This is a genomic window from Suilimivivens aceti, from assembly GCF_025567405.1.
Taxonomy (GTDB): Bacteria; Bacillota; Clostridia; order Lachnospirales; family Lachnospiraceae; genus Suilimivivens; species Suilimivivens aceti.
In genome coordinates, this window is sequence record NZ_JAOQKJ010000008.1 from 115,343 (window position 1) to 200,861 (window position 85,519).

The following is an 85,519-nucleotide window of genomic DNA, read 5'->3' on the forward strand; positions in this document are numbered from 1 at the left end:
TCTCCTACGATCTTCGGCTGGATGATCTGTCTTGCAAGCTGTCCTACCCCCCAGATGATCAGAAGCCCAATCACCATCTTATAGTCACCGCTGAAAAATTTGATAACTGCCCATGGGATCAGTACAGTTCCTGTTCCAAAAAAAGGCAGAAAATCCAGGAATGCTACACCAATAGCAATGATAAACGCATATTTTACCCTCAAAATGGTAAATCCAATTCCAAGAAGAAAATACATCCAGATCTCGATCTTAATCTGCGCCTTGAAATAACCGCCTACTGCCCGGCCAAGTCCCCTTCTGATCATGTCAAAGCGGAGTAATATTGACTCCGGCAGTATTTTTTCCAGAATACCGGGTATATAATCCTTATCTGCCACATAAAAGTAAGTAAACAACAGTCCCATGATAATACCGATCACAATACCCGGAATATTTTTTGCAAAATTACCAAGTGCCTCCACTGTCGGCTCACTGACACTGCCGATCACATTTCCCATATAATCCTGTATATTTACGGAAATATCCGTAATCGTCATCTGTAATTCCTTTGGCAGAAATCTGGCTGCTTTGGAAAGATTCTCACCGATATGGTCAAAATCAATCTGCGCCGCCTGCCACATATCCGGAACATCCCCGATAAATTTAACTGCCTGCTCGATCAGTGCTGATCCAATAAAATAACCTCCAAGGATCACGATAGCAATTACTGCAATGATCACAAAAGCCGAACCTGCCTTCCGACGTATTTTCAGCCTTTTTTCAAAGAAATGCACAAGCGGGCTTGCGATCAGGGCAATGATCCAGCCCACTACAAAAGGCATGAAGCACACGATCAGCCTTGGTAATCCAAACAGACAGAACAGGATCAGTAACAGCATCAATCCCAGGTTCACAAATACCTTACAGTAAGTTTTCTTTTTGTCATAAGACATATTGATCACTCTCCCTCTCTTGTTTCAAGATAGGTATCAAGCAACTCGTAAATCTCTTCCCTTCCCTGCTTAGTCTGCGCCGAATAGGGAATCACGATAGTTCCCTTCACCGTCTGCAGACCCTCTTTGATCATTTTTACATGCTTTGCCACCTGGCTTCTGTTGATCTTGTCAAGCTTGGTTGCAATAATAACCGGCGAAAACCCCTGATCCAGGATCCACTTGTACATCAGCTTGTCATTCCCGGATGGCTCATGCCGGATATCTACCAATAAGAATACAATCTGCAGCTGCTTTGAGGTATGAAGATAATTCTCGATCATCTTTCCCCACTGTGCCTTGACCTCTTCTCCGGCCTTGGCATAACCATAACCCGGCAGATCCACAAAGTAACACTCATTATTGATATTATAAAAATTGATCGTCTGTGTCTTGCCTGGCTGTGCACTGGTTCTTGCCAGTGATTTTCTGAGCATCAGGCCATTGATCAGAGATGACTTGCCCACATTACTCTTGCCGGCAAAGGCAAACTCCGGTATTTCATGCTCCGGAATCTGGCTTGTAATACCACATACCGTCTCCAGACTTACATTTCTGATAACCATTTATTTTCTCCCTTGGTTTACAAGTGCGTGCTCCAGGACTTCCTTCATGCTCTTGACAAAGGTGATGGTCAGTCCTTCACGGATCTCTTCCGAGATCTCTTCCACGTCTTTTTTATTTTCAAAAGGTACCAGTACTTCTGTCACACCTGCCATTTTGGCTGCCAGAAGCTTTTCCTTCAATCCTCCTATGGGAAGAACCCTTCCTCTCAGAGTGACCTCACCGGTCATTGCCAGATCACCACGCACCTTTTCTCCTGTAACTGCTGAGAAAATGGCCGTAGCCATGGTGATACCGGCAGACGGTCCATCCTTTGGTACTGCTCCCTCCGGGATGTGGATATGAAAATCACATTCTTTAAAGGCTTTCTGATCCACACCGTATTCCTGACTGATGGATCTTACATAGCTCATGGCAATGATCGCGGATTCCTTCATCACATCGCCCATTTGACCAGTCAGGTCGATATCCCCTTTTCCCGGCATTTTGTTTACCTCGATCTGCAGCGTTTCACCGCCCACACTGGTCCAGGCAAGCCCTCTGACAATACCCGTCTTGGGATGCCTGTCTGCCTTTTCCTGGGTAAACTTTTTCTTGCCAAGGTACTTCTCCAGATTGGACGCAGTCACAGAAATCTGTGTTTCTTCCTTTCCTTCCTCTCTTCGTTCCAGGATCTCCCTGGCTGCTTTCCGGCAGATATCCCCGATCTTTCTCTCAAGACCTCTGACCCCGGCTTCTCTTGTGTAATACGCGATCACCGCTTTCAATGCACTATCCTTAATGGATAACATACTCTTTGAGAGACCGTTTTTCTTCAGTTCCCTGGGGAGCAGATGCTCCTTTGCAATATGGAACTTTTCATTCTGCGTGTAGCTGTTGACCTCAATGATCTCCATCCGGTCAAGGAGTGGTCTTGGGATCGTCTCTGTAGTATTGGCTGTGGCTATAAACAATACCTCAGAAAGATCCACCGGAATTTCCACATAATGGTCACGGAATCTTACATTCTGTTCACTGTCAAGCACTTCCAGAAGAGCTGAGAACGTATCTCCTTTATAATCATTACTCACTTTATCTATTTCGTCAAGAAGCATAAGCGGATTCTTTACTCCAGCCTGCCGGAGTCCCGTAATGATACGTCCCGGCATAGCTCCCACATAAGTTTTACGGTGTCCCCTGATCTCTGCCTCATCCCGCACACCTCCAAGACAGATCCTGACATATTTTTTGTTCAGGGCTTCTGCCACGCTCCTTGCTACGGATGTCTTGCCGGTTCCCGGAGGTCCTACCAGACAGAGGATCGGGCTGTCTCCCTTCTGGTTCAGACAGCGCACCGCAAGAAACTCCAGGATTCTTTCCTTTACTTTTTCAAGACCGTAATGATCTCTGTTCAGGATCTCCTCTGCCCGTTTCATGCTTTCATTGTCAACAGATGCTTTATCCCAGGGCAGCTCCAGCAAGGTTTCGATATAGCCTCTCTCTACGGAGCTTTCAGAGCTGTTTCCTGTCAGGTTGCGGAATCTTCCGATTTCCTTTGCTATTTTCTTTTTTACCTCTTCCGTCGCCTGCAGCGTAGAAAGCGTTTTTTCAAACTGGTCTGCATCGGATAGGGATCCATCTTCACCCAGTTCCTCCCTGATATAACGGAGCTGCTCACGAAGCAGGTATTCCTTCTGGTTTTTATCAACTCTCCCTTTGAGCTTCTGTACAAGCTCAGACCGTATTTTGGCAATTTCCACTTCATTTATCAGTATGCTGCACAGGATCTCATACCGTTCCTTCAGGTCGCAGGCATCCAGCACCTGCTGCTTCTGTTCAAAGGTTATCGGCATATTCATGGCCATCTCATCTGCCAGTCTGCCGGGATCAGTGATGGAATCATAGCGTTTTGCAAGATTCTGTCCCAGCTTTGGATGAAATGCCATATAAGCCCGGAAAGAATCCTTAACCTGACGCAGCATGGCCTCGATCTCTGCACCTGCTTCCAGTCCGCCTGACCCCTCATCTGTCATCTTCAGCAAATCTGCACAGAAATATCTGTTTTCTTTCTTCTGTAATCCGATCAGCTTTCCCCGATAAAGACCTTCTACCAGGATCCGGACTACGTGATCTGGAAGCTTTGTAATCTGTTTTATAACAGCTACCGTTCCAATGGCATAGAGCTTCTTCTCCGGATGGGCTGCTTCTGATTCCTGCTTTCTTTTCGTGATCAGAAAAACACGTCCTCCCTCTGCCATGGCATGCTCAAGAGAGGAAATGGCTTCTTCTTTATGCAGATCAAAGTGGATCACAGCACCCGGCAGAATCGTCAGATTCTCCAGAATGACTGCTGGTATGCTTTCTGTTTCCACTGTCTTATTTTCCATTTCAAAATCTTTCATCTTTTTGTTCCTTAAAATAACATTTTTGCAAAAAACGCCGCCATAAACAGGCGGCGCATCTTTATTTTGCTTTTTGCATGTGTTCCTGATGAATGACAAGTGGCTTGCTCGTTCCATCCACCGCTTCCTTCGTGATCACACACTCTTCAATGGTATCATCTGAAGGAATATTAAACATGACATCCATCATTACCTTTTCCATAATAGAACGCAGACCTCTGGCTCCGGTCTTCCGCTCAAATGCCTGTTTTGCAATCGCTCTGATCGCATCCTCTTCAAAGGTGAGCTTCACATCATCCAGCTCAAACAGCTTCTGATACTGCTTTACAAGTGCATTCTTAGGTTCCTTCAGGATCCGGATCAGTGCATCCTCATCCAGTCCTTCCAGAGATACACTGATCGGCACACGTCCAACAAACTCGGGGATCAGCCCAAATTTCACAAGATCCTGAGGAGTTACCTCCTTCAGCATTTCACTGATCTCCTGTGTCTTCTTATCTGCGATCTCCGCATCAAAACCAATCGAATTACGGTTCAGTCTGTTCTCTACGATTTTCTCAAGGCCGTCAAACGCACCACCGCAGATAAACAGAATATTAGTAGTATCAATCTGTATCAGTTCCTGGTGTGGGTGCTTTCTTCCCCCCTGAGGCGGTACACTTGCTACCGTTCCTTCTACGATCTTCAGCAGTGCCTGCTGGACACCTTCTCCTGATACATCTCTTGTAATAGATACATTTTCACTTTTCTTGGTGATCTTGTCGATTTCATCAATATAAATGATACCAAGCTGTGCCTTTTCCACATCATAATCTGCTGCCTGGATCAGCTTCAGAAGAATGTTCTCCACATCTTCACCCACATATCCGGCTTCTGTCAATGTGGTCGCATCTGCAATTGCAAAAGGTACATTGATGATCTTCGCCAGTGTCTGAGCAAGGTAGGTTTTTCCGGAACCGGTAGGTCCCATCATAATAATATTGCTCTTCTGCAATTCCACATCATCAGGATCCTTCGGTGCCATAACTCTCTTATAGTGATTGTATACAGCAACTGCCAGCACCTTTTTAGCTTCATCCTGCCCGATCACATATTCATCGAGGAAATTCTTGATCTCTACCGGTTTGAGCAGATTGATCTCCATTTCCCCTTCTTCCTGCAGCTCTGTTTCTTCGTATTCTTCCTCAACGATATCGGAACAGATAGATACACATTCATCACAGATATATACCCCTGCGGGACCTGCAATCATTTTCTTTACCTGACTTTGTGTCTTATTACAAAATGAGCACCTGATATTGTCAGTATTCTTGCCTGCCATTTCTGATTTCCTTCCTCAATTTTCTGTGCCGGCTACGCACGTATCCACAAAGGAATTACTGTTCTCCACGCTTATATACCACTCTGTCGATCAGTCCGTATTCCTTCGCTTCTTCAGCAGTCATCCAGTTATCTCTTTCTGTATCTGCTGCGATCACATCATAATCCCTGCCTGTATTGGCTGCCAGGATTTTATTTAGCTTTTCCTTGGTCTGCAGGATATGTCTTGCTGCGATCTCAATTTCTGTTGCCTGACCCTGTGCGCCGCCAAGAGGCTGATGGATCATGATCTCTGCATTGGGAAGAGCAAGTCTCTTTCCCTTGGTTCCACCGGCAAGGAGGAAAGCTCCCATACTGGCTGCCATACCCATACAATAGGTAGAAACATCACATTTCACATACTGCATGGTATCGTAAATAGCCATACCGGCAGTTACGCTTCCGCCGGGGCTGTTGATATAAAACTGAATATCCTTTTCAGGATCCTCCGCCTCAAGAAAAAGCATCTGTGCAACGATCAGACTTGCCGTTACTTCATTGACCTCTTCCCCGAGGAAAATGATCCTTTCCTTTAACAGTCTTGAATAAATGTCATAAGACCGCTCACCACGGCTTGTCTGTTCAATGACATAAGGCACTAAACTCATTCTTATCTTCTCCTTTCAGACGACACCGAAAAAACTGATTTATTTCTCCTTAGCGTTGTCTACGACAAACTCTGCTGCCTTCTTTACTGCGATATCCTCTTTGATCTGCTGAACGCTCTTCTCAGGAAGCAGTTCCTTTACCTTGTCTACTTCCATCTGGTATGCTTCTGCCATGGACTTTAATTCTTCTTCGTAGTCTTCTTCTGTAGCTTCGATCTTCTCTGCTGCAGCAACTGCCTCAAGAACAAGTCTGGACTGGATTCTCTTCTCAGCCTGAGGCTTCACCTGCTCGATCATCTGGTCATAGGAAGCACCTGTAAACTGGAAGTACTGCTCAAGGGTAAGTCCCTGCATCTGGATTCTCTGAGCGAACTCATCGATCATCTGTCTCTGCTGTGTCTCGATCATGGCTTCAGGAATTTCCATATCGGAATCCTTGATGATCTCTTCGATAACTGCTGCTTCCTTTGCCTCTCTTGCAGCCTTTGCTTTTCTTTCTTCCAGTCTGCCCCTTATATCTGCCTTATATTCAGCAAGTGTCTCGAACTCGGAAACTTCGCTTGCAAACTCATCATCCAGTGTGGGAAGCTCCTTCTCCTTAATCTCCTTAACGGTACATTTGAATACAGCTGCCTTTCCCTTTAAGTCTTCTGCCTGATAATCTTCAGGGAAGGTTACATTTACTTCTGTCTCCTTGCCGATCTCAGCGCCAACAAGCTGTTCTTCAAATCCGGGGATAAAGGTTCCGGATCCGATGGTAAGAGGATAATTCTCTCCCTTGCCGCCTTCGAATGCAGTTCCATCAACAAATCCTTCAAAATCAAGAGTTACAATATCGCCATCCTTTACAGCTCTGTCTGTAACATCAATATTTCTGGCGTTGCTTTCCCTTTCCTTATCGATTTCCTTATCTACTTCTTCATCAGTTACTTCTGTGTCAGCCTTCTCAACCTTGACACCCTTGTATTTGCCAAGCTTTACTTCCGGCTTTAATGCTACCTCTGCAGTAAAGATAAAAGGCTTGCCTGCCTCTACCTGTGCAACCTCGATCTTGGGGGAGGATACGATCTCTTCCTCACACTCGTCAACTGCCTTTTCATATGCTTCAGGGATCAGTGCATTCACTGCATCTTCATAAAATACTTCCTTGCCATACATTCTCTCGATCATCTGGCGGGGTACTTTACCCTTCCTGAATCCGGGAACGCTGATCTTGCTCTTATTCTTCTGATAAGCTCCCTCAATTGCCTTTTCCAGCTCTTCCGGCGCAACCTCAATGGTAAGCTTCGCCATGTTCTTTTCTAATTTTTCTACCTGTACGCTCATTCTGGTACATCCTCCTTAAAAAATATATCTGAGTAACTTCTTTTTCATTACTGCATAAATTTTCGCATACTCACAGTCATTGTACGATTATATCACAGGCCAGATGAAAATACCACTTTTTTTTCAGTAACTGTGCATAATTCCCTGTTTTTCAGAGAAATACTCATCTGGTCAATTTTCAGCCCCTTTTTGTTGACTAAATTGGTATTTTTTCATTTTTGAATTCTGCTTCCTGCAGATTTTATCTGAAAAACATTTTTATTTTTTCCTCTTGACTTTTTGAAAAACTGAGAAATCCCCCATTTCCACAAAGTTATCCACAATGACACACATGTCATTTACAAATAACTGCTCTGTCTTTTTGAGATTGGAATGACGTCATTTTATGTTTTTCTCTTTCATTTTTCAATTTCCTGCATTTCTGTGCTGCTCCATCCTTTTTCTTCCCAGAAATCAGAAATTTTCTTTTCTATCTGCTGCAGGGACACTCTTTCAAAGGTTTTCCACTCTCTCGGGAACATCCGTAAATAAGTTTCCGTGAGAAATCTGTCATCCAGAAGGGCAACAATTCCAATATCCTCTGCTGTGCGGATCACCCGTCCTGCCGCCTGCAATACCTTATTCATGCCAGGATAACGGTACGCATAATCAAAACCGTCATCTCCCTGCTTTTCAAAATAATTCTTCAGGATCTCCCTTTCACTGCACACAAGGGGCAATCCGGTTCCTACGATCACAGCTCCTATCAGACTGTCATTTTTCAGATCAATCCCCTCGCTGAAAATACCGCCAAGTACACAGAAGCCGATCAGAGTATGCGCATGTCCTGATTCTTTCTCCCCTTCAAATCTTGTGAGGAACCCCTCTCTGCTCTCTTCATTCATATATTCTTCCTGTTTCAGACACTCAGCCCCGTCCTCTGTGGCAAAATGCTGTTCATACTGATCCAGTACCTGGTTCATAAAAGCATAGGATGGAAAAAAAGCCATATAATTTCCCCTTTTTCCGGTTATGATCCTATGGATATAGGACGCAATTTTATAATATTCCTCTTCTGACCGCCTTTTATATCTGCTGGTCACATCGGATGCAATAAAAAGTCCTCGTTTCTCCGGTTCAAATATGGATCTGGCATATACTTCATAGTCCTTTTCCTCTGCTCCCAGCAGCTTTTTGTAATACTGAATCGGCAGAAGTGTGGCCGAAAAGAGGATACTGCTCCTGCCCCTCTGCATACATTCTGCCAGTTTTTTCCCTGGATTGACACAGAACAGGCGGATCCGAAAATTTCCCTCCTCATCCAGCTTCGTATAGATCTCATAATGTTCATCCAGATCCTCATGGATCATAAGAAAATGCGATACTCTAAAGTAAAATTCGGTAAGCTCTGCTTTCACCGGGCTCTCTTCATGGTCATCCAGATAATCATCAATAGCTGAAGACAGACTGTTCAGTGCCCTGACAAATGCTGCTATGCTGCTCTCATCCTCATATCTGTAACCGGCACAGTTTCGTTTCAATGCAAGAAGCTCTTTGTTACACCTGTCAAGCTGATGACAGATCCTTGTACTGTACTCCTTACAGAGCCTCTTCATGGCAAGAAAATCCTCCTTGATCAGGGCAGCCGAATACATTTCCCGTCCCCGTTCCACCAGATTGTGTGCCTCATCTATCAGAAAGATATAATTCTCCTGAACCCCTTCTGCAAAAAACCGCTTCAGGTATACATGAGGATCAAATAAGTAATTATAATCCCCGATCACCACATCCGCAAACAGGCTCATATCCAGACAGAACTCAAAAGGACAGACCTGATGCTTCCTGGCATAGCTCTCGATCTCTCCTCTGCTGTAATTGTCCGTATGAGTCAACATATCATACAGAGCCTCATTCACTCTGTCAAAATGTCCCTTGGCATATGGGCAAAAGTCCGGATTACACTGACTTTCCTCCATAAAGCATATCTTATCCCGCGCGGTCAATACTACAGATTTCAGCTTCAGTCCTTTTTCTCTCATAAGGACAATGGTATTCTCTGCCACTGTCCTTGTAATTGTCTTCGCTGTCAGGTAGAAAATCTTATCTCCCATTCCTTCTCCCATGGCTTTCACTGCTGGAAACAGTGTAGAGATCGTCTTTCCCACACCAGTCGGTGCTTCTACAAACAGTTTTCTCTTATGATAAATAGTTCTATAGACATAAGTGACAAGATCCTTCTGTCCCTCCCTGTAGGGAAAAGGGAATTTCAGCTCCTTAATCGATGCTGTCCGGGTCTTCTCCCACTGGAACTGAAAGTCAGCCCATTTCTTATATTCCTGTATCAGATCCAGGAACCAGTTTTGCAGTTCTCTGACATCATATTCAAAATGAAAATATTTCAGTTCCTCCGTTTCCATATTACAATACGTCATCCGTACCCGGATCCGCCGCAGTCTATTCTGTATTCCATAGATAGCTGCATAACATTTTGCCTGTGCAAGATGCACCGGCACGGCTTCCCTGATCTTATGTATCTCCCGGTAGGTTCCCTTGATTTCATCGACCGTAGCAGTCACAAGATCCGTATAAGCCGGCTTTATTTCCACCGTAGACAGCTCCGGTACTGCACTGACCTCACCTGTTTCTTCTATTATAATGCCATCAGCTCTGCCTTCCACAACTATGCTGTACTCTTCCATGTCAGCTGTATAGCGCAGAGCAACCTCCGCATGATAGGAAGAGCCCATCCGCCGCTGTATCATACGGTGGATCCGTCCACCCTCCTGCATGGCATTATCTCTGGCACGCCCTTTTCGATTGTCAATATCTCCGCTCCGCAGAATAAATTCCACCAGATTTCTGACGGAAACATGCACCTCTGTCATTCCTTATGCTCCTGCTTCTGTTTGCTGCATTCCTGACTATAAAAATAACTCCCTATAAAGATAGTACGCTATCCTTCATAGGGAGTCAATCAGACTGCTATTGTCTACCTGTCTGTAAATCCACTCAACAGGCAAGTGCAAAATGATTCAAATAATCTTCAAATTCCTGATCATAGCCATTGTAGGAAACGGTAAGGATCTGATTCAGGTCCAGTCCGAGTACACCTACGATCGACTTTGCGTCAACTACAAATCTGTTATAGGATATATCAATATCAAAATCACATCTGGTAGCTGCTGCAACAAAATCCTTTACTTCATCCACTCTCAATCTGATTTTATGAGTTCTCATAGTATCACCTTTCTCTTTCTATGGATCAATCCATAAACAACAAAGTAACAAAGAAAACGTTTTTTCTTCATTTTTGACAAATATTATCATCCGGATAAGCTTTTGTAAAGTATTTTTTTTAGTACATAAGGCTAAATTTAAAGTCCTACTTATTTGCAGTATTCCCTGTATTTCCTCTGTTAAACTCTGTCATATATTTCCGGTAGCGGACAGGCAGCATTCCCCGCTGTAATTCTGAATTGGTCCTTTCCTTTATAGCTATGGTATGAAAGAACTCTGTGAACAGTTCACTGTATTTCTCTTCTCCCTCCGAAAAGGTATCAGGCAGTTTCCATTCTTCCTGTCCGGATACCATCACATATTCCCTTTCTGCCGGATGTACCGCAAACAGATTTCTTCCAATATCATGGATCACAAAATTTTCCAAAGGAAACCGGTCTGTAAAATGAGGCATCAGAAAAGTCAGAATATGGTTCTTCGGACTGATCTGTGCGTACAAAACACCGTCTGCAAGCTCCCGGAAACGAATAAATTCTATATGGGAATGAGTTTCATTTCCTACCGTCCGGTCAAGCTCAAATACACGCCTGATATAAGGATCCTTCAGATCCTCCAGTATTTTTCCTCCTGTTTTCCTATGAAGAGCCATCACTATGGTACGAAAGACCGCTTCTGCCTTATCAGCTTCATAGGAAGCAAGTGTCCTGCAAATCCTGTAATATCCTTCCTCTCCCAGTTCCCGCTTTAATGTTCGTCCTACCTTTTCTGCATGCTCCCTGCTGCTCTCACACCTCTTATATACAGCAAACAGCCGGTAATTCTCTTCCTCCCCTGCGATCAGATGTACTCTTTCCAGTGGACATTTCTGGAGATAGGCCTGATAAACCCCGGAGAAGATCCCTTCCAGGGAATCTTCACAGATCAGATAATACTCTTCCACTGTGATTCCTCCTCTCCCATGTGATAATCGTCAAACAGAGAAAGCTGCTTATAGGTCAGCCCGTCAGGAGACGGTCTTCTCCCCTGCTCATTGGAGATCAGATTTCTGGTAATATAATCCTCATTCATCCTGATCGGGTACATGGTCTTTCCATTGCAGGTAATAAAAAACAGTGCCCGCTTCAGCACAACCCCTATCTTCTTCAGATGCTCAAAATTAAGATTTCCGCTTCTCCTGGCCTTCACGATCCGCTGTGCACTCTTCACTCCGATCCCGGGAACCCGCAGGATCGACTGATAGTCTGCCCGATTGATCTCCACCGGGAAATACTCCAGATGCCGCAGTGCCCAATCTGCCTTAGGATCGATCAGCACATTGAAATTTGGCTTCTGCTCACTTAACAGTTCCCCAGCCTCAAAACCATAAAACCGGAGCAGCCAGTCCGCCTGGTATAAACGGTGCTCACGCAGGAGCGGCGGTCCTCCCGGCAGTGATGGCAGATCCTTATCTTCATTCACATTGACAAAGGCGGAATAATATACTCTTTTCAGATCAAACCTCTGATACAGCTTCTCTGCCACCATCAGAAGCTGATAATCACTCTCCGGTGTGGCTCCTATGATCATCTGTGTGGACTGTCCTGCCGGTACGAAGCTCTTTGCATGGCGGTACACCATAAGCTCTTCCTTATTCTGTGTGATTCCCTGCTGGATCTGCCGCATGGGTGTCAGAATATTCTTCCTGTGCTTATTGGGAGCCAGCCTTGAAAGTCCTTCTGCAGTAGGCAGCTCCAGATTCACACTCATCCTGTCAGCCAGAAGCCCCATCTGCTCCACAATTTGTGCATCAGCACCGGGAATTGCTTTCACATGGATATAACCCTGAAAGTAATATCTGGTGCGCAGCAGATATACTGTCCTGTAAAGCTGCTCCATCGTATAGGTAGGATTGTTGATAATACCAGAGCTTAAGAACAACCCCTCTATATAATTCCTTCGGTAGAACTGGATCGTCAGATCGCAGACCTCCTCCGGTGTAAAGCAGGCTCTCCTGACATCATTGGATTTCCGGTTCATACAGTATTTGCAGTCAAAAATGCATTCATTCGTAAACAGGATCTTCAGAAGCGAGATACACCTTCCGTCTGCCCCAAAGCTGTGGCAGATCCCGGCTCTGGAAGAATTCCCGATCCCCCTGCCGTCTCCCCTTCTCTCTACACCACTGGAGGAGCAGGAAACATCATACTTGGCCGCATCTGCAAGAATGTTCAGCTTCTCACTGATACTCATATTCTCCTGTTCCTTCATAATACAGGGTACTTTTTCATGTGTCATGATCTCTATATCACAACCTGCTGTCCTGGTACCACCCACTGCGATCTCTGCCGGAAGCTGCTTCATATTACTTTGGCTCCTAAAAAAAGAATCAGAACGTTTGTTCTGATTCCATTCTATCACAGCATATGGTTTTTTACAAGCAATTACATGAACATTTGTTCTATTTTCTTTGCAGACTCAGCCACCGACGATCGTTGTCGCATTGCTATGCAGGATCAGTCTTAAAATACCGCATAGAACCAGGTGGCCCACATAGAACACATAGAAAAACCACTTCATCCATCTGCCTTTTCCTCTGGTTCCATTATAGAAGTGCATAAATGGCCAGACGATGATGATGCCAAACTGGATCAGGCCGTATACCACGTCAATGCACAGGCACCAGACGATAACATACATGGAAATATAGGCGACCATACCAAGCACCTGTTTTCTTAAGTTCCCTCTGTTCTGATATATATGCAGGGTACAGAGCACCGGGAAGCAGGACCAGTCTGAAGGGAATGCCAGCAGGCACAGTACAAGCAATATTGCTGTCTTCTGCCAGTTTTTCAGTGGAAAGCTTCTTTTTTCATCATCATAAATATACAGGCCAATGGCTGCCAGGAAAAGCGGCCAGATCACACTGGTCTGGTTCAGCACGGAACCCCTGAACGGTATTGGTGAAATGCCGAAGCAGAAATTATAGGCAAAATGCGCCAGCACTGCGAAGATAAACAGTCTTTGCAGATACTTTCTGAAATTTCTGGTATAATGATATCCCTCTGCAACCATAAACCACATGGTTGGTGCCGCCAGTCTTCCGATCAGATGAATGCACAGCAGCCACCATGCCTTATTATCATACCCTGGCCATATCGTAGCTGCCAGATGATCCATTGTCATGGCAATAATTGCAAATATCTTAAGCTGGTTTCCTGAAAATCCGGAAAAGCCCTTTTTTCTGATTTCGTTTTCCATATATCCCCCTTATTATAATAGGTACATTCTCTTTCTGCATACCCATCTCAAAATCTCAGCCGCAGCTGATGCCATGCTGCATTTCCGTGAGTCAATTTATCTGAGATCCCCTCATTTTCAAAGCAGATCGATCAGGCCCCGTATTCCTTTCTCCTGATAAATGGTCTTGTAATAGGACACCTCGTTCTGGATCAGTTCATCAATTACACGCATTCCAAGAAGCTCTACCGGTGCCTTATCATCCGTCATGATGTGACCACCTGCTTCGTAAGTCTCCAGATGATCCCCGATCCTTCCCATCATGGCTGTCAGATCACCATCCTGCTCCAGTGCTACATTGAGCCTGTAGGTTTGCAGCATATCCGCATTGTCAGAGGCAAACAGCTCCCGGTTTGTAGATCCGCTCACATCTACCGTGCAGACCTGATCAAACACCTCAGAAATAGTGTCTGCCAGATACTCGTTGATATTTCCCTCAGCACCACTGTGCATGTTCATATTGACGACCATGACACCCTCATCCTTCAGGTGCTCCTTTACCATGGTAAAAAACTCCACGGTAGACATCTGGAACGGTATGGTAATATCCTGATAAGCATCCACCATGATCACGTCATACTTTTCACTGATCACATTCAGATATGCTCTTCCGTCATAGGTCGTGACTTCCACATCTTCCGGCAGTTCAAAGTACTTTCTGGCAAGCTTCGTGATCTTCTCATCAATCTCTACCCCTTTGATGGACGTATTGTTAAAATACCGCTCACACTGGGTAGCATAGGTCCCGGTTCCATTTCCAAGGATCAGGATATCCAGTCTGTCCTTTTCCTTCACACCCGCCATATAAGGGGCAGCCATGGCATAATCATAATACATACCGGTCAGCCCTTTATCCTTCAGGTACACCGACTGCACGCCGAACAGAACATTGGTAGAAAGCACTACTTCCCTGTCATTTTCATATACCTGCAGATAATTGTAAATTGACTCCCCCTCATAGGTAAGATTGCTTTGCCAGAAAGCAAAGCTGTTGTTATGGCCAAGAAGGCAGCAGATCAGAAATATTACAATACTAATCGGCACCCTCCTGGCCCCGGTAAAATTTCCTCTGGTACTCACAAAATAAATAACAGCCAGCAACAGCAAAATACCTGCAAAGATCAGAAATGTGATCGAGGTTCCCACTGCCGGGATACTGATAAAGGTCGGTACAAAGGTCCCGATAATGCTTCCTATGGTATTGGAAGCATTCAGCTTTCCAACTACGCTTCCACTGTCATCCAGACTGTCCACTGAAAACTTTACCAAAGACGGTGTCACGGTTCCAAGCAGAAACAGCGGAAATACAAAGATCACCATGCATGCCACAAATCCGGCTATGATAAGGAAGTTACTGTTTACGGTAAAGATCAGCAGTGCTGATATTCCGATAATGATATATTTGCCGACAACCGGTATGGCTGCGATCCACAATGCTGCGATGATAATACGTCCATAAAGTTTATCCGGATTCGGATCCTTATCGGCTGCCTTTCCTCCATACAGGTTGCCAAGCGCCATTGCGATCATGATTGTTCCTATAATGATCGTCCATACGATCTGGGAAGAGCTGAAATAGGGCGCCAGCAGTCTGCTTGCTCCAAGCTCTACTGCCATAACTGACATTCCTGCGAAAAATTCTGTCAGATACAGATATAGCCTGTTTTTCAAAATACTGTTCTTCATTTCTGTCTGTTTTCCTTTCCTGCATAAATCAGAGAAATAGTCTCATCTGGGTATCTTTAAAGCTCTTCTGCTGTGCCTCTTTCACATGATCTGTTTCCTTCAGATGACCGATCAGAAGTGGTGAGTTCACATCATGCCGTTTTCTGTTTTCTTCTACACTTTTCCGGTCATAATTGGCATAGCAATACAGGCATCCATGTCCACAGGTATTGTAAACACCAATATCAGCACCAAGCAGACAGCTGCAGGCCTCTCTGGCGGTTTTCTTCTTTGGCACCTGCAGTCCACAGCCGATGGCCCGCTCCAGAACTTTCTGTGACAGGCAGCCGTCCGCATCCACATGAGATCTTAGCAGCGCCTGATTTTCACAGCAGAGATGGATCTGCATTCCATTTGCTTCGGCAATCCCGGCAAAAGCTTCGATGATTCTCTCCTGTTCATCCCTGGTTACCCCTCTTGCCTCCCTGAAGTTCCGCTTTGTCTTTTCATAAAGATCCAGAAAGCTGACGACACACTGACCAGTATATCCCCTGAGTTTTTCTGTCATTTCTGCGAAGCAGGCAATATGATAGTCCACAGAATACTTTTCCGTGATAAAAACTGGATCATAACGCCAGCTCATTTTCTCTCTGCCTGTCATTTCCGATAACTGCCGGAAACTCTCAATTACCTTCTCTTTGGGCGGTACGAAAGGTTCTATCTCCCTGCCATAAGGCGTGATCGTAACAAACCAGAACATGTCATAAGTACTGAGACGTTCCAGCCTGCTTATCATCGGCTGCGGATTCTTCGTACAGAATACCAGCACATCCACCACAGATGGATTCAGCACATATCTGGTCACCTGTTCTGGATAATAGGGATTCCGTACCATCACATAGCCTTCTTCGATCCTTTTGTAAAACCAGTCACTGAAATATGCCGGAATATCTGTCCTGCTGCCTGTATTCAGAATCATGTCATATTCCTTTCTGCCAGCAAAGATGCCATGCTATATCTTTTTAAAACCAGATTACCGATTTTCCTGGATCCCCCTTTGGTTGAATCTGTAAAAAAGGCTCCCGGCGTTTTACACGGAGCCGGGAACCTTTCTGTCATTTCTGCTTCTGTCCATTCAGGACATTACATTTTCTTACATCAGCTTGCGGAACAGTGCTGTCAGATCTTCGATGCTGGCATCCTTCGGGTTACCCGGTGCACACGCATCTGCATGAGCGGATTCTGCAAGGAACGGAAGATCCTCCTCCTTCAGTGCTTCCAGTTTAGCCGGAATGCCTACATCCTCAGAAAGCCTGCGTACAGCATCAACTGCTGCCTTGCGGTAAGTCTCCTGATCCATCTGATCTACGCCTTCAACACCCATGGCACGGGCAATTTCACGATATTTTTCGCCAGTGCAGTCTGCATTGTACTCCATAACGATAGGAAGCATCATTGCACAGGCAACTCCATGAGGAGTATCATAAACAGCACCCAAAGTATGAGCCATGGAATGTGCGATTCCAAGTCCTACATTGGAAAATCCCATACCTGCAATATACTGGCCAAGTGCCATACCTTCCCGTCCTTCTTTGGTATTGGCAACAGCGCCTCTTAAAGATCTTGAAATGATCTCGATTGCTTTCAGATGGAACATATCTGTCATTTCCCATGCTGCCTTTGTGGTATAACCTTCAATCGCATGAGTCAGGGCATCCATACCGGTAGATGCCGTCAGTCCCTTAGGCATGGAAGCCATCATTTCCGGGTCTACAACTGCGATGATCGGCATATCATGAGGATCTACACAGACAAACTTACGCTTGCGCTCTACATCAGTAATAACATAGTTGATCGTAACCTCTGCTGCTGTACCTGCTGTGGTAGGAACTGCTATGATCGGGATGCAGGGCTTCTTTGTAGGTGCTACGCCCTCAAGGCTGCGTACATCTTCAAACTCCGGATTGGCAATGATGATACCGATCGCCTTGGAAGTATCCATGGAAGAGCCTCCGCCGATTGCAATAATATAGTCTGCGCCGGAAGCCTTAAAGGCTGCCACACCGTTCTTTACATTATCAATAGTAGGATTTGCCTTGATATCGGAATAGATCTCATAAGCCAGTCCTTCTTTTTCCAAAAGCTCTGTTACCTTTGCTGTCACTCCAAATTTGATCAGATCAGGGTCAGAACACACAAACGCCTTCTGAAAAGCATGTGCCTTTGCCTCATTTGCAATCTCTGCGATTGCCCCTGCTCCATGATAAGAGGTCTGATTCAGCATAATTCTGTTTGCCATAAGTAAAAAATCTCCTTTCTCTTCTCTGTGGTAAAATTATTACCTGCTGCTTCAATTATAATCGAAAATGCAGAGGAAAGGAAGTCCTCTTTAATTGGATGATCTTCCAGTCGGTATATAAGGAATGATCCTCTGTGCCAGTCCTGCTGCGCTCATGGTCTGCAGCCATACCTTCCCCGGTCCCTTCAATGTCGTAAGGAACAGTCCTTCCCCTCCAAACAGTACATTGGCAAAACCCTTTATCATTTCTGAAGAGTATTCCACGCTGGTTTCAAAAGCAGCTACATTGCCTGTATTGACCTTGATCACCTCTCCCGGTGCCAGTTCCCTTTCCACGATCGTCCCATCCAGTTCCAAAAATGCCAGACCCTGGCCGGAATACTTCTGAAGGATAAAACCCTCACCACCGAAAAATCCCGCCTTTACACCGGTAACATATGCACTCACTGACACATTTTTTGTCGCACAGAGGAAAGCATTTTTCTGCGCAATGTATTCCTTTCCACTGCCTATCTCCAGCATCCTGATCTCTCCGGGAAAACTGGATGCCATGGTGATCTCTGCATTGTCATGCTGTGCCGCATAGGTTGCCAGAAAGAGGCTCTCTCCGGCAAACATCCTGCCAATACCGCCAAGCAGTCCGCCTTTCATATTGGTTTCCATGGAAAATCCTTCTGACATCCATATCATACCACCTGACTGGGTATAAATTTCTTCTCCCCTGTCAAGAGTCAAGGTTACTGCTGGCATAGGGGTTCCAAATATTCTGTAATGCATACTCTTCTCCTTTTACCTTCCTTCTTTTATTTTATTCCTTCCGGTGTCTTACGTGGGCAGCTTGCCTGACCATTCATACTGACAGTTACAGCATTTCCTCTATCCCGTACTTCTTTGCCATATTTCTCTTCCACATGCCGCCAGCTTCACATACTTCTATTTTTCTGCTATTCTGTAAGTAATGAAATGGTTATAAATGATTCTTTTTCTCAACAACTGATTATCATGATTTAAAAGGAGTTTTCAAATGTCATTTACTCAGGTTATTCTATTATATCATATAGAAAAAACAAAGGAAATGCAGATCCGCCAGCTCTGTAAGAGGCTTTTTATCACAGTAAAAACCGTGCAGCGAACCGATTATTCCCAGTCACTTGGCTATCTTGCCGGCATAGAAGGTTTTGCAAGAAAAAATGCAGTCTATCTTGGCAGGGAGCTTCCTGCTGAGATGCTTGTCTTCTCCGGCATGACCTCTGAGCAGATCGATCTGTTCCTTGCTGAGTACCGTAAAATGGGGATTTCTCCCATTGCCTGCAAAGCCGTTATCACACCCGTCAACATTTTCTGGGATGCAGGAAATCTTGCAGAAGAGCTGTTAAAGGAGCACCACCAGCTCCATAAAGATCCCGGTATCTGAAACAGACTGCATTCCCTTTCTGAGACACACTTCTTTATCCCCACACCATATCCGCGCTTTCAGTCGTTTCTTGAAAAGAAATGTCTGATATGGTATGATTTTCCCAGTACTAAATTTGAGGGGTGAAGTTTTTTGATCAGAATATGTTATGTAGTTGGTATCTCATTACCATTCGTTATTTATTATCTTATCCGCATCAGCTATGTAGAACAGCACGGAGATAAATACACAGAAACTGTCCGGTACCAGATTGCCCGCAATGCTATTTCCATCCTGAAATTCAATGGTATGATCCGGACCGATGTTTACGGTCTTGAAAATCTGCCAAAAGACGGCGGCTACGTTATGTACCCCAATCATCAGGGCAAATACGACGTGCTTGGTATTATTTTCGCCCACGAAAAACCCTGCACCATGATGATCGATGACAAACGGGCCGATCTGCCGCTGACCAAGGAATTTGTTTCTTTATTAAAGGGGAGCCGCCTTGACAAGACTGACATGAGAAAACAGGTGAACACCGTTCTTCAGGTCGCTTCCGAGGTTGCTTCCGGCAGAAGATATATCGTTTTCCCGGAAGGCGGCTATGACCACAACAGAAACGAAGTCCATGATTTCCTGCCCGGAGCCTTCAAATGTGCCATGAAGGCCAGACGCCCCATTGTCCCTGTCGTTCTCATTGATTCCTACAAGGTCTTCGGTGTCAACAGCTTAAAGCCGGTACGCACACAGGTTCACTTCCTGAAGCCCATGTACTATGAAGATTACAAGGATATGACCTCAAAGGAGATTTCTGATCTGACAAGAAACCAGATCATTTCTGTGATCCAGAAGGCTAGCTGATCTTCCTGCCAGCCAGACATACTTTCTACGGGGCATTACAGATGTATTTCATCCCTCATGCCCCGTTCTATAAACTCTTAAGATAAATGTTGCTCTATCCCATCCACCGCTTAAAATAAGTATCTGCTGCAAGCTTCAGATAATACTGCCCCTTCTCCATAGATTCCTGAATGGAAATCCCTCTGGCAATTTCCACTGCAATTACACAATTTCTACAAAGTTCCTCTGCCGGTACTTTACAGATACCACAGAAAGAAACGATCTCCCTGTTACCGGCATGCTTCCTGATACCACTCAAAACCTTTCCCATAAGGCTCTGTTCATCCAGACATCCTTCCCCGGTTACAACCAGATCACAGTCTTTCACAAGCGCATCAAACTGACACAGCTCCAGCATACCTTCAATGCCGCTGACCGTCTTTGCTCTTAGAAATGCCGTACATCCATATCCGGCACCTCCTGCAGCCCCCGCTCCTGCCTCCGGCGGCATTGCCTGACAGTCACGCTCTATCACTTCTGCCACGTGGATCAGACCAGCATCCAGGACTGCAACCTCTTCCTTCGTTGCTCCCTTCTGTGGTGCATAAATATAGGCAGCTCCCAGAGGTCCATACAAGGGATTAGTCACATCACTCATTACCGTAAATTCAGCCTCTCCGATCCGCTGATCCAGCCTCGAACATTCTATTTTCGATACCGCTGACAGCGTCCCTCCAGCCGGAACAAATGACCGTCCATCTCTATCAAAGAAAGTAATTCCAAGCGCTGCTGCCATCCCACATCCGCAGTCTGTTGTGGCACTGCCTCCAAGACAAAGGAAAAACTTCCGACAGCCTTCATCCAGTGCCGCTCTTATCAGTTCTCCAAAGCCAAAGGTACTGGCCTCCAGTGCACGAAATCCGGTCTGCTTTGTCAGTCCGCTGCTTTCTGCAATTTCAAGGACAGCCGTTCCATCAGGAAGAATCCCATAGGCTGCCTCAATCAGTTTTCCTTCCGGGGAATGTACTGTCACTGTCTTCCTGCTTCCGCCCTTTGCCCGGAGAATACAGTCCATGCTTCCTTCTCCGCCATCTGCAATGGGAAGTCTGACAACCTCACACTTCAAATGTTCTTCTATGGATCCTGCCAGAATATCGGTTACTTCCTGCGATGTCATACTTCCTTTAAAACTGTCTGGAATCACAATCACTTTCTGCATAATAAAGTCATCCTTTCCTGCTCATAACTTCATCATATCATTCTCCGGGGCATCAGGCTATGTTTTCTTCCCATATGCCCCACCTCAGTCATTTTTACGTTCATTTCACTGCCTTTTGGGGTATCTGCATGCACTTTTCCTACTGATGCCCCGCTCTGCGAAGTTTTCGGGGCACCACAGCATATTTTCCTTTCTGGTGCCCCTGACCCAAAACCTTCCTCTGATCTCAATGTTTCCGGGGCACCACAGCAGATTTTCCTTCCTGATACCCCTGAACTCCGAAAACACTCCCGGTGGTCCTGAACTCCGAAAACACATCTGGTGCCCCTGACCTCCGAAAACACACTTGGTGCCCCTGACCTCCGGAAATATCTTCCGATTCCGGCACCTCTGCGACGTGCGCCGCAAGGCGCATCAAAAAAGGTGGCTCTGCTAAAAGGCAGAGCCACCTTCACTTCCACACTCTTACTGCACGATCAGATTGGTATATCCCATCAGGCTTTCATCCACAGCCCTTGCTGCTTCCCTGCCCTCACGGATTGCCCATACTACAAGGGACTGGCCTCTGTGCATATCCCCGGCTGTAAAGACATTCTTCACGCTGGTTTCATAGGCACCTGCGCCGGTCTTCACATTGCTTCTCTCATTGATATCTACATGGAACGCATCTGTTACATATTTCTGGCTTCCAAGGAACCCTGCCGCGATCAGCACGATCTCTGCGGGAAGAGTCTGCTCGGAGCCCGGCACCTCGCTCATCTTCATCCGTCCGCTTGCAGGATCCTTCTCCCAGGAAAGCTTCACGATCTTGACTGCCTTAAGGCTGCCGTTTTTATCCTTCACAAATTCCTTCACCGTAGACTCATAGATCCGGGGATCATGACCAAATACAGCGATAGCTTCCTCCTGGCCATAATCTGTCTTGCAGATCTTTGGCCATTCCGGCCAGGGATTGCTGGCACTTCTGGTATCAGGAGCCTTTGGCATCATCTCGATCTGTGTTACGGACTTGCAGCCATGACGGATGCTGGTTCCCACACAGTCATTTCCGGTATCTCCACCGCCAATGATAACCACATTTTTGCCCTTGGTATCCACATATTTCCTGTCTTCAAAATCAGAATCCAGCAGGCTCTTCGTATTGGCCTTCAGGAAGTCTACTGCAAAGTAGATCCCCTTGGCATCCCTGCCCGGTACACTAATATCTCTCGGATTAGAAGCACCGCAGGCAAGTACGACTCTGTCATACTCCTTCAAGAGCTTTTCTGCCTTAATATCCTTACCGACATCCACACCGGTTTTAAACACGATGCCTTCTGCCTCCATGACCTTGATCTTACGGTCTACGATATGCTTCTCCAGCTTCATATTGGGGATTCCGTACATCAAAAGTCCACCAACCCTGTCAGAACGCTCATACACCGTTACGCTGTGGCCTCTTTTATTCAGCTGATCAGCAACAGCAAGTCCGGAAGGACCGCTTCCTACAACTGCTACCGTCTTTCCTGTCCGGACCTTGGGAGGCTTCGGATCGGCATAGCCCTTTTCATAGGCATTCTCAATAATCGCATATTCATTTTCCTTCGTGGCAACCGGATCCCCGATCAGATTGCAGGTGCAGGCTGCTTCACAGAGCGCCGGGCACACACGGGAGGTAAACTCCGGAAAGCTGTTCGTCTTTTTCAGACGGTTATAAGCCTGCTGCCAGTTTCCGGTATAAACTAGGTCATTCCATTCCGGTACCAGATTGTGCAGGGGGCAGCCGCTTGTCATTCCGCAGATATTCATTCCTGCCTGACAGAAGGGCACACCGCAGTCCATACATCTTGCTCCCTGAAGCTGCTGCTTTTCTCTCGGGAGGTGCTCATGGAACTCATTAAAATTCTTAATCCTGTCCTTAGGCTTTACGTCCTTTGATACTTCTCTTTTATAATCCATAAATCCTGTTGGTTTTCCCATCGTGACACCTCCTTATTTTGCTGCCCTGACTGCGTAGAATGCTTCGATCTGTGCCTGCTCTGCAGAAAGGCCCTTTTCCTCCATCTGTACGATGGTAGCCAGCATCTTTTCGTAGTCATGAGGGATGATCTTCTTGAACTTCGGCAGATAATCACTGAAATGATCCAGAATCATCTTACCCTTTTCGGAATTGGTCAGAGCCACATGCTCCTTGATCATATCCTTCAGTTCAATAACATCATATTTGGAAGTTACTTCATAGGAAGATACCATTTCCTTGTTCAGGCGGATATACAGGTCATTTTCCTCATCCAGTACATAAGCCACACCGCCGCTCATACCTGCAGCAAAGTTCTTTCCTGTAGAGCCAAGGACTACCACACGGCCTCCTGTCATATATTCACAGCCATGGTCACCCACGCCCTCTACAACAGCGATCGCACCGGAGTTTCTGACGCAGAAACGCTCACCAGCTACACCATTGATAAAGGCTTTTCCACTGGTTGCACCATACAGTGCCACATTTCCGATAATGATATTTTCATCTGCTTTGAACCGGCTTCCCTTCGGTGGATATACGATCAGCTTACCGCCGGATAAGCCCTTGCCAAAGTAGTCGTTGGAATCTCCCACAAGCTCAAGTGTCAGTCCCTTCGGGATAAAGGCACCAAAGCTCTGTCCGCCGGCACCGTTACACAATACACGGTAGGTATCCTCTGCCACCTGATCCCCAAGTCTTCTTGTGATCTCGGAACCAAGGATCGTACCAAAGGCTCTGTCCGTATTCTTGACATCTACCTCAATGCTTCTTCTTGCACCGGTTTCAATGGCCTTGTCAAGCTGCTTTAACAGTACCTTTTCGTCCATGGTATTTTCCAGCTTGAAATCGTAAACCTGCTTCGGATCAAAGGTAACCTTCTCCTTGCTGCCCACATAGGGATTCTCAAGGATCAGACTTAAATCTACCTGCTTCTGGCTCTTAGAAAGGTTATCCTTTACCTTCAGGAACTCGGTATGGCCGACCAGCTCATCCACAGTCCTTACACCAAGCTTTGCCATATATTCCCGCAGCTCCTCTGCGATAAAGTGCATGAAGTTGATCACATACTCCGGCTTTCCTCTGAAATTCTTACGAAGCTCCGGATTCTGGGTAGCCACACCCACAGGACATGTGTCCAGATTGCAGACTCTCATCATGACACATCCCATGGTTACCAGGGGTGCTGTTGCAAAGCCGAATTCCTCTGCACCAAGGATCGCTGCGATAGCTACGTCACGGCCGCTCATCAGCTTACCGTCTGTCTCGATCCTTACCTTATTACGAAGTCCGTTCATAATCAGCGTCTGGTGTGTCTCTGCAAGTCCAAGCTCCCAGGGAAGTCCTGCATTGTGAATGGAGTTCCTCGGTGCCGCACCGGTACCACCGTCATAACCGGAGATCAGGATAACCTGCGCACCGGCCTTCGCAACACCGGCTGCAACAGTACCAACACCAGCTTCAGAAACCAGCTTGACACTGATCCTTGCCTGCTTGTTGGCATTCTTCAGATCATAAATCAGCTCTGCCAGATCCTCGATAGAATAAATATCGTGATGAGGCGGCGGGGAGATCAGACCTACGCCGGGTGTTGAATGTCTGGTCTTTGCGATCCAGGGATAAACCTTGCCTGCCGGCAGGTGTCCGCCTTCACCGGGCTTTGCTCCCTGTGCCATTTTGATCTGGATCTCATTGGCGCTTACCAGATATCTGCTGGTTACACCGAAACGTCCGCTGGCTACCTGTTTGATGGCAGAGCATCTGTTCTTGCCATCAGACCCTGCAGAAAGTCTCTCCAGATCCTCACCACCTTCACCGGAATTGGAGCGTCCGTGAATGGTGTTCATTGCAATTGCCAGTGTCTCATGGGCTTCCTTGGAAATGGAACCATAGCTCATGGCTCCTGTCTTAAATCTGGTTACAATGGAATCCACACTTTCTACTTCCTCGATCGGGATTCCTTTTTCCGGATAATTGAAATCCATCAGGCCACGCAGGTTCTTTACTGAATCCTCATCATTGACAAGGGCTGTATACTGCTTGAACATCTGATAATCACCACGCTTTGTGGATTCCTGCAGCATATGGATCGTTGCCGGATTGTACAGATGCTCGTCACCACCACTTCTCATCTTGTGATGTCCCACACTGTTCAATGTCAGGTCATTTGCAAGTCCCAGCGGGTCAAAAGCCTGTGAATGCAGTGCATCCACTTCCTTTTCAATATCCTTTAAGGTAATACCACCCACACGGCATACCGTATGAGGGAAATATTTGTTAATAACATCCTTATCAATACCGATTGCTTCAAAGATCTGGGATCCTTCATAGGACTGGATCGTACTGATTCCCATTTTGGAAGCGATTTTGACAATGCCATGTAAAATAGCGTTGTTGTAATCATCAACGGCTGCATAATAATCCTTGTCAAGCATATGGCTGTCGATCAGCTCGCGGATGGATTCCTGTGCAAGATAAGGATTGATCGCACAGGCACCATAACCAAGCAGGGTAGCAAAATCATGCACATCCCTGGGTTCTCCTGACTCCAGGATCAGCGCTACACTGGTCTTTTTCTTGGTTACGACCAGATGTCTGTTCAAAGCTGATACGGCAAGCAGAGACGGGATTGCCACGTGATTTTCATCTACGCCCCTGTCAGACAGGATCATGATGTTCACACCGTCCCTGTAAGCTCTGTCCACCTCTACGAACAGTCTGTCAATAGCACGCTCAAGGCTCGTATTCTTATAATAGGTGATCGGAATCACTTCTGCCTTAAAGCCTTCCTGATTTATATCCTTGATCTTCATCAGATCGGTATTGGTCAGGATCGGATTGCTTACCTGCATCACGTGGCAGTTCTTCGGGGTTTCCTCCAGGATATTGCCGTCGGTTCCCACGTAAACAGTTGTTGAAGTAACCACTTCCTCACGGATCGCATCAATAGGCGGGTTGGTTACCTGCGCAAATTTCTGCTTGAAATAATGGAAAAGAGGATGATTGGTCTTGCTCAGGACCGGGATCGGGGTATCCACTCCCATGGCTGCAATAGCCTCGGCTCCGTTCTTTGCCATGGGAAGAATGCTCGTCTTTAACTCTTCGTAGGTATAACCGAAGGCCTTCTGCATCCGCTGTCTTTCTTCATACGCAAATTCCGGTACTCTTTCATTCGGAATCTTCAGATCCCGCAGATGGATCAGGTTGCTGTCCAGCCACTCACCATAAGGCTGTCTGGAAGCATAACCCTCTTTCAGTTCATTATCATCAATGACCTTGCCCTTTGTGACATCCACAAGCAGCATCTTGCCGGGACGAAGTCTTTCCTTTACAAGGATCTTTGAAGGGTCAATATCAAGTACCCCAACCTCAGAGGAAAGGATCAGCTGGTCATCGTCTGTGATCACATAACGGGAAGGACGAAGACCGTTTCTGTCAAGCACTGCTCCCATCACATCACCATCACAGAAAAGAATGGAAGCCGGACCATCCCACGGCTCCATCATGGTTGCGTAGTACTGATAGAAGTCCTTTTTGTGCTGGGACATGGTCTTGTTGTTTTCCCATGGCTCCGGGATCGTGATCATCACTGCATGGGGAAGATCCATGCCGCTCATGACAAGGAACTCCAGCGTATTATCCAGCATGGCTGAGTCAGAGCCTGCTGTATTGACTACCGGCAGTACCTTATGCAGCACGCTGTGCAGATGCTCGGATTCCATGTTTTCCTCACGGGCAAGCATCTTATCCGCATTACCCTGAATGGTATTGATCTCACCGTTATGCACGATAAATCGGTTCGGATGGGCTCTCTCCCAGCTTGGATTGGTATTGGTAGAGAAACGGGAATGTACCATGGCAATGGCAGATTCGAAATCCTTATCCTGCAGATCCGCAAAAAAAGTACGGAGCTGTCCAACCAGGAACATTCCTTTATATACGATCGTCCTGCTGGATAAGGAAACCACATAGGTATTATCTGAGGACTGTTCAAATACTCTTCTTACAATATAAAGCATGCGGTCAAAATCAAGCCCCTTTTCCACCTGTGCGGGCTTCTTTATAAATGCCTGCATGATATGGGGCATACACTCAACTGCCTTATGTCCGAGAACCTCCGGATGGGTAGGAACCTCTCTCCATCCAAGAAAAGTAAGTCCTTCCTTCTCTACGATGATCTCAAACATCTTCTTGGCCTGATTCTTCTGCAGCTCATCCTGAGGAAAGAAGAACATACCAACACCATATTCTCTGTCCTCTCCCAGTGTGATCCCAAGGCTCTTTGTCACTCTCTTAAAAAATTTATGGGGGATCTGCGTCAGAATACCAACACCGTCACCGGTCTTACCTTCTGCATCCTTTCCGGCACGATGCTCCAGATTCTCAACGATCTTCAATGCATTTTCAACGGTTTCTCTGCTCTTCACACCCTTAATGTTTACACAGGCACCGATACCGCAGTTATCATGCTCAAACTCCGGACGGTACAGAGGTGCATCTGGCACGGTCTTTTTCACATCAAACATTTTGTGGATCTCCTTCCCTTAGTAAATTACGACGTAATTTCCCATGACATAAAAAAGCCGCAAAAAGAGCTATGCTCGCTCCTTTGCGACTTTCATTGAAATCAATATACATCACTTTTTTCTATTTGTAAATAATGACTTTTCTTATCATTGTCAGATTATTTGTGAATTTATTTTCTGTGCTTATTTTGTCAGATTTATTTATTAGTTATATATTTATTTTCTCCCATTTCGCACAACTTAAGGTACCATACTCCCAATCCTGCTGCAAAAAACAACAAAGCAACTGCCAGTCCGATCGCTACTGCACTGTTTAAATCCCGAAGTCCATTCCTGTAAGTCACGGTAAATACCGTAACATTAGCCACCGCATGAAATATCACCGGGGCTGCAAAGCTCTCTGACCTTTCATAAACTATGGCAATGATCACCCCAAGCAGAAATCCATACAATGCCTGCACCGTATTTCCATGGTAAAGGCCAAAAAGCAGTGCAGAAAGCGGTACTGCCAGCTTCACAGAAAAACACCGTTTCATCCGGTTATAAATGATACCACGGAACACTGCCTCTTCTGCAATGGGTGAAATCACCCCATACAATACAAGCCCAATGGCAAAGGCCACCCCATACTGCGCCTCTTCTACTCTGGTATAGGCTGCTGAACTCTCTGTGATCCCCATCTGGAAAAACAGGATATTCACACCCATGGATACACACAGTGCGATCGCTGCCAGTACACCATAGGAGGTTACATTTCCCTTTTTCTTCCATACCGGAAGTGCTTCCTTCTTCAGCATGCCCCATATGGGGAGCATGCCAAGCAATATGGCAATGCCGCTGACCATGCCGTTTGCTGTCTGGCCATTCTGTATAAGCCATTCCCTTAAGACTCCATCATTTCCGGAAAGCATCAGCTCAAGTCCTCCCCAGAGAACGATCTGGGCGAGGTCATGCACCACATAATAAAGAAAAAGCGGCAGCAACAGATATACCGCTTTCTTCATGGATTTCCATTTTTTCAGTTCTTCTGCTGGCCATGCCAGTTCCATGGTCTGTAAAAATCCCATCTTCATCCCTTCACCTGTCCTGTCAGCAGGATCTCTTTCAGCTCTTCCACTGTTCCCGCAATGGCATCGGCTCCTTCTGCCTCCAGCTCTCCTTCTGCTGCAAAGCCATAGTGCACACCGACCCCGGTCAGCTTCCATGCCCTGGCTCCCTGGATGTCAAACTCCCGATCCCCGATCATGGCACAGCTCTCCCTGCGCTCTTCCTCAGACAATTCCAGGATACCAAGCTGTCGCAGTGCTTCCTCTACCACTTCCTCTTTCTTTTCCCTGCTGCCGTCAAGACCGCTTCCGACCACAACAGAAAAATATTTTTCAATGTCAAAGTGATCCAGCACCTTTTTCACAAATATCTCCGGCTTACTGGATGCTACGGCCAGATGACACCCTGACTCTGACAGAGCCTGCAGCATTTCCGGTACTCCTTCATACACCTGGTTTTCAAAAATACCGATCGGACGGAACCTCTCCCGGTAAAATTCCACTGCTCTTTTCGCCATATCCCGATCCATACCGTAATACTTCTGAAAGCTTGTATGAAGCGGCGGTCCGATAAAGCACTCCAGCTTCTTCAGATCAGGCTCCTCGATCCCACACTTTGCAAGGGCATACTGCACGCACTTTGTGATCCCTTCCCGGGAATCCGTCAGTGTGCCGTCAAGATCAAATAAACAATATTGGTACATGTTACGATTTCCTTCCCTACAGCTTCAGCTTCGCAAACAGATCCCCGAGGCTTGTTCCAAGACTCTCTCCCGAGCTGTACTGCTTCGCATCTGTATCCTCGATCTCTTCTGCCTGCGCATTTTCCTCTGCTGCCTTAATGCTTAAGGAAATCCTGCCGTCATTGGTGTTTAATACCTTGACCTTAACCTTATCGCCTGCCTTCAGAACCTCTGAAGGCTTCTTGATCCTTTTTTCACAAATCTGTGAAATATGAACCAGACCGCTCAGTCCATCCTGCAGTGCTACAAAGGCTCCATAGGGCTGCAGACTCTCTACCGTTCCATTCAGAATCGTTCCCGGTACGATCATGGCTACCTTGTGGTCATGTGCTTCCTTCTCCTGCTCTCTTAAAATTTCCTTTGCTGAAAGAACCAGCTTCTGCTTCTCCGGATCCACCGTGATCACGCGCACGTTAAGCTGCCTGCCCTGGAAAGGTGCCAGATCCTCCACATACTGCAGGGAAAGCTGGGACGCCGGGATAAATCCACGGATTCCTTCCACATAGGCAACCACACCGGCATTTACTACTTCACTGACCTTTACGGTCAGCTCTTTCTTTTCTTCCAGATACGTCTTCAGTACATCCCATGCGGTATCCTGCTGCGCTTCCTTTTTGGAAAGCAGTATATTGCCATGTCCGTCGTCCATACTGATGACCTCTGCTTCGATCTCATCCCCTACCGCAACATCTGTCATAAGGGAAAAGGAGGGATCATTACTCATATCCTCTGCCTTAATGATCCCCTGTGCGTAATACTTCAGATCTAAAGTCACTTCCTCTTCATTTACGTCAATGACCGTTCCTGAAATGAGATCTCCTTCACTAATCTTGCGGAAGCTGGCCTCCAGCTCCCTTTCATAATCCTTCATTGATTCTTCCATTAGTAATTCTCCGCCTTTACCTGAAAATAGCTCTGCGGATGTGCGCATACCGGACAAACCTCCGGAGCTTCCTTACCGATGCAGATATGTCCACAGTTGCGGCACTGCCAGATCGTATCACCATCTTTGGAAAATACAACGCCCTGCTCAATATTAGTGATCAGTCTGCGGTATCTTTCCTCATGCTCCTTCTCAATGGCAGCTACCCCTTCAAATAAAGCAGCAATCTGCTCAAAGCCTTCTTCTCTGGCTACTTTGGCAAACTCACTGTACATATCTGTCCACTCGTAGTTTTCGCCCTCTGCCGCATGTCCAAGGTTCTCCAGTGTAGAATCAATTCCACCGTTGATCAGCTTGTACCACATCTTGGCATGCTCTCTCTCGTTGGCTGCTGTCTCTTCAAAAATCGCTGCGATCTGCTGATAGCCGTCCTTCTTTGCCTTGGATGCAAAGTAGGTGTACTTGTTGGTAGCCATTGACTCTCCCGCAAAGGCCGCCTGTAAATTTGCTTCTGTTTTTGATCCTTTTAACTCCATAGTTTTCCTCCAACCTTATGAATTCTTGACAACTCTGTGATAATAAGCATACGTCATTTCCGGTCCTTTGTCAAAGCTTCCTGCACCTGTCACCTCTCCGAGAAAAATGGTATGCGTATCAGTCTCCATGGTATTGATCACACGGCAGGTCAGATAACCGCAGCTGTCACTGATCACTGGCAGGAAATCCTCCACCTTATAATCTACTCCATCAAATTTATCCACATCTCTCCCAGAACGGAACCCAAAGCCGCCGATCAGTGATGGAGCCGAATCCTCTGCAAGTACCGAAACTGCAAATACTCCCGTTTCCTTAATGCATTCCGTTGTGTAGTTCTGATGGTTCAGGCTTAATGCCACTGTTATCTTCGGTGATGAGGTGATCTGCATCACACTATTTGCTGTGCAGCCAGTAGGACGTCCATTATCCCAGGTGCTGATCACATATACCCCATATGATAGCTTCCTTAGTATAGATGTATCCATTCTTTTTCCTCCTTAATCTTTTTAATATCAGTAACTATTACTAATATTAGTGTAAGACAGATATTTCCATCTGTCAATGATATTTTCCCGCAAGGCTGATTTTTTATGCTATAATCCCTTATGATATACATTTGACAGTTCTGTCTGAGCTGTCTGAAGAAAGGTACAGACATTTATGAGTATTTTAAACGTAGAACATTTAACCCATGGCTTTGGTGACAGAGCCATTTTCCAGGATGTTTCCTTCCGTCTGCTGAAGGGTGAGCATATTGGCCTGATCGGAGCCAACGGCGAAGGGAAATCCACTTTTATGAATATTATTACAGGCAAGCTGATGCCGGATGAGGGCCAGGTAGAATGGGCGAAAAACGTACGTGTCGGTTATCTGGACCAGCACACTGTCCTTGAAAAGGGCATGACGATCCGTCAGGTGCTCTCCTCTGCCTTTGATTTTCTGTTTGACATGGAAAAACAGATGAATGACATCTGTGACAAAATGGGAACCGCATCTGAAGAAGAACTGGAACAGTACATGGAAGACCTTGGAACCATTCAGGATCTGCTTACCATGCACGATTTCTATATGATCGATGCCAAAGTTGAAGAAGTGGCAAGGGCTCTTGGCCTTCTGGAGCTTTCTCTTGACAGAGACGTCTCTGATTTAAGCGGCGGTCAGCGTACCAAGGTGCTTCTTGCCAAGCTCCTTCTGGAAAAACCGGATATCCTGCTTCTGGACGAGCCTACCAACTATCTGGACGCTGAGCATATCGCCTGGCTGAAACGGTATCTGAATGACTATGAGAACGCCTTTATCCTGATCTCCCATGACATTCCGTTTTTGAACAGTGTTGTCAATTTGATCTACCACATGGACAATCAGCAGCTCACCCGTTATGTAGGGGATTATGACAAGTTTCAGGAAGTCTATGCCATGAAAAAGGCACAGCTGGAAGCTGCCTATAATAAGCAGCAGAAGGAGATTGCGGACTTAAAGGATTTTGTAGCCAGGAATAAAGCCAGAGTTTCCACCAGAAATATGGCCATGTCCCGCCAGAAAAAGCTGGATAAGATGGATGTGATCGAGCTTGCGGCAGAAAAGCCAAAGCCGGAATTTCATTTTAAAGAAGCAAGAACCCCTGGCCGCTATATTTTCCAGACACAGGATCTTGTCATCGGCTATGAAGAACCTCTCTCCAAGCCCTTAAATCTGGAAATGGAAAGAGGTCAGAAAATTGTTCTTACCGGTGCCAACGGAATCGGTAAAACCACACTGTTAAAGAGTATTCTCGGTCTGATCCCACCGTTGTCCGGATCAGTCACTCAGGGTGATTACCTGAGTATCGGTTATTTCGAACAGGAAATGTCCGGTGATGGCAGTAATACCTGTATCGAAGAGATCTGGCAGGAATTCCCCGGCTACAGCCAGTATGAGGTACGTTCTGCCCTTGCCAAATGTGGTCTGACCACCAAGCATATTGAAAGCCTTGTTAAGGTATTAAGCGGCGGCGAGCAGGCAAAGGTACGTCTATGCAAGCTGATCAACCGGGAAACCAATGTCCTGCTTCTGGATGAGCCTACCAACCACCTTGACGTAGATGCCAAGGATGAACTGAAACGTGCCCTGACCGCCTATAAGGGCAGCATCCTCATGGTATGCCACGAACCGGAATTCTATGACGGACTGGCAACTGCTGTGTGGGACTGCACGCAGTTCACCACTCGACTCGTTTAGTCAATCCTTCACACACTATACTGAGAAAAATGCAACCGCTACTGCACCTGGACCGGCATGTGTACCAATGACACTTCCGATCATGGTTGTCTCCAGTGAGGAAATACCTTCTTCCCAGAGTGCCTTACTGTCTTCGATATACTTCTGAAGAAGGGTATCATCCAGTCCGGTGTAGCCAAGAAGAATCGGCTTTGTAAAATCAATTCCTCCTGTCTTTCTGATCTCACTGACAAGCAGGTTATTTCCCTGCTTGGAGCCTCTTGCCTTTCCAAGAACCACAATCTCCCCGTCCCTGATGCAGACAACCGGTTTAATGGAAAGCACACCGCCTGCAAACGCAGCCGCTGCTGAGATCCGTCCACCCTTTTTCAGATACTCCAGTGTATCCAGCATGGCGATCAGACAGATCTTTTCACGTTCTTTTTCCAGTCTTTCTGCGATCTCTCTGGCTCCCATCCCCTCGTCCACAAGGCGCAGCGCCAGCTTTGCCAGAATGGCAGTTCCGATCGCTACATTTCTGCTATCTACCACGTAAACACTGTCCTCATACTCCCTTGCAGCGATCATGGCGCTCTGCCATGTTCCTGACAGCTTGGAAGAAAGTGTGATAACAACAGCGCTCTCCCCTGCTGCCACGATCTTCTCAAACACATCCTCGAAATCTGCCGGTGATGCCTGGCTGGTCTTGGGAAGCACATCACTTTCGATCAGCTTCTGGTAAAATTCCTTCTTTTGGATCGTAACACCTTCAATATATTCCTCATCTCCAAAGCGGAGCGTTAAAGGGACGACTGTCAGTCTTTCTTTCACATCCTCTGTAATATCTGCTGTTGAATCTACAATAATATTTACTTTCTTATTCATGTTTTCACCTTTCTTCTGGGATCCCGTCCTTTGCAAGTATCCTGAGGTTTTCCACGATCCGGTCCAGTGCCTCATAAAAGATCTGTCTGTTTTCCTCTGTCAGATCCTTTCCGGCAATCTCCACAGCGATCCTGGCCCGCTCGCTCACATGTCTGGCGGCCTCCTGTCCTTCCTCTGTCAGCTTGAAGACACCTCCGTACAGCGTTTTTCCAACGCTCTCCTTTCGTACCAGTCCTTTCTTTTCCATCAGGGACATCATACGTGATACATCTGCCTTATCCTTGACACACAGTTCACACAGCCTGGGCGCTGTCAGTCCTTCTGGAAACCGGTACATGGTCAGAAGATAGATGGAATGGGTTCCCTTCAGTCCGTATTTTTCCATTTCATCCCCGGTCAGCTTGTGCCAGTACCGTGAGATTTCTGACATTCCTACTGAGAAACGCTCAAATCTGTCTTCCATGGTTACCTCCTGTTTCCTTCTATAACGCAAAAGTTGACAAATCAACTTCTGTCATTATAATTCCATGATGTTGATTTGTCAACTTTTATCCAATTATCCTTTTATTCTTCTGTTAACCGTTTCCTAGCGCTCTTTTGTCAGATGCCAGATATCTCTGTTGTATTCTGCAATGGTTCTGTCAGATGAGAAGAAGCCAGCCTTGGCGATGTTCACAAGCATCATCTTCTTCCACTTTGCTCTGTCTTCATAATCAGCGAACATTCTGTCCTTGGTTTCTATATAATCTTCCAGATCCAGTAATGTCATGAACCAGTCTTTGTTCAGAAGCTCATTGTAGAGCCTTGTCAGATTTTCCTTGTGGCCTGCTGCCAGTGCCTGCTTACCAACGATGAAATCAACAGCTTCTTTGATCACAGGGCTCTTCTCATAGTAGTCCTTGGAAACATAATCAGCCTTTTCATAGTGCCTTATAACGGTCTCAGAATCCTTACCAAAGATGTAAATATTGTCATCACCAACTAACTCGTGGATCTCTACGTTAGCACCGTCGGATGTGCCAAGGGTTACTGCACCATTCAGCATGAACTTCATATTTCCGGTACCGGATGCTTCCTTACTTGCCAGTGAGATCTGCTCAGAAATATCACAGGCGGGGATCAGCCTCTCTGCATAGCTTACATTGTAATTCTCTACCATAAGAACTGTCATGTAAGGACTTACATCAGGATCATTGTTTACGATATCCTGCAGTACAAGGATCAGGTGGATGATATCCTGCGCAATGATATAAGCAGGAGCTGCCTTTGCACCAAAGATAAAGGTCATCGGTCTTGCCGGCTTCTTGCCCTTCTTGATCTCCAGATATTTGTGGATAATGTACAGTGCATTCATCTGCTGACGCTTATACTCATGCAGTCTCTTGACCTGGATATCAAATACGGAATCGGGATTTAAGGTAACACCCTCATTTTCCTTCACATAAGCTGCCAGCTTCTTCTTCTGGTCGTATTTGATCTCGGCAATACGATCCAGAACTGCCGGTGTATCCTTGAATTCAAGCAGCTTCTCCAGCTTGTCTGCATCCTTTTTGAAGCCATCTCCGATCGTTTCTGCAAGAAATCCTGCAAGCTCTCTGTTACATGATAAAAGCCATCTTCTGAAGGTGATACCATTGGTCTTATTATTGAACTTCTCAGGGTAAATCTTATAAAAAGCATTCAGCTCTGTCTCTTCCAGGATCTGGGTATGGATTGCAGCAACACCATTGACAGAGAATCCATAATGGATATCAATGCGTGCCATATGAACACGACCGTCCTTGTCAATGATCTGTACCCTTTCATCCTTATACTTTGCTGCTACTCTCTTATCCAGCTCCTTGATGTAAGGAACGAGCTGGGGAACTACCTTCTCCAGATACTTAAGCGGCCACTTCTCCAGCGCTTCTGCCAGGATCGTATGATTAGTGTATGCACAGGTTTTTCTTACAACCTCGATCGCCTCATCAATTGTAAATGCCTTCTCCTCAACAAGGATACGGATCAATTCCGGAATGATCATGGTCGGATGCGTATCGTTGATCTGGATGACTGCATGATCATACATCTTACGGAGATCAAACTTCTTCTCCTTCATCTCAGCCAGGATCAGCTGGGCTGCATTACTTACCATAAAGTACTGCTGATAAATACGGAGCAGGTTTCCTGCCTCATCAGAATCATCCGGATAAAGGAACAGTGTCAGATTTTTCTCGATCGCTTCCTTATCAAACTGGATACCCTCCTTTACGAGGCTCTCATCCAGTGACTCGATATCAAACAGATGAAGCTTGTTTACACCGCTGTCATAGCCCGCTACATCAATATCATATAATCTGGAGGTTACTTTTTTCTTTCCAAAATAAACATCATAAGTAATATCTGTCTTAGTCAGCCAGGAATTCTCCTCGATCCAGGCATTTTTCTCTGCTGTCTGCAGCTTATCCTTAAATACCTGCTTAAACAGACCAAAATGATAATTAAGTCCGATTCCTTCTCCGGGAAGACCAAGAGTTGCAATAGAATCCAGGAAGCATGCCGCCAGTCTTCCAAGACCACCGTTTCCAAGAGACGGTTCCGGCTCCACTTCCTCGATCACGGACAGCTTCTTGCCATACTTTTCAAGAATATCGCTCATCTTATCATAAACGCCGAGATTGATCAGATTGTTGGAAAGTAATTTGCCGATCAGAAATTCTGCGGAAATGTAATATACTTTCTTTTCCCCTTCATTGCAATCAGATACTGCCATCAGTCTCTTTGTCAGAATTAATACCGCATAATAGGTTTCCTGATCTGTCAGAGCAGACAGTTCCTTGCCATACATCTCTTTTGCGATTTCCATTAACTGTTCTTCCAGATTCAGAACCAGAATATCCTTCTGTAAATTCGTTTGTGCTGCCATAACACCCTCCTGTTTATCTCATATAATTTTCTTGTTATTTTCTCATCAGCTGTTGCCTTGAAATACCCTGTTTTACTACGTTTCCCCCTGCTGATTGAGGTCAGTATATCATAGGAAAACGTTTTCCGCAAGTATTTCTTCAAATTCTATGCAATAATATCCTCATATTTCATCCTTACAAGGCTGTGCTTCATCACGATATTCCTGCCATAGCCACCATTCATAAGCTCCTGCAGCTCCTCCATTGCACTCTCAGATATACTGGCAAAATCCTGTCTTACCGTATTCATCTGCTTACCGACATAACCCATCAGGATGATCCCGTCAAAGCCGCATACGGGACGGAAAATGTCCATCTGGATCAATGCTTTCATGGCACCGATCGCCATCAGATCCGAAGCACATACAACTATATCCTTATTTTTCGCATACTTCAGCGTGATATTCCTTGCCTGAAGCTCCGAAAACTCTCCATTCCTTACCAGCATGGTCAGATTCTTTTCTTTTACAAGATCCTCCATGCCCCTGATCCTCTCATCCGTCACATAGCCATTCCGCTTCCCGGCAATATACAGGATCCTCTTACAGTTATTCTCCATGACAGTCTTGGCCGCCACCTCATACTGCGCCCTTCTGTGATCTACCCCGATACAGCTTGTACTGACATTGACAAAAGGCGCATCGATCACCACACATTTGAACTTGCCGGTCGAGATCAGACGGTGAAGCACCTTATCCTCTTTACTCATTCCATAAATAATGATCCCGGTGATACTCTGGGACTGCAGATATCTTGCCACCTCATCTGCCGTTTTATTCTGGAACATGAAGAAAAACAGTGTGATCACATCCAGGTTCAGCTCCATAGCCTTATTCAGGGCGCCTGAAATATACTGCATATCAATCTCATCGATCGCATTTGTCTTCATATTGCTGTTGATCAGAAGTGCCACTCTTCCCGCCTGCTTGGAGGAAAGCGCCGCTGCTACGGAATTGGGCACAAAGTTCAGTTCTTCCACCGCCTTATTTACCCGCTGCCTTGTCTCTTCACTGACATTGGGATACCCATTCAGCACCTTTGATACGGTAGAAATCGCAACCCCGGCGCACTTTGCCACATCCTTAATTGATACCATAAATCCCTCTCAATCTTGAAAAATACCCTGTAACAATTAATCTTTTTTCCTTTTAAAAAGGGGCTGTCATCAGCCCCTTTTTATTACAGTGATTCTACAATCTTATTGATTGCCTTTACTACCTCTTCCTTATCAAAAGGCTTGGTGATAAACTCATCAGCACCATACTTGACAGCCTGGATCATCTTCTCTTTCTGACCCGCTGCTGTAATCATGATCACTCTTGCTTTTTCATTTTCATGTTTAATAAGCTGCAGTGCCTGGATACCATCTGTTACTGGCATAGTAATATCCATGGTCACAATATCCGGATGTAACTCCTTGTATTTCAGATACCCGTCATCTCCATTTACAGCCTCGGCTATGACCTCATGACCGTTCTCTTCAAGCAAACCCTTTAGTATTTTCCTGGATGTTCTGGAATCATCCACAACGAGTATTTTAGCCATCTTCCTTTTCCTCCTACTTCATTTCAATCTCATCACCGATGGCGATCATAAGATCGACACAGTCATTTTTAATATGAATTGGCAGGACAAGCATTTTTCTGCTTTCAAAGCCCTGAATTCCGGTCTTGAAGGAAGGGGGCATCAGTTCCAGAGAACTTCCGTCCTTACACTCGGAAACATACAATCCATTAATACAGTTCAATAATTCACCGATCGCATCCAGTGCATCCTCATCCACCGATGTGAACTCTTCCTGCCCAAATACAGAAGCAGTAAACTGAAGTGCATTGCCCTTACCACCTAGCGCACTGACAAATCCCTTCTCACCCTCAACCTTCTGCAGGGCACCGTTTTCATCCTCTGTCTTCTGCATGATATAGGCTTTGTCTGGATATAGTCCAGTATCTACCAGTCTCATCAGGGTACGGACTGCCGTCCCTGCAATTCCATAATACGCTTCACTGTCTACAGGAAGAAAAAGTGGAAGAATACTGTCTACATCATCACTCTTCAGGGCATCCATATCAGATGCCGTAAAATTGTTTTCGCACCGATAATCCAAAAGAATCTGTTCCAGCTGCTCAATCGTCATAAGCTGTTGATTTTCCATTGCCTGTGCAAAGGCAAGATAAGCATTTCCCTGCTTCTTCAGGAGGCTGTTGACCTGTCCTTCTGTCAGATAACCTTTTTCTACAGCAATATCGCCGAAGCGCCTGTCCATCACAGCCTGAAGCTGATTTACTCTGTCAGCCTCCTCCTGTGTCATCAGTCCTTCTGCTACTGCGATCAGTCCGAGCTTTACTCTTACTTTCTGCTGCTCATTCAGGATATCTCTGAACTGTTCTCCGGTAAGAAGTCCTTTCTCCATCAGATAATTCCCCACAATACTTGATACCACAGCGTAACCTCCTCATTTTCCCTCATTCGTATATTCTGCTCTTGCAGTGGCACTTGCTTTCTTATCTTTATCCTTCTGTTCTACAAAATTATAACAGAATCCTTCTGTTAAAACAATGGTAAAAGAAAATGGAAAAGAAAAAAGGATCCCTTGTAAAAAGGATCCCCTGTAAAAATTATATATGAAGTCTCACGCTCTTCTTCCCGGACAGCTCTCTCGTACGTTCATCCGGCTGTCCAAATCCTATATAAATATCTGCCCCCAGACCTGTATGCACTGACCTGCCCTCTTCATCTACAACTGTAAATGATTTTGCCGGAATTTCCAGCGTCGCAGTCTTTTCTTCTCCTGGTGCAAATGCCACACGCTTAAACACAGCAAGCTTTGGATTAGGCACTTCATTGGCATCCTCTACCTGCACATAAGCCTGCAGTATATCCTCTGTGGGGACAGCTCCATAATTTACGGCCCTTACTTCAACATATACACTCTGTTCTTTTGTCTGTGCATAATCCACATCACTTATCAGCCTTACCTCCACAATCTGTGTATCTGCATAATTCAGGCCATATCCAAACGGATAAAGTGGTGCTTTTTCCACAAAGCGGTACGTCCGGTTTTTCATGGAATAATCGTCAAAGTCAGGCATTCCCTGTAAATTGCGGTAAATAGTGATTGGCAATTTCCCGGAAGGGGATATCTCCCCAAACAGGATATCTGCAACGGCTTTTCCACCGCGTGCTCCCGGATACCACGTCTGAAGAACTGCGTTCGCCTTATCATCTGCCAGATTCAGATCCATGGCACTTCCTGCCATCATGCATACGATAAACGGAACCTCCATTTCCGCAATGATTTCCAGAAGTCTCTGCTGGGAAGGCGGCAGCATCAGATTCTGCTTATCCCCGGATGCATATTCATTACCGGTATCTCCTTCTTCTCCCTCAAGGCTTTCATCCAGTCCAAGACACAGGATAACAAGATCTGAATGCTCTGCAACTGTCATTGCCTCTGAGATACGGTCATCCTCTCTTGCCAGTTTTTCTACCTGATCTAAAAACAGATGACACCCTTCAGAATAAAGTACCCTGACATCATCTCCCACATAGTCCTGAATGCCTTCCAGCACGGTAACATATCTTGAAGCCGTACCATGATAATTGCCTATCAGAGCGGCTCTGGAATTGGCATTTGGACCAATCACTCCGATTGTTTTCAGTTTTTCCTTCTGTAAGGGCAGGATACCATCATTTTTCAGCAATACGACACTCTTATGTGCTGCCTCTACTGAAAGATCGATATGCTCCCTGCATTCAACAACCTCATACGGAATATGATCATATTCCGTCTCATCAAACATTCCAAGCAGAAATCTGGTTGTAAATAAGCGGACAGCCGCTCTCTGCAATAACTCTTTGGAAATCAGTCCCTCTTCATAGGCATTCAGGATTTTCTGGTAGGTGCAGCCACAATTGACATCACATCCCATCTCCAGTGCCAGCCTGACGCTTTCTTCCGGCCGGCTCGTCACCTTATGATGCTCATGAAAATCACGGATAGCCCAGCAGTCTGAAACATAATGTCCTTCAAATCCCCACTGTTTTCTCAGGACTTCTCCCATCAGATAACTATGTGCACAGCAGGGCTCTCCATTGGTCCTGTTGTACGCACCCATCACAGCCTCAACCTTACCTTCTTTGACACAGGCCTCGAACTGTGGAAGATAAGTCTCCCAGAGCTCCTTCATGGTGACCCTGGCGTCAAAAAAGTGGCGTTTATCCTCAGGTCCGGAATGTACAGCAAAATGCTTGGCACATGCTGCTGTGCGCATATATTCACCCTCTCCCTGCAGACCCCTGATAAATGCAACACCCAGTCTGGCAATCAGGACCGGATCTTCCCCATAGGTCTCATGTCCTCGTCCCCAGCGGGGATCACGGAAAAGATTGACATTGGGTGACCAGAGTGTGATTCCCTTATAAATATCCCGGTCTTCATGTTTTTCATTTTCATTGTATTTGGCTCTTGCCTCTGTAGAAATGGCAGTTCCGATCCGCTCCAGCAGCTCTTCATCAAAGGTTGCTCCAAGACCAATTGCCTGTGGAAAAACGGTAGCTGTGCCTGCTCTTGCAACACCGTGCAGGCCTTCATTCCACCAGTTGTATTCAGGAATATCCAGATGTGGAATTTCATCTGCATCAAAGCGCAGCTGTGATGCCAACTCCTCTACACTCATCTGCTCCACCAATTCAGTTGCCCGTCTGACTGCTTCCTGTCTGTTCATACCTTCCTCCATAAACTATTTTATCTGTTTATAACGATTATTTTACTATACCTGTGTTGTTATTTTCTAACTTTATATAACTTGTAAAAAAATATATTTTCTGATTTGATTATATTGGTTTCAGGCACGGTTAAACTATACATATATTGCCTGAAGATATACATATTTTGCTTTTTTGATATCTGTCTGATGTTCCGGATCCTAAATATCTGGATACCTACAAAGCTTTTGCATATTACAGAAAAATTGATTATAATATAGTTATTCTCAAATAATAGAAAAAAGGATGGATTCTATGCGATATAATATTGATCTTAACGAAACAAATTATGTGCAGCCTGTCCGTGGATTTGTCGAAAGAAAAATGCAGGGCAAAAATACCGAACTGGTTGACTTTGTACCGGAATCCCATATACGAATCTGGTACAATGTACAGATGGAAGGATATCCGTCACATCATCATTCTGCAGTTGAAATAATCATCTGCATGCAGTCGGACTATGTTGTCATCGTCAACAATGAGCACTATACGCTACACCCTGGAGATATTCTGATCATTCCGCCACATGCCATTCATAAGCTTATCTGTACGGCTCCGGGTATACGTTTTATCTTTCAGGTCAATTTAGATCCCTATACATCATTTCAGGATTACAAGACCATGCAGCCGATATTTCTAAAAGCACATCTTATCTCGCCTGATACATCCCGCCATTACGAGCTTCTGTACAATAATTTTGCCAAAATGATCGAAATTTATTTCAAAAATGATATTTTCTGGGAAACAGATATTTTTTCACTGTTTTTCAAGAATATTTCCATTTGTGCCAAGGAATACTTTGGGTCAAAAAATACATCCAGTGCCTCAATTTCCACGGATGTACAAAAAGAACATTATGACAAATTTTCCAAGCTGCTCATTTATATTGATGAGCACTACGCAGATGACCTCAATTTGGAGGATACCGCAGCCATAATCGGATTCTCAAAATTCCATTTTTCAAGATTATTCAAGCAATATACGAACACCACTTTTTATGACTACCTGTGCAAAAAAAGAATTACCCGGGCGCAGGAAATGTTAGCTGAAAATATTCCGGTCACCTCCGTTGCTTATGAAACCGGTTTTAACACCCCTTCTGCTTTTTGCAGATGTTTCAAAAAGCACACCGGATATTCACCCTCTGAATTCCGGAGTAAAAGCGAGCAAACCAAAAAAGAAGCGGACTTTCATTAAAAGTCCACTTCTTTTTTGGTATAAATATCACCCTTTGACACCACCAAGTGCAACACCTGCAATAATATATTTGGATAAAAGCAGATATACAGCAATCAGGGGCAGTACTGTCAGGGAAAGACCTAAATATACAGAACCATATTCCGTCTTGTAAATATCTCCTCTTAACAGGCTGACCATGATCGGCATAGTATATTTTTTCTGATCCGTCAGAAGAACCAACGGTGTAAACAGACTGTTCCAGCTTGATACAAAGGAAAAAATAGCCTGTGTTGCAATTGCCGGTTTCATAATCGGCAGCACAATACGGTTAAAAATCATAAATTCCTTTGCACCATCAATACGCGCTGATTGTACAATTTCCATTGACAGTGTCGGCTGCAGATACTGTCTCATGAAAAAGACCATTGTAGGAGATGCGATTGCCGGTAATATCAGCATTGACAGATGATTTGTCATTCCAATCTTATATACCATCTGATAAAACCCAATTGTAGTAACCTGTGCCGGTATCATCATGACACACATGATAAAGCTGAAAAACGGCTGCCGAAGCTTCCAGTCATAAGCTACCAGTGCATAGGCGGTCAGTGATGAGAAATATACAGCCAGCGCAGTGGAGCCAATGGAAATAATTAATGAGTTTCTAAATCCCACTGCCGGATTAAAGCTCTTTCCCAAAAGGATTTTCAGATTATTTAGCATATATCCGGAAGGCAGAAATGAAATCGCATGCTGCTGAATTTCCGTTGTGGATCGTGTTGAATTAATAAACATAACATAAAACGGCATAATACTGATGATCGCCAAAAGAATACATACAACATAAATAACAACTTTCAGCTTCCGATTTTCCTTATTTTTCAGCATCTGCATCCACCCCCTTGCCTGTTCCGGCGTCTGCCTGCGCTTTTTCTATCCGGGCCAGTTCTTTTTGTCTACGTTTGAACTTCTTCTCCATCTGCCTGTTCTGTCTGCGCAGCTCTGCCTCCTCCTTATCATCCAGAATCATAAACAGAATACCGGACAGAATGGCAATGATAACGAGCATGATCATACTTGCCGCTGCTGCCCTGTTATACATATAGCTTCCACTGAATGCCTGATTATAAATAAACACATTGGTAGTCAATGTTGCATTATCCGGTCCGCCAAGTAAAAACAGCTTCGGGATATCAAACATATTCAGTCCGCCAATCAAACTTGTAACAAGTGTAAACAGCAGGATTGTCTTAATATTTGGAAGTGTGACATACAAAAAGGTCTGTGTACGGTTAGCCCCATCCACTTCTGCAGACTCAAAGATTTCAGGACTGATACCAAGTACTCCGGAAATCAGGGTAATCATAGTATACCCATACCACATCCATGTCTGGATAAAGATGACAATGCCTCTTGCTACCGTCTTATTAATAAGCAGATTAACCGGTTTATCAACGATTTTGAGTGACACCAGAATATCATTTACCGGTCCCATCGGATAACCAAATAAGGCATTAAATAAGATTGCAATAGTTGCTGCTGTAATAATGTTTGGCATGTAAAAAATAACTTTAAAAAATCCCTGGCCAACAATTTTGCTTCGCTTATCTGTAAACCATGCTGTCAGCAAAAGTGCCAGCAGGATCTGCGGGATAAAGTTTAATACCCACATCACCACGGTATTGGATAATGCCTGCTTAAACGATGGATTTGCCAAAACTGTTTTGAAATTCCGGAACGGATCATCTTTCAGGAAATGGAAGCTGGTCATACCAAGACCTTTTAAATCCGTAAATCCAATAATAACGGTATATACAATGGGATATAAAGTAAATAACAGGAATGCCACAGCAAAAGGGATACTAAAATAATATCCATATCTTGCATAGCTCAGCTTTTTGTTTTTCACTTTTCTCACCTTTCCTTCCTGCTCATTTTTGTTTTAATGGTATTATTTCTATACTGATATAAGAAAAGCAGGGCGAACAGGAAAGTGTCCGCCCTGCTTGTTTTTGCTGGTATATGCAGTTTAAAGAAATTACTGCATTAATTGCTTACTCAACAATTACATCCAGGTTATCAGCTACCTGCTGTTTGAAGTCAGCAATTGCCTGATCACGTGATTTCTCACCTGCTGTATACTGACGAACCTGGTCTCTCCAGTATGTGTTAATTGTTTCATCATACTGTGTCAGGTTTGTTCCTTTTGCATATGCATTTGCAGGAACAAATGCATCAAACATATTCTGTCCACCCAGGAAATCCAGTTCACCATTTGATTTGGACATTACTACACCGGATGCTACAGAGTCTTTTGTGCCGCCTTCTCCGTTCAGTGTACCATTAGCCCATTTATACTGAAGACTATCTTCAGATGTGTCCAGTGTGATCCATTTGATGATCTCACCTACCGCATCAGCTTTTTCTGTATTCTTATTAGCAAGTATCCAGGTACCACCCCAGAAGAAACCAATCGGAGGTGTGCAGACAGCCCAGTCACCATATGTACCTTCACCAACTTTTTCTCCGCCACAGTTGGGTGCTAATGTATAATTGATCAGCCATGCCGGTCCGAAGAAGCCAAAGATAGGCTGTTCGCCTTCTCCCTTCATATCAGCAAACCATGCATCCTGCCAGTCCTGTGTATCGTTGTGGTAGCCATTATCTTTTAATTCCTTGGAAAGATCCAGGAACTCTTCTCTCTTAGGATCAATATTTAATTTGCCGTCTACAATCCATCCCTGATCTGAACTGTTTTCCACTGCATGCCAGATATCTCCATCACCGGATACAATACCATACCCCTTAGCTTTCAGTTCTGCGGCTGCATCAAAGAATTTGTCCCATCCAGGACCAACCTTATCCTGGATAACAGCCGGATCATCCGTTCCCCATACATCCTTTGCGATAGAACGGCGGTAAATAAATGCACCACCTGTTGCCTGATATCCCAGACCAACAACCTTTCCATCAGGGTTTGTTCCGATGTCTACTGTGTACTGTGCAATATCTGCATCCTTAATGGCCTGATCCACATCAATGCCAAGATCTTCATAAGGAGCTGCATACTGTGCTGCATCACCCTGTGTATATTTTAATACGAATGCAGCTTCTGCACAGTAAATATCCGGAGCATCAGAGCCACCTGATGCAAGTGCCTGGTCAAGTGCTGGCTGATATGCACCATCTGTAGTAGCAATAATTGTTGTATTGATTTCATAGCCAAAATCCGGATGTGCTTCTATATACTTTTCAATCATGCCGGGAACCTCATCTGTAAATGCCCATACATTGATCACTTTATCCGCATCCGCATCACTCTTTTTTCCGGTGTCTTCTGCAGCTGCTGTGGCAGTGCTGTCGGATGAAGCACTATCGGTAGAATCTGCAGAACCAGTAGAAGCGTTAGATCCACAGCCAACCAAAAGACTTGAGATCATACAAGCACATAAAATACTAGCAATTAACTTTTTCATGTTCATACCTCTCCTTCTCTTTTACATAATTGATTTGTAACTATCTGTTCTTCCAAACTTCGGCCTCGTTGAAGATTAACATAATTTCATTATACAATTTCACTCTGCATATACTTTTCATTTTTTGCTTTTCATTTGTCAATTATTGCTAATATTCCATTTTTTTATTTTGTTCTTTTGTTAATCATGTATAATGACAATAACTTGTTATTGCCACATTTACCATATGCAGATCCGGCCTGCGCCTTTTTATATCAGCTTAATGTGCCCGCACGCCACATCCTGCATTTATCATGATTCATTTAGATGAAAGAAAGGACACGCTGTCATGAATAAATTTTTCTGCCCTGAAAATCCGGTAATACGCTTTTTATCCTGTTTTTGTGATCTGATGTTTACCAATGCCCTGTTTATTATCAGCAGTATTCCGATTGTGACCATCGGTGCCTCCATCACGGCAATGTACCATGTGATGTTTCAATTGCAGGATGGAACCGAATCCTACATATACAAAATGTTTTTTAAATCCTTTAAACGCAATTTCAGACAGTCTACCTGTATCTGGATTCCCTTTCTTCTGCTCACGGCTTTTTTTACCGGTGATCTTTACATAATATATCATGTAATTGATCCATCCTATTCCTGGATACAGTTTCCAGTCTGGTTTCTGCTGATCATGGTATTCTGCATCCAGGTATATGCATTCCCTCAAATTGCCAGATTTGATACCGGATTGCACCGTCTGCTCTGCAATTCTGCACTGTTAGCAGTAGGTAATTTCCCGACCACGGTTTTCTTTATCGTTGTTCCAATTGGCATCCTGCATTTTTCAGCCCAAAGCGGTAAACGGCTTGTAGTAACCGGCAGTCTTCTTTTATTTTTTGGTTTTGCAGCATTTGCCTATATTTATACCTTGTTTTTTAACCGTATTTTTGACCGTTGCATAACAAAAGGTGCAGACAATACCTAGTCTGCACCTTTTGGTGTATATGTTTCATAGAAATCCCTTATAAATCATGCGGAATATGGGACTTGAACCCATACGCCTCTCGGCACAAGAACCTAAATCTTGCATGTCTGCCAATTCCATCAATTCCGCCTAGAAATGCCTATTCAGTATACCATATCCAGGCATCTCTGTTCAATCCTTTTTTTCATAAGCTTATGATCTGAAAAGCACCTGCCGCCTTTTCCTGCGTTATCCTGCAAAAGACACAGCACAGTATGCCACATAAATGGCAAGCAGCAGGATGCCCTGGATCCTGGAGGATTTCTTCCTGATCAGGATCGGTATAAGGAGCACTGCCATGACGCAAAAGGCAAGCGGCATGTCTACCCGGATCGTGGACTGCTCTACGGGGATCCCCGCAATTGCTGCAGGAATTCCGATCACAAGAAGCATGTTCAGGATATTGGCTCCAATGATATTGCCAAGTCCCACATTTCCATATCCCTTTATGATAGAAACCACAGAAGTTACAAACTCCGGCAGGGATGTTCCAAGTGCGATGAAGGTAACAGCTATCACTCTCTCAGGAACACCAAGTGCCTCTGCGATCAGAATTCCATTGTCAACAAGAAGATTGGCTCCCACATACAGAAGCCCGGCACATACTACCAGGATCAGAAGCTGCTTCCAGACAACAACATTTTCTTCTGCTGCTCCTTCTTCTGCCCCCTCCCCTTCTGCTCCGGCTCTTCTGATATTCAGGTAAGCATATACTGCAAACAAAAGCAGCAGTACGATTCCGGCCGGTCTGTTGAACTGCTCTGTCAGATATGCGTAAATATTCATCGCAAGCAGCACGGCAAAGAAAAAGATACTCCGCCATCTGATCGAGGCTGCCCCGATCTTCTTTGATGGACGGATCGTCTGGGTAAGTCCTGCGATCAGTGATGTATTACAGATAATGGATCCAAAAGCATTTCCTGTTGCAATTGCTGCGGAGCCATCAAAGGCCGCTGTTGTAGACACCAGCACCTCCGGCAGCGTTGTTCCGATGCTCACGATGGTTGCCCCGACTACGATCTGAGGGATCCCCATCTTCTTTGCAATGGCAACTGCCGCATCCACCAGTCTGTCTCCGCCAAGGCAGATCAGTATAAGTCCTACAATAAATAAAATGATAGTCTTAATCATCTTCTTTTCCTTCCTTTGTAATATGTTCATCTCCAATATGATCGATAATATTCCTGTTGATCCTGAGCAGGAAGAATATGGTAAGCAGAAGTGATACCACCTCTGCGATGGGGAATGCCCACCATACAGCATTAATATTCCCTGTCCTCGACAGAAGATACGCTACCGGCAGCAGCACGATCAGCTGTCTTGCAATAGAAACGATCATGCTGTATACACCATTTCCAAGTGCCTGGAATACTGATCCAGTAACAATACAGAATCCTGCGAAAGCAAAGCTTAAGCTGATTGTACGAAGTGCTGGTACCCCAATAGCAAGCATAGTCTCTGAAGCATCAAACATCATAAAAAGCTGGCTTGGGAAAATCTGGAATACCACAATTCCCACGGCCATGATCGCTACGGCATACATAATACTGAGCTTCATGGTCTTTGTCAGCCTGTCCTTCTTACCGGCACCATAATTATAGGCTATGATCGGTACCATGCCATTGTTAAGTCCGAACACCGGCATGAAAATAAAGCTCTGTAGTTTAAAGTATACCCCAAATACCGCAGCAGCAGTAGAGGAAAATACCATCAGGATCCGATTCATTCCATAAGTCATGACCGATCCGATCGCCTGCATGATAATAGAAGGAATTCCTACCGCATAAATCGTTCCGATAATTTTGACATCGGGTTTAAATGCACGGAAATCCAGATGGATCTCCTTATTCTTCTTCTGATTAATGATAAAAGCCAGAACTGCAGCCACGATCTGTCCAATTACCGTAGCTACAGCTGCACCGGTTACGCCCATTGCAGGCAGTCCGAAATACCCGAAAATCAGGATCGGATCCAGAATGATATTAATGATCGCACCGGTTCCCTGGGTGAACATGGTAAATATTGTTTTCCCCGTTGACTGCAGCAGTCTTTCAAAAATAAACTGTGCATACATACCCAAAGAAAAGCAGCATACCACTGTCAGATATTCATATCCATAAGCAAAGATCTCCTGATCTGTCGTCTGTCCCGCATAAAAGGGTTTCACCACTGTCAGTCCTACAATAAGAAAAAGCAGATAGCTGAGTGCTGCAAGAAATACCCCATTCTCCGCTACCTTATTTGCTCTCTCTGTATTCTTCTCTCCAAGAGACTTGGAAAGAAGCGCATTAACACCAACACCGGTTCCTGTTCCTACTGCGATCATCAGCGACTGGATCGGGAATGCCAGTGACACTGCTGTCAGCGCGTTTTCATTGATCCTTGATACAAAAATACTGTCTACTACATTATAAAGAGCCTGTACCAGCATAGATATCATCATCGGCAGGGACATCTCGATCAGCAGCCTGTTGACCGGCATGACACCCATTTTATTTTCTTCTGATTTCAAATTTTCTTCCATAACCTCGTTCCTTTCTGTCAATGTATACTATTATATATAGTGATCCTCCGATTTCGCAATACCTCTCTCCAAAATTTCTGCAAAAAAATGAAAGAAATTTGTTGACAGACCTTTATCTATCGAATATAATATATCTTGCGTTGTGTGAGGCGCAAGGGTAAGACCAGCGGGGTGTGGCTCAGCTTGGCTAGAGCACCTGGTTTGGGACCAGGGGGTCGCAGGTTCGAATCCTGTCACCCCGATTTCACAACGTAACTCTGTTCTGCGGGTGTAGTTCAATGGTAGAACACCAGCCTTCCAAGCTGGATACGTGGGTTCGATTCCCATCACCCGCTTATGTGTTGATTTTCACACATATGTGTTCGTAGCTCAGCTGGATAGAGCAACGGCCTTCTAAGCCGTGGGTCGGGGGTTCGAATCCCTTCGAGCACGTTTGAGATTTTATCTCAGTGATTTTATGGTGGGTATGGCGCAGTTGGCTAGCGCGCCAGATTGTGGCTCTGGAGGCCGAGGGTTCGAGTCCCTCTATCCACCCTATCCCGGGGTTGTCCCAGGGGACAAGCTTGGTGGACATTGGGCTATCGCCAAGCGGTAAGGCACAGGACTTTGACTCCTGCATTCGCTGGTTCGAATCCAGCTAGCCCAGCTTTTATTTTATATATGGGCTACTAGCTCAGGTGGTAGAGCACTTGACTTTTAATCAAGTTGTCCCGGGTTCGAGTCCCGGGTGGCTCATTAAAAAGGATCCAATGGATCCTTTTTATTTTTATTCTCTTCTCAGCTCTGCTTCTTTGTCTCCCTTGGCTTCCTGATCCGTGTCCGTCACCTATCATTCATCCAGATAACAGATCGTAAAATGTGCCTCTCCTTTATGGTCAAGTTCCATAATAATATAAGAAGGTTTTTTGCCCTCCTGTCTTGGATAAGTAAGACTTCCCGGATTAACCGCTATAATATCTTTATCAATGTCCACAATGGGTCTGTGAGAATGTCCGAACATGACGATATCCACGCCCCGTTCTCTCGCTTCCCTCTTGATATTCTCATCTCCCATAGACACATAGTAGGTATGTCCGTGGGTCAGCCATATCTTGTATTTCCCGATCTGGAATTCCTTTTCCCGTGGAAGATCAGAAAAGAAGTCATTGTTTCCCATGACCATCTGCACAGGACATCCTGCACTGCTGGCGATCAGATATTCACTGCCCTCCACGTCCCCACAGTGGATCAGCATATCGATCGGGCCTGTTTTTTCCAGTACTTTCAAAAAATTTTCATTGTGGCGGTGAGTATCACTAACGATCAGTATCTTCATCCCAGTTTCTTCTCCAGTTCCTTTTCCAGTTCTTCTCTCATTGCCCTGAGTGCTTTTCCTCTGTGGCTGATCCTGTTCTTATCTTCATCCGACAGCTCTGCCGTATATTTTCCGATCTCCGGCACATAAAAGATAGGATCAAATCCAAATCCATTCAATCCCTTTTCCTCATAGCCGATCCTTCCCTCAATCGTTCCTCTTGTTGACAGTTCCCTGCCATCTGGCAGCACTGCCGCTATGGCACATACGAATCTTGCAGATCTCTTTTCATCCGGAACGCCCTCAAGCCTCTGTACCAGGTTGGCATTCTTAACCCGGTAGGAAGTGTCCTTGCCAAGATATCTGGCTGAATAAATGCCTGGCTCCCCATTCAGATAATCGATCACAAGCCCGGAATCATCTGCAAGCACGATTGCTTCTTTCGCAGCCCCTGCCACAGCCCTTGCCTTGATCATGGCATTTTCTTCAAAGGTTGTCCCATCCTCTATAATATCTATATCGATCCCTGCCTCTTTCATGGACAAAATCTGTACCTTTTCTCCCAAAAAGGTAAGTCCATCCAGAATCTCGCGGATCTCCTTCATCTTTCCTTCATTCCCTGTTGCAAAAATAATCTTGTACATAGCTGTCACCTGTTTTTCTCCTGCATTTCATAGACCGTCATGATACTCTGATAAATACCATCTGCGATCCTTCTAATATAATCTTCTCTTGAGAGGAGTCTGGCCTCCTGTGCATTACTCAGATAACCAACCTGGATTGTTGCTGCCGGTATTGTCAGCTGATACAATACACTATTCGGATCCGGCTCCTCCAGCAAACCCTGTGCTTTTCCGCTGACCGACACAGTCACTTCTCTTTCCAGCGTATCTGCAAGCTCTATATTTCCAAATCCCGGGATAAAATATGTACCATTATAAAGTGCCCTTATCCCATACTCCTCAGAAGCTTCCCCGCACGCCGTTTCAATGCGTATGTACATATCTGCCTTCGCGCCATTTCCAAGGATGATCCTGTCTGATTCATCCTCATAGATATTGTCCATCCTGGTATAGTATACCTTAATGTCCTCTCCATCAAGCTTCTCCTTCAGAGCTCTGGCTACAGCGAGAACGACATTCTTTTCCTTCAGTCCATTTCTGACTGCTCCTTCTTCCCTTCCTCCATACGCAGGATCTATCACCACGATCCTGTCATAAACCTCTCTGGGCGTCAGAAAACTGATATACAGATTTTCATTTTCCAAAATGGTACGACATTCACAAATCCCTGTCAACTGTAAATTAAGAACGATCCCGCCCTGTACCAGATCAAAGCTTCCCGCATTGATCATCTGATGATTTCCAGAAAGAACATTTTCCCTGTAAAAATCCTCGTTTCCACCTGGTACATAGATCCAAAGCTCCTGATCCATATAATGGTTCTCTATCGTGATGTCCGATGCTTTGCATCCTTCCGGCAACGGTATCCGGAGATAACTGCTGTCAGCTTCCCCAGGCTGGAAAGCAAGAGCATGGGATTCATTCCCGGTAGCGATTGTTTCACCTGCTACTTCGTCCTGTGCAACCCCTTCTATGGTCACTACTTTATGTACAGACAGATAAATAATGGTTCCCATGGTGATCACAAAAAAGCAGATACAGCATATGGTTGTTTTTTTCATCAGTTCCTGCCGCATGCCGTTTTCCCTCATCCTTTATGCAGAGCTGGTTTGGGTCCTGGAAACTGATAAAAATATGTCTTCATCATACCATTGTAGATCTTACGGTTCTTTGCTGCCTTCAGTCCAAGCGCTTCCTCAGCCTGCTCATAAGCTGTGATCAGATACAGTGACCAGCAATCCAGTGCCTTAAAGCGCTCTCCGATCGTCCGGTAAAGAGACGGCAGCTTTTCCTTTTCCTCCAGTCTTTCTCCATAAGGAGGATTCGTAATGATAAAACCATATTTTTTATTATGGCTTAGCTGGTCAACTCCTCTTCTCTGAAAATGGATCAGATGATCCACTCCTGCAAGACGGGCATTTTCCCTGGAGATCTCTACCATTTTATCATCTATGTCATACCCCTGGATATCTGTCTTAATATCTGTAATGATCCCATCTCCGGCCTCTTCCCTGGCATATTTCCATTCTTCTTCCGGAATCAGATGTGTCCATCCCATTGCCGTAAAATCCCGTTTCAAGCCGGGTGCAATATTAGCTGCCATCATAGCGGCCTCTATCGGAAAGGTCCCGCTTCCACAGAAAGGATCAACCAGGATACGATCCCCTTTCCAGGGCGTCAGCATGATCAGGGATGCCGCCAGATTCTCCGCAATAGGTGCTTTGGCCGTAAGCTTCCGATACCCTCTCTTATGCAGAGAATCCCCTGTCGTATCAAGTGCTACTGTAACCTGATCCTTTAGCAGGAATACCCGGAACGGAAAAGCTGCACCATTCTCTTCAAACCATTCGGTATGATAAACCTCTTTCAGCTTCTCCACCATTGCTTTCTTCATAACAGACTGTATATCAGAGGGACTGAACAGCCTGCTTTTCACACTGGCTGCCTTGGTCACCCAGAACCTGCCATCTGCAGGAATAAATTCATCCAGTGGAAGTGCTTTGGTTCCCTGGAACAGTTCTTCATAGGTTGTCGCCATGAAGCTGCCTACCTTAAGCAGGATCCTTTCCGCACTGCGAAGGAAGATATTCGCCCTGCAAATGGCTTCTGCATCCCCTGTAAAAGTCACCCTGCCATCTTCAACCAGCGTAACGTCATATCCTATATCTATGATCTCTCTTTTCAGAACAGCCTCCAGACCAAAGTGACAGGGTGCAATCAATTCGTACGTTTTCATTTTAAATACCGCCATTTTTCATTATAATAAGGAGTATACCACATATGAAAAAGCTTGAATATACTGAATTATAAGAAATTTTTGTATCTTTTTCCCCATATCTGTCTTGCCATCTTACTGAAAAAGGGGCTGTGCACCTTTCATGCACAGCCCCTTTCCAGCAGACACTTTAATATTCGCTGCGGTTTTTGCTGTTATCAGAACAGTTAGAGCTGTTCTTCTGGCTGTTCTTGGAAGAATTCTGGGAATTATTCTCAGAGTTCTTATTCTGGGAATTCCTGTTCTGCGAATTCTTATCCTGACTATGGTTATACTCATTCTTTGACATTTACGATTACCTCCTGTCTGATTGGTTACAGGAGTAGTATTTTCCGCTTTCTGCCTTTTTATACATTAAATTTTTTAAAAAATCCTTCCATGGAAAACCATGGAAGGATTTTAAAATGTTACAGGTTAAAGAGGACAGATAGCTGTTAACCCTTAACAGCACCTGCAACCATTCCCTTGATGATCTGCTTACTGAATACAAAGTACAGCACAACGATCGGGGACATGGTGATCAGCATAGCTGCCATCTGCTTCGGATAGTCGGATGCGAACTGACCCTTGAACTGTGTCAGTGCAAGCGGTACTGTCTGCAGATGTACATTCTTCATAAGTACTAATGCAAATGAGAATTCATTCCAGCAGCCAAATACCTGGATGATAGCTACTGTTACAAGGATCGGCTTACAAATCGGAAGAATAATGTGCCACAGTGTATAGGAAAATCCACTGCCATCAATGGCTGCAGCTTCTTCCAGTGAAATCGGAATACTCTTTACATAGCCTTCCACAAGGAAGATACCCATGGGAAGTGCAAAGGAAACATATGGTAACAGCAGTGTATACCACTGATCGGAAATCCCACACTTCTTGAATACTACATAAATAGGTACAAGCAGTGAGTGGATCGGAATCAGCATACCCATCAGAAACATTACATACAGAGGACGGTTCAGCTTGAAACGGACTCTTGCAAGAATGTATCCAACGACAAAGCTGAAGGCTACGATCAGCACAATGGAAATTGCTGTGGTACGTACACTGTTCATCATGGACTCACCAAGATGATAATCTGAGTTACCTAAGATTCTGATATAATTGACCAGTGTCGGGTTCTTCGGAAGCCCGACGATATCTGCATTAAATACTCTCTTCTCCTTCAGGGATGAATATATCATCCAGACGATAGGGAAGATACAGGTAAGGGAAAATACAATACAGATAAAGTTCAGCACTACTGTAAGAATACCCTTACGGATCGGATGCGGTTTCGCTACTGCCTGAGTATGTGTTGACATTTTTACGCCTCCTTTTCACGTGTGAGTAATTTAACAAGTGCCTGTGATCCACCGATAACCAGCATAGCCAGAACAAAGATTCCTACGGAAATACAGCTTCCGTATCCCATATTACTCTGGTTGAAGGATATCTGGTAACCATACATTGCCATAACCATAGATGCGGTACCGGGACCACCCTTGGTCATAACGAAAATATTATCGAATGCCTTCATATTACCTGCTACGCAAAGGGTAATACATACAAGCATAGTATTCTTAATCAGGGGAAGCGTGATATAAAGTGCTCTCTGTACACCGTTCGCTCCATCGATCTCAGCACTTTCAAAGATTTCCGTATCAATAGAGGAAATCGCTGAAAGGATAATTACCATGTAATATCCGATATACTGCCAGATCAGAGGAATGGAAACCAGAAGCATTACCAGCTTCGGCTCATTCAGCCATACCTTACAAAGATCATCACGGCCGATAAGTCTTAAAAACCAGTTGATGATACCATACTGGTTGTGATAGATCATATTCCAGATCAAGCCCAGACATACTGCAGAAATCGTGCTGGGGAAGAATCCGAAGGTTCTGTGGATTCCCTTCAGTTTAACAACCTTGGAATTCACGATCATAACCATAATAAATGCAATACCGATCTGACCTATGATACAGGCAATAACAAGGTAAATGTTATGGCCGAACGACTGCCAGAATGTTGCATCATGAAATAATTGTACATAATTATCAATTCCGATAAAAGTCTTCTTGGGGCCACCCTTCCATTCGAAAAAGCTGTAAACGAATGCGGTTACCAAAGGAACAAATACAGTGAATACAAAAAAGACAACCGGAACTATCAGATAGAGAAACACGGTTCGTGCTTTAGGTTTTATGGAATTTAACATGCTATGTAACGCCCTCTCTTTCCTTTAAAAAACCGCTCTGCCTGCACAAGGTAGGCAGAACGGTTAAGAGTTATCTCTTTATTACTGCGTAGGAGCTGTGCCCCTGCCAGTCATCCTATCTTAGTAGTTTGCTTCGTATGCAGCCTGTGCATTTGCAGCAACATCTTCAGGTGTCATATCACCATTCATCATTGTCTGAAGGTCTGTATTTAATACATCCCAAACAGCACTTGAAATATAGGAGTCATAGATTTCACATGTCTCTGTATCAACATAAGACCAGTTGTAGAAATCCTGTGTGATCTGATCGAAGTTACTCAGGTCAACGTCAGCAACCTTTGTAAGTCCGCCCAGAGCATAGTTTGTAGCTACATAGTTAGCGAATGCAGGACCTGTTACATACTCAGCGAGGTCGATAGCTGCTGCTAACTTCTCAGGATCATCAGCAACCTTAGGATTGATTGCTACAGCATATCCAAGACCAATGTTCTGTGAGTTAGGAGCATATGTTGCATCTGCAGGCTGAGGAAGAACTGCAAATCCGATGTTGTTGTACTTCTCTTCATTGCTTGCCAGTAATGTAGCTGCGATATAGGACTCATCCCAGTTACCACCGATGAATGCAGCAGCATCACCAGAGATATAGTACTCACGAGCATCCTCGTTTGTTACAGCGTTGAAGTCTTCATTGAAGATCTTTGTGTCATGGAACAGTCTCTGTGTCTCAGTAAGAGCTGCTACGAATGTGTCATCTGTGAAAGCAGAACCACTCTTAGCGATCAGACCCATGAACCAGTCGGGACCTGTGTATCTGTTACCAAGTGTTGACAGGAAGTCTGAGTTAGCCTGCCACTTACCACCGTTACCAAATGCAACAGTTGTGATGCCCTTCTCGTTGAAGTACTCAGAAGCCTTCTCAACATCCTCCCATGTTGTAGGGAATGCATCAAAGCCAGCTTCCTTCCACATTGCCTTATCATAGATAACTACTGTACATGTACCACCTGTAAGAACAGGGTAACCATACATCTTACCGTCAACTGTGAAAGGTGCGAAGTAAGAAGTATTGTAATCAGCGTAGTAAGGTGAAGACTTGATATCCTCTGTTAAATCATAAACCAGACCCTGATCAGCCCAAGCGATTGTGTTCATACCCTGAAGTAAGAATACATCCGGAAGGTCATCTGCTGCAGCCAGTGTAGCGATCTGTGTCTTGTACTCAGCGTTAGCAAGTACGTTCTGTGTTAATGTGATGTCAGGATGAGCCTCGTCCCACTCAGCAAGAACGGTACGGAAACCATCAGAACCACCATTACCTTCAGATTCCTCTGATGTTGAATAGTGCATGATCTCAAGCTCGCCAGCATATGTGATTTCGTCGCCAGCTGCTGCTGTCTCATCTGTTGCTTCTTCTGTTGTTTCTTCTGCTGCAGGAGCTTCTTCTGTAGTAGCTTCTGTTGTTTCGGTTGTCTCTGTTGTCTCAGTAGTATCTGCGCTGGAACCGCATCCAACTAATAAGCTGGAGATCATAGCTACTGAAAGCAGAGCGCTAAGTAATTTCTTTTTCATTACTTAAATCCTCCCTTTGAATTGTGTGAAATTGTTTCTTTGCATTTATATATACGGAAGTGTTACCTTCCGAAAATGCCTTATCTCTTTCCGACTGATCTTCCCTCAAGCACCTTTCCCTCCACAACTACCTGCTCAATAATCGTGCTCTTTGGTCTTTCGATCAGGCTGATCAGCTTCTCTGCTGCACATCTGCCAAGTCTCGCAGTATCCTGCTTAACCGTTGTCAACTGCGGCTCGATATGCATTCCTGCCCGGATGCCATCGTACCCTGCAACAGATACATCCTCCGGTATTTTAAGTCCTCTTTCCATAATCGCATTCATACCGCCGAATGCTGAAAAATCATCCGGATAGCAGATGCAGGTTGGTGGTGTTCTCAGATCAAGCAGCTTTTCTGTCATGATCCTCGCTGCTGCCGCATCTCTGTAAGGAGCTTCCAGTACATATTCATCCGGCACATAAAGTCCAAGCTCTTCTGCCGTATGGTAAAAGCTGGAAAGCCTGTTCCGTGTTACGGAAGAATCCACACCGTGGATATAGGCGATTTTCCTGTGTCCCTGTTTATATATATAGGTAAGAAGATCTCTCATTCCTTTCACATTGTCGGACACAATCGATATTCTATTGTTGAAAACATGGTCTACAGTTATTACCGGTATTTCACTTCTGACAAGCTCTTCCACTTCTGGATCGTAGAAGTTCACACATACAACCGCAACTCCATCAAAGCCTCTGTATCTGCTATGCTCCAAATACGACATCCTGCGATCCTTGCTCCTGCTGACATTGATAAAGGTGATATCATATCCCTTTCTCTCTGCTGTGCTCTTAAAGCTGTCAAGCACAAAAGCGAAATAGTCGTGTGTCAGTCCGCTGTGATTATCATCCGAAAACAAAACTCCAATATTATATGTACGGTTTGTTTTCAGTGCCTTGGCTGCTGAGTTTGGTAAATACCCCATCTCCTTGGCAACCTGCTTGATATGTTGCTTCGTTTCACTACCGATGTCATTATGATCATTCAGTGCTTTGCTCACAGTTGCTATCGATACACCGCAAGCCGCTGAAATATCCTTCATCGATACCATTGCTGCAACTCCTAAAACCTTCGTAAAACACTTAATCGTTTTCGTGCTTTTATAATATAACATCTTTTATAGTTTTGCAACACTTATTTTAAATTTTTTTAGGCAATTTTTATACTTCTCCCAATTTTACGCCTTTTTCGGTTCCATATTTACTCTTTCTACCTATATAATGCAGCTTTTTGCAGGTAAGCAATATCATTTTATGAGATACCATGCTACGAATTGCACAATTTTGTAGTTGCATTATACCATTGTTTTATGTATAATTTGGTTCATAGAGACTACTTAATCGTTTTCGAATCCCATTTTTGAAGCGTTAAGTAATATTTCACAAATCATATCCACTCAATACATACTACTAATTAAATAAGGAGAAGAAGCTATGAAATTTGGTTATTTCGATGATGCGAATCGCGAGTACGTGATTACCACACCAAAAACCCCGCTTCCCTGGATCAACTATCTGGGCTGTAATGATTTTTTCAGTCTGATATCCAACACATGCGGCGGTTATTCCTTCTATAAGGATGCCAAGCTGTTAAGACTGACCCGTTACCGTTACAATGATGTTCCCATGGATATCAACGGTAAATATCTGTACATTAAAGATGGAGATACCATCTGGAATCCCGGCTGGGAACCGGTCAAGACAGATCTGGACTCCTATGAATGCCGTCACGGTATCGGCTACAGCCGCTTTACTTCATCCAAGAATGATGTTCAGGCTTCTGTTCTTACCTTTGTTCCTATGAATGATACCTGTGAGGTAAGCCAGTTAAAGCTTACCAACAATTCTTCTGAAGAGAAGACCCTTTCTGTATTTTCCTATGTAGAATGGTGTCTCTGGAACGCTGACGATGACAGCCGGAACTTCCAGCGTAACTACAGTACCGGTGAAGTAGAGGTTGTAGGTTCTACCATCTTCCACAAGACCGAGTACAGAGAGAGAAGAAATCACTACGCTATTTACTCTGTAAATGCAGAGATTGCAGGCTTCGATACGATCCGCGAGGCTTTCCTTGGTTCCTACAGAGGTGCTTATGAGCCTGAAGCAGTAGAAAAGGGTGCCTGCACTAATTCCATGGCAAGCGGATGGCAGCCTATCGCTTCCCACCAGTTAAATATCACTCTGGCTCCCGGTGAGACCAAGTCCTACGTTTTCGTTCTTGGTTATATCGAGAATCCTGAAGAAGAAAAATGGGAATCCTACGGTGTCATCAACAAGACCCGTGCTTATGCTATGCTTGACAGATATAAGACAGATGCTGATGTTGAAAAGGCATTTGCTGAATTAAATGACTATTGGAAGAAGCTGCTTTCCAAGTACACTGTGAAGTCATCCAACGATAAGGTTGACCGTATGGTAAATATCTGGAACCAGTATCAGTGTATGGTAACCTTCAATATGTCCCGTTCTGCTTCCTATTATGAATCCGGAATCGGCCGTGGAATGGGCTTCCGTGATTCCTGCCAGGATCTGCTCGGTTTCGTGCATCTGATCCCGGACAGGGCAAGAGAAAGAATCATCGATATCGCTTCTACCCAGTTCCAGGACGGAAGTGCTTATCATCAGTACCAGCCTCTTACCAAGAAGGGTAACTCTGATATCGGAAGCGGCTTCAATGATGATCCGCTGTGGCTGATTGCAGGTACCAGCGCTTACGTAAGAGAGACCGGAGATACCACGATCCTGACAGATATGGTTCCGTTTGATAATGATGAATCCGTTGCAACACCTCTGATGGATCATCTGAAACGTTCCTTTGATTACATTGTAAACCACAAGGGTCCTCACAAGCTTCCTCTGATCGGCCGCGCTGACTGGAATGACTGTCTGAACCTGAACTGCTTCTCCGAGCATCCCGGTGAATCCTTCCAGACCTTTGGTCCCAGCGAAGGACCTGTTGCTGAGTCTGTATTCATTGCCGGTATGTTTGTAAAATACGGCGAAGAATATGCACAGCTCTGCGAGCTGATGGGCGATACTGCTGAAGCAGAAAGAGCGCGTAAAGAAGTTGCCATTATGTATGACGCTATCTTAAAGGATGGCTGGGACGGTGAATGGTTCGTCCGTGCTTATGATGCTTACAGCCACAAGGTTGGTTCCAAGGAATGTGAAGAGGGTCAGATCTATATTGAGCCCCAGGGCTTCTGTGTTCTGGCAGGTGTCGGTGTGAAGGAAGGCCTTGCAGAAAAGGCTCTGAACTCCGTAAAGGAAAAGCTGGATACCAAGTATGGTGTCATGATCCTCCAGCCTGCTTACACCAGATACCATGTCGAGCTTGGTGAGGTTTCCTCTTATCCGCCCGGATATAAAGAGAATGCCGGTATCTTCTGCCATAATAACCCCTGGGTATCCATCGCAGAAACCGTTATCGGCAGAGGTGACAGAGCCTTCGAGATCTACAAGAAGACCTGTCCTGCTTACATCGAAGATATCAGCGAGGTTCACAGAACTGAGCCTTATGTATATTCCCAGATGGTTGCCGGTGCTGATGCCAAATTCTTTGGTGAGGCTAAAAACAGCTGGCTGACCGGTACTGCTGCATGGACCTTCGTCAATGTATCCCAGTACATCCTCGGTGTATATCCTACTCACACTGGGCTGAGCATCAATCCCTGTGTTCCCAAGGGCTTTGGTGATTTCGAGCTGACAAGACAGTTCCGTGAAGGAAGCTACAACATCAAGGTCGTAAACCCTGACAATGTAGAAAAGGGCATCAAGAGCATCACCGTTGACGGAAAGCCCGTTGAAGGCTGCGTTATCCCTTATGTAAAGGGTAAGGAAACCTATGATGTTGTTGTAACAATGGGTTAATATTAATGTTTTTCAGGTTAGAAAAGAGGATCGCCGCGGCGATCCTCTTTTCATTTCCATATTCAGCTTCTGCCTTGCAGACAGCTGCTTATCTCTGCTGTCCACCGGGCTGCCTGACAGCTTTACATCAGCGGTGCAATCAGCTTGAACAGTGTACCGATCAGCTTCTGATACAGTGGCAGCTTCTTATAATATTCCATCGTTACTTCCTGACAATCCTCCAATGTTCTCTGGAAATCGGCCTCAATATCCTGTATGACACTACTGTCATAAAAATAGCAGCCACATTCAAAATGGTGATAAAAGCTTCTGTAATCCAGGTTGATCGTACCAACCGTAGCACTGCTGCCATCCACGGAGAATACCTTGGCATGGACAAAACCGGGCGTATACTCATACACCTGAATGCCTGCCTCCAGAAGCTTTGGATAATAGTTCCTTGCAATGTAGTACACAATCTTCTTATCCGGTATATGCGGCAGGATCATCTTCACTTCCACCCCACGCTGCGCCGCATAACGCATAGTGTCAAAAAATTCCTGCTCCACAATGAAATAGGGTGTCATCACATGGACATACTTTTTAGCCGTATTAAAGAGAGATTCATAAACCGTTTTCGCCACCTCTGTCGGAACTGTCGGCATCTCTCCATAAGGAATGACAAAGCCGTCATCCTTTAGCGGCTTATCAAACACTATATTCTGCAGATACTTCTCATATTCATCAGCTGCACCGTTCTCTGATACATGCCACATCTGCAGATACATCACAGTAAAGCTTCTGACTGCCTCCCCCGTGATCTTGACAGCTGTGTCTTTCCAGTATCCATATACCTCTTTCTCATTAATATATTCATCTGCCAGATTGACTCCTCCGGTAAATGCAACTTTTCCGTCAATCACCACGATCTTTCTGTGGTCTCTGTTATTCTGATTTGTAGAAAGGAACGGTCTGATCGGAGCAAACATCTTGGCCTTGATCCCGTATTTCTCCAGCTCACTTGGGTATCCGTAGGGCAGAAGCATGATCGAGCACATGCCGTCATACATGACCCTGACCTCCACACCCTGCTTTACCTTTTCCTTCAGGATATCCAGTATGGCATTCCACATGATACCTCTTTCCATGATAAAATACTCAAGGAAAATGAACCTCTCCGCCTTTTGCAGCTCTTTCAGCAGATCCTTAAATTTGTCTTCCCCAGACGGATAATATACGGCTTCCGAGCCCTGGTATGCCGGAAAGCCCACGGTTCCCTCCATATAACGGGCAAAGCCTCTGAAATCCGCCTGGCTCCCTGCTACCGCCTTCTTCGTGCGCTCCGTGGCAAACAGTAGTCCTTCCGTTTCCTTCAGTCTTACGTAAGTCCTGGCCTTCAGACCGATCCCGCCCAGATTCAGCTCTACAAAGAGATAGATCAATGCGCCGAATACCGGCAAAAGGCATATCAGAATACACCATGTCATTTTAAATTCCGGTGCGCCATCTCTGTTTACAATAAAAATAACAAGCAATGCCCCCAGAAGGCTCATTCCCTCCGTGATATAGGAAAAGCTCTCTCCCAGCTTGGTAAACCCAAAGCAAAGCACTGCAAGCTGTACCAGGATCATCAGAATGATAAACAGGGTACGGCTGAATATGATCTTAAAAGCACAATTGATAAAACGCTTCATAGACTATGTCCTTTCCATTGTAACATTTCTAATACCTGTTTAGCATACACCATTTTAGCTGTTTATGGCAAGCATTACCAGACTATGCTACAGCAGATGCAGAAGCTCCTCAAAGCACACGCCGTTTTTCGGCTCAATCTGCAGCTCTGCTGTTTTGATCATACACTTCTTAATGAACCGGCAGGCTCTGCGCACGGACTGTCCGAATTCCACCCCGTTTACCGCATCTGCCGCGATAATGGATGCAAACAGATCCCCGGTACCGCAGCGCTCCTCGAAAACACGGTGTGTTCTGATCATCCTGGGTTCTCTGCCCTTTTCATACATGAAGTTGGCAATGAACTCTCCCTGTGGGATTCCTGTGATCACTACTTTCTGTGGGCCGTAATCTGTCAGGCTCTCTGCCATCCCAAACAGCTCCTTCCGTGTCCATCCATGGTCACGGTAGGGCACATCAGTTAATCTGCATCCTTCGGTCAGGTTTGGTGTCACAATATCGGCAAGAGATACCAGTTTACGCATTAACAGGCACATTTCCTCTGTATAGACACTGCTGATTGAGCCGTGGTCCCCCATCACAGGGTCAACAACCACAATGGTATCTTCTTTGCGAAAGGTTTTGATAAAAGTCTCTACCATCCCAATCTGCTGTGCAGAGCCAAGAAATCCGGACACGATCCCATCAAATTTCAGATCCAGCTTCTTCCACATTTCCAGATATGCCGGAAGCTTTTCCGTATAATCGTCAAAAAAATATTCCGGATATCCTGTATGATTGGACAGTATAGATGTGGGCACCGGACAGCACTGAAGCCTCATATGGGAGATCACAGGAATCGCTACCATGAGCGAGCACCTCCCATAACCGGACAAATCATTAATCGCTGCAATTTTCTTCTGCATAAACTGTTATCTCAGCTCCTTTCAAATTACCTTTTTTTCAAAAAATGTTCACGATCCGGGTAAATCTCGCGGAAAGCCTCGACTGCAGCCCTCTGCAGCGGCTCAAATTCTTTTTCCATCCGGAGAATGTGCGGTGCATCAAATGCCAGCCGGCTCAGCTGCTCTGCGATCTTCCCGGCAATCCCTTCGTCCGATAGCTGTCCCATCCCAAAGATAACAGAGGTAAAGCCACGTCCACTGGTGCTGACCTCAATATAGGTTCTGCACGTATTCTTAAGCTCCTGGCGGATAAGCTCCTGTTCGGTTTCTGTTTTTTGTTCAAATTCGAATATTCCCAAGTCGTGAATGACTTCCACCGCAAGCTTTTTCTTCCTGCCGCCCCAGTCCATGCCTCCGCTCTCCACAATGTATTTCAGATTCATCAGGCAGCCCATAAACGCATCCTTCCGTGGCTTTCCCTTACCATATCTTGCTTCGAAGAGCTGTTTTCGCAGCTGATCTGCTTCCTTTTCCGTTACATTTTCCAAAAGCAGCTGCTGTCTCTTTACCGGATCCGTCTGTGTATAAAAACTTTTAAGCCAATCCTCCATGTCCCTCTCTCCTTTCCGCTGATAAACAGCCGCCTTCCGGCGGGTTCTCTTTACCATTTACTGCACTTCTTCTTTACTGTGCAGAAACTCTTCTACATTGGCAGCCGTAACCTTTTGGTACGGCAGGAAAATATACCGTTCATTTTCAAAATCGTAGTCCTCAGGCTCCCTGTCCAGGAACAGATCCATTGCCAGACGCGAAATCTGTCCGGCCTGTCCCTCTTTGTCATTATAAACAGTCCCCTGGATCGAATTGTTCTGGATAGCCGAAAGGGCACTGTCCAATCCATCTATCCCGAAAATGACCGGACGATCCTCCTTCTGATATCCGGATGCTTCATATGCAGCAACCGCACCTATCGCCATCTCATCATTATTGGATAATACCAGCTCGATCTCATCCCCATAGAGGTGAATAAGCTGGGTCATTTTGTTTTCAGCCTGTCCACGGTTCCAGTTGGCAAACTGGTAGCTGAGCTTCTCCAGCGTGATCCCCTGTTCCTGAAGGGTTTTTACCACACTGTCCGTCCGTATGATCGCATCCTGATGCCCGGTTTCGCCCTCAAGAAGAACATACTGGATCTTTCCATCCGCATTACGATCCACTGCCGGATCAGCACGTATCACCTCTGCCGCAATTTCTCCCTGCATCGTACCGGACTGTTTCGCATCTCCACCTACATAATACAGCCTGTCCCATTGCATCAGATCCTCCAGTACCGGTTCACGATTGAAAAAAATAACCGGTATGTTTTCCTTTTTGGCCATTTTAATGATATTTGAGGGCTCCGTCCGGTCCACCAGATCGACCACAAGGATATCACAGCCTGCATCAAGTATTTCCTCTACCACCTCATCCTGGAGTCTCTGGTCGTTCTTGCCGTCCCGCACTGTCATGATTATTTTCAGGGAATCCGTCTCATATTCCTCCAGATCCTCTCTCAGGCAGTCCGTGAGCGCATTGATAAAAGGGTCGTCCTGTGTATAAAGTACTACTCCGACCCTGAGAACGCTCCTTTGTGTTTCCAGATTGCCGCCGCATCCTGTCAGACACAACAGTACCCAGCAGGCCAGCACAAATATGCTCCACTTACTCTTCATGACAACCTCCCTTTCCATACAATATACCTGCTACCCCCTCTCTTCCATATGCCTAATCATATGTATGGAGAAACTGCTGCACCTCTTCCCTGAAAATATCCTCCTTATGCAGCAGACGATAATCCGTTTCCCGGTTTTTCATGGCATACAGCTGATTCCCCAGTGCTCCGGAGATTTCCAGGACGCTTTGATATCCCATATCATATCCATCTGCAGCAACCAGCCCCTCTACCACAGCTTCATCCAGATAGTACACACACCTGATACTGTTCCCGATTCCATAAATCCCAGGACGGTCCTCGCTTTCCTGTGCATACATCCCTGCAATCTGCTCCAGTGCACCTGTTTCAAGCACGATCAGATAATCAACCGTCCTCTCCTGTCTGAGCTTCTCCGTAACCGCCATGTCATAGGTTGTATAAATATGGAACTGGATTTCGCAGCCACTGTCCGAAAGAGCCTCCAATACCCCCTCTTCACGCTCTCTGCTGCACTCCGTTTCCTCAAATCCACTTACAATTCCGATTTTTTTCCCACGGATATCATTCCTGCTTCGCAGATCCTCTCCCAGTGCATAGCCCATACTGTAATTATCCGGCATCACGACCGGAAGCTCCTGATACTGCGGCGGATTGTTCCCGTTCTCCTGTTCCTTAAGTACATCATTGGCAACCAGCAGCACCGGCTTCTGTGACCGGATTTCCCGAAGCATCCCCCCGGTATCCTTCCCGGGCGCCGCCTGTATGATAAAGGCATCCACCTGATTATCCAGCTGCTCGCAGATCAGGCTCTTCTCTTCCTGTGCATCTTCAATTTCATCAGTATTGCAGATGATCAGATGGATATTCCTGATCTCCGCTGCCTGCTTAAGACCGTTAATAAAAGAATCCCATTTTTCATCGCCGGATTTTTCAACGATGACCGCCACCCTCTTCTGCGGCTTTTCATCAGAAAAAATCAGATGCATGCAAAGCAGCAGCATTATGAGGAGACAGATTTCCGACAATAGAAACGTCATTTTGGTTCTTTTCATGCTTCACCTTCATTTCTGGATGGTTTTCCCGGTGTTTCCAGCAGCTCACAGTTTTCTTTGGTATACGGTATAGCCGGCAGGTGAATGGTAACCGTAGTTCCTTCATCCGGCTCGCTTTCTACCGCGAGTCCATATCCGGCTCCAAACATCAGCTGTATACGGGTGTGTACATTAATAAGCCCTACTCCAGAGCCATGCTTTGGCACCTTCTGATTATCCGTCAGAATATTTTCCACATCCTCACGCCGCATTCCCATTCCATTGTCGGAAACCATCAGATAAATATCCTCATCCTTCTTAAAGCCTCTTACAAGAATTCTGGGATGGTCATCCTCGTCCATATCCCCGACTCCATAATATATGGCATTTTCCAGAATCGGCTGCAGGATAAGCTTTACCGTACAGAACGGATAAATCTCCTCGGAAACATCATATTCGGTTACAAACCGTTCCCTGTAACGGTATTTTTGAATATTCATGTAATTTCTGCAATGCTGCAGCTCGTCTCCGATCCGGATAATTGTCTTTCCCCTTGACAGACTGATCCGGAAAAGCTGTGCCAGCTCTGAGATCATGAAAACCGCATCCTGATTCCGGTTTCCCTCAATCATCCAGGTAATGGATTCCAGTGTATTATAAAGGAAATGCGGATTAATCTGGCTTTGCAGCACTGCCAGCTCACTCTTTCTGCGCTCATTCTGCTGTTCCACAATTTCCTTCATCAGCCGTTCAATCTCTTCATATGATTTCTGGACAGAATCTCCCAGATGCCTGATCTCGTAAGAGCCTCCGATGTAAATATCCGGCTTTTCTCCCGCTTCGTATGCCGTTACAGAAGCATCCAGCTTCAGGATCGGACTGGAGATCCTTTTTGACACGATACGGTTAACAACAAGCAGCATCATGATCAGCATGATCACAATAGTGATCATATAAATCCGGAATTTTTCAAGGCTGTCTGTCCGGATATCAGGCATGACAACACCCACCAGCTTCCATCCGGTATAGGAAATGGTATTGACTATTATAGTCTGCTTCTCTCCATGCGGACTACGCAGATTTCTGTATATGCCGTCCTCACTACAGCTTGCCAGACCGGAATTTTCCTGAAACAGGCCGTTACTGATCTCGTTGGCATACGGATGATAGATCAGCTTTCCTTCCCTGTCACACAGATAATAATATCGCCCTCTGCTTCTGTCATTAATCTGATCCATCATTTCCTCTATAAAGGAATACTTCATATCCACCAGCAGGATCCCATTTTCCGGACTGTCTCCGTCAATCACTTCCACTGCACGGCTCAGGGAGATCACCCAGTGATACCGCTTTGCATCATCCTGAAACAGATCCTGCATATGAGGTGTTGAAAAATGCATATTTTCAATTTTTTCCTTCGCATTCTCAAACCAGGACTGCCTGCTGACCTCTACCCCCTCCTTCTGGAGCGTAACAGGCTCTGCCCCAAGCAGCTCCCCGTCCATATCATAAAGCGCAATACTCTGTATCTTGTCCTTATTTAAATCATAAAGAAGGCTGAGCTGCTGATTGAACTCCGGACTGGATACATCAAATGCCTGTATGATATTATAATTAACGGTATCAGAAATCTGTCTCATATTCTTCAGATACTGTTCCATGGAATTTGCAATAGTTTCCATCAGATTCTGCGCATCCCGGACATCGTTCTGGCGCATGGCAGTTTCATACCGGTTATAAAGCAATAATCCCATGGATACCGATGTGATCACGGTCATCAGGGAAAGCACCGTCATGATGACCGACTGAATATCCGACACTTTTCTTTTTTTCTTCATCATACTTATTTTCCTATATGCTCCGTGCGGTATTTGGAAGGTGACATTCCATATTTACGCTTAAAAACATAGCTGAAATAGTTGGCATCCTCATATCCGACATGCTCTGCAATTTCATAGCTTTTTTCATTTGTTTCCAGGATCAGGCGGACCGCCTGCTGCATCCTGTAATCTGTCAGATACGTGATAAACGGGATACCGGCTTCCTTCTTAAAGACAGAAGAAAAATAGGAATTCGATACACCAAGACCCGAGCACACCGTATCCAGAGATAACCCGGCATCCCCATAACGATCGCGAACAATATTTTTTGCCTCCGAGATCAGATAACGAAGTGAGGAATTTCTGGCATTTTTCAGCTCGTCACTGATCGACAATGCCACACCTACAAGCCATGCCGACAATGCTGCCTTATCCATTCTCGGGATCTCCTCATAGGCATTCCGGATTTCACCAGTATGTTCTTCAAATTTCATATAATTATTTCCGCAGAAGCGGTACAAATGTCCGACAATCTCCATAACCGTAAAATTATGCTGCGTAATGGTTTTTGCATTATCCTTAAGCTCACCGACAAGAGAAAGCACTGCCCGCTCGATATCTTCACGTACACCGATATGGATCGCCTTAAATACGCCGTTCATATCAATATCCTCCGGCTGCATGGAAAGCTCCTGTCCCTTGGGCGCAATGTCCGCTATATTAATTGAACGGCCGGCTCCGTAGATCACACGGTAGGAAACAGCTTCCCTTGCCCCCTCGTAGGAATAACGAAGAGACGGTAAATCCTCACATGCCTTCCCGATCCCTATGGTTACAACCGCGCCGAAGAAGCGGTCTGCCCACTTGCAGAAACGGTCACACTCATCCGTCAGCCTCGTAATTCCGCTCTCTCCCTCAAGATTCACCAGCATAACAATGTTTCCAAGGTATGTAAAATATCTGCAGTCCCACTTTCCCTGAAACCGTTCCTGTGCTTCTCTCTGTACTGATACGGACAGAAGGAGCGGTGTCATGTTATCCGGAACATGATTTTCTGAAATGTGCAGCACGGCACAGCAAAAGTATGGTCCCGGCAGGGAAATCCGGTAAGCACCCATGAATTTACGGATCTCGCCCTCCGTGATCCGCCCTTCAATCAGCGAACAGAAAAAGTTCGTCTGCAATACCGGCAGGGAGTCAGTATAGTACTGCTCCAGCTTCCTGATATTCAGTTTTTCTTCCCGCTCCTTATCAAGGGCATCCTTTAATCGTTTCAGGCAATCCGAAAGCTCATTGGCATTAACCGGCTTCAGGATATATTCCTCGATTTCAAGATGTACGGCTTCCTTGGCATATTCAAATTCATCGAATCCTGTAAGTATCAGAATCCGCACATCCGGATTATCCTGCTTCAGATTACGCGCGAGCTCCAATCCATCCATATAGGGCATTTTAATATCCGTGATCACAACATCCGGCTGCATTTTCTCTGATATTTCCAGTGCCTTTACCCCATTCTGAGCCTTTCCGACCACTTCAAACCCCATCTGCTTCCAGCATATCCTGTGTTCAATTACATCCATAACTTCTTCTTCATCATCTACAAGAAGTACTTTATATGTCAGCATCTGTACCCTCCATATCGTTGCAAAATGGCACGGATTCACTGAATCATAAATCCGTGCCACCTTTTTTATTATACTCTTTTTTTCATAAATTTCCCACTATAAATCCAGTGAATTTTGCAATGCATGGCTTCTGCAATGCCGGTTACTTCTCCCTGCCTTTTGGCTTCGTTTATTTCTTCTTTACATACTTCAGACAATCAAGCGTAACAGCTGCCAGGATGATGATACCTTCGAATATAAACTGAAGGTTTGTATCAATACCCAGGATCGTGAGAGAATATGTAAGTGCAGTAAAGATCAGCACACCGGTTACAACACCGGAAATCTTACCGATACCACCCGTAAAGGATACACCACCAACAACGCAGGCGGCAATGGCGTCCATATCCCATCCCTGTCCATAGGCAGCACTGCCGGAACCGATCATACGGTTACATTCCAGCCATGAGCCAAAGCCATAAAGAATACCTGCAAGGATAAATGCTCCCATGGTTACTGCAAATACGGAGATACCGGATACAGCTGCCGCTTCCGGGTTTCCGCCGACTGCATACAGATTCTTACCGAAGGTTGTCTTATTCCAGATAAACCACACAACTATAACTGCAACAACTGCCCAGAGGATGATGGTCGGGAATTTCCCGATCCTTGGTATGAAAATCGCCGGGATAGCAGAATCAATAGCACCGAAGGACACACCCTTTGTAGCATACGTTACCAGTCCGAAGATGATCAGCATGTTTGCCATGGTTGAAATAAACGGATGCATCTTGAACCTTGCCATAAAGAATCCCGCAATGGATGCAAAGCCTGTTGTCAGGATCACGCAGACAACCAGTGCAAGAAGTGCACGTGCCGGTGCTGGAATTCCTGTAAAATCAAAGATATGGCCGAATACCCCGCCTGTATTGACTCCGTTGTGCATAATAATGGTTGCCGTTACCATACCAAGACCAACCATTCGTCCTACGGAAAGATCCGTACCGGTTAACAGGATCAGTCCGGCTACTCCAAGTGCCAGGAATATACGGGGTGATGCCTGCTGAAGAATATTCAGGATATTGGACATCGTCAGAAGCTGTGTGTTTTTTACCATCGGAGTAATAATACAAAGGGCAATAAAGATCATGATAATGACGATATAGAGCCCGTTCTTATACAAAAACTGTGAGGTATTGAAGGTGTATTTGTAGTTTTCAAAGCTCTGTGCCTTTTTCTGTAAAAAGGTGAATTTCGACATACGGAGCAGATCGATCAGATGATACTTGTGCACATATGCTTCATGCCTTCTGTCCTTGATCTCCTGAAGCTTTGATTCATGCACCATCTGGGCATCATACAGACGGTTCTTATATACATACTTTTCGTCCTTGATCTCCTGCCTGTCCGTCAGTCCGGAAAGCGTATGCTCATGCTCGGCCTTCAGCTGTCCGCGGATCTTCGCATATTCTGCATTTTCCTCTTCCTTCTGGGCTTCACAGCTCGCTGCTACCTTTTCGTAATAATCCTTATTAAAATGAGCGGCAAGATAAGCCTCTGCCTCCTTGATCAGCCTGGAAACCTCATCCTTGTTTGCAGCCTCCGTTTCCTTTGCCTTTACAAGTGCTTCCTGATCCTTCCGGATGATCGCAGCCCGCTCCTCTTTTGTATAGTTTTTGTCTTCCTTCGTCAGGGCAATATGCGTTTTCAATGCCTGCACCTTATCAGAACCATCTACACGCAGAGCATCAATCTTTTTTTGTATCGTATCAATATATTCGTCAATCGGCTGTAAAAGCTCTGCTTCTTCCTCTGCCGAAAGATATTTTCTGTCATTTGCCATAGCTCCTGTACTCCTTTCTACAAATACTTTGCACTAAGTCTAAGAAGTTCTTCCTGATTGGTTTCCCTGGTATTTACGATCCCGGCCAGATGTCCGTTAGACATTACACCGATCCGGTTCGTGATTCCGAGAATTTCCGGCATTTCCGAAGAAACCACGATAATGGTTTTCCCCTTCTTTGCCATGCCGATAATCAGTTCATATATCTCATACTTGGCACCGACATCGATGCCTCTTGTAGGATCATCCATCATAAAAATGTTTGGCGAACGTTCCAGCCATCTGCCAAATATCGCTTTCTGCTGATTTCCGCCGGACAGATTCGCGATCATATCCTCCGGTCCCATACATTTCGTACGCATGATACGGATTTCATCTGCAGTTGCCCTGACCATTTCATCATGTGACAAGGCGATCCCGGACTTATACTGCTTCATATTGGCGATAGTGGTATTAAAGGTAATATCCATCTTTGTGAACAGTCCGTCTGCCTTACGTTCCTCTGTGATCAGTGCAAATCCATGCTCCATCGCATCCTTGGAGGAGCTGAAATTCATCAGCTTGTCATTATAATAAACACGTCCTGCTGCTCTTGTACGAATACCAAATATAGTTTCAAGAAGCTCTGTACGTCCTGCACCGACCAGACCATACAGACCAAATATTTCTCCCTTTTTCACATCAAAGCTTATATCCTGAAGCTTAGGTGCATATTTGGTAGATAAATGCTCTACCTTTAAAACCACCTCACCCGGTGTATTATCTACCGGTGGGAAACGGTTATCCAGTGACCGTCCAACCATAGCGGAAATCAATTCATTCATATTGGTATCCTTACAGTTCTTGGTCATTACCAGTGCACCGTCACGAAGAACAGAAATCTGATCACAAATCTCAAAAACCTCATCCATCTTATGAGAAATATAAATCAGCGAGATTCCCTGTTCCCGAAGCTGTCTCATCATCTTAAATAACTTTTCAACCTCCGGCGCGGTAAGGGAGGAGGTTGGCTCATCCAGAACAATTACCTTGGAGTTATAGGAAATTGCCTTTGCAATTTCGCACATCTGTCTCTTTGAAACAGACATTTTTTTCATTGGCTGCGAAAGATTTACCGTGATCCCAAGATTACGGAACAAATCGGAAGCCTCTTTTTTCATTCTTCCTTCATCTACCACCCCTAAGGAATTCTTTGGGTAGCGGCCAAGGAACAGATTATCGATCACATTTCTTTCCAGGCACTGGTTCAATTCCTGATGAACCATTGCCACACCGTTTTCCAAAGCATCCTTGGGTCCGGTGAAGTTTATTTCTTTTCCATCCAGAATTATTGTGCCCTCGTCTTTCTGATACGTACCAAAAAGACATTTCATCATCGTCGACTTACCGGCACCATTCTCACCCATAAGACCCATTATCGAGCCCTTCTTCACATCCAGGTCAATATGCTTTAAAACCTTATTTCTTCCGAATGATTTGCTCATGCCGCGGATCGACAAGATGATATCCTTCTTATCTTCTGCCATATCCTTACTCCTTTTAGAAAAAGAGGGTGCCAGGAGGCCCCGACACCCTCAGACCTTTTGCTAACAAGAAATCTCTGTCATCTTACTGCTGAAGGAGAGATGTATAAGATGTTGCATTGTCTGTTTTAACCATATTGATTGCGAACGCATCATATTCTCCGGGATTGCCAAGACGGTTGGTAATATTAGATTCTGTCTGGCCATCACCACCAATGTAATCAACAGTTAAGTTCATCAGATCATCATAGTTCTGAAGCAGCGGCTGGTAGGTTGAGCTTAAGAAGTTATCAGAAGCATTGTAAATATTTAACCATACCTTTTTTGCCGGGCTTGTAGAAGCATCCAACTGATTGGCAACCTTAGCATATACCTTGGTGGAATCCATGAAATCCTGATAGTTATCAGCTGTTACCGCAATATTTAATGCATAGTAGGATCTTTCTTCTGCACTGTATCTGTAATCTACGCCTTCCTCAAGTACGTTGCCTGCTGCATCTGCTGTACCGATACCAGTATTAACATCTACTCCGTCCAGGGCATTTCTCAGAACTCTCAGTGTCAGATAAGCCTGTACATCTGCATGCTGGGAAATGGTTCCACCGTATCCTTCTGCAATTGCAGCAACTGCATCACTGTTTGCGTCATAGCCGAAGGTCGGTACCTTGTTATCCTTTGCCCAGGCATTGAACATGGACATTCCCATACCATCGTTATTGGATACTACAACATCAATATCATCACCAAAGGATGCGGACCAGGTTCCGATCGCATTACCTGCAGTAGCTGCATCCCATGTAGCACCTGCAGAGTTCTTCATTTCCTGTGATGCAAGCTCACGGATGGTGTATGTTTTTCCATCGATATCAAGTGTTGCATCCTGAACAACGGTTGCAGAACCGTCTGCATTGGTTCCTACAGGAGAAGCATCGATTACTCCAGAAGCATCAACACCGGTTCCAAGTGCAGAACGGACACCACGGGTACGTGCGATAGAATCGTTATGTCCGATATCACCGATTGCAAGGATATAACCGATCACTCCGTCACCGTTACGGTCGATGGTAGCAGCATTGGCCTTGATGTAATCAAGTACCATCTGTCCCTGGAGCTCTGCTCCCTGATTTGCATCGAATCCAACATAGTATGTATTCTCATTAAAATTCAAGGCTGTCATATCCAGCTCTCCTGTTGAGCTGTTAGAGGGCTGACGGTTAAACCATACCAGAGGCTTCTTGCTGTTTTCACCACCAGTGCTGTCTGTGGTCTCGCTTGACGCACTGTCTGTGGTTTCAGTTGATGCACTGTCTGTGGTTTCAGTTGATGCACTGTTTGCTGTATCGCCCGATGTACTGCCTGATGCAGAACCGCATGCTACCAGTGAGGCAGAGAGTGCTCCTACTAAAAGCAGGGATAATAATTTACTTCTTTTCATAATTTACTTCCTCCTTTGAAGTCTGTTCGTTATTAACTGTCCTTATTATATTTTCGAAAGGGGAAGATTTACATAGAAAATTTTTATATGAACCTTTAAAATTTTGTGCATTTTGTATTCTTATGCAGGTATATGTATCCATATACTGTACAGATTCTCCTTTATCTGTTTCATTAATGTCTTTGTCTTTTGTAACAACTTACAGATCAAACCAAATAAAACTGAGGTGAATTTGAGCACAAAAAAAGTCGAAACCCTTGTTTTTCAAGGAATTTCGACCTTCTTTAAGCACGTGCGTTAGAGGATTCGAACCCCCGACCTTTTGGTCCGTAGCCAAACGCTCTATCCAGCTGAGCTAAACGCACATTTATCTGTCATCATATCCGACAACAAAAGATATTCTATTATATCACCAGGCTTTTGTCAAGTGCTTTCAGGCAATTTAGACAAATTTTCAGTCTGCGGTATGTTACATTTTCTACTCAGTCAGACTCTCTACACCAAACTTAGCTTCGGCAGCCTTCCTGATCAATGTCGCCACTTCTTTGGCACTGTAGGCTCCACTGTTAATGCAGATATCGCTGTCCAGTGTTGCATTCTGGAATCCGGGGATATATCTCTTATGATAAACCTCTCTTGCCTTATCTACCTCAGAAATTGTCTTTACTGCTTCCTTCTCCGTCATGCCAAGGCGCTTGGTGCAGTTCTTCAGGCGCACATCATATGAAGCATAAATATAAACCTTCAGCAACCGCTCTTCATTCCGCAGACAGTAACCGCCACATCTCCCTACGATAATACAGGATTCCTTCTTAGCGAAGTCCTGGATGATACTTTGCTGTACCTTAAACAGTTCATCCTTCACCGCCGGCACGCCAAGTCCAAGCGGGTACATACGATAGGAAAATTTGGAGCTGATGCCCTCTTCCTCCTTACTGATCTGCCGTACAGTGGCATTCATACGCTTGGCTGTTTCATCTACGATGTCCCTGTCCAGGAATTCTATATGAAGCTGCTCTGCCAATTCCTGTGCAATAGTTCTTCCCATGGATGCAAACTGTCTTGAAATCGTAATCGCATACTTTTCCATCTTTTCCTCCCTGTGACCTACAGCACCTTATTTAAGAAGCTGATCGTTCTTGGCTCCTTCGGATTCAGGATCACTTCCTTTGGTGTTCCTTCTTCGACAATATAGCCGCCATCCATGAAGATAACCCTGTCAGCAACCTCTCGTGCAAATCCAATCTCATGTGTAACAATGATCATCGTCATGCCATCAGCTGCAAGCTGCTTCATAACAGCCAGTACTTCACCTACCATTTCCGGATCCAGCGCCGAGGTCGGCTCATCGAAGAGCATGATATCAGGCTGCATACACAGAGCCCTTGCAATTGCCACACGCTGCTTCTGTCCACCGGAAAGCTGTGACGGATAAGCATCTGCCTTTTCCAGCAGATCTACTCTCTTAAGCATTGCCCTGGCACGCTCTTCAGCCTCCTTTTTGTCAGCCTTTTTCAGCTCTAACGGTGCAAGCATCAGATTGTCCAGAACATTCATGTTATTAAACAGGTTAAAGTGCTGGAACACCATGCCGATGTTCTCACGCACCTTGTTCATATTGACCTTTTTTGCTGTAATATCCACATCATCTACGATAATCGTGCCTGCTGTTGCATCCTCCAGACGATTCAGACAGCGCAGGAATGTAGATTTGCCGGAGCCTGAAGGACCAAGTATGACAACTACCTCTCCTTCATAAACCTCTGTGGAAATATCCTTAAGCACTTCCAGGTCATCAAAGCACTTTCTCAGCTTTTTAACGCTGATCTTTACCTTTTTATCTGTTGATCCCACGGTTCATCCTCCTCTCTACCAGCTTGGCAATATAGGAAAGCGCCGTGATAACGATCAGGTACATAACACCTACGATTGCCCATGTTTCAAATGCCTTGAATGTATTTGCCTGCACCTGCTTGGCTGCCAGAACAAGCTCCGGGAAACCAATAACAGACAAAATAGAGGTATCCTTAACCGTAATGATAAACTGATTGATGATACTCGGGATCATCGTCCGGATCGCCTGGGGAAGAATGATCTTTCTCATAGTCTTCCAGTAAGGAAGCCCGAGACTCCTTCCGGCTTCCATCTGGCCGATATCCACGGACTGGATACCGGCACGGATGATCTCAGCCATATAGGCGCCACAGTTCAGGGCAAGACACGCTGTTCCTGCCTGCAGAGCAGATAAGGTAAAGCCTCCGCCCACTCCCATGATCGTATTGATCAGATAGGGAATACCAAAATAAATGAAAAATGCCAGTACGATCATCGGCACACCACGTATCACGAATACAAAAACCTGTGCAATGATATTACATACCTTATTTTTCACTACACTGAGAAGTCCGAAAAACATTCCCAGAATACATGCAAAAGCTAAACCAAGGAATGCCAGCAGCAGGGTTCTCCCCATTGCCACCAACAGCATATTCCCGTAGACAGTAATAATTTTAAGCATAGTGTCTCACCCTTTTAACTGAATTAACCTAAATATTTAGCAATAATTTCATCATATGTTCCATCTGCCTTGATATTTGCAAGACCGGCATTGAACATATCGATCAGCTCCTGATTGTCCTTGTTGAAAATAGCAAAGCCGTATGCTGCAGGATCATTTCCTGTACCATCAACGATTTCCATACCAATACCGGTATCCTTGATATTGCTTGCCATGATCGGTGTATCATCGAAGCATGCTGCAACCTGTCCGCCAACAACTGCCTGGTACATGGTCGGTGAATCCTCAAAGTAGGTAACAGTAAAGCCATACTTGTCTGCAAGGCTCTCTGCATAGGTTGCACTCATGGAAGCTGTCTTAACTGCAACAGACTTGCCATTCAGATCCTCAAAGCCCTTGATATCAGAACCAGCTGCTACAGCCATGCTCTGATTTGCATCATAATATCCATCAGAGAAGATCCATCCGGATTCTTTACGTTCGTCAGTAATGGAAGCACCGGCGATCATACCATCTGCCTGTCCTGCCTGACATGCTGCGATAGAAGCATCCCATCCAAGAACCTGCACTTCATACTGGAAGCCCTGATCCTTAGCTACTGCATCAAGAATATCCATATCAATTCCTACGAAGTCACCCTTATCATCTGTGTACTCAAAGGGTTTGAAGGCTGTATCTGTTGCTACGACCCATACCTTGTCAGAAGAAGCTGTATCTGTGCTTTCCTCTGTTGTCTCAGCCGTTTCCTCAGCTGCAGCTGCATCGTCTGCCGCTTCTGTTGTTTCCTCTGCTGTTTCTGTTGTTTCTGTGGTCTCTGTTGTGGTGTCAGCTGCGCTGCCACATGCAGTAAGACCCATTACCATGGCTGCTGCCATAATAAGTGCAAGTGTTTTCTTCTTCATAATAATTCTCCTCCTTTTTATGAATCATGAGGCTTGCGTCCCCATGTGATCTATCCTTAAGCGGCTTCTCGCCGCAGCAGGATCACTCTTAGCAGGCATCCACAAAGGCCTGCACCAGCTTCAGACACTCCGGATCCTTTTCGTAGGCAAATTCCGGATGCCACTGTACGCCAACTATAAATTTCTTATCCGGCAAACGGAGTGCCTCCACAAGACCATCCTCTGAATATGCCATTGCCTCAGCCACAGGTGCCAGATCCTTCACTGCCTGATGGTGATAGCTGTTCACTCTGTGTTCTCCTGCACCGATGATATCAGCCAGAAGTGACCCATCCCTTATTGTCACCTTATGGATCCCTCTGTCATAGGGTGGTGTCATATGATGCTCTGTTCCTGATGGATGCTGGGTTTCCAGATCCTGATAAAGGCTTCCTCCAAGCCTGGCATTCATAAATTGAATCCCACGGCAGATCCCGAATACAGGAAGATCCTCCTTCACTGCCTTATCAAACAGATAGGATTCCATCACATCCCTTTCATGACAGCACTGTCCGCATTCAGGAAGCTTCTCTTCTCCGTAAAGAGCCGGATCCACATCATGTCCCCCGGTGAAAAGCAACCCATCACACATGGAAAAGCACTGATCCAGTTCTTCCTGATTCACTGTCAGGGGCAGCATGACCGGCAGGGCACCACAGGCCTCTATCACCTTCATATAGCCCGGGAGCATCCAGCAGCTGTCCTTTTCTTCATCATATAAGGGTATCAGACCAATTACCTTTTTCATTGATATATCATCTCCTACTGCAGGCCTTTGGTCTTCATTCCCCAAAAGCGCTGCCATTTTCTTTTGGGTGTATCCCTGTATACAAAGAAAAAGGGGCAAAAACCCAAAGACCCCTTTGTCTGTTAAAAGATTATCATATATAACTGTTGATTTCAAGAGTTTTTTGCAGGTGCAGATGCAAGCGTAGAATTACCAGGCACCTCAACTCTGCAACTTAATAAAATCTCCCATAGGGATTGCCCCCACAGCACAATCCTCCACCTCCGCAGCAAAGATTACAGAGCAGATTCGCTATGCAGAGCTTCATACACAGGCCGTTTCCCACAGAATATGGCTGTCCATAGGTATACTGCTTCTGCTGATACCAGCTGCCGCCATTTTCAAACTGATTGACAAGATTTCTGTAATCTGCATTAGACGGCTCCATGGATGACGCTTTTCTTGCATGTTCCAGTGCAGATACCTGATTACCGAGACCCGCATGCGCCAGTGCGCTGTAATAATACCATCTGGCATTCCTCTTATCCTCTTCCATACCATCCAGTACATTCCTTGCTTCTTTATAATAACCATTTCTGACATAGTTTCCGGCTGCCCGGATGTAGTTATCCTCCTCATAGCCGGTAGAGCTGCCGCTGTAGCCGCGCCCCTGGAAAGCACCTCCGAAAAAATCCTCGAAACCGCCGAAGCCTCCAAAATCCCCATAGCCGCCATAGGACGAGCCTCCATAGGAGCCGGTACTGCTTCCTGCACTGCCGTAGCCATACCCTGAGGTTCTTTCCTTCATGATCTGCTGATAGGCCTGCTGGATCTCCTTGAATTTCTCCTCCGCCTGATCCTTGTTTGGATTATTGATATTGGCATCCGGATGATACCTGCGGCTTAATGCCTTATATGCTTTTTTTATTTCCTCCTCTGTCGCACTTCTGCTGACGCCGAGGACCTGATACGGATCTCTCATCCCTGTGCCTTTCTCTTCTCTCTTGCATCCCTTACCGCCTCATATCGGTACCATACACCGGAATACAGGATATTCCTCAGGATCTCTACATTATCTATAATTGGCAGTTTTTCAAATTCCCTGGAGCAGGTTGCCATCATCATCGTCAGGATCGTCTTGATCTCCTCATCAAAATCAGGATTCTCACATGCCTTTTTCAATGGATTATATCGCTTTCTCTGAAAATCTTCCTCTATATCCTCATAAGCATCCAGCAGATAAATATATTTTCCCAGATATGTCCCTATGATCCTCAGGGATTCCTCCCACTCATCTTTCCTGACTGCAAAGATCTCACCCATGATCTCACCAAAGATCCCAGCCATTTCATCTATATTCTGATTGTTCTTTTTTTCTTCTATGGAAAGCTTATGCATCAGGTTGTCAATCCGCCTTATTTTCTCCTGATTATCTGATTCTGCCTTCCTACAGGCGCCTTTCAGAAGCTTGCCATAAGCCAGCTTCCACAGCTTTCTGTCATCCGTCCAGTCATCCTTGCACTTGTACTCTGCAAACAGGACATTCATATCTGCCCCGTACTCCGTATAGCTGCTTCTCCTGATCAGATGCTTTTCAAAAGGATGGATCAGACAGCTTCTTTTCTCTTCCATGATCTCCGGTTCATACAGACTTGTCAGAAGCATTACCAGAAATGTCATATCATAGGTCAGGGCTGCCTGCCCGGCAAGGCCGTATTTATCCTTCAGTGTCTGACACAGGCCGCAATAATAGGAATGATATACATCAAATTCCCTGAACTTCATTTCCCCCTTATTAATAATGATATATCCAAACATCTTTTCTCTCCTGATCAGCTCTTTTTGATAAAGGTCTGTCCGCATTTGGGACAGCGGATCTCGATTTTTCCTTTTCCGCGCGGCACTCTGATCTTCTGTTTACAGGACGGACACTTGTAAATATGATGCGTCTTTGACTGCTGGAATCTCCACTTTATCTTGGAAAACCACTGTTTTATCTTATATTCATACTGCATATATTTATTGTTTTCAAGGCTCCGCTTATAGGTATTCTTCGACATCATCCGAAACCAGGCATAACCAAGGCATACAAGTGCCAATATATAAACAAAAGGAATCCGGAACATGGAAAGAATCAGAAAGACCACGGAAAGAATCGTCAAAAATCTGTTAAACCTGTCATTTCCGTACCTGCCCATCATAAAACGATATATTTTTTCTCTCATGGAATTACCCCTTCCGACTCTTTAGATTTTCAATAAAACTGTTTTTATTTTACTCCCTCATATATCGGAAATCAATTAACGCAATATAAAGGAATCTAAAAAAAGTATAAAAAAGAGGGCTCAGAATCTCTCCTGCCCTCTTCTATCATCCATTTACGCTCAGGTCTTACTGCTCTGCTTCTTCATCCTGCTCTGCCGCAACTGCAGAAACAACAGAAGATACTACAGCTATCACAACAGCTATGATCACGATCAAAAGACCACCGGCCAGTAAAAAGAATTCCATACCCATCATCCTTTCCTGCTACTATACTTACGCCTCTTTTATTGTACATGAACCATACTGTTTTTTCAACTGTCAAAATTCTTATTTTTCCTGCTTATTTTCCTATTCCGGATCCTTAACGGCTCTCTCTGCGGAACTGTACCGGTGTCATGCCATAGGATTTCTTGAACAGCCTGTTGAAATGCTCTACATTTTCATACCCTACAGACGCTGCAATGCTTTCTACGGTCTTATTGGACTCCTTCAGCATGGCCCGCGCCTTTTTCATCCTGGCCTGCTTTACTGCCTCCTGGAAGGTGATGCCTGCATTTTCCTTAATATACTTGGAAAGGTAAGGCTTGGAAAGATTGAAATTGTCTGCGAGCTCATCCAGTGTCACATCCTTGTAATGGTTCTTCAAATAGTTCATGATGTCCACAATGCGTTCTTCTCTGCCTTCGCGGATATTTTCACTCTGTGTCAGCTTATTTCCGGCTGATACCAGTGCGGCGATGGAGCTCTTGATGATATCCTCATCAATACCAACGCCCCAGTACATTTTTCCATCCTTCATGATACCCACATAGGCTGCTGCCTTGGAGGAGGATCCCCTGGAAATCGCATTTTCCTCATAAACAGAAAGCTCATAGCTGATGCCAAAGTAAAGCTTGATCGCATTGCTGACTGCGTCAAGGCGTCCATTACCTGATGTCTCAATGACTCTTCTTTCTTTATTCTGCTCTATAGTCACTTCAGCAGTAATTCCATCCGGTGTCTGTCTGAAATGACACTCAGGAACGTCAAAGATCTCTCTCTGATCCACATAGCTGTCCTCAAAGATCCTGTAAATATCTGCCGGTGCCAGCTCACTGTGCTTCCTGTCAGAAACTCCCTTCATCAGGTAACCAACCTCTTCCTTCATCTTATCAGGCAGTGCAATACCAAAATTATGCTTAAGGATATAGGCAATACCACCCTTTCCGGACTGGCTGTTAATACGGATAACATCAGATTCATACTCTCTTCCAATATCCTCCGGATCGATCGGCAGATAAGGCACATCCCATTTGCCATTGCTCCTGCCTTCGTTCCACCATGTCATACCCTTGGAGATCGCATCCTGATGAGAACCGGAGAATGCAGTAAATACAAGATCTCCTGCATAAGGTGCCCTTTCATAAACACGCATTCCTGTCAGGCGCTCATAGTTCTCCCTGATCTTTGCAAGGTGTGAGAAATCAAGATGAGGATCCACCCCGTGACACACCATGTTCATGGCAAGGGTAATGATATCCACATTTCCAGTTCTTTCTCCATTGCCAAACAGAGTACCCTCCACCCTGTCTGCACCGGCCAGCACACCAAGCTCCGCGTCACTGACGCCGCAGCCCCTGTCATTGTGGGGATGCACGCTTAATGTGACAGCATTTCTATATTTCAGATTTTTATGGAAGTACTCGATCTGGCAGGCAAACACATGGGGCATTGCGATCTGCACAGTAGTCGGGATATTAATGATCGCCTTATTATCTTCCGTCGGCTGCCATACATCTAGAACCGCATTGCATACTTCCAGTGCATAATCAACTTCTGTTCCAGGAAAGCTCTCCGGACTATATTCAAAAGTAAAGTTTCCGTCTGTTTCATCAGCAAGCTGCTTTAACAATTTGGCACCATCAACGGCAAGCTGCTTTACCTCTTCCCTGCTCTTACGGAATACCTGCTCTCTCTGTGCCACAGAGGTAGAATTGTAAAGGTGGACTACTGCATGGGGTGCACCCTTGACCGCCTCGAAGGTTCTCTTGATAATATGCTCCCTGGCCTGTGTCAGCACCTGTACAGTTACATCATCAGGAATCATATTCCGCTCGATCAGCGCCCGCATAAAGCTGTACTCGGTATCGGAAGCTGCCGGAAATCCCACCTCGATCTCCTTAAAGCCAATATCCACAAGCATCTGGAAAAACTGAATCTTTTCCTCAAGATTCATGGGCTCGATCAGCGCCTGATTACCGTCTCTCAGATCCACGCTGCACCAGATCGGTGCCTTATCAATGGTATCCTTTTTCACCCAGTCATAGGTGACTACAGGGGGCATAAAATAAGATTTTCCATATTTCTTTGCAATATTCATATTTTTCTCCTCACTTCCATTTTCTCTCAGCTTGCTTTCGTCCTGTCACAGTCCGTTTTCTGTGTCTGTCTGACATAAAAAAGAATTCTGCTTGCAGGATTCTCCGCCTGCGGCGGGTCGCTCCATGCGACATCTACCCTTCCGCCGCAGTGCGATCCTGCCCGGAGGGTTTTTTATGTCATTGGAACATTACGGAGTAATTTCCTAATGACATAAAAAATCTCTACAGAATGCATTCCGCATTTCTGTAGAGACGTAAAATCTTACGCGGTACCACTCTACTTCATGGTATTCCATGCTCTCATCAGACACGTTCCTGATCAGGATATGTCCTTCCCTCTTCTACGGCAGGATCCCGTCTGAACCTACACAGCCATGCATCACACTCATCGGCCTTCAGTCAGCTGCTCCAAGGTGAGTTCTCCTTCTGCTTCTGACTGTCTCGCACCAACCGGCAGTTCTCTGCTTTCCAGCGTAGGGTTACTATTCCTCTTCTTTGCATTTCATCATCATTTCTGATGACAGATTAAATAGTATCATAGTTTCTTGATCTTATCAAGTGGTTATTTTATCAAAATCCTTGATTTATTTTAATATTTTGATTTCTTCTCACCTCCTCTGAAGCATTGCTGCATTTCTTCCACCAGTGCAGGGGCACATTCAGCAGCTTTACAGATATCATCTACAGAAAATCCCATTCGCAGAAGATTACGGACTACAATTTTTGTCTTTTCTAAATTGCCTTCATTTCTTCCTTCATTTCTGCCCTCTCTTCTGCCTCTTTTTTCTCCCATGCTTTCTCTCTCTTCCAATAATTCTTCCAATGCCTGGCACATGTTGTATTCCTCCTCTTCCCCATTTATGGTCTTATATAAATCCTTCTTCTGAAGCATTGCTGCATTGTCTGTCATGACTGCTATCGCTTCCCAGGTTTCTTTGCTCAGATGAGCATAAGCTTCATTTTTCATCAGCTCTGACATCTTCTCTTTATCCTTTCGGCAGTTCATCGCACGGAACAGCTGCTTTAAGCCGGAATGGAACTCTTCAAACCCTTTCTGTTCGTTGATACAAAATAATGTCAGTGGATAATCCTTAAACAATGATCGAACTGATTCTTCTGGATCAAACTCCATCATATCCGACAGCTTCCTTGGCCCGTCCCATGGTTCCTCCCCGCTGTAGAGGCAGATCGTATAAACCGGATGCAGCCTGTCTGATCTCAGGATTCCTGAAAGCTTCTCATCCATGGTGGTTTTCAATTCTTCCTCAGATTCTTCCTTATGCCTTCCAAGAAGCCTCCGTTCCTGCTTTCTCTCCTTCAGCTGTCTGCTGTACTCTGCAGCATCATAGCCCATGCACCTAACCGGCATGCCATAGTCTATGTAGCTTTGGTTTTCTACTGCCAGCACCTGCAGGATCATCCCTGAACGGTACCTCATTTTCACATCACGGATGATCTCCGTTCCTTTTTGCAGTGGCTTTCCTGGCTGCTTTTCCTCC

At 45.2% G+C, this 85,519-nt stretch carries 70 protein-coding genes, 8 tRNA genes and 1 other annotated feature (1 of these 79 only partly in view); of the genes, 12 read left to right on the forward strand and 66 right to left on the reverse strand.

All coding sequences use genetic code 11. The annotated features are described in order from the left end of the window. The 15 genes from ytvI to OCV77_RS11005 all read right to left on the reverse strand — a co-directional run. Window positions 1-932: the 5' portion of a sporulation integral membrane protein YtvI gene (ytvI, locus tag OCV77_RS10935; protein ID WP_262575121.1), read on the reverse strand. The gene continues 292 nt to the left of window position 1, outside the view; 932 of the gene's 1,224 nt are visible here — the first part of the coding sequence; its start codon is at window positions 930-932; the stop codon falls past the left edge of the window. A 5-nt stretch (window positions 933-937) separates the two neighbouring features. Beyond that, window positions 938-1,537, reverse strand: a complete 600-nt coding sequence (gene yihA / locus OCV77_RS10940) for a ribosome biogenesis GTP-binding protein YihA/YsxC (RefSeq protein ID WP_118798916.1) — start codon at window positions 1,535-1,537, stop codon at window positions 938-940. Continuing rightward, entirely contained in the window at window positions 1,538-3,916 is a 2,379-nt protein-coding gene (gene lon / locus OCV77_RS10945; protein ID WP_262575122.1) for an endopeptidase La, read from the reverse strand. Between the two features lie 61 nt (window positions 3,917-3,977). Continuing rightward, window positions 3,978-5,237, reverse strand: coding sequence for an ATP-dependent Clp protease ATP-binding subunit ClpX (clpX, locus tag OCV77_RS10950; RefSeq protein ID WP_118798915.1), 1,260 nt, complete (start codon window positions 5,235-5,237; stop codon window positions 3,978-3,980). Window positions 5,238-5,292: 55 nt separating this feature from the next. Further along, the gene (gene clpP / locus OCV77_RS10955; RefSeq protein ID WP_118798914.1) at window positions 5,293-5,883 is read right to left on the reverse strand and encodes an ATP-dependent Clp endopeptidase proteolytic subunit ClpP; all 591 of its coding nucleotides are present in this window, start codon (window positions 5,881-5,883) and stop codon (window positions 5,293-5,295) included. A gap of 39 nt (window positions 5,884-5,922) precedes the next feature. Then, complete coding sequence (tig, locus tag OCV77_RS10960; RefSeq protein ID WP_262575123.1) at window positions 5,923-7,209, reverse strand: trigger factor; 1,287 nt, start codon at window positions 7,207-7,209, stop codon at window positions 5,923-5,925. Window positions 7,210-7,607: 398 nt separating this feature from the next. Then, on the reverse strand, window positions 7,608-10,073 hold the full coding sequence (locus OCV77_RS10965) for an ATP-dependent DNA helicase (RefSeq protein WP_262575124.1): 2,466 nt from the start codon (window positions 10,071-10,073) through the stop codon (window positions 7,608-7,610). Between the two features lie 124 nt (window positions 10,074-10,197). Next, complete coding sequence (locus OCV77_RS10970) at window positions 10,198-10,425, reverse strand: HPr family phosphocarrier protein (protein ID WP_118798911.1); 228 nt, start codon at window positions 10,423-10,425, stop codon at window positions 10,198-10,200. 145 nt (window positions 10,426-10,570) lie between these two features. Next, a complete protein-coding gene (locus tag OCV77_RS10975) occupies window positions 10,571-11,365 on the reverse strand; it encodes a TIGR03915 family putative DNA repair protein (protein ID WP_262575125.1) in 795 nt (264 codons plus the stop codon). Further along, window positions 11,347-12,672, reverse strand: a complete 1,326-nt coding sequence (locus OCV77_RS10980) for a putative DNA modification/repair radical SAM protein (RefSeq protein WP_262575199.1) — start codon at window positions 12,670-12,672, stop codon at window positions 11,347-11,349. The genes OCV77_RS10975 and OCV77_RS10980 overlap by 19 nt, the downstream gene beginning before the upstream one ends. A 207-nt stretch (window positions 12,673-12,879) precedes the next feature. Continuing rightward, window positions 12,880-13,662 carry a conjugal transfer protein TraX gene (locus tag OCV77_RS10985; protein WP_262575126.1) on the reverse strand — a complete coding sequence of 261 codons (783 nt, stop codon included), beginning with the start codon at window positions 13,660-13,662 and terminating at the stop codon, window positions 12,880-12,882. A 117-nt stretch (window positions 13,663-13,779) separates the two neighbouring features. Next, a complete protein-coding gene (locus OCV77_RS10990; RefSeq protein WP_262575127.1) occupies window positions 13,780-15,387 on the reverse strand; it encodes a spermidine synthase in 1,608 nt (535 codons plus the stop codon). Window positions 15,388-15,415: 28 nt separating this feature from the next. After that, window positions 15,416-16,345 carry a DUF1848 domain-containing protein gene (locus OCV77_RS10995; protein ID WP_262575128.1) on the reverse strand — a complete coding sequence of 310 codons (930 nt, stop codon included), beginning with the start codon at window positions 16,343-16,345 and terminating at the stop codon, window positions 15,416-15,418. Between the two features lie 174 nt (window positions 16,346-16,519). Continuing rightward, window positions 16,520-17,665 (reverse strand): lactaldehyde reductase, encoded by a 1,146-nt coding sequence (gene fucO / locus OCV77_RS11000; protein ID WP_262575129.1) that lies wholly within the window; start codon window positions 17,663-17,665, stop codon window positions 16,520-16,522. Between the two features lie 90 nt (window positions 17,666-17,755). After that, a complete protein-coding gene (locus tag OCV77_RS11005; protein WP_262575130.1) occupies window positions 17,756-18,442 on the reverse strand; it encodes a TIGR00266 family protein in 687 nt (228 codons plus the stop codon). A gap of 247 nt (window positions 18,443-18,689) precedes the next feature. Between OCV77_RS11005 and OCV77_RS11010 the strand changes: the two genes are divergently transcribed. Then, complete coding sequence (locus OCV77_RS11010) at window positions 18,690-19,079, forward strand: DUF3783 domain-containing protein (RefSeq protein ID WP_262575131.1); 390 nt, start codon at window positions 18,690-18,692, stop codon at window positions 19,077-19,079. Window positions 19,080-19,211: 132 nt separating this feature from the next. After that, complete coding sequence (locus OCV77_RS11015) at window positions 19,212-19,922, forward strand: lysophospholipid acyltransferase family protein (RefSeq protein WP_262575132.1); 711 nt, start codon at window positions 19,212-19,214, stop codon at window positions 19,920-19,922. Between the two features lie 94 nt (window positions 19,923-20,016). On the opposite strand, the gene OCV77_RS11020 is transcribed toward OCV77_RS11015, so the two are convergent. From OCV77_RS11020 to OCV77_RS11055, 8 genes are all read right to left on the reverse strand, one after another. Further along, complete coding sequence (locus tag OCV77_RS11020) at window positions 20,017-21,120, reverse strand: glycerate kinase (protein WP_262575133.1); 1,104 nt, start codon at window positions 21,118-21,120, stop codon at window positions 20,017-20,019. A gap of 465 nt (window positions 21,121-21,585) precedes the next feature. Further along, on the reverse strand, window positions 21,586-23,079 hold the full coding sequence (locus OCV77_RS11025) for a glutamate synthase subunit beta (RefSeq protein ID WP_262575135.1): 1,494 nt from the start codon (window positions 23,077-23,079) through the stop codon (window positions 21,586-21,588). Window positions 23,080-23,091: 12 nt separating this feature from the next. Continuing rightward, window positions 23,092-27,642, reverse strand: coding sequence for a glutamate synthase large subunit (gltB, locus tag OCV77_RS11030; RefSeq protein WP_262575136.1), 4,551 nt, complete (start codon window positions 27,640-27,642; stop codon window positions 23,092-23,094). A 197-nt stretch (window positions 27,643-27,839) separates the two neighbouring features. After that, the gene (locus OCV77_RS11035) at window positions 27,840-28,709 is read right to left on the reverse strand and encodes a CPBP family intramembrane glutamic endopeptidase (protein WP_262575137.1); all 870 of its coding nucleotides are present in this window, start codon (window positions 28,707-28,709) and stop codon (window positions 27,840-27,842) included. Between the two features lie 2 nt (window positions 28,710-28,711). Beyond that, window positions 28,712-29,392 (reverse strand): HAD hydrolase-like protein, encoded by a 681-nt coding sequence (locus OCV77_RS11040; protein ID WP_262575138.1) that lies wholly within the window; start codon window positions 29,390-29,392, stop codon window positions 28,712-28,714. 16 nt (window positions 29,393-29,408) lie between these two features. Next, complete coding sequence (locus tag OCV77_RS11045; protein ID WP_118798894.1) at window positions 29,409-30,314, reverse strand: S1 RNA-binding domain-containing protein; 906 nt, start codon at window positions 30,312-30,314, stop codon at window positions 29,409-29,411. After that, window positions 30,314-30,850, reverse strand: a complete 537-nt coding sequence (gene rbr, locus OCV77_RS11050; RefSeq protein WP_262575139.1) for a rubrerythrin — start codon at window positions 30,848-30,850, stop codon at window positions 30,314-30,316. Before rbr ends, OCV77_RS11045 begins: the two co-directional genes overlap by 1 nt. Window positions 30,851-30,865: 15 nt before the next feature. Beyond that, window positions 30,866-31,336 (reverse strand): flavin reductase family protein, encoded by a 471-nt coding sequence (locus tag OCV77_RS11055; RefSeq protein ID WP_317246634.1) that lies wholly within the window; start codon window positions 31,334-31,336, stop codon window positions 30,866-30,868. A gap of 175 nt (window positions 31,337-31,511) precedes the next feature. Here OCV77_RS11055 and OCV77_RS11060 point away from each other — a divergent pair, with 175 nt between their 5' ends. After that, window positions 31,512-33,068, forward strand: coding sequence for an ABC-F family ATP-binding cassette domain-containing protein (locus OCV77_RS11060; protein ID WP_262575140.1), 1,557 nt, complete (start codon window positions 31,512-31,514; stop codon window positions 33,066-33,068). A gap of 15 nt (window positions 33,069-33,083) precedes the next feature. Here the strand turns inward: OCV77_RS11060 and OCV77_RS11065 are convergent, their stop codons facing one another. The 7 genes from OCV77_RS11065 to OCV77_RS11095 all read right to left on the reverse strand — a co-directional run bounded on the left by OCV77_RS11065 (window position 33,084) and on the right by OCV77_RS11095 (window position 41,604). After that, window positions 33,084-33,932: a DegV family protein gene (locus OCV77_RS11065; RefSeq protein WP_262575141.1), complete on the reverse strand. Its 849-nt coding sequence runs from the start codon at window positions 33,930-33,932 to the stop codon at window positions 33,084-33,086. A 4-nt stretch (window positions 33,933-33,936) separates the two neighbouring features. Beyond that, a complete protein-coding gene (locus OCV77_RS11070) occupies window positions 33,937-34,395 on the reverse strand; it encodes a MarR family winged helix-turn-helix transcriptional regulator (protein ID WP_118798889.1) in 459 nt (152 codons plus the stop codon). Window positions 34,396-34,518: 123 nt separating this feature from the next. Continuing rightward, a complete protein-coding gene (locus OCV77_RS11075) occupies window positions 34,519-36,837 on the reverse strand; it encodes a glycogen/starch/alpha-glucan phosphorylase (RefSeq protein ID WP_262575142.1) in 2,319 nt (772 codons plus the stop codon). 146 nt (window positions 36,838-36,983) lie between these two features. Then, complete coding sequence (locus OCV77_RS11080) at window positions 36,984-37,973, reverse strand: LacI family DNA-binding transcriptional regulator (RefSeq protein WP_262575143.1); 990 nt, start codon at window positions 37,971-37,973, stop codon at window positions 36,984-36,986. 83 nt (window positions 37,974-38,056) lie between these two features. Further along, complete coding sequence (locus OCV77_RS11085; RefSeq protein ID WP_262575144.1) at window positions 38,057-38,422, reverse strand: response regulator; 366 nt, start codon at window positions 38,420-38,422, stop codon at window positions 38,057-38,059. A gap of 13 nt (window positions 38,423-38,435) precedes the next feature. Next, window positions 38,436-39,320, reverse strand: coding sequence for a chemotaxis protein CheX (locus OCV77_RS11090; protein WP_262575145.1), 885 nt, complete (start codon window positions 39,318-39,320; stop codon window positions 38,436-38,438). 175 nt (window positions 39,321-39,495) lie between these two features. Further along, on the reverse strand, window positions 39,496-41,604 hold the full coding sequence (locus OCV77_RS11095; RefSeq protein ID WP_262575146.1) for a glycoside hydrolase family 3 C-terminal domain-containing protein: 2,109 nt from the start codon (window positions 41,602-41,604) through the stop codon (window positions 39,496-39,498). A 436-nt stretch (window positions 41,605-42,040) separates the two neighbouring features. On the opposite strand from OCV77_RS11095, the gene OCV77_RS11100 reads away from it, so the two are divergent. After that, window positions 42,041-42,841 (forward strand): helix-turn-helix domain-containing protein, encoded by an 801-nt coding sequence (locus OCV77_RS11100; RefSeq protein ID WP_262575147.1) that lies wholly within the window; start codon window positions 42,041-42,043, stop codon window positions 42,839-42,841. Window positions 42,842-42,868: 27 nt separating this feature from the next. Here OCV77_RS11100 and OCV77_RS11105 read toward each other — a convergent pair whose 3' ends face one another. The 3 genes from OCV77_RS11105 to OCV77_RS11115 all read right to left on the reverse strand — a co-directional run bounded on the left by OCV77_RS11105 (window position 42,869) and on the right by OCV77_RS11115 (window position 46,299). After that, the gene (locus tag OCV77_RS11105; RefSeq protein WP_262575148.1) at window positions 42,869-43,711 is read right to left on the reverse strand and encodes a carbohydrate ABC transporter permease; all 843 of its coding nucleotides are present in this window, start codon (window positions 43,709-43,711) and stop codon (window positions 42,869-42,871) included. Then, window positions 43,698-44,741 (reverse strand): carbohydrate ABC transporter permease, encoded by a 1,044-nt coding sequence (locus OCV77_RS11110; RefSeq protein ID WP_262575149.1) that lies wholly within the window; start codon window positions 44,739-44,741, stop codon window positions 43,698-43,700. Before OCV77_RS11110 ends, OCV77_RS11105 begins: the two co-directional genes overlap by 14 nt. Before the next feature lie 136 nt (window positions 44,742-44,877). After that, entirely contained in the window at window positions 44,878-46,299 is a 1,422-nt protein-coding gene (locus tag OCV77_RS11115) for an ABC transporter substrate-binding protein (protein WP_262575150.1), read from the reverse strand. 328 nt (window positions 46,300-46,627) lie between these two features. On the opposite strand from OCV77_RS11115, the gene OCV77_RS11120 reads away from it, so the two are divergent. Further along, entirely contained in the window at window positions 46,628-47,269 is a 642-nt protein-coding gene (locus OCV77_RS11120) for a YesL family protein (RefSeq protein ID WP_118798880.1), read from the forward strand. A 47-nt stretch (window positions 47,270-47,316) separates the two neighbouring features. Here the strand turns inward: OCV77_RS11120 and OCV77_RS11125 are convergent. From OCV77_RS11125 to OCV77_RS11135, 3 genes are all read right to left on the reverse strand, one after another. Then, window positions 47,317-47,398 (reverse strand) — tRNA-Leu (locus OCV77_RS11125). A 99-nt stretch (window positions 47,399-47,497) separates the two neighbouring features. Further along, complete coding sequence (locus OCV77_RS11130) at window positions 47,498-48,439, reverse strand: calcium/sodium antiporter (protein WP_262575151.1); 942 nt, start codon at window positions 48,437-48,439, stop codon at window positions 47,498-47,500. Continuing rightward, complete coding sequence (locus OCV77_RS11135; protein ID WP_262575152.1) at window positions 48,432-49,832, reverse strand: MATE family efflux transporter; 1,401 nt, start codon at window positions 49,830-49,832, stop codon at window positions 48,432-48,434. Before OCV77_RS11135 ends, OCV77_RS11130 begins: the two co-directional genes overlap by 8 nt. A 167-nt stretch (window positions 49,833-49,999) precedes the next feature. Between OCV77_RS11135 and OCV77_RS11140 the strand changes: the two genes are divergently transcribed. The 6 genes from OCV77_RS11140 (at window position 50,000) to OCV77_RS11165 (ending at window position 50,567) form a co-directional block, all read left to right on the forward strand. Further along, window positions 50,000-50,074, forward strand: a tRNA-Pro gene (locus OCV77_RS11140). 22 nt (window positions 50,075-50,096) lie between these two features. Beyond that, a tRNA-Gly gene (locus OCV77_RS11145) sits at window positions 50,097-50,167 on the forward strand. Window positions 50,168-50,190: 23 nt separating this feature from the next. Continuing rightward, a tRNA-Arg gene (locus tag OCV77_RS11150) sits at window positions 50,191-50,264 on the forward strand. A 28-nt stretch (window positions 50,265-50,292) separates the two neighbouring features. Further along, window positions 50,293-50,366: transfer RNA gene (locus OCV77_RS11155), tRNA-His, on the forward strand. 40 nt (window positions 50,367-50,406) lie between these two features. Continuing rightward, window positions 50,407-50,478 (forward strand) — tRNA-Gln (locus OCV77_RS11160). Window positions 50,479-50,494: 16 nt separating this feature from the next. Continuing rightward, window positions 50,495-50,567, forward strand: a tRNA-Lys gene (locus OCV77_RS11165). 94 nt (window positions 50,568-50,661) lie between these two features. On the opposite strand, the gene OCV77_RS11170 is transcribed toward OCV77_RS11165, so the two are convergent. The 9 genes from OCV77_RS11170 to OCV77_RS11210 all read right to left on the reverse strand — a co-directional run bounded on the left by OCV77_RS11170 (window position 50,662) and on the right by OCV77_RS11210 (window position 58,884). After that, window positions 50,662-51,147: a metallophosphoesterase family protein gene (locus OCV77_RS11170; RefSeq protein ID WP_262575153.1), complete on the reverse strand. Its 486-nt coding sequence runs from the start codon at window positions 51,145-51,147 to the stop codon at window positions 50,662-50,664. Continuing rightward, entirely contained in the window at window positions 51,144-51,770 is a 627-nt protein-coding gene (rdgB, locus tag OCV77_RS11175) for an RdgB/HAM1 family non-canonical purine NTP pyrophosphatase (protein WP_118798936.1), read from the reverse strand. The genes OCV77_RS11170 and rdgB overlap by 4 nt, the downstream gene beginning before the upstream one ends. Window positions 51,771-51,775: 5 nt before the next feature. Next, on the reverse strand, window positions 51,776-52,825 hold the full coding sequence (locus tag OCV77_RS11180; protein ID WP_262575154.1) for an N-acetylmuramoyl-L-alanine amidase family protein: 1,050 nt from the start codon (window positions 52,823-52,825) through the stop codon (window positions 51,776-51,778). A gap of 11 nt (window positions 52,826-52,836) precedes the next feature. Next, window positions 52,837-53,985, reverse strand: coding sequence for a THUMP domain-containing class I SAM-dependent RNA methyltransferase (locus OCV77_RS11185; RefSeq protein WP_262575156.1), 1,149 nt, complete (start codon window positions 53,983-53,985; stop codon window positions 52,837-52,839). Between the two features lie 169 nt (window positions 53,986-54,154). Continuing rightward, window positions 54,155-54,313 carry a hypothetical protein gene (locus OCV77_RS11190; RefSeq protein ID WP_262575157.1) on the reverse strand — a complete coding sequence of 53 codons (159 nt, stop codon included), beginning with the start codon at window positions 54,311-54,313 and terminating at the stop codon, window positions 54,155-54,157. A gap of 145 nt (window positions 54,314-54,458) precedes the next feature. Continuing rightward, window positions 54,459-55,328: a carbohydrate ABC transporter permease gene (locus OCV77_RS11195; RefSeq protein WP_262575159.1), complete on the reverse strand. Its 870-nt coding sequence runs from the start codon at window positions 55,326-55,328 to the stop codon at window positions 54,459-54,461. A 2-nt stretch (window positions 55,329-55,330) separates the two neighbouring features. Beyond that, window positions 55,331-56,224: a carbohydrate ABC transporter permease gene (locus OCV77_RS11200; RefSeq protein WP_118798873.1), complete on the reverse strand. Its 894-nt coding sequence runs from the start codon at window positions 56,222-56,224 to the stop codon at window positions 55,331-55,333. Window positions 56,225-56,344: 120 nt separating this feature from the next. Further along, window positions 56,345-57,793, reverse strand: coding sequence for a type 2 periplasmic-binding domain-containing protein (locus OCV77_RS11205; RefSeq protein WP_262575160.1), 1,449 nt, complete (start codon window positions 57,791-57,793; stop codon window positions 56,345-56,347). 80 nt (window positions 57,794-57,873) lie between these two features. Further along, window positions 57,874-58,884, reverse strand: coding sequence for a LacI family DNA-binding transcriptional regulator (locus tag OCV77_RS11210; protein ID WP_262575162.1), 1,011 nt, complete (start codon window positions 58,882-58,884; stop codon window positions 57,874-57,876). Window positions 58,885-59,266: 382 nt separating this feature from the next. On the opposite strand from OCV77_RS11210, the gene OCV77_RS11215 reads away from it, so the two are divergent. After that, entirely contained in the window at window positions 59,267-61,702 is a 2,436-nt protein-coding gene (locus OCV77_RS11215) for a glycoside hydrolase family 94 protein (RefSeq protein WP_262575163.1), read from the forward strand. Between the two features lie 122 nt (window positions 61,703-61,824). Here OCV77_RS11215 and cls read toward each other — a convergent pair whose 3' ends face one another. The 21 genes from cls to OCV77_RS11320 all read right to left on the reverse strand — a co-directional run. Further along, a complete protein-coding gene (gene cls / locus OCV77_RS11220) occupies window positions 61,825-63,375 on the reverse strand; it encodes a cardiolipin synthase (protein WP_262575164.1) in 1,551 nt (516 codons plus the stop codon). 87 nt (window positions 63,376-63,462) lie between these two features. Then, window positions 63,463-64,278: a pyridoxamine kinase gene (locus tag OCV77_RS11225; RefSeq protein WP_262575165.1), complete on the reverse strand. Its 816-nt coding sequence runs from the start codon at window positions 64,276-64,278 to the stop codon at window positions 63,463-63,465. Between the two features lie 26 nt (window positions 64,279-64,304). Further along, window positions 64,305-64,925: a DUF6553 family protein gene (locus OCV77_RS11230; RefSeq protein ID WP_262575166.1), complete on the reverse strand. Its 621-nt coding sequence runs from the start codon at window positions 64,923-64,925 to the stop codon at window positions 64,305-64,307. Continuing rightward, window positions 64,926-65,969: a galactose ABC transporter substrate-binding protein gene (locus tag OCV77_RS11235; protein ID WP_262575167.1), complete on the reverse strand. Its 1,044-nt coding sequence runs from the start codon at window positions 65,967-65,969 to the stop codon at window positions 64,926-64,928. It lies immediately after the preceding gene. 52 nt (window positions 65,970-66,021) lie between these two features. Continuing rightward, window positions 66,022-67,002, reverse strand: a complete 981-nt coding sequence (locus OCV77_RS11240; protein WP_262575168.1) for a substrate-binding domain-containing protein — start codon at window positions 67,000-67,002, stop codon at window positions 66,022-66,024. Continuing rightward, a complete protein-coding gene (locus OCV77_RS11245; RefSeq protein ID WP_317246635.1) occupies window positions 66,999-68,822 on the reverse strand; it encodes a cache domain-containing sensor histidine kinase in 1,824 nt (607 codons plus the stop codon). The genes OCV77_RS11240 and OCV77_RS11245 overlap by 4 nt, the downstream gene beginning before the upstream one ends. Window positions 68,823-68,824: 2 nt before the next feature. Next, window positions 68,825-70,429, reverse strand: a complete 1,605-nt coding sequence (locus OCV77_RS11250) for a response regulator (RefSeq protein ID WP_262575169.1) — start codon at window positions 70,427-70,429, stop codon at window positions 68,825-68,827. Between the two features lie 169 nt (window positions 70,430-70,598). Beyond that, entirely contained in the window at window positions 70,599-72,251 is a 1,653-nt protein-coding gene (locus OCV77_RS11255; RefSeq protein ID WP_262575171.1) for a galactose/methyl galactoside ABC transporter permease MglC, read from the reverse strand. Window positions 72,252-72,268: 17 nt separating this feature from the next. Next, window positions 72,269-73,777 carry a sugar ABC transporter ATP-binding protein gene (locus tag OCV77_RS11260; RefSeq protein ID WP_118798861.1) on the reverse strand — a complete coding sequence of 503 codons (1,509 nt, stop codon included), beginning with the start codon at window positions 73,775-73,777 and terminating at the stop codon, window positions 72,269-72,271. Window positions 73,778-73,859: 82 nt separating this feature from the next. Continuing rightward, on the reverse strand, window positions 73,860-75,209 hold the full coding sequence (locus tag OCV77_RS11265; RefSeq protein ID WP_262575172.1) for a substrate-binding domain-containing protein: 1,350 nt from the start codon (window positions 75,207-75,209) through the stop codon (window positions 73,860-73,862). 291 nt (window positions 75,210-75,500) lie between these two features. Then, a tRNA-Arg gene (locus OCV77_RS11270) sits at window positions 75,501-75,574 on the reverse strand. Window positions 75,575-75,687: 113 nt separating this feature from the next. Beyond that, entirely contained in the window at window positions 75,688-76,299 is a 612-nt protein-coding gene (locus OCV77_RS11275) for a cytidylate kinase-like family protein (RefSeq protein ID WP_262575174.1), read from the reverse strand. A 17-nt stretch (window positions 76,300-76,316) separates the two neighbouring features. Beyond that, on the reverse strand, window positions 76,317-77,063 hold the full coding sequence (locus OCV77_RS11280) for an amino acid ABC transporter ATP-binding protein (RefSeq protein WP_118798858.1): 747 nt from the start codon (window positions 77,061-77,063) through the stop codon (window positions 76,317-76,319). Further along, on the reverse strand, window positions 77,047-77,727 hold the full coding sequence (locus OCV77_RS11285) for an amino acid ABC transporter permease (protein WP_118798857.1): 681 nt from the start codon (window positions 77,725-77,727) through the stop codon (window positions 77,047-77,049). Before OCV77_RS11285 ends, OCV77_RS11280 begins: the two co-directional genes overlap by 17 nt. A 23-nt stretch (window positions 77,728-77,750) precedes the next feature. Next, window positions 77,751-78,629 carry a transporter substrate-binding domain-containing protein gene (locus tag OCV77_RS11290; protein WP_262575176.1) on the reverse strand — a complete coding sequence of 293 codons (879 nt, stop codon included), beginning with the start codon at window positions 78,627-78,629 and terminating at the stop codon, window positions 77,751-77,753. 88 nt (window positions 78,630-78,717) lie between these two features. Further along, window positions 78,718-79,416 (reverse strand): gamma-glutamyl-gamma-aminobutyrate hydrolase family protein, encoded by a 699-nt coding sequence (locus OCV77_RS11295; RefSeq protein ID WP_262575178.1) that lies wholly within the window; start codon window positions 79,414-79,416, stop codon window positions 78,718-78,720. Between the two features lie 214 nt (window positions 79,417-79,630). After that, a complete protein-coding gene (locus OCV77_RS11300; RefSeq protein WP_262575180.1) occupies window positions 79,631-80,377 on the reverse strand; it encodes a J domain-containing protein in 747 nt (248 codons plus the stop codon). Beyond that, the gene (locus tag OCV77_RS11305; RefSeq protein WP_262575181.1) at window positions 80,374-81,213 is read right to left on the reverse strand and encodes a DUF5685 family protein; all 840 of its coding nucleotides are present in this window, start codon (window positions 81,211-81,213) and stop codon (window positions 80,374-80,376) included. The genes OCV77_RS11300 and OCV77_RS11305 overlap by 4 nt, the downstream gene beginning before the upstream one ends. 14 nt (window positions 81,214-81,227) lie before the next feature. Continuing rightward, window positions 81,228-81,620, reverse strand: a complete 393-nt coding sequence (locus OCV77_RS11310; protein WP_262575182.1) for a zinc-ribbon domain-containing protein — start codon at window positions 81,618-81,620, stop codon at window positions 81,228-81,230. 401 nt (window positions 81,621-82,021) lie between these two features. Beyond that, window positions 82,022-84,019 carry a 2-isopropylmalate synthase gene (locus OCV77_RS11315; RefSeq protein WP_262575183.1) on the reverse strand — a complete coding sequence of 666 codons (1,998 nt, stop codon included), beginning with the start codon at window positions 84,017-84,019 and terminating at the stop codon, window positions 82,022-82,024. A 246-nt stretch (window positions 84,020-84,265) separates the two neighbouring features. Beyond that, window positions 84,266-84,525 (reverse strand) — a binding site (T-box leader). Window positions 84,526-84,609: 84 nt separating this feature from the next. Then, window positions 84,610-85,519 (reverse strand): RpnC/YadD family protein (locus OCV77_RS11320; protein ID WP_262575185.1); only part of this gene is annotated, 910 nt, incomplete at its 5' end.

What these genes read in the sequence shown, in the direction of transcription:
- yihA (WP_118798916.1), bottom strand. Translation starts at nt 1,537, where the DNA reads ATGGTTATCAGAAATGTAAGTCTGGAGACGGTATGTGGTATTACAAGC.
- lon (WP_262575122.1), bottom strand. Translation starts at nt 3,916, where the DNA reads ATGAAAGATTTTGAAATGGAAAATAAGACAGTGGAAACAGAAAGCATA.
- clpX (WP_118798915.1), bottom strand. Translation starts at nt 5,237, where the DNA reads ATGGCAGGCAAGAATACTGACAATATCAGGTGCTCATTTTGTAATAAG.
- clpP (WP_118798914.1), bottom strand. Translation starts at nt 5,883, where the DNA reads ATGAGTTTAGTGCCTTATGTCATTGAACAGACAAGCCGTGGTGAGCGG.
- tig (WP_262575123.1), bottom strand. Translation starts at nt 7,209, where the DNA reads ATGAGCGTACAGGTAGAAAAATTAGAAAAGAACATGGCGAAGCTTACC.
- OCV77_RS10965 (WP_262575124.1), bottom strand. Translation starts at nt 10,073, where the DNA reads ATGACAGAGGTGCATGTTTCCGTCAGAAATCTGGTGGAATTTATTCTG.
- OCV77_RS10970 (WP_118798911.1), bottom strand. Translation starts at nt 10,425, where the DNA reads ATGAGAACTCATAAAATCAGATTGAGAGTGGATGAAGTAAAGGATTTT.
- OCV77_RS10980 (WP_262575199.1), bottom strand. Translation starts at nt 12,672, where the DNA reads ATGAAGGAACAGGAGAATATGAGTATCAGTGAGAAGCTGAACATTCTT.
- OCV77_RS10985 (WP_262575126.1), bottom strand. Translation starts at nt 13,662, where the DNA reads ATGGAAAACGAAATCAGAAAAAAGGGCTTTTCCGGATTTTCAGGAAAC.
- OCV77_RS10990 (WP_262575127.1), bottom strand. Translation starts at nt 15,387, where the DNA reads ATGAAGAACAGTATTTTGAAAAACAGGCTATATCTGTATCTGACAGAA.
- OCV77_RS10995 (WP_262575128.1), bottom strand. Translation starts at nt 16,345, where the DNA reads ATGATTCTGAATACAGGCAGCAGGACAGATATTCCGGCATATTTCAGT.
- fucO (WP_262575129.1), bottom strand. Translation starts at nt 17,665, where the DNA reads ATGGCAAACAGAATTATGCTGAATCAGACCTCTTATCATGGAGCAGGG.
- OCV77_RS11005 (WP_262575130.1), bottom strand. Translation starts at nt 18,442, where the DNA reads ATGCATTACAGAATATTTGGAACCCCTATGCCAGCAGTAACCTTGACT.
- OCV77_RS11010 (WP_262575131.1), top strand. Translation starts at nt 18,690, where the DNA reads ATGTCATTTACTCAGGTTATTCTATTATATCATATAGAAAAAACAAAG.
- OCV77_RS11020 (WP_262575133.1), bottom strand. Translation starts at nt 21,120, where the DNA reads ATGCAGAAAGTGATTGTGATTCCAGACAGTTTTAAAGGAAGTATGACA.
- OCV77_RS11025 (WP_262575135.1), bottom strand. Translation starts at nt 23,079, where the DNA reads ATGGGAAAACCAACAGGATTTATGGATTATAAAAGAGAAGTATCAAAG.
- gltB (WP_262575136.1), bottom strand. Translation starts at nt 27,642, where the DNA reads ATGTTTGATGTGAAAAAGACCGTGCCAGATGCACCTCTGTACCGTCCG.
- OCV77_RS11035 (WP_262575137.1), bottom strand. Translation starts at nt 28,709, where the DNA reads ATGGGATTTTTACAGACCATGGAACTGGCATGGCCAGCAGAAGAACTG.
- OCV77_RS11040 (WP_262575138.1), bottom strand. Translation starts at nt 29,392, where the DNA reads ATGTACCAATATTGTTTATTTGATCTTGACGGCACACTGACGGATTCC.
- OCV77_RS11045 (WP_118798894.1), bottom strand. Translation starts at nt 30,314, where the DNA reads ATGGAAGAATCAATGAAGGATTATGAAAGGGAGCTGGAGGCCAGCTTC.
- rbr (WP_262575139.1), bottom strand. Translation starts at nt 30,850, where the DNA reads ATGGAGTTAAAAGGATCAAAAACAGAAGCAAATTTACAGGCGGCCTTT.
- OCV77_RS11055 (WP_317246634.1), bottom strand. Translation starts at nt 31,336, where the DNA reads ATGGATACATCTATACTAAGGAAGCTATCATATGGGGTATATGTGATC.
- OCV77_RS11060 (WP_262575140.1), top strand. Translation starts at nt 31,512, where the DNA reads ATGAGTATTTTAAACGTAGAACATTTAACCCATGGCTTTGGTGACAGA.
- OCV77_RS11065 (WP_262575141.1), bottom strand. Translation starts at nt 33,932, where the DNA reads ATGAATAAGAAAGTAAATATTATTGTAGATTCAACAGCAGATATTACA.
- OCV77_RS11070 (WP_118798889.1), bottom strand. Translation starts at nt 34,395, where the DNA reads ATGGAAGACAGATTTGAGCGTTTCTCAGTAGGAATGTCAGAAATCTCA.
- OCV77_RS11075 (WP_262575142.1), bottom strand. Translation starts at nt 36,837, where the DNA reads ATGGCAGCACAAACGAATTTACAGAAGGATATTCTGGTTCTGAATCTG.
- OCV77_RS11080 (WP_262575143.1), bottom strand. Translation starts at nt 37,973, where the DNA reads ATGGTATCAATTAAGGATGTGGCAAAGTGCGCCGGGGTTGCGATTTCT.
- OCV77_RS11085 (WP_262575144.1), bottom strand. Translation starts at nt 38,422, where the DNA reads ATGGCTAAAATACTCGTTGTGGATGATTCCAGAACATCCAGGAAAATA.
- OCV77_RS11095 (WP_262575146.1), bottom strand. Translation starts at nt 41,604, where the DNA reads ATGAACAGACAGGAAGCAGTCAGACGGGCAACTGAATTGGTGGAGCAG.
- OCV77_RS11100 (WP_262575147.1), top strand. Translation starts at nt 42,041, where the DNA reads ATGGAAGGATATCCGTCACATCATCATTCTGCAGTTGAAATAATCATC.
- OCV77_RS11105 (WP_262575148.1), bottom strand. Translation starts at nt 43,711, where the DNA reads ATGCTGAAAAATAAGGAAAATCGGAAGCTGAAAGTTGTTATTTATGTT.
- OCV77_RS11115 (WP_262575150.1), bottom strand. Translation starts at nt 46,299, where the DNA reads ATGAAAAAGTTAATTGCTAGTATTTTATGTGCTTGTATGATCTCAAGT.
- OCV77_RS11120 (WP_118798880.1), top strand. Translation starts at nt 46,628, where the DNA reads ATGAATAAATTTTTCTGCCCTGAAAATCCGGTAATACGCTTTTTATCC.
- OCV77_RS11130 (WP_262575151.1), bottom strand. Translation starts at nt 48,439, where the DNA reads ATGATTAAGACTATCATTTTATTTATTGTAGGACTTATACTGATCTGC.
- OCV77_RS11135 (WP_262575152.1), bottom strand. Translation starts at nt 49,832, where the DNA reads ATGGAAGAAAATTTGAAATCAGAAGAAAATAAAATGGGTGTCATGCCG.
- OCV77_RS11170 (WP_262575153.1), bottom strand. Translation starts at nt 51,147, where the DNA reads ATGAAGATACTGATCGTTAGTGATACTCACCGCCACAATGAAAATTTT.
- rdgB (WP_118798936.1), bottom strand. Translation starts at nt 51,770, where the DNA reads ATGTACAAGATTATTTTTGCAACAGGGAATGAAGGAAAGATGAAGGAG.
- OCV77_RS11180 (WP_262575154.1), bottom strand. Translation starts at nt 52,825, where the DNA reads ATGCGGCAGGAACTGATGAAAAAAACAACCATATGCTGTATCTGCTTT.
- OCV77_RS11185 (WP_262575156.1), bottom strand. Translation starts at nt 53,985, where the DNA reads ATGAAAACGTACGAATTGATTGCACCCTGTCACTTTGGTCTGGAGGCT.
- OCV77_RS11190 (WP_262575157.1), bottom strand. Translation starts at nt 54,313, where the DNA reads ATGTCAAAGAATGAGTATAACCATAGTCAGGATAAGAATTCGCAGAAC.
- OCV77_RS11195 (WP_262575159.1), bottom strand. Translation starts at nt 55,328, where the DNA reads ATGTCAACACATACTCAGGCAGTAGCGAAACCGCATCCGATCCGTAAG.
- OCV77_RS11200 (WP_118798873.1), bottom strand. Translation starts at nt 56,224, where the DNA reads ATGTTAAATTCCATAAAACCTAAAGCACGAACCGTGTTTCTCTATCTG.
- OCV77_RS11205 (WP_262575160.1), bottom strand. Translation starts at nt 57,793, where the DNA reads ATGAAAAAGAAATTACTTAGCGCTCTGCTTTCAGTAGCTATGATCTCC.
- OCV77_RS11210 (WP_262575162.1), bottom strand. Translation starts at nt 58,884, where the DNA reads ATGGTATCGATGAAGGATATTTCAGCGGCTTGCGGTGTATCGATAGCA.
- OCV77_RS11215 (WP_262575163.1), top strand. Translation starts at nt 59,267, where the DNA reads ATGAAATTTGGTTATTTCGATGATGCGAATCGCGAGTACGTGATTACC.
- cls (WP_262575164.1), bottom strand. Translation starts at nt 63,375, where the DNA reads ATGAAGCGTTTTATCAATTGTGCTTTTAAGATCATATTCAGCCGTACC.
- OCV77_RS11225 (WP_262575165.1), bottom strand. Translation starts at nt 64,278, where the DNA reads ATGCAGAAGAAAATTGCAGCGATTAATGATTTGTCCGGTTATGGGAGG.
- OCV77_RS11230 (WP_262575166.1), bottom strand. Translation starts at nt 64,925, where the DNA reads ATGGTAAAGAGAACCCGCCGGAAGGCGGCTGTTTATCAGCGGAAAGGA.
- OCV77_RS11235 (WP_262575167.1), bottom strand. Translation starts at nt 65,969, where the DNA reads ATGAAGAGTAAGTGGAGCATATTTGTGCTGGCCTGCTGGGTACTGTTG.
- OCV77_RS11240 (WP_262575168.1), bottom strand. Translation starts at nt 67,002, where the DNA reads ATGAAAAGAACCAAAATGACGTTTCTATTGTCGGAAATCTGTCTCCTC.
- OCV77_RS11245 (WP_317246635.1), bottom strand. Translation starts at nt 68,822, where the DNA reads ATGATGAAGAAAAAAAGAAAAGTGTCGGATATTCAGTCGGTCATCATG.
- OCV77_RS11250 (WP_262575169.1), bottom strand. Translation starts at nt 70,429, where the DNA reads ATGCTGACATATAAAGTACTTCTTGTAGATGATGAAGAAGAAGTTATG.
- OCV77_RS11255 (WP_262575171.1), bottom strand. Translation starts at nt 72,251, where the DNA reads ATGGCAAATGACAGAAAATATCTTTCGGCAGAGGAAGAAGCAGAGCTT.
- OCV77_RS11260 (WP_118798861.1), bottom strand. Translation starts at nt 73,777, where the DNA reads ATGGCAGAAGATAAGAAGGATATCATCTTGTCGATCCGCGGCATGAGC.
- OCV77_RS11265 (WP_262575172.1), bottom strand. Translation starts at nt 75,209, where the DNA reads ATGAAAAGAAGTAAATTATTATCCCTGCTTTTAGTAGGAGCACTCTCT.
- OCV77_RS11275 (WP_262575174.1), bottom strand. Translation starts at nt 76,299, where the DNA reads ATGGAAAAGTATGCGATTACGATTTCAAGACAGTTTGCATCCATGGGA.
- OCV77_RS11285 (WP_118798857.1), bottom strand. Translation starts at nt 77,727, where the DNA reads ATGCTTAAAATTATTACTGTCTACGGGAATATGCTGTTGGTGGCAATG.
- OCV77_RS11290 (WP_262575176.1), bottom strand. Translation starts at nt 78,629, where the DNA reads ATGAAGAAGAAAACACTTGCACTTATTATGGCAGCAGCCATGGTAATG.
- OCV77_RS11295 (WP_262575178.1), bottom strand. Translation starts at nt 79,416, where the DNA reads ATGAAAAAGGTAATTGGTCTGATACCCTTATATGATGAAGAAAAGGAC.
- OCV77_RS11300 (WP_262575180.1), bottom strand. Translation starts at nt 80,377, where the DNA reads ATGAGAGATCCGTATCAGGTCCTCGGCGTCAGCAGAAGTGCGACAGAG.
- OCV77_RS11305 (WP_262575181.1), bottom strand. Translation starts at nt 81,213, where the DNA reads ATGTTTGGATATATCATTATTAATAAGGGGGAAATGAAGTTCAGGGAA.
- OCV77_RS11310 (WP_262575182.1), bottom strand. Translation starts at nt 81,620, where the DNA reads ATGAGAGAAAAAATATATCGTTTTATGATGGGCAGGTACGGAAATGAC.
- OCV77_RS11315 (WP_262575183.1), bottom strand. Translation starts at nt 84,019, where the DNA reads ATGAATATTGCAAAGAAATATGGAAAATCTTATTTTATGCCCCCTGTA.